114 protein-coding genes, 3 tRNA genes and 2 pseudogenes (2 of these 119 cut by a window edge) are annotated in these 111,118 nt (G+C 71.3%); 45 read left to right on the top strand and 74 right to left on the bottom strand.

Annotated features, from left to right (window positions below):
• From ACIQPT_RS09820 to ACIQPT_RS09795, 6 genes are all read right to left on the bottom strand, one after another.
• Window positions 1-302: the 5' portion of a TetR/AcrR family transcriptional regulator gene (locus tag ACIQPT_RS09820; protein WP_401154664.1), read on the bottom strand. Its footprint begins 247 nt before the window's first position; only the first 302 of its 549 coding nucleotides appear in the window; the start codon lies at window positions 300-302; the stop codon falls past the left edge of the window.
• A 132-nt stretch (window positions 303-434) separates the two neighbouring features.
• Complete coding sequence (locus ACIQPT_RS09815; RefSeq protein ID WP_401154463.1) at window positions 435-863, bottom strand: MaoC family dehydratase; 429 nt, start codon at window positions 861-863, stop codon at window positions 435-437.
• Window positions 863-1,315, bottom strand: coding sequence for a MaoC family dehydratase N-terminal domain-containing protein (locus ACIQPT_RS09810; protein ID WP_401154462.1), 453 nt, complete (start codon window positions 1,313-1,315; stop codon window positions 863-865). The genes ACIQPT_RS09815 and ACIQPT_RS09810 overlap by 1 nt, the downstream gene beginning before the upstream one ends.
• 123 nt (window positions 1,316-1,438) lie before the next feature.
• Window positions 1,439-1,603, bottom strand: coding sequence for a 50S ribosomal protein L33 (gene rpmG / locus ACIQPT_RS09805; RefSeq protein ID WP_003956487.1), 165 nt, complete (start codon window positions 1,601-1,603; stop codon window positions 1,439-1,441).
• A gap of 88 nt (window positions 1,604-1,691) precedes the next feature.
• Window positions 1,692-1,764 (bottom strand) — tRNA-Met (locus ACIQPT_RS09800).
• 46 nt (window positions 1,765-1,810) lie between these two features.
• Window positions 1,811-1,883 (bottom strand) — tRNA-Thr (locus ACIQPT_RS09795).
• A 255-nt stretch (window positions 1,884-2,138) separates the two neighbouring features.
• Between ACIQPT_RS09795 and ACIQPT_RS09790 the strand changes: the two genes are divergently transcribed.
• Entirely contained in the window at window positions 2,139-3,434 is a 1,296-nt protein-coding gene (locus ACIQPT_RS09790) for an amidohydrolase family protein (protein WP_401154460.1), read from the top strand.
• 34 nt (window positions 3,435-3,468) lie between these two features.
• Window positions 3,469-4,125, top strand: coding sequence for an SDR family oxidoreductase (locus ACIQPT_RS09785; RefSeq protein ID WP_401154459.1), 657 nt, complete (start codon window positions 3,469-3,471; stop codon window positions 4,123-4,125).
• A gap of 74 nt (window positions 4,126-4,199) precedes the next feature.
• On the opposite strand, the gene ACIQPT_RS09780 is transcribed toward ACIQPT_RS09785, so the two are convergent.
• A tRNA-Tyr gene (locus ACIQPT_RS09780) sits at window positions 4,200-4,281 on the bottom strand.
• Window positions 4,282-4,444: 163 nt separating this feature from the next.
• On the opposite strand from ACIQPT_RS09780, the gene ACIQPT_RS09775 reads away from it, so the two are divergent.
• Entirely contained in the window at window positions 4,445-4,933 is a 489-nt protein-coding gene (locus ACIQPT_RS09775) for a YajQ family cyclic di-GMP-binding protein (RefSeq protein ID WP_006126857.1), read from the top strand.
• 37 nt (window positions 4,934-4,970) lie between these two features.
• Here ACIQPT_RS09775 and ACIQPT_RS09770 read toward each other — a convergent pair whose 3' ends face one another.
• Both ACIQPT_RS09770 and ACIQPT_RS09765 read right to left on the bottom strand, forming a co-directional pair.
• A complete protein-coding gene (locus ACIQPT_RS09770; RefSeq protein ID WP_401154458.1) occupies window positions 4,971-6,221 on the bottom strand; it encodes an MFS transporter in 1,251 nt (416 codons plus the stop codon).
• Window positions 6,218-6,556, bottom strand: coding sequence for a helix-turn-helix transcriptional regulator (locus ACIQPT_RS09765; protein WP_203686520.1), 339 nt, complete (start codon window positions 6,554-6,556; stop codon window positions 6,218-6,220). The genes ACIQPT_RS09770 and ACIQPT_RS09765 overlap by 4 nt, the downstream gene beginning before the upstream one ends.
• A gap of 165 nt (window positions 6,557-6,721) precedes the next feature.
• Between ACIQPT_RS09765 and ACIQPT_RS09760 the strand changes: the two genes are divergently transcribed.
• Window positions 6,722-7,270 carry a methylated-DNA--[protein]-cysteine S-methyltransferase gene (locus tag ACIQPT_RS09760; protein ID WP_401154456.1) on the top strand — a complete coding sequence of 183 codons (549 nt, stop codon included), beginning with the start codon at window positions 6,722-6,724 and terminating at the stop codon, window positions 7,268-7,270.
• A gap of 3 nt (window positions 7,271-7,273) precedes the next feature.
• Window positions 7,274-7,969, top strand: coding sequence for an alpha-ketoglutarate-dependent dioxygenase AlkB family protein (locus ACIQPT_RS09755; RefSeq protein WP_401154454.1), 696 nt, complete (start codon window positions 7,274-7,276; stop codon window positions 7,967-7,969).
• A 53-nt stretch (window positions 7,970-8,022) separates the two neighbouring features.
• Here ACIQPT_RS09755 and ACIQPT_RS09750 read toward each other — a convergent pair whose 3' ends face one another.
• The 14 genes from ACIQPT_RS09750 to ACIQPT_RS09685 all read right to left on the bottom strand — a co-directional run bounded on the left by ACIQPT_RS09750 (window position 8,023) and on the right by ACIQPT_RS09685 (window position 20,785).
• On the bottom strand, window positions 8,023-8,295 hold the full coding sequence (locus ACIQPT_RS09750; protein WP_401154452.1) for a GlsB/YeaQ/YmgE family stress response membrane protein: 273 nt from the start codon (window positions 8,293-8,295) through the stop codon (window positions 8,023-8,025).
• Window positions 8,296-8,397: 102 nt separating this feature from the next.
• Window positions 8,398-8,790 carry a YccF domain-containing protein gene (locus tag ACIQPT_RS09745; protein WP_401154450.1) on the bottom strand — a complete coding sequence of 131 codons (393 nt, stop codon included), beginning with the start codon at window positions 8,788-8,790 and terminating at the stop codon, window positions 8,398-8,400.
• The gene (gene htpX / locus ACIQPT_RS09740; protein WP_401154448.1) at window positions 8,787-9,650 is read right to left on the bottom strand and encodes a zinc metalloprotease HtpX; all 864 of its coding nucleotides are present in this window, start codon (window positions 9,648-9,650) and stop codon (window positions 8,787-8,789) included. The genes ACIQPT_RS09745 and htpX overlap by 4 nt, the downstream gene beginning before the upstream one ends.
• Window positions 9,651-9,913: 263 nt before the next feature.
• Window positions 9,914-10,378 (bottom strand): large conductance mechanosensitive channel protein MscL, encoded by a 465-nt coding sequence (mscL, locus tag ACIQPT_RS09735; protein ID WP_401154446.1) that lies wholly within the window; start codon window positions 10,376-10,378, stop codon window positions 9,914-9,916.
• Window positions 10,379-10,504: 126 nt separating this feature from the next.
• The gene (locus ACIQPT_RS09730) at window positions 10,505-12,133 is read right to left on the bottom strand and encodes an NADH-quinone oxidoreductase subunit N (RefSeq protein WP_401154444.1); all 1,629 of its coding nucleotides are present in this window, start codon (window positions 12,131-12,133) and stop codon (window positions 10,505-10,507) included.
• Entirely contained in the window at window positions 12,130-13,794 is a 1,665-nt protein-coding gene (locus ACIQPT_RS09725; RefSeq protein WP_401154442.1) for an NADH-quinone oxidoreductase subunit M, read from the bottom strand. The genes ACIQPT_RS09730 and ACIQPT_RS09725 overlap by 4 nt, the downstream gene beginning before the upstream one ends.
• Entirely contained in the window at window positions 13,791-15,791 is a 2,001-nt protein-coding gene (locus ACIQPT_RS09720; RefSeq protein WP_401154440.1) for an NADH-quinone oxidoreductase subunit L, read from the bottom strand. Before ACIQPT_RS09720 ends, ACIQPT_RS09725 begins: the two co-directional genes overlap by 4 nt.
• The gene (nuoK, locus tag ACIQPT_RS09715) at window positions 15,788-16,249 is read right to left on the bottom strand and encodes an NADH-quinone oxidoreductase subunit NuoK (RefSeq protein ID WP_401154438.1); all 462 of its coding nucleotides are present in this window, start codon (window positions 16,247-16,249) and stop codon (window positions 15,788-15,790) included. Before nuoK (ACIQPT_RS09715) ends, ACIQPT_RS09720 begins: the two co-directional genes overlap by 4 nt.
• On the bottom strand, window positions 16,249-16,929 hold the full coding sequence (locus tag ACIQPT_RS09710; RefSeq protein WP_401154436.1) for an NADH-quinone oxidoreductase subunit J: 681 nt from the start codon (window positions 16,927-16,929) through the stop codon (window positions 16,249-16,251). The genes nuoK (ACIQPT_RS09715) and ACIQPT_RS09710 overlap by 1 nt, the downstream gene beginning before the upstream one ends.
• Window positions 16,929-17,495, bottom strand: coding sequence for a NuoI/complex I 23 kDa subunit family protein (locus ACIQPT_RS09705; protein WP_401154434.1), 567 nt, complete (start codon window positions 17,493-17,495; stop codon window positions 16,929-16,931). Before ACIQPT_RS09705 ends, ACIQPT_RS09710 begins: the two co-directional genes overlap by 1 nt.
• Window positions 17,495-18,463, bottom strand: a complete 969-nt coding sequence (locus tag ACIQPT_RS09700) for an NADH-quinone oxidoreductase subunit H (RefSeq protein ID WP_401154432.1) — start codon at window positions 18,461-18,463, stop codon at window positions 17,495-17,497. The genes ACIQPT_RS09705 and ACIQPT_RS09700 overlap by 1 nt, the downstream gene beginning before the upstream one ends.
• Entirely contained in the window at window positions 18,460-19,680 is a 1,221-nt protein-coding gene (locus ACIQPT_RS09695) for an NADH-quinone oxidoreductase subunit C (RefSeq protein WP_401154431.1), read from the bottom strand. Before ACIQPT_RS09695 ends, ACIQPT_RS09700 begins: the two co-directional genes overlap by 4 nt.
• Complete coding sequence (locus ACIQPT_RS09690; protein ID WP_401154429.1) at window positions 19,677-20,351, bottom strand: NADH-quinone oxidoreductase subunit B; 675 nt, start codon at window positions 20,349-20,351, stop codon at window positions 19,677-19,679. The genes ACIQPT_RS09695 and ACIQPT_RS09690 overlap by 4 nt, the downstream gene beginning before the upstream one ends.
• Window positions 20,342-20,785 carry an NADH-quinone oxidoreductase subunit A gene (locus tag ACIQPT_RS09685; RefSeq protein ID WP_401154662.1) on the bottom strand — a complete coding sequence of 148 codons (444 nt, stop codon included), beginning with the start codon at window positions 20,783-20,785 and terminating at the stop codon, window positions 20,342-20,344. The genes ACIQPT_RS09690 and ACIQPT_RS09685 overlap by 10 nt, the downstream gene beginning before the upstream one ends.
• A 236-nt stretch (window positions 20,786-21,021) precedes the next feature.
• On the opposite strand from ACIQPT_RS09685, the gene ACIQPT_RS09680 reads away from it, so the two are divergent.
• From ACIQPT_RS09680 to ACIQPT_RS09660, 5 genes are all read left to right on the top strand, one after another.
• On the top strand, window positions 21,022-22,212 hold the full coding sequence (locus ACIQPT_RS09680; protein ID WP_401154427.1) for a sensor histidine kinase: 1,191 nt from the start codon (window positions 21,022-21,024) through the stop codon (window positions 22,210-22,212).
• Between the two features lie 224 nt (window positions 22,213-22,436).
• On the top strand, window positions 22,437-23,807 hold the full coding sequence (locus ACIQPT_RS09675; protein WP_401154425.1) for a sensor histidine kinase: 1,371 nt from the start codon (window positions 22,437-22,439) through the stop codon (window positions 23,805-23,807).
• A 340-nt stretch (window positions 23,808-24,147) separates the two neighbouring features.
• Window positions 24,148-24,807, top strand: a complete 660-nt coding sequence (locus ACIQPT_RS09670) for a response regulator (RefSeq protein ID WP_401154660.1) — start codon at window positions 24,148-24,150, stop codon at window positions 24,805-24,807.
• 431 nt (window positions 24,808-25,238) lie between these two features.
• On the top strand, window positions 25,239-27,203 hold the full coding sequence (locus ACIQPT_RS09665; RefSeq protein ID WP_401154423.1) for a 2-oxoacid:acceptor oxidoreductase subunit alpha: 1,965 nt from the start codon (window positions 25,239-25,241) through the stop codon (window positions 27,201-27,203).
• A complete protein-coding gene (locus ACIQPT_RS09660; protein WP_401154421.1) occupies window positions 27,196-28,269 on the top strand; it encodes a 2-oxoacid:ferredoxin oxidoreductase subunit beta in 1,074 nt (357 codons plus the stop codon). Before ACIQPT_RS09665 ends, ACIQPT_RS09660 begins: the two co-directional genes overlap by 8 nt.
• A gap of 102 nt (window positions 28,270-28,371) precedes the next feature.
• Here ACIQPT_RS09660 and ACIQPT_RS09655 read toward each other — a convergent pair whose 3' ends face one another.
• Entirely contained in the window at window positions 28,372-28,761 is a 390-nt protein-coding gene (locus ACIQPT_RS09655) for a winged helix-turn-helix transcriptional regulator (protein ID WP_401154419.1), read from the bottom strand.
• A gap of 132 nt (window positions 28,762-28,893) precedes the next feature.
• Between ACIQPT_RS09655 and ACIQPT_RS09650 the strand changes: the two genes are divergently transcribed.
• From ACIQPT_RS09650 to ACIQPT_RS09635, 4 genes are all read left to right on the top strand, one after another.
• Window positions 28,894-29,754, top strand: a complete 861-nt coding sequence (locus ACIQPT_RS09650) for an SDR family oxidoreductase (RefSeq protein ID WP_401154417.1) — start codon at window positions 28,894-28,896, stop codon at window positions 29,752-29,754.
• Window positions 29,755-29,922: 168 nt separating this feature from the next.
• On the top strand, window positions 29,923-30,927 hold the full coding sequence (rarD, locus tag ACIQPT_RS09645; RefSeq protein ID WP_401154658.1) for an EamA family transporter RarD: 1,005 nt from the start codon (window positions 29,923-29,925) through the stop codon (window positions 30,925-30,927).
• 75 nt (window positions 30,928-31,002) lie between these two features.
• The gene (locus tag ACIQPT_RS09640; RefSeq protein WP_401154416.1) at window positions 31,003-32,709 is read left to right on the top strand and encodes an FAD-dependent oxidoreductase; all 1,707 of its coding nucleotides are present in this window, start codon (window positions 31,003-31,005) and stop codon (window positions 32,707-32,709) included.
• Window positions 32,710-32,728: 19 nt separating this feature from the next.
• A complete protein-coding gene (locus ACIQPT_RS09635) occupies window positions 32,729-33,268 on the top strand; it encodes a hypothetical protein (protein WP_401154414.1) in 540 nt (179 codons plus the stop codon).
• 27 nt (window positions 33,269-33,295) lie between these two features.
• On the opposite strand, the gene ACIQPT_RS09630 is transcribed toward ACIQPT_RS09635, so the two are convergent.
• Window positions 33,296-33,949: a CGNR zinc finger domain-containing protein gene (locus ACIQPT_RS09630; RefSeq protein ID WP_401154412.1), complete on the bottom strand. Its 654-nt coding sequence runs from the start codon at window positions 33,947-33,949 to the stop codon at window positions 33,296-33,298.
• A 22-nt stretch (window positions 33,950-33,971) separates the two neighbouring features.
• Between ACIQPT_RS09630 and ACIQPT_RS09625 the strand changes: the two genes are divergently transcribed.
• Entirely contained in the window at window positions 33,972-34,457 is a 486-nt protein-coding gene (locus ACIQPT_RS09625; RefSeq protein WP_401154410.1) for a VOC family protein, read from the top strand.
• A 27-nt stretch (window positions 34,458-34,484) separates the two neighbouring features.
• Here the strand turns inward: ACIQPT_RS09625 and ACIQPT_RS09620 are convergent, their stop codons facing one another.
• Window positions 34,485-35,072, bottom strand: coding sequence for a TetR family transcriptional regulator (locus tag ACIQPT_RS09620; RefSeq protein WP_401154408.1), 588 nt, complete (start codon window positions 35,070-35,072; stop codon window positions 34,485-34,487).
• 104 nt (window positions 35,073-35,176) lie between these two features.
• Between ACIQPT_RS09620 and ACIQPT_RS09615 the strand changes: the two genes are divergently transcribed.
• The gene (locus ACIQPT_RS09615; RefSeq protein ID WP_401154407.1) at window positions 35,177-36,268 is read left to right on the top strand and encodes an NAD(P)-dependent alcohol dehydrogenase; all 1,092 of its coding nucleotides are present in this window, start codon (window positions 35,177-35,179) and stop codon (window positions 36,266-36,268) included.
• Between the two features lie 65 nt (window positions 36,269-36,333).
• On the opposite strand, the gene ACIQPT_RS09610 is transcribed toward ACIQPT_RS09615, so the two are convergent.
• The 3 genes from ACIQPT_RS09610 to ACIQPT_RS09600 are packed head-to-tail and all read right to left on the bottom strand — an operon-like array spanning window position 36,334 to window position 37,438.
• A complete protein-coding gene (locus ACIQPT_RS09610; protein WP_401154406.1) occupies window positions 36,334-36,765 on the bottom strand; it encodes a hypothetical protein in 432 nt (143 codons plus the stop codon).
• A gap of 5 nt (window positions 36,766-36,770) precedes the next feature.
• Complete coding sequence (locus ACIQPT_RS09605) at window positions 36,771-37,181, bottom strand: hypothetical protein (protein ID WP_401154404.1); 411 nt, start codon at window positions 37,179-37,181, stop codon at window positions 36,771-36,773.
• On the bottom strand, window positions 37,178-37,438 hold the full coding sequence (locus ACIQPT_RS09600) for a hypothetical protein (RefSeq protein ID WP_401154402.1): 261 nt from the start codon (window positions 37,436-37,438) through the stop codon (window positions 37,178-37,180). Before ACIQPT_RS09600 ends, ACIQPT_RS09605 begins: the two co-directional genes overlap by 4 nt.
• 107 nt (window positions 37,439-37,545) lie before the next feature.
• Between ACIQPT_RS09600 and ACIQPT_RS09595 the strand changes: the two genes are divergently transcribed.
• The 8 genes from ACIQPT_RS09595 (at window position 37,546) to ACIQPT_RS09560 (ending at window position 41,460) form a co-directional block, all read left to right on the top strand.
• On the top strand, window positions 37,546-38,382 hold the full coding sequence (locus tag ACIQPT_RS09595; RefSeq protein WP_401154400.1) for a Scr1 family TA system antitoxin-like transcriptional regulator: 837 nt from the start codon (window positions 37,546-37,548) through the stop codon (window positions 38,380-38,382).
• A complete protein-coding gene (locus tag ACIQPT_RS09590) occupies window positions 38,379-38,588 on the top strand; it encodes a DUF397 domain-containing protein (RefSeq protein WP_401154398.1) in 210 nt (69 codons plus the stop codon). The genes ACIQPT_RS09595 and ACIQPT_RS09590 overlap by 4 nt, the downstream gene beginning before the upstream one ends.
• Before the next feature lie 180 nt (window positions 38,589-38,768).
• Window positions 38,769-38,981 (top strand): hypothetical protein, encoded by a 213-nt coding sequence (locus ACIQPT_RS09585; protein ID WP_401154396.1) that lies wholly within the window; start codon window positions 38,769-38,771, stop codon window positions 38,979-38,981.
• Window positions 38,965-39,495 (top strand): DUF6879 family protein, encoded by a 531-nt coding sequence (locus tag ACIQPT_RS09580; protein ID WP_401154394.1) that lies wholly within the window; start codon window positions 38,965-38,967, stop codon window positions 39,493-39,495. The genes ACIQPT_RS09585 and ACIQPT_RS09580 overlap by 17 nt, the downstream gene beginning before the upstream one ends.
• Complete coding sequence (locus tag ACIQPT_RS09575) at window positions 39,479-40,312, top strand: helix-turn-helix domain-containing protein (protein ID WP_401154392.1); 834 nt, start codon at window positions 39,479-39,481, stop codon at window positions 40,310-40,312. Before ACIQPT_RS09580 ends, ACIQPT_RS09575 begins: the two co-directional genes overlap by 17 nt.
• A gap of 120 nt (window positions 40,313-40,432) precedes the next feature.
• The gene (locus ACIQPT_RS09570; RefSeq protein ID WP_401154390.1) at window positions 40,433-40,657 is read left to right on the top strand and encodes a DUF397 domain-containing protein; all 225 of its coding nucleotides are present in this window, start codon (window positions 40,433-40,435) and stop codon (window positions 40,655-40,657) included.
• 6 nt (window positions 40,658-40,663) lie between these two features.
• Window positions 40,664-41,140 carry a hypothetical protein gene (locus tag ACIQPT_RS09565; RefSeq protein ID WP_401154388.1) on the top strand — a complete coding sequence of 159 codons (477 nt, stop codon included), beginning with the start codon at window positions 40,664-40,666 and terminating at the stop codon, window positions 41,138-41,140.
• A gap of 104 nt (window positions 41,141-41,244) precedes the next feature.
• Complete coding sequence (locus ACIQPT_RS09560) at window positions 41,245-41,460, top strand: DUF397 domain-containing protein (RefSeq protein WP_401154386.1); 216 nt, start codon at window positions 41,245-41,247, stop codon at window positions 41,458-41,460.
• A gap of 216 nt (window positions 41,461-41,676) precedes the next feature.
• Here ACIQPT_RS09560 and ACIQPT_RS09555 read toward each other — a convergent pair whose 3' ends face one another.
• From ACIQPT_RS09555 to ACIQPT_RS09520, 8 genes and pseudogenes are all read right to left on the bottom strand, one after another.
• Window positions 41,677-41,814, bottom strand: coding sequence for a hypothetical protein (locus ACIQPT_RS09555; protein ID WP_401154384.1), 138 nt, complete (start codon window positions 41,812-41,814; stop codon window positions 41,677-41,679).
• A 324-nt stretch (window positions 41,815-42,138) separates the two neighbouring features.
• Entirely contained in the window at window positions 42,139-42,471 is a 333-nt protein-coding gene (locus tag ACIQPT_RS09550; RefSeq protein WP_401154382.1) for a winged helix-turn-helix domain-containing protein, read from the bottom strand.
• Entirely contained in the window at window positions 42,468-42,902 is a 435-nt protein-coding gene (locus ACIQPT_RS09545; protein WP_401154675.1) for a hypothetical protein, read from the bottom strand. Before ACIQPT_RS09545 ends, ACIQPT_RS09550 begins: the two co-directional genes overlap by 4 nt.
• Window positions 42,903-43,050: 148 nt before the next feature.
• A pseudogene (locus ACIQPT_RS09540) lies at window positions 43,051-43,329 on the bottom strand (ABC transporter permease); the annotation flags it as partial.
• 232 nt (window positions 43,330-43,561) lie between these two features.
• Window positions 43,562-43,804, bottom strand: a complete 243-nt coding sequence (locus ACIQPT_RS09535) for a hypothetical protein (protein WP_401154674.1) — start codon at window positions 43,802-43,804, stop codon at window positions 43,562-43,564.
• A gap of 200 nt (window positions 43,805-44,004) precedes the next feature.
• Window positions 44,005-44,187: pseudogene (locus ACIQPT_RS09530) on the bottom strand (ATP-binding cassette domain-containing protein); the annotation flags it as partial.
• 129 nt (window positions 44,188-44,316) lie between these two features.
• On the bottom strand, window positions 44,317-44,487 hold the full coding sequence (locus ACIQPT_RS09525; protein WP_401154381.1) for a hypothetical protein: 171 nt from the start codon (window positions 44,485-44,487) through the stop codon (window positions 44,317-44,319).
• A gap of 596 nt (window positions 44,488-45,083) precedes the next feature.
• The gene (locus ACIQPT_RS09520; protein ID WP_401154379.1) at window positions 45,084-45,440 is read right to left on the bottom strand and encodes a hypothetical protein; all 357 of its coding nucleotides are present in this window, start codon (window positions 45,438-45,440) and stop codon (window positions 45,084-45,086) included.
• A gap of 184 nt (window positions 45,441-45,624) precedes the next feature.
• On the opposite strand from ACIQPT_RS09520, the gene ACIQPT_RS09515 reads away from it, so the two are divergent.
• The 4 genes from ACIQPT_RS09515 (at window position 45,625) to ACIQPT_RS09500 (ending at window position 48,668) form a co-directional block, all read left to right on the top strand.
• On the top strand, window positions 45,625-46,095 hold the full coding sequence (locus tag ACIQPT_RS09515; protein WP_401154377.1) for a MarR family transcriptional regulator: 471 nt from the start codon (window positions 45,625-45,627) through the stop codon (window positions 46,093-46,095).
• A gap of 70 nt (window positions 46,096-46,165) precedes the next feature.
• Window positions 46,166-47,047, top strand: coding sequence for an HAD family hydrolase (locus ACIQPT_RS09510; RefSeq protein WP_401154375.1), 882 nt, complete (start codon window positions 46,166-46,168; stop codon window positions 47,045-47,047).
• A gap of 133 nt (window positions 47,048-47,180) precedes the next feature.
• Entirely contained in the window at window positions 47,181-47,696 is a 516-nt protein-coding gene (locus ACIQPT_RS09505) for a lytic polysaccharide monooxygenase auxiliary activity family 9 protein (RefSeq protein WP_401154373.1), read from the top strand.
• Between the two features lie 162 nt (window positions 47,697-47,858).
• Complete coding sequence (locus ACIQPT_RS09500) at window positions 47,859-48,668, top strand: calcium-binding protein (RefSeq protein WP_401154371.1); 810 nt, start codon at window positions 47,859-47,861, stop codon at window positions 48,666-48,668.
• 32 nt (window positions 48,669-48,700) lie between these two features.
• Here ACIQPT_RS09500 and ACIQPT_RS09495 read toward each other — a convergent pair whose 3' ends face one another.
• Together ACIQPT_RS09495 and ACIQPT_RS09490 are read right to left on the bottom strand one after the other, a co-directional pair.
• On the bottom strand, window positions 48,701-49,450 hold the full coding sequence (locus tag ACIQPT_RS09495; protein ID WP_401154369.1) for a DUF1838 family protein: 750 nt from the start codon (window positions 49,448-49,450) through the stop codon (window positions 48,701-48,703).
• Between the two features lie 51 nt (window positions 49,451-49,501).
• Window positions 49,502-51,679, bottom strand: a complete 2,178-nt coding sequence (locus ACIQPT_RS09490; RefSeq protein ID WP_401154367.1) for a SpoIIE family protein phosphatase — start codon at window positions 51,677-51,679, stop codon at window positions 49,502-49,504.
• A gap of 161 nt (window positions 51,680-51,840) precedes the next feature.
• Here ACIQPT_RS09490 and ACIQPT_RS09485 point away from each other — a divergent pair, with 161 nt between their 5' ends.
• Window positions 51,841-52,128 (top strand): hypothetical protein, encoded by a 288-nt coding sequence (locus ACIQPT_RS09485; protein ID WP_401154365.1) that lies wholly within the window; start codon window positions 51,841-51,843, stop codon window positions 52,126-52,128.
• Window positions 52,129-52,216: 88 nt separating this feature from the next.
• Window positions 52,217-53,464: a serine/threonine-protein kinase gene (locus tag ACIQPT_RS09480; RefSeq protein ID WP_401154364.1), complete on the top strand. Its 1,248-nt coding sequence runs from the start codon at window positions 52,217-52,219 to the stop codon at window positions 53,462-53,464.
• Between the two features lie 18 nt (window positions 53,465-53,482).
• Here ACIQPT_RS09480 and ACIQPT_RS09475 read toward each other — a convergent pair whose 3' ends face one another.
• From ACIQPT_RS09475 to ACIQPT_RS09455, 5 genes are all read right to left on the bottom strand, one after another.
• Window positions 53,483-54,073: a TetR/AcrR family transcriptional regulator gene (locus ACIQPT_RS09475; RefSeq protein ID WP_401154362.1), complete on the bottom strand. Its 591-nt coding sequence runs from the start codon at window positions 54,071-54,073 to the stop codon at window positions 53,483-53,485.
• 256 nt (window positions 54,074-54,329) lie between these two features.
• Window positions 54,330-55,229, bottom strand: coding sequence for an ABC transporter permease (locus tag ACIQPT_RS09470; protein ID WP_401154360.1), 900 nt, complete (start codon window positions 55,227-55,229; stop codon window positions 54,330-54,332).
• Window positions 55,216-56,274 carry an ABC transporter ATP-binding protein gene (locus tag ACIQPT_RS09465; RefSeq protein WP_401154358.1) on the bottom strand — a complete coding sequence of 353 codons (1,059 nt, stop codon included), beginning with the start codon at window positions 56,272-56,274 and terminating at the stop codon, window positions 55,216-55,218. Before ACIQPT_RS09465 ends, ACIQPT_RS09470 begins: the two co-directional genes overlap by 14 nt.
• Window positions 56,275-56,373: 99 nt before the next feature.
• Window positions 56,374-57,627, bottom strand: coding sequence for an outer membrane lipoprotein carrier protein LolA (locus ACIQPT_RS09460; protein ID WP_401154356.1), 1,254 nt, complete (start codon window positions 57,625-57,627; stop codon window positions 56,374-56,376).
• A gap of 167 nt (window positions 57,628-57,794) precedes the next feature.
• Window positions 57,795-58,805 (bottom strand): polyprenyl synthetase family protein, encoded by a 1,011-nt coding sequence (locus ACIQPT_RS09455; RefSeq protein ID WP_401154354.1) that lies wholly within the window; start codon window positions 58,803-58,805, stop codon window positions 57,795-57,797.
• Between the two features lie 156 nt (window positions 58,806-58,961).
• On the opposite strand from ACIQPT_RS09455, the gene ACIQPT_RS09450 reads away from it, so the two are divergent.
• From ACIQPT_RS09450 to ACIQPT_RS09430, 5 genes are all read left to right on the top strand, one after another.
• A complete protein-coding gene (locus ACIQPT_RS09450) occupies window positions 58,962-60,461 on the top strand; it encodes a peptide MFS transporter (RefSeq protein ID WP_401154352.1) in 1,500 nt (499 codons plus the stop codon).
• Window positions 60,462-60,503: 42 nt separating this feature from the next.
• Window positions 60,504-62,498 carry a CocE/NonD family hydrolase gene (locus ACIQPT_RS09445; RefSeq protein WP_401154350.1) on the top strand — a complete coding sequence of 665 codons (1,995 nt, stop codon included), beginning with the start codon at window positions 60,504-60,506 and terminating at the stop codon, window positions 62,496-62,498.
• 170 nt (window positions 62,499-62,668) lie between these two features.
• Window positions 62,669-63,898 (top strand): fumarylacetoacetase, encoded by a 1,230-nt coding sequence (gene fahA, locus ACIQPT_RS09440; RefSeq protein ID WP_401154349.1) that lies wholly within the window; start codon window positions 62,669-62,671, stop codon window positions 63,896-63,898.
• Window positions 63,895-64,578, top strand: a complete 684-nt coding sequence (locus tag ACIQPT_RS09435; RefSeq protein ID WP_401154347.1) for a GPP34 family phosphoprotein — start codon at window positions 63,895-63,897, stop codon at window positions 64,576-64,578. The genes fahA and ACIQPT_RS09435 overlap by 4 nt, the downstream gene beginning before the upstream one ends.
• A gap of 113 nt (window positions 64,579-64,691) precedes the next feature.
• Entirely contained in the window at window positions 64,692-65,300 is a 609-nt protein-coding gene (locus ACIQPT_RS09430; RefSeq protein WP_401154346.1) for a Uma2 family endonuclease, read from the top strand.
• A 39-nt stretch (window positions 65,301-65,339) separates the two neighbouring features.
• Here ACIQPT_RS09430 and recQ read toward each other — a convergent pair whose 3' ends face one another.
• From recQ to ACIQPT_RS09355, 15 genes are all read right to left on the bottom strand, one after another.
• Window positions 65,340-67,391 carry a DNA helicase RecQ gene (recQ, locus tag ACIQPT_RS09425; RefSeq protein ID WP_401154345.1) on the bottom strand — a complete coding sequence of 684 codons (2,052 nt, stop codon included), beginning with the start codon at window positions 67,389-67,391 and terminating at the stop codon, window positions 65,340-65,342.
• Window positions 67,392-67,557: 166 nt separating this feature from the next.
• On the bottom strand, window positions 67,558-69,222 hold the full coding sequence (gene nuoN, locus ACIQPT_RS09420) for an NADH-quinone oxidoreductase subunit NuoN (protein WP_401154343.1): 1,665 nt from the start codon (window positions 69,220-69,222) through the stop codon (window positions 67,558-67,560).
• The gene (locus tag ACIQPT_RS09415) at window positions 69,219-70,790 is read right to left on the bottom strand and encodes an NADH-quinone oxidoreductase subunit M (RefSeq protein ID WP_401154342.1); all 1,572 of its coding nucleotides are present in this window, start codon (window positions 70,788-70,790) and stop codon (window positions 69,219-69,221) included. The genes nuoN and ACIQPT_RS09415 overlap by 4 nt, the downstream gene beginning before the upstream one ends.
• Before the next feature lie 4 nt (window positions 70,791-70,794).
• On the bottom strand, window positions 70,795-72,690 hold the full coding sequence (nuoL, locus tag ACIQPT_RS09410; RefSeq protein WP_401154341.1) for an NADH-quinone oxidoreductase subunit L: 1,896 nt from the start codon (window positions 72,688-72,690) through the stop codon (window positions 70,795-70,797).
• A gap of 12 nt (window positions 72,691-72,702) precedes the next feature.
• Window positions 72,703-73,002, bottom strand: a complete 300-nt coding sequence (nuoK, locus tag ACIQPT_RS09405; protein WP_018960446.1) for an NADH-quinone oxidoreductase subunit NuoK — start codon at window positions 73,000-73,002, stop codon at window positions 72,703-72,705.
• Window positions 72,999-73,865 carry an NADH-quinone oxidoreductase subunit J gene (locus tag ACIQPT_RS09400; protein WP_401154339.1) on the bottom strand — a complete coding sequence of 289 codons (867 nt, stop codon included), beginning with the start codon at window positions 73,863-73,865 and terminating at the stop codon, window positions 72,999-73,001. The genes nuoK (ACIQPT_RS09405) and ACIQPT_RS09400 overlap by 4 nt, the downstream gene beginning before the upstream one ends.
• The gene (gene nuoI / locus ACIQPT_RS09395; RefSeq protein WP_401154338.1) at window positions 73,862-74,578 is read right to left on the bottom strand and encodes an NADH-quinone oxidoreductase subunit NuoI; all 717 of its coding nucleotides are present in this window, start codon (window positions 74,576-74,578) and stop codon (window positions 73,862-73,864) included. The genes ACIQPT_RS09400 and nuoI overlap by 4 nt, the downstream gene beginning before the upstream one ends.
• Window positions 74,571-75,974 carry an NADH-quinone oxidoreductase subunit NuoH gene (gene nuoH, locus ACIQPT_RS09390; protein WP_401154336.1) on the bottom strand — a complete coding sequence of 468 codons (1,404 nt, stop codon included), beginning with the start codon at window positions 75,972-75,974 and terminating at the stop codon, window positions 74,571-74,573. The genes nuoI and nuoH overlap by 8 nt, the downstream gene beginning before the upstream one ends.
• Window positions 75,971-78,481, bottom strand: coding sequence for an NADH-quinone oxidoreductase subunit G (locus ACIQPT_RS09385; RefSeq protein WP_401154334.1), 2,511 nt, complete (start codon window positions 78,479-78,481; stop codon window positions 75,971-75,973). Before ACIQPT_RS09385 ends, nuoH begins: the two co-directional genes overlap by 4 nt.
• Entirely contained in the window at window positions 78,478-79,860 is a 1,383-nt protein-coding gene (gene nuoF / locus ACIQPT_RS09380; protein ID WP_343240273.1) for an NADH-quinone oxidoreductase subunit NuoF, read from the bottom strand. The genes ACIQPT_RS09385 and nuoF overlap by 4 nt, the downstream gene beginning before the upstream one ends.
• Window positions 79,857-80,747: an NADH-quinone oxidoreductase subunit NuoE gene (nuoE, locus tag ACIQPT_RS09375; RefSeq protein ID WP_401154333.1), complete on the bottom strand. Its 891-nt coding sequence runs from the start codon at window positions 80,745-80,747 to the stop codon at window positions 79,857-79,859. The genes nuoF and nuoE overlap by 4 nt, the downstream gene beginning before the upstream one ends.
• A 29-nt stretch (window positions 80,748-80,776) precedes the next feature.
• A complete protein-coding gene (locus ACIQPT_RS09370) occupies window positions 80,777-82,099 on the bottom strand; it encodes an NADH-quinone oxidoreductase subunit D (protein WP_401154331.1) in 1,323 nt (440 codons plus the stop codon).
• The gene (locus ACIQPT_RS09365; RefSeq protein ID WP_401154330.1) at window positions 82,099-82,824 is read right to left on the bottom strand and encodes an NADH-quinone oxidoreductase subunit C; all 726 of its coding nucleotides are present in this window, start codon (window positions 82,822-82,824) and stop codon (window positions 82,099-82,101) included. The genes ACIQPT_RS09370 and ACIQPT_RS09365 overlap by 1 nt, the downstream gene beginning before the upstream one ends.
• Window positions 82,821-83,375, bottom strand: a complete 555-nt coding sequence (locus ACIQPT_RS09360) for an NADH-quinone oxidoreductase subunit B family protein (protein WP_018490715.1) — start codon at window positions 83,373-83,375, stop codon at window positions 82,821-82,823. The genes ACIQPT_RS09365 and ACIQPT_RS09360 overlap by 4 nt, the downstream gene beginning before the upstream one ends.
• Window positions 83,376-83,393: 18 nt before the next feature.
• The gene (locus tag ACIQPT_RS09355; protein WP_003967084.1) at window positions 83,394-83,753 is read right to left on the bottom strand and encodes an NADH-quinone oxidoreductase subunit A; all 360 of its coding nucleotides are present in this window, start codon (window positions 83,751-83,753) and stop codon (window positions 83,394-83,396) included.
• 847 nt (window positions 83,754-84,600) lie between these two features.
• Here ACIQPT_RS09355 and ACIQPT_RS09350 point away from each other — a divergent pair.
• Complete coding sequence (locus ACIQPT_RS09350; RefSeq protein WP_401154327.1) at window positions 84,601-85,449, top strand: C40 family peptidase; 849 nt, start codon at window positions 84,601-84,603, stop codon at window positions 85,447-85,449.
• 1 nt (window position 85,450) lies between these two features.
• Here ACIQPT_RS09350 and ACIQPT_RS09345 read toward each other — a convergent pair whose 3' ends face one another.
• From ACIQPT_RS09345 to ACIQPT_RS09335, 3 genes are all read right to left on the bottom strand, one after another.
• On the bottom strand, window positions 85,451-86,659 hold the full coding sequence (locus tag ACIQPT_RS09345) for a Cmx/CmrA family chloramphenicol efflux MFS transporter (protein ID WP_401154325.1): 1,209 nt from the start codon (window positions 86,657-86,659) through the stop codon (window positions 85,451-85,453).
• A 447-nt stretch (window positions 86,660-87,106) separates the two neighbouring features.
• Entirely contained in the window at window positions 87,107-87,283 is a 177-nt protein-coding gene (locus tag ACIQPT_RS09340) for a hypothetical protein (protein WP_401154324.1), read from the bottom strand.
• Window positions 87,284-87,509: 226 nt separating this feature from the next.
• A complete protein-coding gene (locus tag ACIQPT_RS09335) occupies window positions 87,510-88,247 on the bottom strand; it encodes a metallophosphoesterase (protein WP_401154322.1) in 738 nt (245 codons plus the stop codon).
• 115 nt (window positions 88,248-88,362) lie between these two features.
• Here ACIQPT_RS09335 and ACIQPT_RS09330 point away from each other — a divergent pair, with 115 nt between their 5' ends.
• Entirely contained in the window at window positions 88,363-88,965 is a 603-nt protein-coding gene (locus tag ACIQPT_RS09330; protein WP_401154656.1) for a CGNR zinc finger domain-containing protein, read from the top strand.
• On the opposite strand, the gene ACIQPT_RS09325 is transcribed toward ACIQPT_RS09330, so the two are convergent.
• Entirely contained in the window at window positions 88,914-89,831 is a 918-nt protein-coding gene (locus ACIQPT_RS09325; RefSeq protein WP_401154320.1) for a GNAT family N-acetyltransferase, read from the bottom strand. The genes ACIQPT_RS09330 and ACIQPT_RS09325 overlap by 52 nt on opposite strands.
• A 52-nt stretch (window positions 89,832-89,883) precedes the next feature.
• Entirely contained in the window at window positions 89,884-91,167 is a 1,284-nt protein-coding gene (locus tag ACIQPT_RS09320) for a geranylgeranyl reductase family protein (RefSeq protein ID WP_401154319.1), read from the bottom strand.
• Between the two features lie 97 nt (window positions 91,168-91,264).
• Between ACIQPT_RS09320 and ACIQPT_RS09315 the strand changes: the two genes are divergently transcribed.
• A complete protein-coding gene (locus ACIQPT_RS09315; RefSeq protein WP_401154318.1) occupies window positions 91,265-91,792 on the top strand; it encodes a GNAT family N-acetyltransferase in 528 nt (175 codons plus the stop codon).
• Window positions 91,793-91,814: 22 nt separating this feature from the next.
• Here the strand turns inward: ACIQPT_RS09315 and ACIQPT_RS09310 are convergent, their stop codons facing one another.
• From ACIQPT_RS09310 to ACIQPT_RS09290, 5 genes are all read right to left on the bottom strand, one after another.
• On the bottom strand, window positions 91,815-92,507 hold the full coding sequence (locus ACIQPT_RS09310) for a demethylmenaquinone methyltransferase (RefSeq protein WP_030799070.1): 693 nt from the start codon (window positions 92,505-92,507) through the stop codon (window positions 91,815-91,817).
• A 30-nt stretch (window positions 92,508-92,537) separates the two neighbouring features.
• Window positions 92,538-93,461: a TauD/TfdA dioxygenase family protein gene (locus ACIQPT_RS09305; RefSeq protein WP_401154316.1), complete on the bottom strand. Its 924-nt coding sequence runs from the start codon at window positions 93,459-93,461 to the stop codon at window positions 92,538-92,540.
• A gap of 41 nt (window positions 93,462-93,502) precedes the next feature.
• Window positions 93,503-94,330: an ABC transporter ATP-binding protein gene (locus ACIQPT_RS09300; RefSeq protein WP_401154314.1), complete on the bottom strand. Its 828-nt coding sequence runs from the start codon at window positions 94,328-94,330 to the stop codon at window positions 93,503-93,505.
• The gene (locus tag ACIQPT_RS09295; protein WP_401154312.1) at window positions 94,314-95,366 is read right to left on the bottom strand and encodes an ABC transporter substrate-binding protein; all 1,053 of its coding nucleotides are present in this window, start codon (window positions 95,364-95,366) and stop codon (window positions 94,314-94,316) included. The genes ACIQPT_RS09300 and ACIQPT_RS09295 overlap by 17 nt, the downstream gene beginning before the upstream one ends.
• A gap of 89 nt (window positions 95,367-95,455) precedes the next feature.
• Entirely contained in the window at window positions 95,456-96,355 is a 900-nt protein-coding gene (locus ACIQPT_RS09290; protein WP_401154310.1) for an ABC transporter permease, read from the bottom strand.
• A gap of 520 nt (window positions 96,356-96,875) precedes the next feature.
• Here ACIQPT_RS09290 and ACIQPT_RS09285 point away from each other — a divergent pair.
• From ACIQPT_RS09285 to ACIQPT_RS09275, 3 genes are read left to right on the top strand one after another with little or no spacing between them, the layout of a single operon-like run.
• Window positions 96,876-97,385 carry a SigE family RNA polymerase sigma factor gene (locus ACIQPT_RS09285; protein ID WP_401154655.1) on the top strand — a complete coding sequence of 170 codons (510 nt, stop codon included), beginning with the start codon at window positions 96,876-96,878 and terminating at the stop codon, window positions 97,383-97,385.
• Between the two features lie 9 nt (window positions 97,386-97,394).
• Window positions 97,395-98,330: a hypothetical protein gene (locus ACIQPT_RS09280; protein WP_401154309.1), complete on the top strand. Its 936-nt coding sequence runs from the start codon at window positions 97,395-97,397 to the stop codon at window positions 98,328-98,330.
• Complete coding sequence (locus ACIQPT_RS09275; RefSeq protein ID WP_401154307.1) at window positions 98,327-99,448, top strand: DUF3152 domain-containing protein; 1,122 nt, start codon at window positions 98,327-98,329, stop codon at window positions 99,446-99,448. Before ACIQPT_RS09280 ends, ACIQPT_RS09275 begins: the two co-directional genes overlap by 4 nt.
• 21 nt (window positions 99,449-99,469) lie before the next feature.
• Here the strand turns inward: ACIQPT_RS09275 and ACIQPT_RS09270 are convergent, their stop codons facing one another.
• The 4 genes from ACIQPT_RS09270 to ACIQPT_RS09255 form a co-directional block, all read right to left on the bottom strand.
• Window positions 99,470-100,129, bottom strand: coding sequence for an imidazolonepropionase-like domain-containing protein (locus ACIQPT_RS09270; protein WP_401154305.1), 660 nt, complete (start codon window positions 100,127-100,129; stop codon window positions 99,470-99,472).
• A gap of 7 nt (window positions 100,130-100,136) precedes the next feature.
• The gene (gene mqnC / locus ACIQPT_RS09265; RefSeq protein ID WP_164611584.1) at window positions 100,137-101,336 is read right to left on the bottom strand and encodes a cyclic dehypoxanthinyl futalosine synthase; all 1,200 of its coding nucleotides are present in this window, start codon (window positions 101,334-101,336) and stop codon (window positions 100,137-100,139) included.
• Window positions 101,337-101,408: 72 nt separating this feature from the next.
• The gene (locus tag ACIQPT_RS09260) at window positions 101,409-103,484 is read right to left on the bottom strand and encodes a protein kinase (RefSeq protein ID WP_401154303.1); all 2,076 of its coding nucleotides are present in this window, start codon (window positions 103,482-103,484) and stop codon (window positions 101,409-101,411) included.
• A gap of 362 nt (window positions 103,485-103,846) precedes the next feature.
• The gene (locus tag ACIQPT_RS09255; RefSeq protein ID WP_401154301.1) at window positions 103,847-104,728 is read right to left on the bottom strand and encodes a menaquinone biosynthetic enzyme MqnA/MqnD family protein; all 882 of its coding nucleotides are present in this window, start codon (window positions 104,726-104,728) and stop codon (window positions 103,847-103,849) included.
• Between the two features lie 343 nt (window positions 104,729-105,071).
• Between ACIQPT_RS09255 and ACIQPT_RS09250 the strand changes: the two genes are divergently transcribed.
• On the top strand, window positions 105,072-105,275 hold the full coding sequence (locus ACIQPT_RS09250) for a cold-shock protein (protein ID WP_003967102.1): 204 nt from the start codon (window positions 105,072-105,074) through the stop codon (window positions 105,273-105,275).
• A 162-nt stretch (window positions 105,276-105,437) separates the two neighbouring features.
• Window positions 105,438-106,265, top strand: coding sequence for a MerR family transcriptional regulator (locus ACIQPT_RS09245; protein ID WP_401154300.1), 828 nt, complete (start codon window positions 105,438-105,440; stop codon window positions 106,263-106,265).
• A gap of 61 nt (window positions 106,266-106,326) precedes the next feature.
• Here ACIQPT_RS09245 and ACIQPT_RS09240 read toward each other — a convergent pair whose 3' ends face one another.
• On the bottom strand, window positions 106,327-107,547 hold the full coding sequence (locus ACIQPT_RS09240; protein ID WP_401154298.1) for an amidohydrolase family protein: 1,221 nt from the start codon (window positions 107,545-107,547) through the stop codon (window positions 106,327-106,329).
• Window positions 107,548-107,849: 302 nt separating this feature from the next.
• On the opposite strand from ACIQPT_RS09240, the gene ACIQPT_RS09235 reads away from it, so the two are divergent.
• Both ACIQPT_RS09235 and ACIQPT_RS09230 read left to right on the top strand, forming a co-directional pair.
• Window positions 107,850-110,816 carry an AfsR/SARP family transcriptional regulator gene (locus tag ACIQPT_RS09235; RefSeq protein ID WP_401154296.1) on the top strand — a complete coding sequence of 989 codons (2,967 nt, stop codon included), beginning with the start codon at window positions 107,850-107,852 and terminating at the stop codon, window positions 110,814-110,816.
• Window positions 110,817-111,011: 195 nt separating this feature from the next.
• Window positions 111,012-111,118, top strand: the 5' portion of a protein-coding gene (locus ACIQPT_RS09230) for a hypothetical protein (RefSeq protein ID WP_401154294.1). The gene runs 73 nt beyond the window's last position; only the first 107 of its 180 coding nucleotides appear in the window; the start codon lies at window positions 111,012-111,014; its stop codon lies off the right edge, out of view.

Below are 111,118 nucleotides of genomic sequence, written 5' to 3'. Positions count from 1 at the left end.
ATGATCAGCTTCTCGCCGTCGTGGACGATCAGCCGCTGGTACGCCTCGGCCATGGCATGCAGAGCCTCCTCCCCCTCCAGCCCCTCGGAGGCCGTCGCGAAGACCCCGCGGATGCTCTCCAGGCAGCGTTCGGCGGCGGCGATGAAAATGGCCTGCTTGTTGGGGAAGAGCCGGAAGAGATAGGGCTGCGAGACGCCGACCCGCCGGGCGATCACCTCGGTGGACGTCCCGTTGTAACCACCGCGGGCGAACTCGGTGATCGCCGCCCGGACGACGCTCTCGCGCCGCTCCTCCGCACTCATCCTTGCCATGGAAGTAAGTTATTACTCAATAACCAATGTGGCAAGGGCCCGGGTCGACGAACACGGGTGAGGGGCGTCCCTCCGCGGGAAGTACCCGCGGGAGGAACGCCCCTCAGCTCTCGCCCCGACGCCTCAGGCGAGCCGGACCACGGCCCGGGACATGCCCAGCACCTTCTTGCCGTCGCACATGGCGACCAGGTCCACCCGGACCAGGTTGTCGTCCAGCTTCGCCGCGACCTTGCCGCTGACCTCGATCAGCGCGCCCTTGTCGTCGTTGGGCACGACGACCGGCTTCGTGAAGCGCACCCCGTAGTCGACGACCGCGCCCGGGTCGCCGGCCCAGTCCGTGACCACCCGGATCGCCTCGGCCATGGTGAACATGCCGTGGGCGATCACATCCGGCAGCCCGACCTCGCGCGCGAACTTCTCGTTCCAGTGGATGGGGTTGAAGTCGCCGGAGGCGCCCGCGTACTGCACGAGCGTGGCCCGCGTCACCGGGAAGGACTGCGCCGGCAGTTCCGTACCGACCTCGACCGACCCGTAAGAGACCTTCGCCGTCATCACGCCTCCTCGGCGGCGCGCGCCACCAGCTTCGTGAGCGCCGAGACGACCAGCTCGCCGGCCTCGTCGTACACGTCCCCGCGGATGTCCACGATGTCGTTGCCCGCCATGGACTTGATGCTCTCGATCGTCGAGGTGACCGTCAGCCGGTCCCCCGCCCGCACCGGACGCACATAACTGAACTTCTGGTCACCGTGGACGACCCGGCTGTAGTCCAGGCCCAACTGCGGGTCCTGCACCACCTCCCCGGCGGCCCGGTAGGTGATCGAGAAGACGAAGGTGGGCGGCGCGATCACATCGGCATGACCGAGCGCACGGGCCGCCTCGACGTCGACGTACGCCGGATGGGTGTCGCCCACCGCCTCGGCGAACTCGCGGATCTTCTCCCGGCCGACCTCGTACGCCGGGGTGGGCGGATAGGTCCGCCCCACGAAGGACTGGTCGAGCGCCATGAGCTCGCTACCTCCTGAGAAACCTGGTGAAAGACGAACAAGGGCACGCCCCCGTGCGGGAGCGACCCCGTACAACGACACGAGGCCGCCCCCAGAGGGGACGGCCTCGTGTACGAGCCTGATTCAGCGCGTTTCGCGGTGCGCGGTGTGCGAGTTGCAGCGCGGGCAGTGCTTCTTCATCTCAAGACGGTCCGGGTTGTTACGCCGGTTCTTCTTGGTGATGTAGTTCCGCTCCTTGCACTCCACGCAGGCCAGCGTGATCTTCGGGCGGACGTCGGTGGCAGCCACGTGAGTGCTCCTTGGACGGACGATGGACGGATGAACGCATAAAAGGGTAGCCGATCGAAGGACCGACCCAACAATCGGCTACCGTTAGTAGCGGTGACCGGACTTGAACCGGTGACACAGCGATTATGAGCCGCTTGCTCTACCGACTGAGCTACACCGCTTTGATGAATGAGTCCCCCCGCCGAAGCGGGGTTTCCCGATCACCAGAGCCCCAATGCGGAATCGAACCGCAGACCTTCTCCTTACCATGGAGACGCTCTACCGACTGAGCTATTGGGGCGAGCGATGAAGACATTACACGGTCCCCCGCCGGTTGCCCAAATCCGTTTGTTCCGCACGCTCCGGCCCTCCGTCCGGGGCCGCCCACACCCCCTGATCAGGCCTTGATCCAGGCCGCGTCCGACTCCGGACCCGGCCCGGCCGGCCGCCGGCACAGGCGCACCGGTACGACTATTCCGCTCCTCCCGGAAGCCGCCCCCGCACGCCCCTAGGGTGTGGTCACTCCGTGTGATCTTGCACCCCTCCCAGGAGCGCGATGCCTGACAGCCAGCCACGGCGGCCCGACGACAACGCGCCCGACAGCGCCGACGCAGCCACCACCGCCGACACCCCCGCCCTCGTCCTCGGCGGCGCCCGCCTCGCGGACGGCCGAGCCGTCGACGTACGCCTGAGCGGCAGCCGGATCGAGGCCGTCGGCACCGCGGGCAGCCTCACCGCCCGCGGCCCCCGCATCGACCTCCGCGGCTATCTCCTGCTCCCCGCCCCGGCCGAACCCCACGCCCACAGCGACACCGCCCTCACCGCGGACAGCGCGGGTCCCGACAGCCCGGGCCCCGCCTCCCACCGCGCCGAGGACATCCAGCGCCGCGCCACCGAGGCCGCGCTCCTCCAGCTCGGCCACGGCGCCACCGCCCTGCGCACCCACGTCCGCGTCGGCGACGTCCAGGGCCTCGTCCCGCTCGAAGCCGTCCTGCAGGCCCGGCGCGCCCTGCGCGGCCTCGCCGACGTCATGCCCGTCGCGGTCCCCCGGCTCCTCACCGGCGTCGCCGGAGCGGACAGCCTCGCGATGCTCAGGGACGCGGTGAAGATGGGCGCGGCCGTCGTCGGCGGCTGCCCCGACCTCGACCCGGACCCCACCGGCTACACGGAGGCCGTCCTGGAGATCGCCGCCGAGCACGGCTGCCCCGTGGACCTGCACACCGACGGCGACGACCCCGCCCGGCTGGCCCGGCTCGCCGCGATGGCCGCCGGCCTGCGCCCCGGCGTCACCCTCGGCCCGTGCGCCGGTCTGGCCCATCTGCCGCTGGACGCCGCGACCCGCGCCGCCGACCGGCTGGCCGCCGCCGGGATCACCGTGGTCTGTCTGCCCCAGGGCGGCTGCGCCGGTGCGGAGCGCCGTACGACCGCCCCCGTACGCCTGCTGCGCTCCGCCGGCGTGCGGGTCGCGGCGGGCAGCGGCGCGCTGCGGGACACGGCCAACCCGGTGGGCCGCGGCGATCCGCTCGAGGCCGCGTACCTCCTCGCCTCGCAGGCCGGGCTACGCGCCGAACAGGCATACGACTTGGTCTCCACGACCGCCCGTGCGGCCCTCGGCCTTCCCGACGTACGGGTCGAGGCGGGCTTCCCCGCCGAACTCCTCGCCGTACGCGGCGAACGGCTCTCCGCGGTGCTCTCCCTCGCCTACAGCCGCATCGTCATCCACCGCGGCCGGATCGTCGCCCGCACCAGCGCCGTGCGCGAGTACTGCGACTCCGACGCCGACGCCACCGCCGGCCTCGGCGGTCTTCCGCGCCAGGGACGACCCGACTCCGGTTCCGGGCCCAGGAACTGAGCGGGAGCCCGCTCCCGGGCGTACGGTCGGGGGTATGCGCATTGTCATCGCAGGTGGACACGGACAGATCGCACTGCGGCTGGAGCGGCTGCTCGCCGCACGCGGGGATGAAGCCGTAGGGATCATCCGCAACCCCCAACAGAGTCAGGACCTGACCGACGCCGGCGCCCAACCCGCCGTGCTGGACCTCGAATCGGCCACCGTGGAACAGACCGCGGAGGTGCTGCGCGGCGCGGACGCGGCCGTCTTCGCGGCGGGCGCGGGGCCGAACAGCGGTACCGCCCGCAAGGACACCGTCGACCGCGACGCGGCCGTGCTGTTCGCCGACGCGGCCGAGGCGGCGGGCGTCCGCCGCTATCTCGTCGTCTCCTCGATGGGCGCCGACCCCGACCACCCCGGCGACGAGGTCTTCGACGTGTACCTCCGGGCCAAGGGCGCCGCCGACGCCGACGTACGCTCCCGTACCGCGCTGGACTGGACGATCCTGCGCCCCGGCATGCTGACCAACGACGCGGGCACCGGGCAGGTCCTGCTGGCCGCCTCGACGGGCCGTGGCCCGATCCCCCGCGACGATGTGGCGGCCACGTTGCTGGAGCTGCTGGACACCCCGGCGACGGCGGGCCTCACCCTCGAGGCGATCTCCGGAAACGTGCCGGTGACGGTGGCCGTGAAGGACGTCGCGGGCAACTGATCCGCTCTCGCACCAACGACCCGTACCAACGACGAAGCCCCCGACCAGAAGACTGGTCGGGGGCTTCGTTCGCGTGGCGGCGCCAGGGTTCGAACCTGGGTAGGCTGAGCCGGCAGATTTACAGTCTGCTCCCTTTGGCCACTCGGGCACACCGCCTCGAACGACGCGTTGGATCTCGTGGTGAGCTCCTTGGCGACGACGTAAACAATACCTGATGACCAGGGGTGCTCCGCCACCTGATTGATCAGCGGCCGGACGGTGTGGCGATGGCTAGGCTTTGGGCTGTATCCCCAGCATTCGACGCAAGGAGCCACACGTCATGGCCGACTCCAGTTTCGACATCGTCTCGAAGGTCGAGCGGCAGGAGGTCGACAACGCCCTCAACCAGGCCGCCAAGGAGATCTCCCAGCGTTACGACTTCAAGGGCACGGGCGCCTCGATCTCGTGGTCGGGCGAGAAGATTCTGATGGAGGCGAACGGCGAGGAGCGCGTCAAGGCCATCCTCGACATCTTCCAGTCCAAGCTGATCAAGCGCGGCATCTCGCTGAAGTCGTTGGACGCCGGTGAGCCGCAGCTCTCCGGCAAGGAGTACAAGATCTTCGCCACGATCGAGGAAGGCATCTCCCAGGACAACGCCAAGAAGGTGGCGAAGATCATTCGCGACGAGGGCCCGAAGGGCGTCAAGGCGCAGGTCCAGGGCGACGAGCTGCGGGTCAGCTCGAAGAGCCGGGACGACCTGCAGGCCGTGCAGGCGCTGCTGAAGGGTCAGGACTTCGACTTCGCGGTGCAGTTCGTGAACTACCGGTAGTCACCGCAGCCAACCGGCCTGACCTGCAAGGACGTTGTCAGGCAGGCCGTCCGGGGCACAACGGGGGCGCATCGTCGAGGCCGACCTCGACGGCGGCTCTCGTTGTGTCGTCGCCCGCCGGGGCGTGAACGGGCGTACGCGTCCGGGCCGGTAGCACCCGTGCGCTCGCGCCGATCCGGCCGAGCAGAGCGATGGCGAGCCCGGTGGGGATCAGCGCCCATCCCGCGAGATCGGCGGAGTCCGCTCCGCCGGCCAGGAGGCTGCTTCCCGTGGCGGCCCCGGCGGCGGACCCGAGGTACATGGCTGCCATCTGGAAGGCGATGACCGCCATCGCCCGGTCCGGGCGGTCCCGGGTGAGCGCCTGCTGCAAGGTCGGCACACTGGCCCAGGCGGCGGCTCCCCACACTGCCGCGGCGATCAGCCACACAGCCGGGACGGAGAAGGCCCAGACTGCTGCGAAGCTCGCGGCGAGCAGCGCCGGCAGGGCCACCAGCAGCGCCCTGGGGCCGTATCGGTCCAGGGGCCTGCCGATCAGCGCGGCCCCCGTGACGCCTCCGACGCCCCACGCCCACACCAGGGCGAAGCCCCAGTCCCGAAGGCCTCGGGCGTCCGCCATCGGCAGCAGGTAGGTGTACAGGCCGAGGCTGGCCACGCCGAGCAGGAACGCCGCGACGATTCCGGCGGAGACCGTGCCCGAGCGCAGCACTCCGAAGACCGGCGCACCTCCCGTCACGGGCAGGGTCGGCAGGGTGTGCGCGCGGGCGGCGAGGGCGATCATGCTGAGCACGCCGACAGCGACGACCAGGGCCATGGTCCAGCGCCAGCCCCAGCTCTGCCCGATCAGCATGCCCACGGGCACTCCCGCGACCGTCCCGGTGGACAGCCCGAAGGTGACCATCGCCATCGCCCGGCCGCGTTCGCGGTCGGCGACCATCGCGGCGGCGGTCGCGGTCGCGACCGCCGTGAGGATGCCCGCGCCCGCACCCGCGACGACCCGGGACGCGAGGAAGAACGCGACGCCCGGCGCCACGACGGTGATGAGGTTTCCGAGGTTGAACACACCGAGCGCGATCAGCAGGGCCCGTGCGGTGCTGCCACGGGTGAGCCGTCCGGAGAGCAGCGGCCCGGCCACGGCGTAGGCGGCGGTGAAGGCGGTCACCCCGAGGCCGATCACCGCGACAGTGGTCGCCAGTGAGTCGGCGATCGACGGCAGCACCCCGGCGAGGACGTAGGCGTCGATACCGAGGGCGACGGCGGCGGCGACCAGGGGCCACACCTTGCGGATCACGCGTCCTCCTCGTCGTCCGCGCCTGCCGGGTAGCCGGTCAGGACGGTCCGGATCAGGCCGGGGAACCGGGCCTCCAGGTCGTCCTCGCGGAGCCGGATCATGCACTTGCGCCCCTCGGCGCGGACGAACACGATCCCGGACTCGCGCAGCAGGCTCGTGTGGTGCGTCAGCGTCGAGCGCGGCAGGTCCGGGCCGAGGTCGATGCTGTCGACCTCGCCGTGTTCGACGAGCATGCGGACCATGCCCAGCCGCAGCGGCTCGCTGAGCGCGAACAGCACCCTGGGCATCGCGATCTCGGACGTCTCCGGGTGCTGGTACACCCTTGCGGCAGCCATGAAGCCTCCCCATCGTTCGAAATATCTCGCACGAATATAGTTCGACAATTCCCGCACGATCAAGCCGGGCGCGTCCCGGGGCGCGGACGTGATGTCCGAATACCGCCGGTGGCCGTGCGGCGCGTGGGCGCAGACTGGCGGTACGGACCGGGAGAGTGAGAAGGCATGACGACGACGGTGTACGCGCGGGTGGAGAGCCCGCTGGGCGAGCTGCTGCTGGTCGGCGAGGCGGCGGTGGGCGAACCGGATGCGGCGGGGCCGGATGCGGCCGGAGGCACCGGTGTCCGGCTGCTCTCGCTGTCGATGCCCGGTCAGAAGGGCGGCGCGGTCGTCCAGGACGGCTGGCGGCACGCCCCTGGGGCGTTCGCGGGGGTCGCCCGGCAGTTGGAGGCGTACTTCGCGGGGCGTTCGACCCGGTTCGACGTGCCGTTGGCCGAGGGCGCGGGCACGGAGTTCCAGCGGCGGGTCTGGACGGTGCTGGAGTCGATCCCGTACGGAAGCACGGTGTCGTACGGGGAGGTCGCGGCACAGGTCGGGGCCTCGGGCGCGGGGGTGCGGGCGGTGGGCACGGCGATCGGGCGCAATCCGTTGCTGGTCGTGCGGCCGTGTCACCGGGTGATCGGGGCGGACGGGGCGCTGCGGGGGTACGCGGGCGGGCTGGACCGGAAGAAGCTGCTGCTGGGGATCGAAGGCGTCGAAGGCGGGGCGGGCTGAGCCGTGGCGCAGGGGCTTCCGCCGTCCTCGGACGGTCTGTTCCGGCGGCCGCGGAGGGTGGTCGCGCCGGGTGCCGTCCATGTGCCGGAGTGGCTGTCGGTGGAGCGGCGGGCGGAGTTGGTGTCGGCGTGCCGTCGGTGGGCGCGGGGGCCGGTCCCGTTGCGGCACACGGCGCTGCCGGGCGGCGGGGTGATGTCGGTGCGGACGGTGTGCCTGGGGTGGCACTGGCAGCCGTACCGGTACGCCCGTACGGCTGACGATGTGAACGGCGCCCGGGTGGCCGCGTTCCCGGAGTGGCTGGGCGATCTGGGGCGGGCGGCGGTGGCCGAGGCGTACGGGGACGAGGGCGCGGCGGAGGCGTTCGCACCGGACACCGCGCTGATCAACTTCTATGACGACACAGCGCGGATGGGGATGCATCAGGACAAGGAGGAGCGGTCGAGCGCTCCTGTGGTCTCGTTGAGCATCGGGGCGAGGTGTGTGTTCCGCTTCGGGAACACGGAGGGACGCGGACAGCCCTACACGGATGTGGAGTTGGCGTCCGGGGATCTGTTCGTGTTCGGCGGGCCGTCGCGTTTCGCGTTCCACGGGGTGCCGAAGGTGTGTCCGGGACCGGCCGACCCGGCCGCGGGGCTGCGGGCCGGCCGGTTGAATCTGACGTTGCGGGAGACCGGGATGACGTCACGGGACGCGCGGTAGGGCGGTGGCGGTGTGTGCCGGCCGTTCGCGGGTCCCGGTGTCCGCCCGTGGGTTCAGCGGCGGTCTCGGGAGTTGCCGAACAGCAGCCGGTAGGCGATGAGCAGGACCAGTGCGCCGGCGACGGCGGCGATCCAGGTCGCGGTGTCGTAGAAGTCGTTGTTGATGGGGCGGTCGAGGAATTGGCTGGAGAGCCAGCCTCCGACGAAGGCCCCGGCGATGCCGATGAGGGTGGTGCCGATGATGCCGCCCGGGTCGCGTCCCGGGAGGAGGATTTTGGCTATGACCCCGGAGATCAGCCCAAGAATGATCCAACTGATGATGCCCATGTCGCTGCACCTACCCCTTGCTTCGTCTTGGAACCCAAGACGCGGTGGGCAGGTGTTCGGTTGCCCGGGAACCCGGAAGCCAGGGTTCCCGGGCCCGCCGGGTCAGCGGGTGGCGAAGGGCTGGTCGGTGGGGACGATCTCCTTGCCGAAGGGCATGAGGGAGACGGGGATCAGCTTGAAGTTGGCGATGCCCAGGGGGATGCCGATGATCGTGATGCACAGGGCGATGCCGGTGGTGATGTGGCCGAGGGCGAGCCACCATCCGGCGAGGATCAGCCAGAGGACGTTCCCCACGCAGGAGGGCGAGCCGGCGTCCCGGCGGTCGACGACGGTGTAGCCGAACGGCCAGAGGGCGTAGACGCCGATTCTGAAGGCGGCGAGTCCGAAGGGGATGCCGATGATGGTGATGCAGAGCAGGAGGCCCGCGAGCAGGTAGCCGAGGAACATCCAGAATCCGCAGAGGATCAGCCAGATGACGTTCAGGATGGTTTTCACGGGCGATGACCTGCCATCTGTTCTAGTCGGGCGATGCGCTCCGCCATCGGCGGGTGGGTCGAGAACATTTTCGCCGTCCCCCGGCCTGGACGGAACGGGTTCGCGATCATCATGTGGCTCGCGGTCTCGATCCTCGGCTCGGGCGGCAGCGGGAGCTGCTTCGTCCCCGCTTCGAGCTTACGCAACGCACTGGCGAGGGCCAGTGGGTCGCCGGTGAGCCGGGCCCCGGAGGCGTCGGCCTCGTACTCGCGGGAGCGGCTGACGGCGAGCTGGATGACGGACGCGGCGAGCGGCCCCAGGATCATGATCAGGAGCATGCCGAGGAGGCCGGGCCCCTCGTCGTCGTTGGAGCGGCCCACCGGGATGAGCCAGGCGAAGTTGACCAGGAACATCACGACGGAGGCGAGCGCTCCGGCGACGGACGAGATGAGGATGTCCCGGTTGTAGACATGGCTGAGCTCGTGGCCGAGGACGCCGCGCAGCTCGCGTTCGTCGAGGATCTGGAGGATGCCCTCGGTGCAGCAGACGGCGGCGTTGCGGGGGTTGCGGCCGGTGGCGAACGCGTTGGGCGCCTGCGTCGGGGAGATGTAGAGGCGCGGCATGGGCTGGCGGGCCGCCGTGGAGAGCTCGCGGACGATGCGGTAGAGCTGCGGCGCCTCGAATTCGCTGACGGGACGGGAGCGCATGGCCCGCAGGGCGAGCTTGTCGCTGTTCCAGTAGGCGTAGGCGTTGGTGCCGACGGCTACCAGGAGCGCGACGACGAGGCCCGTACGTCCGAAGAAACTGCCGATGACGATGATGAGTGCGGACAGTCCCCCGAGGAGTACGGCGGTCTTCAGCCCGTTGTGCCGGCGGTGCACGGTACGCCCTCCAAGTGGTGCAGCAGGGGAACCCTTTGCATGGTGGTGCTCCACTCCCCAGTGGAGCCTCCTGTACTGGTCAACGCCAGGCGACAGGAGCTAGTTCCCTTGTGCGTGCGGCCGGAGGGCGGGGGTCGTGCCGCGTGTTCACGCCGGTCGGACCCCCGGCCCCGTACGGAGTGGCGCTGGGCCGTACGGGTGGCGGGGCGTCGTCGTGGCGCGGTGGTGCGGGGGTGTGTCAGTGCTGCTGTGCGGGGGTGCTGTCAGTGCTGCTGTGCGGGGAGCTTGGCGAGGGAGAGTGCCTCGGAGTCGGGCTCGACCTCGCTGGTGCAGTGGCCGCAGCGGGAGGCGACGGCGGGGATCTCGCTGAAGCAGCGCGGGCAGTCGCGGAGGGCGGCCTTGATGTCGACGGCCTCTTCCTGCTCCTTGGTGAAGCGGTTCTGCACCTTGGCCATGGGGACGACGACGAAGAAGTACAGCACCGCGGCGGTGATCAGGAAGGCGATGGCGGCGCTGATGAAGAGGCCGTAGGGGAACGTGACGCCGTCGACTTTGAAGGTGGCCTTGCTGAAGTCTCCGGTGCCTCGGGTGGCGAGGCCGATCAGCGGGGTGATGAAGGCGTTGCTGAAGCCCGTGACGACGGCGGTGAAGGCGGCCCCGACCGCGAGACCGATCGCCATGGAGATGACGTTCCCGCGCAGGATGAAGTCCTTGAACCCGTTCAGCACTGCTCTCTCTCCTCTTGTTACCGACACGTCCACGCCGATTTCGTGACGTATGCAGCCAAGACCATGCCCTGTGGCGGGGGCCGTGGGCAAACCGATCTTGCGGGCCCGGGAGGGCTCGGAAGAGGCTCAGAAGAGGGTCACGGAGGCGAAGCGCAGGACGGTTTGCGGGACCCCGGAGAGCAGGATTCCGGCGGCGGCGGTGAGGACGATCGCCGTGGTGAGAGGGGCGGGGGCGCGGAATCGGCGCGCCGGGGCGGGGGCTGCGGCGCCGGTGGCCGCCTCGGCCGTTTCCGAGGCCTTGTCCGGGGCCTCGTCCGGGGCCCGGAAGAGGATCGCGGTCCACTGAAGGTAGTAGTAGAGAGCGATCACCACGTTGACGGCCATGACGACGGCGAGCCAGCCGAGGCCCGCGTCGACCGCCGCGGAGAAGACGGTGACCTTCGCGAAGAGCCCGATGATGCCGGGCGGCAGTCCGGCCAGGCAGAGCAGGAAGAAGCCGAGCGCCAGGGCCGCGAGGGGCCGGGTGGCGTACAGGCCCCGGTAGTCGGAGAGCCGGTTGCCGGGGTGCGTACGGGCGACGAGGGCGGCGACCGCGAACGCGCCCAGGTTCACGACGGCGTACATGAGGGCGTACGCCACCGTGGAGCCGATCTGGTCGCCGGTGGAGTACGCGGCGGCGGCGATCGGGACCAGGAGGTAGCCGGCCTGGGCGACCGAGGACCAGGCGAGGAGGCGGACGGCGCTGCGGGCGCGGGAGGCGTTCTGGCGGAGGGCCGCGACGTTGCCGACGGTCATGGTGAGCGCGGCGAGCACAGCGAGTGCGGGCCCCCAGACGTCGGCATAGGAGGGGAACGCGATGACGGTCACCAGAATGAGCCCCGAAAACCCGACGGCCTTCCCCACGACGGAGAGGTAGGCGGCGATCGGGAGGGGCGCGCCGACGTAGGTGTCGGGGACCCAGAAGTGGAAGGGCGCGGCGGCGGTCTTGAAGGCGAAGCCGACGAGAGTGAGGGCCACACCGGTCTTGGCGAGGGTGTCGAGCACCGGGGGCACGTCGCCGAGGCGGGCGGCGATCTCGGTGAGGTGCAGGGTGCCGGTGGTCGCGTACACGAAGCTGACGCCGAGCAGCATGACGGCGGTGGCGACGACGGAGGAGAGGAAGAACTTCAGCGCGGCCTCGGAGGAGCGCCGGTCGCCGCGCTTGATGCCGACGAGGGCGAACGCGGGCAGCGAGGCGACTTCGAGGGCGACGACGAGCGTGGCGAGGTCGCGGGAGGCGGGCAGCAGGGCGGCCCCGGCGGCGGAGGCCAGGAGCAGGAACCAGTACTCCCCCGCCGGCAGTTTGCGGGTGTCGTCGAGCGAGAGCAGGACGGTGAGGAACGCGCCGCCCAGGACGAGGGCCTGGATGACGAGGGTGAAGTGGTCGGCGGTGTAGCTGCAGGCCTGGGTGCCGGTGCTGACGCAGAAGGTGGACCGGTCCCCGGCCCGCAGGGGGATCAGGAGCGCCAGGGCGGCGGCGAGCGCGGTGAGGGCCCCGTAGCCGAGGAGCTGTTTGCGGTGCGCGGGCAGGAACAGGTCGGCGACGAGGACGATCAGGGCGGCCAGCGCGGTGAGGGTGGGGGGCGCGATGGCGAGCCAGTCGATGGACTGGACGACGCTGGGGGCGTCGGCCGCGACGGTGTGCCCGACGAGGCTTCCGGCGGCGGCGAGGTCGGAGGTGGTCAGGCCCGGGGTGGTGCCGAGGTCCGCGGTCACGACTTGCCTCCTGCGAGGAGCTGCTGCACGGCCGGGTCGGTGAGGCCGAGGAGGACGGCGGGCCAGAGGCCGGCGAGGACGGTGAGCGCGGCGAGCGGGGTCCAGGCGACGGCTTCGTACGTCCGGATGTCGGCGAGCTGCGGAGTGGTGGCGGGTCGGGCCCCGGCGACCCCGGACGGCTGGGGGCCGTCCGCCGGTCGCGGGGTCCGGTCGTCGGGCGACAGCGGGGAGTGGGGCGCGTGTTCGCCCATGCAGACGCGGCGGACGACGATGAGCATGTACGCGGCGGTGAGCAGGGTGCCGAACGCGCCGATGGCCATGAAGGTGCGGAACGCGGGGCGGCTGAGGCCCTCGGCAGGGCTGTACGCGCCGAACAGGGTGAGCATCTCGCCCCAGAATCCGGCGAGTCCGGGCAGGCCGAGCGAGGCGACGGCGGCGAAGGCGAGCAGCGCGCCGAGGCGGGGGGCCCGGCCGTAGAGGGCGGCCCCGGTCGCTCCGGCGAGGGTGTCGAGGTCGGCGGTGCCGTAGCGGTCCTTGATGGCGCCGACCAGGAAGAACAGCAGGCCGGTGATGAGGCCGTGGGCGATGTTGGCGAAGAGCGCGCCGTTGACTCCGGTGGGGGTCATGGTGGCGATGCCGAGGAGGACGAAGCCCATGTGGCCGACGGACGAATAGGCGATGAGCCGCTTGAGGTCGCCCTTGGCGCCGGTACGGGCCAGGGCCAGGCAGGCGAGGGATCCGTAGACGATGCCGACGACGGCGAACGCGGCGAGGTAGGGCGCGAAGGTCCGCATGCCGTCGGGGGCGATGGGGAGCAGGATCCGGACGAATCCGTACGTTCCCATCTTCAGCAGGACGCCCGCGAGGAGCACCGACCCGACGGTGGGGGCGGCGGTGTGGGCGTCGGGGAGCCAGCTGTGCAGGGGCCACATCGGGGTCTTCACGGCGAGGCCGAGACCGATCGCGAGTACGGCGATGACCTGCACGGATGTGGTGAGGCCCCGGCCGTTGTCAGTGGCGAGTGCCACCATGTCGAAGGTGCCGCTCTTCAGCCCGATGAGGAGGAGGCCCAGCAGCATGATGACCGAGCCGAGCAGCGTGTAGAGGATGAACTTCCAGGCGGCCGCCTGCCGTTGGCCGCCGCCCCACCGGGCGATGAGGAAGTACATCGGGATGAGGACCATCTCGAAGGCGAGGAAGAAGAGCAGCAGGTCGAGGACGGCGAAGGTGGCGAGAGTGCCGGATTCCAGGACGAGGACGAGGGCGACGAAGGCCTTCGGTGAGGGGCCCGCAGGCAGCTTGAAGTAGCTGTACAGCGCGCAGAGGAAAGTCAGCAGCGCGGTCAGGAGCAGGAGGGGGAGCGAGATGCCGTCGATGCCGAGGTGGATGCGGACGTCGAGCGCCGGGATCCAGCTGATGTCGGTGGTCGCCTGCATCGTGGCGGGGTGGTCGTGGTCGAAGCCGGCGGCCAGGACGATCGCGGCGATGAGCACGGCGCCGGTGACGGTCACACCGTGGCGGAGCACGGCCTGGTCGGGGTTCTTCCCCTTGAGCCAGGGCGGGGCGGGGAGCAGGGCCGCGACGGCGCCGAGGAGCGGGGCGACGACGATGAACGCCAGAAGGAACTGCATCACGGACGCACTGATATCGATCACGGTCACGACCCCGCGTTGACGTTGGCGAAGACGACGGCGGCGATCGCCAGGACGAGGGACCCGGCGAGCAGGGCGCCGGCGTAGGTCTGCACGTTGCCGGTCTGGGCCCGGCGGACGGCGGTGCCGAGGAAGCGGGTGACGGCGCCCGATCCGTTGACGTAGGTGTCGACGACCTCGCGGTCCAGGAAGCGGACGAGGCGGGCGGCTCCCTGGACGGGCCGGACGAACAGCGCCGTGTAGAGGGCGTCGAGGTGGAAGCCGGTGACCGCGTGGCGGTGGAGCGGGCCCAGGAGGAGTCGTCCCGGGTCGGCCGGGTCGTCGGCGTCCGCGATGGTGCCGTAGACGGCGGTGTGGGACGTCATGGCCTCGGCTTCGACGAGGGCGGGTTCGGCACCGGGGTGGGCGACGACGGCGCCGATGGGGATGCGGGCGGCGAGGGCGGTGGTGTGCCGCCAGGCGCCGTAGGTGACGAGCCCGCCGACGAGGCCGACGCCGGTGGACAGGACGGCGGTGGTGAGGGACGGGGTGAGGGCGTGCCCGTCGAACCAGTCGCCGATAGCACCGGCGGTGAGACCGAAGCCGATGGTGGGGACGGCCAGGATCCACAGGACGGAGGTCATGGCGACGGGCTGCCGGCCGTGGTCGGGGACTTCGGCCCCGCGGCCCCGGAAGGCGAGGAGCCAGAGGCGTACGGCGTAGGCGGCGGTGAGGACGGCGGCGAGGAGCCCGGCGATCAGGATCGTCCAGCCGGCGGCGGCCGGGGCGACGGTCCGGTCCCCGAGGGCGGTGTGCTCGGCGGCGAAGAGAACGGCTTCCTTGGAGAAGAAGCCGGCGAACGGCGGAATGGCGGCCAGCGCCAGGAGGGCGACGGTCATCGTCCAGTAGGCGTCCGGGACGCGGCGGGCGAGGCCGCCCATCCGGGACATGGCGGCCAGTGAGTTGGTGCCCGCGGCGTGGATGACGACACCCGCGGCGAGGAAGAGGACGGCTTTGAACGCACCGTGCGAGATCAGGTGGAAGACGGCGGCGCCCCGGTCGCCGACGGCGAGGGCGCCCGACATGTAGCCGAGCTGACCGATCGTCGAGTAGGCGAGGACGCGCTTGATGTCGTCCTGGGCGAGGGCGGCGAGCCCGGACCCGATCATCGTGACGGCGGCCATCACGGCGAGGACGACGAGCGCCGTGCCGGAGGCCGCGAAGACGGGCAGCAGGCGGGCCACGAAGTAGATGCCGGCGGCGACCATCGTCGCGGCGTGGATGAGCGCGGAGACGGGGGTGGGGCCGGCCATCGCGTCGGGCAGCCAGGTGTGCAGGGGGAACTGGGCCGACTTGCCCGCGACGCCCGCGAGGAGCAGCAGGGCGATGAGGGTGGGGTGGTCGAGTCCGCCGTTGCCGACGGCGGCGAGGATCTTGGTGATCCGGAAGCTGCCGGTGTCGGCGGCGAGTGCGAACAGCCCGATCAGGAAGGGGACATCGCCGAGCTTGGTGACCAGGAAGGCCTTGAGGGAGGCGGCCCGGGCCTCGGGCGTCTCCCAGTAGTGGCCGACGAGGAAGTACGAGCAGATGCCCATGATCTCCCAGCCGACCAGGAGCACCATCAGGTCGCCGGAGTAGACGACCAGGAGCATCGCGGAGGTGAAGAGGGAGACGAGGGCCGCGTAGGAGGGGTAGCGGGCGTCGTCGCGGAGGTAGGCCGTGGAGTAGAGCTGTACGCAGGTGGCGACGACGGTGACGAGGACGGCGACCAGAACGGCGAAGCCGTCGAGGTGCAGCGCCAGGTCGATCGGGACCGAGCCGGTGGGGGTGAGCTGGGTCGCGGCGTCGATGGCCCGGCCGCCGCCCTGGCGGACCGCGACGATCACGGCGAGAACAGCGGCGGTGAGGGTCGGGAGGATCGCCAGCGGGCGGACGAAGCCGGGGGCGGTGCGGCCGACGGCGAGCCCGGCGACGGCGCCGAGGAACGGGAGGAGGGGGACGAGGGCGGCGAGGGTCGTGGTGGTCACGTGGTGGCCTCTGCCTTCTTCGTCTTCCCTGGCTTCCCGTCGTTCCCGTCGCCCCTGTCGTTCCCGGTGTTCCCGTCGTTCCCGGTGTTCCCGTCGTTCCCGTCGTCCCTGGCGTCCGTGTCGCCTTCGTCGGGGAGCGTCTCGGCTTCGTCGGTCTCGGCGGTGTCGCGGAGCCGGTCGATGTCGGAGCTGCCCCGGTTGCGGTAGACGGCCAAGACGATCGCGAGGCCGATGCCGATCTCGGCGGCGGCGATGGCGATGGTGAAGAGCGTGAGGGCCTGGCCGGAGTGGAGGGTGTCGCGGAGCCAGACGTCGAAGGCGACGAGGTTGAGGTTGACGGCGTTGAGCATCAGCTCGACGGACATCAGGACCAGGATCGCGTTGCGGCGGGCGAGGACGCCGTAGAGGCCGACGCAGAAGAGGAGGGCCGCGAGTACGGCGGGATAGGCAAGGTGCATCAGCTCTGCTCCTCCTGGCCGGGCGTGCCGGATGCGCCGGGCGGGCCGGGCGTGCCGGGGCGGGCCGTGGTGTTCGTGCCCGTGCCCGTGCCCGCGCCCACTCCCGTGTCCGTGTCGCGTTTGCGGGACAGGACGATCGCGCCGACGAGGGCGGCGAGCAGGAGGACGGAGAGCGCCTCGAAGGGGAGGACCCAGTTCCGGAAGAGGAAGGCTCCGGTGACGGCGGTCGAGCCCTGGGCCGGCCCGTCGAGGTCGATCCAGGTCGTACGGAAGGCGTCGACCACGACCCAGACGAGGGCGGCTGCCGTGGCGGCGGCCACCCCGAGGGCGACCCACCGGTTGCCCGAATCGGCGTCCGGGGAGCGGCCGATGGGGGCCCGGGTGAGCATCAGGCCGAAGAGGAGGAGGACGACGATGGAACCGACGTAGATCAGGACCTGGACCCAGGCGATGAACTCCGCGGTGAGCAGGAGGTACTCGACGGCCAGTCCGCCGAGCGCGACGACGAGCCAGAGCGCGGCGTGCACCAACTGCTTCGTCGTGACGGTGATGACGGCGGCGCCGAGGGTGGCGAGGCCGACCAGGAGGAACGCGATCTCGACGCCGGACGGGGAGAGGAAGCCGGGGTGGTCGCCTGCGGCAGCGGTGGCGGTGAGCAGAGGAGGTGCGGTGTGCAGCATCACGGGGTTCCTCCCTTCTCGTCCTGCTGGGCCTGCTGGGCCTGCTGGGCGGCGAGTTTGTCGGCCGTCTTGCGGGCGGCGGCGATCTCCTTCGGCTCCTCGGCCCCGGGGTCGAGGGCAGGCGGCTCCGGCACGGTCCACATCCACTCGCGGAGCTTGTCGCGCTCATGGGTGAGTTCGTGGATGTCCGTCTCCGCGTACTCGAACTCGGGCGACCAGAACAGCGCGTCGAAGGGGCACACCTCGATGCAGATGCCGCAGTACATGCAGAGGGAGAAGTCGATGGCGAAACGGTCGAGGACGTTCCGGCTGCGCTCACGGCCGCCGGGGGCGGCGGGCGGCGACGTCTCCTTGTGGGAGTCGATGTAGATGCACCAGTCGGGGCACTCACGGGCGCAGAGCATGCAGACCGTGCAGTTCTCCTCGAACAGCCCGATGACGCCGCGGGAGCGGGGCGGGAGTTCGGGCTGGGTGTCCGGGTACTGCGCGGTGACGGTCTTCCTCGTCATCGTGCGCAGGGTGACGGCAAGGCCTTTGGCCAGGCCTGATCCGGGGATCGGGGGCATCAGTTGATCGCCACCTTCACGATGCCGGTGAGCGCGATCTGCGCGAGGGCGAGCGGGACGAGGGTGGTCCAGGCGAGCTTCTGCAACTGGTCCTCACGCAGACGCGGGTAGCTGACGCGCAGCCAGATGATGACGAACGCGAGGAGGGCGGTCTTGAGGAGGGTCCAGAGCCAGCCGAGTCCGTCGGCGCCGAACGGGCCGTGCCAGCCGCCGAGGAAGAGGACGGTGGTCAGGGCGCACAGGATGACGATGCCCGCGTACTCGGCGAGGAGGAACAGGGCGAAGCGCAGGCCGGTGTACTCGGTGTACGCGCCGAAAATGATCTCGGAGTCGGCCACCGGCATGTCGAACGGCGGGCGCTGGAGCTCGGCGAGACCGGCCACGAAGAAGACCAGGGCGCCGACGATCTGCCAGGGCAGCCACCACCACTCGAAGGCGTCGAGGATGCCGGTGAGCGAGACCGTCCCGGCCGCCATGGCCACGGAGGCGGCGGCCAGGAGCATCGGCAGCTCGTAGGAGAGGAGCTGCGCGGCGGTACGGAGGCCGCCGAGAAGGGAGAACTTGTTGGCCGATGCCCAGCCCGCCATGAGCGAGCCGAGGACGCCGATGCCCATGACGGCGAGCACGAAGAAGATGCCCGCGTCGACGACCTGGCCGACCGCGCCGTCGCCGGGGCCGACGGGGATGACCACGAGGACGAGAAGGTACGGGAGGAGAGCGACGGCGGGGGCGAGCTGGAAGACGCGGCGGTCGGCGGCGGCCGGGACCACGTCCTCCTTCTGCGCGAACTTCACGCCGTCCGCGACGAGCTGGGCCCAGCCGTGGAAGCCGCCCGCGTACATGGGGCCCAGGCGGCCCTGCATGTGGGCCATCACCTTGTGTTCCGTCTGGCCCACGAGGAGGGGGGCGACCAGGAACACGACGAAGACGATGGCCAGGCGGAGGGCGACGTCGAGAGCGTCGTTCACTCGGGATCGCCTCCGGCGGGGTGCTCTGGGGTGGGCTTGTCGGGGGTGGACTTGTCGGGGGTGGAGTCGTCGGGGGTGGAGTCGTCCGTCGGTGCGGGCTCGTCCGTGGGTGCGGGCTCGGTTGCGGCTGCGGGCTCGGTGGCGTTGCTGGGGGTGGGGTCGCCGCTGCGCGGGGCTTCTCCCCTGCCCGCCCCTTCCCGAACCGGGGGCTCCGCCCCCGTGCCCCCGCTCCTCAAACGCCGGAGGGGCTGGGATGTGGCTTCCGGTTCGTCTTCGTCGAAGGCCGGTCGGGCGTCGTGCCACGGTGCGTCCGACGCCGGACGCTGGCTGGCCGAACCGCCCGAGGCCGACCGGGAGCGACGCGGGCGGGTCGCCGGGGGTGCGGATGCCTCCGGCGTCACGGGGGCGGCCCCACCGGGCGCCGTCGGAGCGCTCGTGCCGGGCGCCGTCGGGGCGTCCGTGCCGGGTGCCGTCGGGGCGTCCGTGCCGGGTGCCGTCGGGCGTTGTGCCGCCGAGCCCTCGGCCGCGGTGCGGGTGCGGCGGGGCGGGCGGTCGGCTGCCGTGCGGGCTGTCCGGGCGGGGCGGGCGGCGGCCGGGGGGAGTTGGCCCTTCAAGGGGCCCCATTCGTTCGGGTCGGGGACCCCGGGCGGGAGCATCGCGCGGCGCTTGGGGCCGGTGTGGCCCTCCGCCGGCTCCCCCGGTTCCTTCGCCCCGGGCCAGGCCTTGGCCACGCGCGCGGCCAGGACGAAGTCCTTGCGCAGCGGGTGGCCCTCGAAGCCTTCCGGCAGGAGCAGCGGTACGAGATGGGGGTGGCCGTCGAACGCGACGCCGAACATCTCGTGCGTCTCGCGCTCGTGCCACGCGGCGCCCGCGTAGACGTCGATGGCGCTGGGCAGGACCGCCGCGTCGTGCGGCACGGTCGTCCGTACCATCAGCCGCCGCACCGTACCCGTGCCCAGGGCCGCGACATGGGCGCAGACGCGGAAGCCGGCACCCGGTTCGTCCACGGCGCTGAGCCAGTCGAAGTAGCTGCACCCGAGTTCGTCGCGGGCTGTCCGCAGCGCGGTGAGCCAGGCGGTGGCGGGGACGTCGACGGTCAGCAGGTCGTAGGCCGACTCCGCCGTGGCCTCGTCGCCGAACAGGTCGGTGACCGCGTCCGGCAGCCGGTCGTAGGCCTCGGCCGCCGCGGATTCCGCGTGCTGGTCGCGGTCGTTCATCGCTGCCCCTCCCCGTCCGGGTTCGGAGCCGCTGCCGGTGCGGCGACCAGGCCGCTGCGCAGGGCCTCGGTGGACGCGCCGCCGCCCGTCGCCCCGGTGGCGTACCGCTCGGCGAGGGATTCGCGCGCGATCTTCTCCTGGAGCTTGAGAATGCCCTGGAGCAGCGCCTCGGGCCGGGGCGGGCAGCCGGGTACGTACACATCGACGGGGATGATCTGGTCGACGCCCTTGGTGACGGAGTACGAGTCCCAGTAGGGGCCGCCGCAGTTGGAGCAGGCGCCGAAGGAGATGACGTACTTCGGTTCGGGCATCTGCTCGTACAGCCGCTTCACGGCCGGGGCCATCTTGTCCGTCACCGTGCCGGACACGATCATGAGGTCGGCCTGACGGGGGCCCGGCGCGAACGGGATCACGCCCAGCCGGATGAAGTCGTGGCGTGCCATGGAAGCGGCGATGAACTCGATGGCGCAGCAGGCGAGTCCGAAGTTGAAGACCCAGAGGCTGTAGCGGCGGCCCCAGTTGAGGACGACCTTCATCGGCTCCGGTGCGAGCCGGGAGAGCACGCCGAGGCGCTTCGGCTCGGGGAGGAGGACCGGGTCGGGCGAGGACCGGGGCGGGGCCGGGGGCGCGGGCTGCTGGGACTCGGGGGTCGGCCGGCTCGTCAGGCCCATGCGAGGACGCCCTTCTTCCATGCGTAGAGCAGTCCCACGGCCAGGAAGCCGAGGAAGATGAACATTTCGACCAGGGTCGTCGCCCCGTATCCGGGCGCCGCGAACACCGTGGCCCACGGGAACAGGAAGATGGAGTCGACCGCGAAGATCACGTAGAGGAACGCGTAGACGTAGTAGCGGACCTGGGTGTGCGCCCAGCCCTCGCCGACCGGGTCGACGCCGCATTCGTAGGTGAGGAGCTTCTCCGGGGTGGGGACGACGGGGCGCAGCAGTCGCCCGGCGCCGAAGGCCACGGCGACGAACAGGACGCCGACGAGGGCGAGCAGGCCGATGACCGAGTAGCTCTGGAAGTACTCCGACGCGAGTGCGGTGGGTCCGTCCACCGGGCCGCCGGACACGCCGGTCGTACCTGCCGCGTCCGCCACTCCGGTCATGCCTTCCGCGTCCGCCACGCCGGTCACGTCCGTAACGTCGGTCACGTCGGCCACGTCCGCCCCTCGCTCCTTCGTTGTCCGCATCTGTCCCGCGTACCTGTTCTGTACGCACGGGAGTCTAGGGCCTGCTAAACGGAGCGTAAGCAGCCGCGTCGGGCATCGGGTGGGGTTATCCCTACTTCACCCCACCCATGAGCCCCATGGTGTGCGCGGGCGCGGCCCGGCAGGCTGGGGGTATGACCATGAGCCCTTCCGTGCCGGACCCCGACCGGCTGCCGCCGGCCCGCTTCGCCCTCGACCGGTGGACCTGGCGGGAGGTCGCGTATCTGCTCGCCAATCTGCCGTTGGCCGTCGTCGGGTTCGTCTACACGGTCCTGGTGATCGCCGTCGGCGCCGGGCTCTCCGTCACGGTGATCGGTCTGCCGCTGCTGGTCGGCGGGCTCCAGGGTTCCCGGCTGCTGGGCCGGCTGGAGCGGCGGCGGGCGCGGGGGATGCTCGGCGTACGGGTCGAGGAGCCGAGTCCGCTGGCGCGCGGCCACCGGGACCAGGGGGTCTTCGCCCGGCTGTGGGCGGGGCTGAAGGACCCGGTGGGCTGGCGGGCGTTGCTGTACGGGTTCATCCGACTGCCGTGGGGGGTGCTGACGTTCGCGGTGACGCTGGTGAGCCTGTTCGTCCTGTGGCCGGTGCTGCCGTTCATCACGCGGGGGCTGACGGCGGTGGACCGGGCGATGGCGCGCGGGCTGCTGTCGCCCTCGGACGAGCTGGAGCGGCGCATCGCCGAGCTGGAGTCGGACCGGGGCGTGGTCGTGGACACCGCCGCCGCCGACCTGCGCCGGATCGAGCGCGACCTGCACGACGGAGCTCAGGCCCGCCTGGTCGCCCTCGCCATGGGGCTCGGCCTCGCCAAGGAGAAGCTCACGGACGACCCCGAGGCCGCGGCCCGCATGGTCGACGAGGCACACGGCGAGATCAAGGTGGCCCTTCAGGAGCTGCGCGACCTGGCCCGCGGGATCCACCCGGCCGTCCTCACCGACCGGGGCCTGGACGCCGCGCTCTCCGCCATCGCCTCCCGCTGCACGGTCCCGGTCAAGGTGTCGGTGGGGCTTCGGGGGCGTCCGGCGGAGGCGATCGAGGGGATCGCGTACTTCACCGTCTCGGAGCTGCTCCAGAACATCAGCAAGCACAGCGGCGCGCGGTCGGCCTCCGTCGATGTGTGGCGTTCGGAGGACCGGCTGATGCTCCAGGTCACGGACGACGGCGGGGGCGGGGCCCGGATGGACGGCGGTGGTACGGGGCTGGCGGGGCTCGCCGAGCGGCTCGACGCGGTCGACGGGGTGTTCGTCCTGGACTCGCCGGAGGGCGGGCCGACGACCGTCACCGCCGAGCTGCCCTGGCGCGACCGGACCGCCGTCCGGCCGGCTGTCTGACCCCTGACCCCTGACCGCTGACCCCTGACCCGCTGTCCGCCCGGGGGGTGGGGAAAACCCCCGGGCGGATACGGAGAGGGACCTCATGGTGCGGAAGGCCGCCGGCCAGCACCCTTGAGGGAGAACGGTCCGTGGTGTGACGGGCCGCCTCCGCGCCATCACGGCGCACGCCCCACGCACAGCCCACTGAGAGACTGAGACAGAGACGGAACGGACGGGGACTCATGGCCACGGCATACGGACCGGACACGCGGGACCGGGAGCATCAGGGTTCCGGACCCGGCTTCGGGGCGAACACCCCGAGCACCCCGGCGAAGCACTTCCTCCCGGCGCCGCTGCGTGCGCCGCTGGAGGCCCGTGCCTGGCGCGAGCTCCTCTACGCGCTGCTGAGCTTCCCGCTCAGCACGGTGATGTTCGTCTTCGCGGTCACCATGACGTCGATGAGCGCGGGTCTGCTGGTCACCTTCATCGGGATTCCGGTCCTCGCGGCCGGTCTCGCCGTCTGCCGGGGGTTCGGTGCGCTGGAGCGGCACCGGGCGCGCGGGCTGCTGCGGGTGGAGGTGGCGGATCCGGAGCGGGTGCGGGGGAAGACCGGCGGTCCGATGTCCTGGATGGGCGCGGTTCTCAAGAGCGGGGTGTCCTGGCGGCACCTGCTGTACGCGCTGCTGCACTTCCCGTGGGCGACGTTCACGTTCGTCGTCGCGATCTCGTTCTGGACGTACGGCCTGGCGGCGCTGACGTACCCGCTGTGGTTCTGGCTCTTCCCGGTGTTCGGTGGGCAGGGCGGCCTCCAGCTGTACGGGGACAGCACCCACCAGGAGTATCTGGACTCGCCCGGCGAGCTGGCGGTGACCGGGGCGGTGGGCCTGGTGCTGGTGCTGGCGGCGCCGTGGATCGTGCGGGGTCTGCTGACGGTGGACCGGCTGATGGTCACCGGTCTGCTGGGCCCGTCGCGGCTGGCCACCCGGGTCTCCGAGCTGGAGTCGGACCGGGGCGTGGTCGTGGACACCGCCGCCGCCGACCTGCGCCGCATCGAGCGCGACCTGCACGACGGAGCGCAGGCCCGCCTGGTCGCCCTCGCGATGGATCTGGGCCTGGCGAAGGAGAAGCTGACCGACGACCCCGAGGCCGCGGCCCGCATGGTGGACGAGGCGCACGGCGAGGTGAAGGTGGCCCTTCAGGAGCTGCGTGACCTGGCCCGCGGGATCCACCCGGCCGTCCTCACCGACCGGGGCCTGGACGCCGCGCTGTCCGCCATCGCCTCCCGCTGCACCGTGCCCGTGACGGTCGAGGTGGACCTGGACGCGCGGCCCGCGCAGGCGATCGAGGGCATCGCGTACTTCACCGTCTCGGAGCTGCTCCAGAACGTCAGCAAGCACGCCCGGGCGACCCGGGCCACGGTCGACGTGTGGCGGGCGGCCGACCGGCTGATGCTCCAGGTCACGGACAACGGCCGGGGCGGGGCGTCGTCGTCGGCGGGCGGCGGACTGGCCGGGCTGACGGAGCGGCTGGACGCGGTGGACGGGGTCCTCGTGGTCGACTCCCCGGCCGGTGGCCCGACGACGGTCACGGCCGAGCTGCCCTGGCGCGGCTGACGCCCGAACCGCCTCTGCCTCACCCGTCCGCACACGCCCCGTACCCGTCGCACACGCTTCGTCGCACACGCCCCGTCGCCCGGACCCTCGGTCCGGGCGACGGGGCGTACAGCCGTGAGCGCCCGGGGCGTCACCCGGTGCGTCGCCCGGTGCGCAGGGGGCCGTACTCCCGGTCCGCGTGGGTTATCCACAGGCTCCCCATCCGTGTCCGGGTCCTGGGATGCTTGAGCGGTCGGGGCGCGGCGCGCGGTGGTCGGGCGTGGTGCGCGCGGGGTCGCGGGGAACGCGGCATATTCGGAACAGTGGGGGACTCGCAGTCGTGGAGAACGTGGAGAACAGGGTGCGCGTGGTCATCGCCGAGGATTCGGTCCTGCTCAGGGAGGGGCTCACCCGTCTGCTCACCGATCTCGGGCACGACGTGGTCGCGGGGGTCGGGGACGCGGAGGCGCTGCTCAAGACCGTGGCGGAGCTCGACGCCCAGCAGGCGCTTCCCGATGTGGTGGTCGCCGATGTGCGGATGCCGCCGACGCACACCGACGAGGGGGTGCGCGCGGCGGTGCGGTTGCGGAAGGACTACCCGGACATCGGGGTGCTGGTCCTCTCCCAGTACGTGGAGGAGCAGTACGCCACCGAGCTGCTGGCGGGCAGCAGCCGGGGGGTGGGGTATCTGCTGAAGGACCGGGTGGCCGAGGTCCGCGAGTTCGTGGACGCCGTCGTCCGGGTGGCGCAGGGCGGGACGGCGCTGGACCCGGAGGTGGTGGCGCAGTTGCTGGGCCGCAGCCGGAAGCAGGACGTGCTGGCCGGGCTGACCCCGCGTGAGCGGGAGGTCCTCGGACTGATGGCCGAGGGCCGGACGAACTCCGCCGTCGCGCGGCAGCTCGTGGTGAGCGACGGGGCGGTCGAGAAGCATGTCAGCAACATCTTCCTGAAGCTGGGGCTCTCGCCCAGCGACGGGGACCACCGGCGCGTCCTCGCCGTGCTGACCTACCTGAATTCCTAGCGATCTGACACCCTGTCAGATATGGGTGAAAGCCGGAGGTGGGGCGCGAGCTCCCGGCGGACCCCCGGGGGCCGCACGCCGGAAGCGCTCCGGGAGCGCTCCGGGAGCACGGCGCAGGTCCAGGGGTGTCCGGCGGGCGCCGGACGGGCACCTCTGACCGAGGGAGAGCGGCAGAAGGGCCGAGGGAGGGCGAGAGGGAGGGCCGCAGGGAGGGCGAGGGGGCCTAGGACCAAAGACCCAGAGCTCAGCCACGTCCATCCCATGATCGGGGGGCTACGAAAGGTGACAAACCTTACGGAAAGGGTGTCTCAAAACAGCGTCCACCATATGATCGGTCCCTGGAGGGCCACCTACGCGGACGTAGGGTGGCCTCTGGGATCGCCGGCTGGCCGGACGGTTCCGAACCGCCGCCCCAAGGGAGGTCCAGTTCAGTGACGAGCCAGGTCAGTAGCGCGGCAGAGAAGGCCGATGAGGCCAATGACGCCGTCCTCGGGGGTCAGCGAGCCCCCCTGTCAGGTACGACGGGAACCACGGGCGGCGACGGGAAGGAAATCCGTCGCCTGGACCGGGTGATCATCCGTTTCGCGGGCGACTCGGGTGACGGTATGCAGCTCACGGGTGACCGGTTCACCTCGGAGACCGCTTCCTTCGGCAACGATCTCTCCACCCTGCCGAACTTCCCGGCCGAGATCCGGGCCCCCGCCGGCACCCTGCCGGGGGTCTCTTCCTTCCAGCTCCACTTTGCCGATCACGACATTCTGACCCCGGGCGACGCCCCCAACGTCCTGGTCGCGATGAACCCCGCCGCACTGAAGGCGAACATCGACGACGTACCGCGCGGCGCGGAAATCATTGTGAACACCGACGAGTTCACCAAGCGGCCGATGGCGAAGGTGGGGTACGCGACCAGTCCGCTGGAGGACGGTTCGCTGGAGGCCTACAACGTCCATCCGGTGCCGCTGACGACGCTGACGCTGGAGGCGCTGAAGGAGTTCGGACTCCCCCGCAAGGAGGCCGAGCGGTCCAAGAACATGTTCGCGCTGGGTCTGCTGTCGTGGATGTACCACCGGCCGACCGAGGGGACGGAGACGTTCCTGCGGCAGAAGTTCGCGAAGAAGCCGCAGATCGCCGAGGCGAACGTGGCCGCCTTCCGGGCCGGGTGGAATTTCGGCGAGACGACCGAGGACTTCGCGGTCTCCTACGAGGTCGCCCCGGCGTCGCACGCCTTCCCCACCGGCACCTACCGCAACATCTCGGGGAACCTCGCCCTGTCCTACGGCCTGATCGCCGCCGGGCAGCTGGCGGACCTGCCGCTCTACCTGGGGTCGTATCCGATCACCCCGGCCTCGGACATCCTGCACGAGCTGTCCCGGCACAAGAACTTCGGTGTGCGGACCTTCCAGGCCGAGGACGAGATCGCCGGGATCGGTGCGGCGCTCGGTGCGGCGTTCGGCGGGGCGCTGGGCATCACGACGACGTCCGGCCCCGGGGTGGCGCTGAAGTCGGAGACGATCGGTCTCGCGGTCTCCCTGGAACTGCCGCTGCTGATCATCGACATCCAGCGCGGTGGACCGTCCACCGGGCTGCCGACCAAGACCGAGCAGGCCGATCTGCTCCAGGCGATGTTCGGGCGCAACGGCGAGGCCCCGGTCCCGATCGTGGCCCCGCAGACCCCGGCCGACTGCTTCGACGCCGCGATCGACGCGGCCCGGATCGCCCTGACCTACCGGACCCCGGTCTTCCTGCTCTCCGACGGCTATCTCGCCAACGGCTCCGAGCCCTGGCGCATCCCGGACACGGCGACGCTGCCCGATCTGAAGACGTCCTTCGCCACCGGCCCGAACCACACCCTGGCCGACGGCACCGAGGTCTTCTGGCCCTACAAGCGCGACCCGCAGACCCTGGCCCGCCCCTGGGCCATTCCCGGGACGGCCGGCCTCGAACACCGCATCGGCGGGATCGAGAAGCAGGACGGCACCGGCAACATCTCCTACGACCCGGCCAACCACGACTTCATGGTCCGCACCCGCCAGGCGAAGATCGACGGCATCGAGGTCCCCGACCTCCAGGTCGACGACCCGGCCGGGGCGGCCACCCTGGTGCTCGGCTGGGGGTCGACGTACGGGCCGATCACCGCCGCCGTGCGCCGGCTGCGGGCAGCGGGCGCGCCCATCGCCCAGGCCCATCTGCGCCACCTCAACCCCTTCCCGAAGAATCTCGGTGAGGTGCTGAAGCGCTACGACAAGGTCGTCGTGCCGGAGATGAATCTCGGCCAGCTCGCGATGCTGCTGAGGGCGAAGTATCTGGTGGACGCCCACAGCTACAACCAGGTCAATGGAATGCCGTTCAAGGCAGAGCAGCTCGCCACGGCTCTCAAGGAGGCCATCGATGCCTGACACCGACGAACTGCGGCACAACGAACTGCTGCAGCTGGTGCCCAAGGCCGAGGCGAAGCAGTCCATGAAGGACTTCAAGTCCGACCAGGAAGTGCGCTGGTGCCCCGGCTGCGGCGACTACGCGGTCCTCGCCGCCGTCCAGGGCTTCATGCCGGAGCTGGGGCTCGCGAAGGAGAACATCACCTTCGTCTCCGGCATCGGCTGCTCCTCCCGCTTCCCGTACTACATGAACACGTACGGGATGCACTCCATCCACGGCCGCGCCCCGTCCATCGCGACCGGGCTCGCCACCTCCCGCCGCGACCTGTCGGTGTGGGTGGTCACCGGTGACGGCGACGCGCTCTCCATCGGCGGCAACCACCTCATCCACGCCCTGCGCCGCAACGTCAACCTCAAGATCCTCCTGTTCAACAACCGGATCTACGGGCTGACGAAAGGCCAGTACAGCCCCACCTCCGAGCTGGGCAAGATCACCAAGTCGACGCCGATGGGGTCGCTCGACGCGCCCTTCAACCCGGTGTCCCTCGCCATCGGCGCGGAGGCCACGTTCGTGGCGCGGACGGTCGACTCCGACCGTAAGCACCTCACGAGCGTGCTGCGCGCGGCCGCCGAGCACTCGGGCACGGCACTGGTGGAGATCTACCAGAACTGCAACATCTTCAACGACGGCGCTTTCGAGGTCCTCAAGGACAAGGAACAGGCCGCCGAGGCCGTCATCCGCCTCGAACACGGACAGCCGATCCTCTTCGGCTCCCAGGAGCCCAAGGGCGTCGTCCGCGATCCGGCCACCGGTGATCTCAAGGTCGTGGCCGTCACGGAGGAGAACCGCTCGCAGGTCCTCGTCCACGACGCCCACGCGGAATCGCCCACGACGGCGTTCGCGCTGTCGCGGATCGCCGACGCGGACACCCTGCACCACACCCCGATCGGGGTGCTGCGCAGCGTCGAGCGGCCCGTCTACGACACGCTGATGTCGGACCAGCTGGACGCCGCCGTCGAGCGCGACGGCAAAGGTGACCTCGGCTCGCTGCTCGCGGGCAACGACACCTGGACGGTCATCGGCTGAGGCCGAGGCTGAGCGCTCCGGCCAGGACTCGGGCCGAGGCCGCTGCCGAACGAGGACCGTACGCGTACCGCCCGGCGAGGCCCGGGCCCGATCCCCACGGGATCAGGCCCGGGCCTCGTCGTATGCCTCGCGCGCCGCCTGCACCGCGTCCACCTGGCGTTCGGTCCAGCGGGCGAGCGCCCACACCCGCTCGGCGGCATCGACGCCGAGCGGGGTCAGCGCATAGTCCACCCGCGGCGGGATCACCGGCTTCGCGTCCCGGTGGACGAATCCGTCGCGCTCCAGCGTCTGAAGGGTCTGGGCCAGCATCTTCTCGCTGACCCCGCCCACCTCGCGGCGCAGTTCGCTGAAGCGGTACGAACGCTCCAGCAGTGCCGCCAGGACGAGCACACCCCAGCGGCTCGTCACATGCTCCAGGACCAGCCTGGAGGGGCACATGGGCTGCTTGACGTTCCCCGTCACGTTGACGTCCCCGGTTGCGCTCACTGTCATGCCAGTACCTTACTTCAAAGTGGGTACTTTCTCTTGGTTAGCGCTTCCCCTAGGGTTGTGACGAAAGCACGGAAGCGCGGAAGCGCGGAAGCGCAGAAGCGGACCAGATCACCGAAATCGGAGAACCCCCCCATGAGCATCGTTGTCACCGGAGCCACTGGCGCACTCGGCCGCCTCGTCGTCGACGCCCTGCTGGCCACGGTCCCGGCCGGCGAGGTCGTCGCGGTCGTGCGCGACAAGGAGAAGGCCGCCGCGCTCGCCGCCCGGGGCGTGGAGCTGCGCATCGCGGACTACAGCCGCCCCGAGACCCTCGCCGGAGCCTTCCGGTCCGGTGACCGGGTGCTGCTGATCTCCGGCAGCGAGGTGGGCAAGCGGGTGGCGCAGCACACCGTGGTCATCGACGCGGCGAAGGCGGCGGGCGTCGCCCGGCTCGCGTACACGGGCATCCTCGGCGGGCCGGACGCGGACTTCACGCTGGCCGACGAGCACCGGGCCACCGAGCAGCTGATCCTCGACTCCGGGCTGCCGTACACCTTCCTGCGCAACGGCTGGTACACGGAGAACTACACCGCCAACCTGGCCCCGGTCCTGGCGCACCGCGCGGTCGTCTCCAACGCGGGCGAGGGCCGCATCGCCTCCGCCGCCCGGGCCGACTACGCCGCCGCGGCAGCCGCCGTGCTCACCGGTGACGGCCACCTGAACACGGCCTACGAGCTGAGCGGCGACACCGCCTGGTCGCTCGCCGAGTACGCCGCGCTGCTGTCCGAGCTGACCGGCGAGGAGATCGCGTACAAGAACGTCCCGGCCGCCGCGCACCAGGAGATCCTGGTCGGCGCGGGACTGCCCGAGGGCTTCGCGGCGATCCTCGCCGACGTGGACGAGGCGATCGGGCGCGGGCGGCTCGCGGGGACGAGCGGCGACCTCGCCCGGCTCATCGGCCGCCCGACGACGCCCCTCGCCGAGACCGTGCGCGCCGCCCTGTCCGCCGCCTGAGCCTCGACGCGCCCCCTCCCCGCCCTCGCCCCACGTCCACCGCAGCCAGCACTGTCATGAGTGTTTCCGTGAGACGGCTATGACACGAAGCCCTTCCGGCGTTACCGTCGTGCCGTCGGCGGATCCGCCGGTGAGGGCGGGCCGGGAGGGCACGTGGAGGGCAAGCACGTGGAGGGCAAGAACGAACAGCGGACAGGCCTGCTGTACGGAATCGGCGCATACGGGATGTGGGGCATCGTCCCCCTCTTCTGGCCGCTGCTGAAGCCGTCCGGGGCGATCGAGATCCTCGCCCACCGGATGGTCTGGTCGCTCGGCGTCGTCGCCGTCGCGCTCCTGGTCGTACGCCGCTGGGCCTGGATCGGCGAGCTGGCCCGCGATCCCCGCAAACTGGGCCTCATAACGGTCGCGGCGGCGACCATCACCGTCAACTGGGGCCTCTACATCTGGGCCGTGAACAACGGCCAGGTCGTCGAGGCCTCGCTCGGCTACTTCATCAATCCGCTGGTCACCATCGCCATGGGCGTCCTGCTGCTGGGCGAACGGCTGCGCCCGGTGCAGTGGGCCGCGGTCGCCACGGGTCTGCTCGCCGTCCTCGTCCTGGCGATCGGTTACGGCAAGCCGCCCTGGATCTCGCTGGTGCTGGCGTTCTCCTTCGCCACGTACGGCCTGGTGAAGAAGAAGGTGAACATGGGCGGCCTGGAGTCCCTGGCCGCCGAGACCGCAGTGCTCTTCGTGCCCGCGCTCGGCTTCCTGCTCTGGCTGGCCGCCACCGGCGCGTCGACGTTCACGGCCGGGGGCGCGGGGCACGGATTCCTGCTCGCGGCGACGGGCATCGTCACGGCGGTCCCGCTGATCTGCTTCGGCGCGGCGGCGGTCCGGGTGCCGTTGTCCACGCTGGGGCTGCTCCAGTATCTGGCCCCGGTCTTCCAGTTCGGCCTCGGCGTCCTCTACTTCCACGAGTCGATGCCGCCCGAGCGATGGGCCGGGTTCGCCCTGGTCTGGCTGGCGCTGTCACTGCTGACCTGGGACGCACTGCGGACCGCTCGGCGCAACCGGGCGCTGGCGCTGAAGCTGCTGGCGACGGCCGCCGCCGCACCGGTGGCCGCCGCACCCGAGCCCACACCCGACCCCACGCCCACAGCCCCGGACCCCGCACAACAAAAGATTACCTAGTTGCTTTTCTTACTCGGTTACGTTTCTCTGGTCCTGGATGGACGGACGGCCGGAGAGCGTGACCGAAGGAGAGGCATGGGCATGACCGACGTACTCATCGTGGGAGCAGGACCCACCGGACTGGTGCTGGCCTGCGATCTGGCCCGGCGCGGTGCCGACGTACGGATCGTGGACCGGTCCCCCGCGCCGCCGCGCACCTCGCGCGCCAAGGGCCCCAACCCCCGGTCGCTGGAGATCCTGGACGATCTCGGGGTGGTCGAGGAGGTGCTCGCCGCCGGTTCGGCCCCGCTGCCGATGCTCAAGTACCGCGACCGCCTCCCGGTCGCGGAGTCCGATCCGTGGGCCGACTCCGCGCCACCCCCGGACGCCCCCTACGACCGGGGGTGGCTGATCGCCCAGTGGCGGCTGGAGGGGATCCTCCGCGACCGGCTGGCCGGGTACGGGGTCCACGTCGAGCTGGGCCGCGAGGTCGTGGGGCTGGCGGAGGAGGCCCACGGGCGGCGGGTGGACGTGACGTTCGCGGAGGGCCGGACGGAACGGGCACGGTACGTCGTCGGCTGCGACGGCGCCCACAGCTCTGTACGGAAACTGCTCGGGATCGGGTTCGCGGGGACCACCGACGAGGACCAGGTGATGGTCTGCGGCGATGTCGACCTGGCCGAGGGCGCCCTGGACCGTACCCGCTGGCACCAGTGGTTCGACGAGGACGGCGCGGTGATGCTCTGCCCGATCCCCGGTACGCGGACGGGCTGGTGGTTCCAGGCCGGGCCGGAGCGGGACGGGCGGGGGCAACCGCTCGCGCCCACCGCCGACGGGTTCCGGCGGCTGCTCGCTCACCACACCGCTCTGCCCGGCGAGGCCCTGACGCGGGCCGAGCTGCTGTCGACGTACCGGGTCAATGTGCGGATGGCGGACCGGTTCCGCGCGGGGCGGGTCTTCCTCGCGGGCGACGCGGCGCATGTGCACGCCATCGCGGGCGGCCTCGGGATGAACACCGGCATCCAGGACGCGTTCAACCTGGGCTGGAAGCTGGGCCTGGTGCTCGCCGGTCACGCGGACGCGACGCTGCTGGACACGTACGAGGAGGAGCGGCTTCCGGTGGCCGCGCAGACCCTGGACCTCACATCGGAGCGGCTGCGGGCCGCGCTGGAGGCGATCCGCCGGCCCGGCGGCGGCCTGGACGCGGCGATCACCCCGGACACCACCGGCCTGGGCGTCGGCTACCGCTGGAGCTCCCTGGCCGCCTCCCGCGCCGACGCGCCGCAGGCCGGCGACGGCTCGTCCGCCGCCCCGCACGCCGGGGACCGGACACCCGACGCACCCGACACGCCCGTCGCCGGGGACCGCGCCCCGGACGCCCCCTGCACCGACGCCGCGACCGGAGCCCGTACCCGGCTGCACCGGATCTTCGCCGGCCCCCGCACCACGGTCCTCGGCTTCGGCCCCGGGAGCGCGGCGGTCCTGCGCGAGGCGGCGGCCGCGTACGGTGACGCCGGGGTGCGGACCTGCCGGGTGTACGGGGCGGACGAGGACCGGGCCGGGGCGGAGCCGGGAGCGGTGGTCGACGACGCGGGCCACGCGGCCGCCGCGTACGGAACGGGAGCCTCCGGCGGTACGGGCGCGGGCACCGTCGTGGTCGTCCGCCCCGATCACCACGTGGGCGTGGCCGTTCACCACGTGGGCGTGGCCGCCCTGGCGGACGACGCCCGCGCCGTACGGGAGTATCTGCGCCGGCTCCACGGAGCGGACCGGTCCCCCGGCATGGTGGACGCCGTGCGGTAAAGGCTGATTGAGTGCCCGGATGGGGACTGTGCTGGGGGCCATGAGGAACGTGCGGTGGCACGAGCTGCAGCACGCGTACGGCTCCGCGTCCCAGGTTCCGGGCGTGCTGTCGCGGATCGCCTGGGGCGACGCGCCGACGTCGGACGAGGCCCTGGGCGATCTGGAGCGGTGGATCGGCACGCCTCCCGTCTTCGACTCGACGGCGGCGACGGTGCCGTTCCTCTGGGAACTGGCGGCGACGGACACGGTCCGGGACCGGGCGGGCGTCCTGGATCTGCTCGCCACGATCCTGGCCGCCGGGAACGCCGAGCACCCGGCGTGGACCAGGGCCGCGCACGACGAGGTGGCTGCGGGGCGCGCCACGGCCGCCCGCCTGGCCGCCACGCCTGCTGCCCCCGCCACGCCCGCTGCACCCGCTGACCCCGCCGCACCGGACACGCCCGAGGCCGGGGGCACGGCCCCCGCGCAGGCCGTACGCACGGCCGCCGCGCGCCTGCTGGCCGCGATCGACCGGCACGACTGCCCCGCCTGCGCCGCCCGCTCTCCGCGCGAGGCGTGAGGCGTGAGGCGTGAGGCGTGAGGCGCCTCACTCGTCGGTGACGGTGAGCCGGGCACGGTGGGCCCGGACCTTGTGACGGTTGCCGCAGCGCTCCATCGAGCACCAGCGGCGCTTGCCGGGGCGCGAGGTGTCGACGAACAGCAGACGGCAGTCGTGCGCGCCGCAGGTGCGGATCCGGTGGGCGTACACCCCGGTGAACAGGTCGACCGCATCGCGGGCGACGGTGGACAGCAGCCCGGCCCCGGTGCCTCCCGGGGCCCACTCCCGGCCGCCGCCCGCGGTCAGCCGGGCCGTCAGGGGCGGGTGCGCCGCCGCGCCGTTGAGGGTGGCGAGGTCGTCCGGGCCGGGCGGCGCCCCGTGCACATGCCCCTCGGCCAGCCGCCAGAGCGCATCGCGCAGGGCACGCGCGTCCACCACCTCGTCCCTGCTCACCGCGAGCCCTCCACGGGATCCGGTACGGGTTCCCGTACGGGATCCGGCGCCGAGCCCCCCGGGCAGTCGGCTCTCCTCCGCCCAGCGCACCAGGTCGGCCGGCTCGTGCAGCACCTCGACGTACGACAGCGGGCCGGGCCCCCCGGTCGTCAGCAGCTCCAGGCACAAAGCGCCCGGATCGAACCGGAACGAACTGCCGTCCGGATGCCGCAGCAACAGCCCCGGCGTGTCCATTGCCTTCCCGCTCATGTAACCACTATAAACGGTTTCCATGACGCAGCCTCAGCCCCAGCCCCGGACTCAGACGCAGCCACTGTCCTGGAAGCTCGTGATCGACAGCGCCGACCCGCACGCGCAGGCCGGGTTCTGGGCGGCGGCCCTGGGTTATCTCGTCGAGGACAACAGCCCGCTGGTCGAGCAGCTGCTCGCGGCCCGCGCCGTGCCCGAGGCCATCACGACCCACGCCCACGGCCGCCGCGCCTGGCTCGACCTCGCGGCGGCCCGGCATCCGGACGACCCGTACGACGAGATCAGCGGTACGGGGCAGGGGCGGCGGCTGCTGTTCCAGCGGGTGCCGGAGCCGAAGACGGTGAAGAACCGCCTCCACATCGATGTGCACTCGGCCCCGGGTCAGCGTGACGCGGAGCAGGAGCGACTGGTGGGGCTGGGCGCACGCGTGCTGCGTACGGTCGACGAGCAGGGTGGGAGCTGGATCGTCATGGCGGATCCGGAGGACAACGAGTTCTGCCTGAACTGAGCGCTGCCCGAACCCGGTCCGGGCCGGTCACTCGGGAGTGACGGCCCGCCGTACGCAGGCGCGCAGCATCGTGCGGCGCTGTTCGTGCACGTCGGCGGGCTCGTCGTCCGTCGCCGCGTACACATTGCTCACCGGCGACCAGGCCATCGACATCGCGATGACCATGGCCAGCACGTCGAACGGATCGCCCGGCCGCACCCGCCCGGCCTCCTGCGCCTCGGCGATGAGCCGCAGCTTCCGGTCGTCGCGGCGGCGGCCCTCCTCCACGAGGTGCCCGGCGGGCCGGCGCTCCAGGCGCGCCCAGGTGGCCAGCCGGATGAGGTCGGGGCGGCGGAGGTACTCGTCGTAGAGGCGGACGGCCCAGTCCGCGAGGTCGTCCGCGTCGATCGGGACGACGTTCATGATGCGCTCCAGCGAGGCGTAGAAGATCGCGTCGAAGAGCTTTTCCTTGTTGCCGAAGTACGCGTACAACTGCGCCTTGTTGGTGTGCGCGGCGGACACGATCCGCTCGATCCGCGCGCCCGCGATCCCGTACTCGGCGAATTCCTGGGTCGCCACATCGAGGATCCGCTGGTACGTCGCGGCTCCGCGAGTGGTCATGGGCTGGTCCGCCATGCCCCGAGGCTATCAAACAGAACAGTTGGTTTGCCGATGCGGCCGACTGCGCTTACGCTCGAAGAAGCCCGATAGACCGAACAGTCTGTTTAAGGAGATGGCCCATGCGTACGACGACCGGCTGGCTGGCGACCGACGACCCCGGCGGCTCGACGGAGACGCTGCGGCGCTCCGTACTGGAACGCCGCGACCTGCGCCCCGACGACCTCGCGGTCCGGGTCGACTTCTGCGGCGTCTGCCACTCCGACCTGCACGCCCTGCACACCCGGCACGACGGGGGCCCCGCTCTCGTACCGGGCCACGAGTTCACCGGCGTGGTGACCGCCACCGGCTCCGCCGTCACCCGCTTCGCGGCCGGCGACCCGGTGGCCGTCGGCAACATCGTCGACTCGTGCGGCACGTGCGCCATGTGCCTCGCGGGCCAGGAGAACTTCTGCCACACCGGCCCGACGCTCACCTACAGCGGGTCCGACCGGCAGGACGGCTCGACCACGCTCGGCGGCTACTCCCGCGAGTACGTCGTCCGCGACGCGTTCGCGTACGCACTGCCGCCCGGCCTGGACCCGGCGGGCGTCGCTCCCCTGCTCTGCGCGGGCATCACCGTCTGGGAGCCCCTGCGCGCGCTGGGCGTGGGGCCCGGCAGCCGGGTGGCGGTGGCGGGCCTCGGCGGCCTCGGACACCTCGCGGTCAAGCTGGCGGTCGCCCTGGGCGCGACCACCTCGGTGATCAGCCGCTCGCCCGACAAGGCCGACGACGCCCGCCGCCTCGGCGCCCACGGACTCCTGGTCTCCACGGACGAGGACCAGATGGCAGCGGCCCGGGACAGCTTCGACGTCGTCATCGACACCATCTCCGCGCCGCACGACCTCGGCCCGTACCTGCGGCTGGTCGCGCTGGACGGCACGCTCAGCCACCTCGGACACCTCGGCCCGGTCGAAGTGAACACCTTGGATCTGCTGGTGGGCCGCAAGAAGCTCAGCTCGGCGGGGAGCGGCGGACGCCCCGCCACCGCCGCCATGCTGGAATTCTGCGCCGAGAAGGGCATCACCGCGGACGTCGAGGTGCTCCCCTCGGCCCGGGTGAACGAGGCGCTGGACCGCCTGAGCCGCAACGATGTCCGCTACCGGTTCGTCCTGGACCTCTCGGACCTCGACGCACCCGCCCCCGACACGTCCGGACGGGTCGCGTCGGAGTAGGCCGGAGTGGGCCGAAGTAGGCCGGAGCAGGACGGCGTAGGTCGGAGCAGGGCTGCGGCACAGCCTCAGGACCCCGCCCCGCCGCCTCCGTCCCGGTCGCGCTGCACCTCCTCCCTGATCCGCTCCGCCATCAGATCGGCGAGCGGATCCGTGACATCCCAGGAGTGCGCGGACGGGTGCCGGTCGTACAGCACGCAGGCGTCCCCCTCCTTGACGGACAGCCGGTGGATGACGGCCGGACACGGCAACAGTTCCTTGAAGCGGAACTTCCGCCGTCCGTCGGCGTCGGCCCAGAGCATCCACAGATCCCGCCCGCCATAGGCCGACCAGAGCTGGGCCGCGTGCTCGGTGTCCTCGTCGTGCTCGCCGAGTTCACAGAGCAGGAATTCGTCCAGCTCAGGAGCTTCCGACGCCTCGCCGGGCCCGTCCTCCAGACCCATGAGCGCGACGCGCGCGCCCATCTCGGGGAGTTCGGTGAAGGCGGTGCACTGCAACATGGCGCTCATCCTTGCCGGTGAGAGGGGGGAGGGGTGCGGGCGGCAGCGGCCAGGGGGCGCATGACGAGCCCGTACCAAGCCGTGGCGTCCCGGGCGACGAACTCGTACGGGAGCCCGTCCGCGAGCCGTCCCAGCGCGTAGTCGTGCTCACGGAAACTGGCCGCCCAGGAACGGAGTTCGGTCGGCGCGTCGCGTCGGCCGCCCGTGCCGACCGGGTACAGCGCGCGGCCCGGAACCCACGGGGTGTACGGGTCCGGATCGAGCGCGTCCGCGAAGCGCCGGGCCTGCCGCCGCAGCCAGCGCAGCGCCAGCCGCCGCGTCGGGGCGACGATCCCACCGAGCCGGACGGACCGCGCCGCGTCGCCGCCGCGGCTCTCGGCAACGTACCAAGTGGGTTGCTGGTGCCGGGTGTTCACAGCACCTCACCCCGGCTGCGGGCGTTGAGCCGTGCGGTCCTGGCCCGGAGCTGCTCCATGAGGAGCGCGGGCCGGACCCGGCGCGGCTCGGCCTCCCACTCGGCCCCGCCGCCCACGGGCCGGAGCGACCAGTAGGGGCCGGCGACCCCACGGAACTCGCCCACACGGTCACCGCGAGCGGTGTCCACCATGAGCGCGCCGAGGGCCGGGGGGTCGGGAGGCTGCTGCGCGTTCGGGCAAACGTTCTCGCCGTACACCTATCGCTCCTCTCTGTAGCCGTATGACTACCGGGGCGATTCAGCGTGACCTACCGTGAGGAGGCATTCAACTTGCCTATTCGGCACGGAAGATCGGGGCGGGGTCCGTGAACATCAAGGAGTTGAACCCGGAAAGCTCCGCGCAGGCAGCCTACGGTGCACGTCTGCGCGGGTTACGGGAGAAGCGGGGCTGGACGCAGGAGGAGCTGGGGGACCACAACGGCTACTCCAGCACGCACATCTCGTCGGTGGAAACTGGTCGCAAACTCGCGACCTTGCGCTTTTCGCGTAGTACGGACCGGGTGCTGGGGCTCACCGGGACCGAGGCGTCGTTCGAGCGCGAGCTGGGCCAGATCAAGCACGGCAGCCTGCTGGAGGGCTTCCCGGAGTTCCTCGGCTACGAGCGCCGGGCGGCGGAGATCCGGCTGTACGAGGTCGGCGTCATGCCGGGGCTGCTCCAGACCCCGGAGTACGCCAGGGTCCTGGCGGACAGCGCGGTCAGGCGACAGGCGATCACGGCCGATCAGGCGGAAGAGCGCGTAGCGCTGGTCGCGGAACGTCAGGCGGCCCTGGTCCGGGAGAAGCCGCCGCTGGTCTTCGCGACGCTGGACGAGAGCTGTGTTCGCAGGCCGGTCGGCGGACCGGAGGTCATGAAGGCCCAGATGAATCGGCTGATCGAGTTCGCGGAGCAGCCCAACACCGTGCTCCAGGTAGCAACGTTCGACATGGGCGAGCACCGCCCGTTCGACCTACCGGTCACGATCCTGACCATGCCCGACCGCTCGCTCATGTCGTACGCGGAGTCGGCACAGCAGGGCTATTTGGAGCGTGAAAGTGGCTCGGTAGTACCGCATCTGACGGCCTACCATCAGATGCAGGCGGTAGCGCCCTCCCAGGCCGCGTCCGTAGACATGTTCAGGCAGTTGCGAAAGGGCACCCCGTGACAACCGAGACCCCCCGTTGGTTCACGTCCTCGTACAGCAACAACGGCGGCCAGTGCGTCGAGGTCGCCACCAACCTCGCCGCCCCGCACGGCATCGTCCCCGTCCGCGACTCCAAGAACGTGAGCGGCCCGGCCCTCACCATCCCCGCCACCGCGTTCAGCGCCTTCGTCGCGGGCGTCCGGGCCGGAGACTTCGACACCGTCTGAGCCACCCGATCCGGCAGAGCAACCGCCCCACCGTGCAAGCGCGGTGGGGCCTTGCTATGCACGGACCGGGTCCGCTCTACCCGACAACGCGAATACCCGCCTTCCCCGGTAGACGCACGTTGTCCCGTCCCTCTAGCGTCATCTTCGACAAGGATCAGCACGGACCGAAGAGGGGGCACCGTGGCGCGAAATGATCTGTACAGACTTACGGGAAACACCGGCGGACCCAACTGTGACGACGATGACTGCCCGAACGTCTATGTGGATAAGGCGGACGGCGGGATCGTGGTGCAAGGGGACCAGTGCTCCGCATTCCAGCCTCCAGCCGGCGAGGCGCTGGTAAAGATTCCCGAGCATGTCCTCAAGGAGGCTGTCCGTGCTCTTGGATGGTGACGCCTGGCGCGAGTTCTTCGACGCCTTTGAGCGGGAGGCATGGCGGTTCGAGGCGCAGCCCACGTACACCATGCCCAGGGAACGGGAGAACGTTGCCCGATTCTTGAAGGGTGAGAACAAACCACTCGATCACAACTCACGCTGGCATGATCGGGTCCGGAGCTACAGAGATGCGGGGCGCAGCATCGGACGCGTCAGGATAGTACGTCGACCTCTCACCGAATATCAGCGCTATCAGTTCGCCTGGGGGATTCCGGGAAATATCGCAGCCGGCGAGGACATCCGCATACTGGATGTGACGCACGACGACTTCGGCTTGCCCCTCACCGGATGCGACTGGTGGCTGTTCGACGAGACTCGTATCGCTCATCTCAACTTCCGCCCCGACGGCACGCAGATCAACCGTGAGGCTTACGTAGGGGATCCTGCGCCCTACCGGGAATGGAAGCGGATCGCCCTGGAACGGGCCATTCCTTTCGGGGAGTACGTGAAGGGCCTTGACCTTCCAACCTGAGCAACTGATCAGGTCAAAGGCCGATCTGGCCACCTCACTCCGTGACCTGCGCAAGCGAGCCGGACTGTCCCAGGTTCGGCTCGCTCAGCGCTGCGCCATGTCACAGACGAAGCTCAGCAACATCGAGACCGGCCGGGTCGGACCGAGTCTCGTGGATGTGGAGCTGATCCTGAGAGCTCTGGAAGCCTCACCGGCAACAGCGACCGAGGTGATGTCGCTGGCCCGGCTGGCCCATACGGAGTGGCAGAGCAAGCGGGCTTCGTGGCGGAGGGGCCTGGAGAAGCGGCAAGCGGAGCTAGCCGGACTGGAATCCGAAGCAACGGTTCTCCGCTACTTCCTGCCCTCCATGGTCACCGGCCTCCTCGCCACGCCGGAGTATGTGAGCGCCAGCCTCAGCGGATCGCCGGGGGACAAGTCGGTGACGGTCGCCAGGAAGCTGGAAAGACAGGCAATCCTTTACGACACCACCAAGTCCTTTACTTTTCTGCTGACGGAGCAGGCCGTGCGATGGCCCGTACTTCATCGGGCCGCCATGGCCGTGCAGGTTGACCGCCTAATTTCTCTTTCCCATCTACCCAATGTGCGTGTCGGACTGCTCTTGCCTGGGTCAGCCGTAAGCCGTGGCCCCATGAACACGTTCACCGTCTACGATCAGCGTCTCACTACGGTTGAGACCTTCACGGGCCGCATAGTTTTTCAGGACGCCCGAGACATTTCCGAACATCTGAGAGTTTTCGCGACGTACGAGCGCCTCGCGCTCTTCGACGATGACGCAAGGCGCGTTCTCACGCAATGGGCGACTCTCTTCCGCTCATGATCTTTATCCCGCAACGCGAATAATCGACTGATTGTCCGCGTGGTCGACCGATCATTGCCCGTGTCGCCGAACCAGCACCGGAAGGCGCACATCCATCGGCACAACGGAAGGGCAATATCGATGACCGACCTGTACGAACTCCCCATCGACGAAGTCGAGTTCTCCAAGGCCTGCGGCGGCAACACGCACCCCGACGGCGAATCGTGCGTCACCCTCGCGCGGATCGGGCCGGACGCCTGGGCCCTGGGCGACAGCAAGCGCCCCGACGCCGAGCCGTTGCGGTTCACGGCGGCCGAGCTGGACGCGGCGGGCATCGACCCCGCCCGCTTCGGCCTCTCCGCCTGAGCCGCCGTGCACCACCACGGCTACGCCTGGCTCGGGGAGAAGCGGACGTTCGACAAGGAGAGCATCCGCAGGCCCCCGGGCCGGGCTCCGACGGCGACCAGCGAGCAGGACGTGCACGAGCGGTACCGGGAGGCGGTGGCCGTGTTCCCGGCCTCCGGCGTACCGCCGATCCAGACAGCGCACTGGCTCATGAAACCGGCCTCGACGATCCGGGGGACCTGGGAGGAGCCCAAGGAGGCCGGCGCATGGCTGGGCCGGCAACTCACCGAGTTCGCGCCCCGGTTCGCCTCCGCTCAGGACCGGGAGGCGACCAGGCTGGTCCTCCTCGTCAGGGCGGCGGTCGAACGGCTCGCGTGGGGCGGAGACGTGTCCCTCGGCCACTACCTCAACGGCACGGTCTTCCACTCCGTCGCCCTGGTGACCTGCTCCCCGAACCGCGGCGCACCCGAACTGCCCTGCCCACAGCAGCGGACCGGATCATGACCGCACCGCGCACGACTACGCGTGCGCAGCCTCCGCCCCGGGTATCAAGGACCGAGACTCGCAGCACCCGCAATCGGTGACTGACTTCCCACGAAGGGGCACCCGTGACGACCGAGACCGAAAACCCCCGTTGGTTCACGTCCTCATACAGCGAGAACGGCGGCGCGTGCGTCGAGGTCGCCACCAACCTCGCCGCCCCCCACGGCATCGTCCCCGTCCGCGACTCCAAGAACCCGACCGGCCCGGCCCTCACCATCCCCGCCACCGCGTTCAGCGCCTTCGTGGCCGGCGTACGAGCCGGAGACCTCGGCACCGTCTGAGCCACCCGAGCCGGCAGAGCAACGGCCCCACCGTGCAGGCACGGTGGGGCTTCGGCGTCCTCGCCCCGGCTTGCATCAAGCCGCTTCAGCGTTGTGGCTCAAGCCTGTGGACGGTCTAGGCGGTTGACATCCTCTGGTTCAGGCTGATGCGCGACCTGCGGGAGATGTGCCAGGACTTGGCCCCGTACAGGACGCTGTGGGAGAGCCGTCACTGTGCTACTTCTTGACCCAGAGCTGCTGGAGGGGCGGGAAGGGGAGCGCCTGGTGGCGGAAGTACGCGTTCCACATGCCCTCCGCAACGCCTGCCTGGCCCGCCGCCCGGCAGACCGCGGCAATGCCGTAGGAGGACTCCACGTGGACATAGCCAGGAGGGGCTTGCCGAAGCTCGCCGAGAAGACCTGCGGTTGTTGGGCACTGGTGGCGCCGAAGGCTTGAGGGGCAGCCGCGGCAAGGGACGCGGCGATGACCGCACCGCCAACGGATCGGTGTATCCACGGTTCATGTCGGGCTTCCTCTCGTCGGGGTCTAGGTGGGACCGGACGGGGGCCACCGGGGTGGGCGGTCTCGCGGGCCTGGCTCGCCAGGGGAGGCCGGGACGCAGGGTGAGCGCTGCACCAGGCCACAGCCCACCGGTCGATTCACCGCTGATCACGAGTTGCGGGCTGGTGGGCAGGACCTTCACGCGGCGGGGGATCCAAGGCCATTCGCTTGCTCGGGCTCCCATGCCGCGATGTCGCGGAGGGCGGCCAAGTGGCGGGTGAAAGCCGCGCGCCCCGTATTCGTCAGAGAGAGCCAGGTACGTGCGCGCTTGCCGACAAAGGCTTTGCGGACCTTCACGTACCCGGCCTGCTCCAGGAGGGCGACCTGCTTGGACAGGGCCGAGTCCGTAATCTCGATGGTGTCACGGAGCGTCTTGAAGTCGGCCTCGTCGACCGAGGCCAGCGCGGCGGCGATGGAGAACCGCACCGGAGCGTGAATCAAGGTGTCGAGGGACTTGCGCGGATGCGTCACTGACTGACCTCGGGCATGCGAGCCACCTTGCGGTCGAGAGCGCCGACCACGAGAAAGGGCACGCCGCACAGGACGGCTCCAGGTACCCACCAGAGTGGTTCACCGGAGAAGAGCGCAGTGCCGAGTGTGACCGTGAGCGTGTAGACAGCAGCGCCTGCTGTCGTCGTGAGGGCAAACAGAGTCCGGTGGTGGCGGGCCAGCACCGGACGTGTAGCCGTGTAGATCACCAGGGCGAAGAAGGGCATGAGCAGGATGACCGGAAGGGCGTACTGCGAGGAAGGCTCGACCACCAGCCCGTAGACGGCTGTCATCACCGTCATCACCAGGCCGAGGAGGTACACCGCAGGGCCGGGCCGCCGTTTCCCCGCTCGCATCCGGGAAGCCAGTGCGTCGGCCGAAGCCAGGGCTTCCCGCGCTTCGTTCTTGTCCATCGTGGCGCCTTCCATGCGGGTCAGGACTGGAGGATACGGTCGCACGCCCGCGCCTACACGGCTTCTCCCCGGTCCCACTGAAGGTGCGGACGGCGAGGACGACCACCACGGCGGTGCGGACGATGACGACCAGGACGGACAGCCATACCGGGTGGGCCGGATCGCCCTGTGACATCTGTGTGAGCATGAGGTCCGCGAAGAAGGACGTGGGCAGCATGCCCAGCGTGGTGCGGACGGCGTCGGGCATGAGATCGAGCGGGAACGCGAGACCGCTCAGGAACAAAGCCGCCAGCTGCACGAGCGTACCGACGTTGGTTTCGGCGTCCGGTGAGGACAAACGGCCGCCGATCAGATACCCGACACCTCCGAACATGGCGAGGCCGAGCAGGGCGATTCCGAAGAGGGCCGGAAGCCGGCTCGCTTCCACCTTGCCGAAGGCGGCCGCCAGCACGAGCAGGACGACCGTCTGTGCGATGACCAGAAGCCGGAGGGTGCCGTTCGTAGGTTGGCCAGCGGTCCGACGGTCAAGGTCGCGCTGATCACGGCAAGGAAAATGGCCAGCATGCCGGAGGGAGAGAACAGGGCGAAGCAGAAGTATTTGGGGTCGCGGGCGAGCTCCCGGGCGTGCATGAGGGCCGGCTCATGCGAGGACGAGGACATCACGCCGTCACACCTTCCGCCTCCACGGGCTGCGCGCCGTCACCCGCTCCATGGATGGAGACTCCGGTGAGGAGGCGGAATACCGCCTCCAGGCCGACTTCCTTGATCTGAATGTGGCGAGCTCCAAGCGGCCCGGCAAGCAGGCTGAACACCGCGCCGGAATCGCTGGTTCGCACCACGACCCGGGTGTCGCCGCCGGAGTCGTGGATCTCGATGTGCGACACCTTGGCCGCGGTGCGCACGGATCGCGTCCCGCAGTTCCTTCCGCGCGTTGGGGTCCATGCCCGTCGATAGTTCGTCGAGCACCAGCAGACGGGGACGGAAGATGAGTGCCGTGCCAACCAGGAGCCGCTGAAGCTGTCCGCCGGACAGCTTCGCCACTCGGACGTCGCGCGTGGCCAAGGACCCGGACGGTGCCTCCACCAGGACGGCGCAGGCCGACGAGAGTCTCGATGGTGGTGGTCTTACCGGCTCCATTCGGGCCGAGCAGACCGAAGATCTCCCCCGGCCGTACGGAGAGGTCGATGCCCGCCAGAGCGACGATGTCCCCGTGTGGGCCCGGGTACCGCTTGGTGACGATTTCGAGCGGGATCGCCGCGCCGTGGGATGGACTTCGTTCAGCCATTCCGCATCTGCCTCTCATCGGATTCCACCGAGGTCTCGCCGTGCGTGCAGTCCACCCACGTGCCAGCATGGCATCCACTTTCCAACTCGGCAAGTAGATGCGTGATGAGTAACTGGTTTTCTCCGGCCACTAGTTGGCCGAAGCGAGCACGCCAAGAAGGCTCCCCTCGGCCGGAACGAAGCCCCAACGGTTGAGATCCATATGCAGGTAGTGGAGGAGTAACTCCTGCCTCGGCACAGGGTTCTTGTCGGCCGCCGCCTCGCCGAGGGTGCGCACGACCGTCTCGACGTGCCGCGTCATGTTCTCCCGCAGGGGCCCCGATGCGTACCGAGGCCTCACCCGTGCCTTTCGCCGCGCGGGCGAAGAGGCCGCGCAGGTCCTCCTGGCCGGGTGCCACCCATCCGTAGTTGCCGCCCCCATTGGCGACGGCGGGCGGCCCGGAACACCGTCCGGGCACCGGGCTCGGAGAGCGCTGCCCGTACGAGTGCGCTCATGCACGAGACCGCCGGCGACGCCCGGTCGAAGAGCGGGGCGATAACGCCGGTCCGCTGGTCGTCGTACCACCGGCAGGAGGCCGTGAAAAGATCCTCCGCCCTGGCCATGCCCCGAGCGCCCCCGTACTTGACGAGTTCCGGTGCGTACAAGCTGCAAGCGGGCTTGTTCGACCATCGGTAGCCCCTGCGGCACGGAGCCCGGCACGAGGCGTTCCGAAGGGGCGGGCCTGTCGAGCGCGTGGAGCAGCTCGACCAGTTCGGGCAGGCGTTCATGGACACGGTCGACCCCGTCAGCGGAGCACTTGAGGCGCAGCCGCAGATAGTGGCCGCTCATGTCTCAGTAACGGGTGAAGAACCACGCGGACGCCGCCTCTTCGGACGCGGGCTCGGACATCCGGGGTATCAGCACCCGGGTGGCCTCGCCCATCGAGTCCGGATGCCCGGGATAGGCGCGGACGTACCACCAGTCCGCATCGTGTAGTCGGAGTGCGGTGAGCCGTTGACCCAGGTATCGGTGATTATTGCCGGCAGTCGGACGTAGGACTGGAGCAGATGCCGCGGGATGAGTCCCAGGTGGGCCAGCCCGACGGGGTCGCCGTTCCGATCGAACAGGGACAGCGTGTCGGTGTGGGTGTCGTGGGCGAGCACGGTGTCGTCCAGGGTGATCCCGTGTTCCGCCTCGACCTCGCCCGGCAGCACCAATGGCGGCAGGATGCCGCCGCATTCGGACTGCACGATGTTGCAGTCGGTCCACACCACCAGCTCACGACGGCGAACACCGGGCTGGCAGAGCCCTCGGACTGCTCGCCGACCAGAAGCCCGAGGCTACGGGCTTCCACCGCCTCCCCTTGACCTCAATCGCGCTTGCGGTCCTACCGTCGTTGCTTGTAAGGCCCGCACCACCGCGCGGGCCCCCGACCGCACCACCGAGGGAGCATGTGTCATGACGGATCAGCAGCAGCTCAGCGACGCCGAACTCGCCGGACAGCCCGCCGCCTACTGGACCGGGGTCGCCTACGAGGCGTTGATCGCCTACACCCGGGCCCAGCAGGCCGAGAAGGGCTACACCCAGCCCCAGTTCTGGCTGCTGCGCAACCTGTCGGCGAACGACATCTCGCCCGACGGCGAAGGCATGACCGTCCCCGAGCTCCAGCAGGCCATGGCCTCGTACATCCGGCCCGAGGACGACCTCGCGGTCGAGGCCGAGGCGCTCGTGGAGCGCGGCTGGCTCACCCGTGACCCGGGCGGCAGGCTGTGGATCACGGAGGCGGGGGAACAGGCGCGGGTCGACCTCAAGCGCAACGCACCCGCGATCCGTGCCGCGCTCCACGAGGGCATCGACGACGCCGACTACGTCACCACGGTGAAGGTGCTGCAGCGGCTCATCCGCAACGCCGGCGGGACCGCCGCCTGACAGAGTCCCCCCTTATCCGATCCGCCCCTGGCGGGCAAGCGGCCGTTCGGGCCCTTCTAGGCTGGGGCCCATGCCCACGCCACCCGCATGCACCCCCGGCGCCTCTCCCGCGTATTCCCTCGTCGCCACGGACCTGGACGGCACCCTGCTGCGCCCGGACGACACCGTGAGCGCCCGGTCCCGCGCCGCGCTCTCCCTCGCCGCCTCCGCGGGCGCCCGGCACCTGGTCGTCACCGGGCGGCCCGTGCCCGGGATACGGGCGCTGCTCGCGGACCTGGCGTACACCGGGCTCGTCGTCTGCGGGCAGGGCACCCAGCTGTACGAGGCCGGGAGCGGGCGGCTGCTGCGGTCCGTCACCCTGGACCGCGAGGCCGCCGACACCGCGCTCGGGAAGATCGAGGCGGAGGTCGGGGCGGTGTTCGCCGCCGTGGACCAGGACGGTGTGGACGGGGCGACCCTGACCGAGGCCGGGTACCGGATGCCGAACCCGACGCTTCCCGCCCAACGCGTCGCCTCCCGCGACGCGTTGTGGGAGCGGCCCGTGATCAAGGTGCTGGTGCGCCACCCGGAGCTGGGCGACGACGCGCTGGCCGCCGCGGCGCGCGGGGCCGTGGGCGATCTGGCGACGGTGACCATGGCGGGGCCCGGCACCGTGGAACTGGCTCCGCGCGGGGTGGACAAGGGGACCGGGCTCGCCCTGGCCGGCGAGCTGCTCGGCATCGGGGCGGAGCGGACGGTCGCGTTCGGGGACATGCCCAACGACCTGCCGATGTTCGCCGGTTCGGGCCACCGGGTGGCCATGGGCAACGCGCACCCGGAGCTGCGCGCGGCGGCCGACGAGGTGACCCTGTCGAACGCGGAGGACGGGGTCGCGGTGGTCCTGGAGCGACTGTTCGGCGCATCCGTCCGGCCGGGCCGGCACCCGGGCGCAGAGGTCGCACCCGGACACTAGCCTGGTCTAGACCAAGAGCGGTACGCTTCCGTTGCCACCCGTGACAGCCCCACCGTCACGGCGTTGCTGCTTGACATGCGCATGCCTACCCGTTGTCGCACGGGCGGGCACGGACCCCCACAGAGGAGTTGTCATGAAAAGCAAGAAGCTCTTAGCCGTCGCCATCGGCGCGGGAATCGCCCCGCTCCTGGCCGTCAGCCTGCCGGCCGGCAGCGCGAGCGCGCACGGCTACATATCCTCGCCCCCCAGCCGACAGGCCCAGTGCGCCGCCGGAGTGGTCTCCTGCGGTGCCATCAAGTACGAGCCGCAGAGCGTCGAGGGCCCCAAGGGCCTCACGAGCTGCAGCGGAGGGAACGCCCGCTTCTCCGAGCTCGACGACGACGGAAAGGGCTGGAACGTCACCCCGGTCGGACGGACGACCAGCTTCAACTGGCGGCTGACGGTGAGCCACGCCACCAGCACCTGGCAGTACTACGCCGGCGGCCAGAAGATCGCGGAGTTCAACGACGGTGGCGCGCGGCCCGGTGAGACCGTCAGCCACCAGGTCAACTTCGGTGGCCTGTCCGGCAAGCAGAAGGTGCTGGCCGTGTGGAACATCGCCGACACCGCCAACGCCTTCTACGCCTGCGTGGACGTCAATGTGAGCTGACGCGACGCCGCACCGCCCGGCCCCGCCGGGACGAACCGGACCTGTCCGGGGCACCGGAGCACGCCCTCGCGGCCGCCCGCCCGGTCCCCGGACAGCCATCCCGTCGGCCGGCCATCCCGCCGGCCGGCCTGTCCACCGGCCACCCCATCGAGACGAGGTCCCATGTACCGCCACCAAGTCACCGCCCGCGCAGCCGCCGTGGCCCTGCTCGCCACCGGCCTCGCCGTCTCCCCGGCAGTCGCGGCCCCCGCCGTCGGCGCGGCCCCCGCCGCTGACGCGGTCCCCGCCGCCACCGGGGCCAAGGCCCGCGTCGGCGCCGACTGGGCGAAGCAGTCCATCACCTTCACCGCCGCCCCGGGCCAGGTGAACGACCTCCACGTGGTCCCGATGGACCAGGGCGACGGCGTCCGGCGCATCGGCTTCCGCGACGCGGTGCCGCTCCAGCCCGGCGACCACTGCACGTACCTCACCCCCGGGGACGAGACGTACGTCGTCTGCGAACTGCCCACGGACAGCGCCCGGCCGGACCGGATCGACGTCTTCCTCGGTGACGGCGACGACGAGATCGCCACCAGCGACCCGGGCGTCGCCACCGTCAGCGGCGGCCCCGGCGACGACATGCTGCACGCCCACACCGCGCACACCGTGCGGGGCGACGAGGGCGACGACATGGTCATGGGGCGCGTCGTCCTCGACGGCGGCGACGGCAACGACCACCTGATGGCCGTCGAAGGCGACCAGTGGCTGTGGGGCGGCCGGGGCGACGACATGATCGAGGCGTACGACGGCAATGACGTCGTGTACGCGGGCCCGGGCGACGACCACGTCATGGGCGGCGACGGCGACGACATCCTGTTCGGCGGCTCCGGCGACGACATGCTGCACGGCGAGGACGGAAACGACCTGATCGTCGGCGGCCCCGGCAAGGACACCGTCGACGGCGGCCCGGGCCGGAACATCACCCTCCCCTGAACGCTTCCCTGAACAGCGCCCAGGAACAGCCCTTACCCCTGAGGCGGGTTCAGCTTGCGGAAGTACGTCCAGCTGGTCTCGTTCGGCTCGCTCCACCGCTCCGGGGCGTGGGCGAACTCCGGGTGGTGGGCGGCGATATAGGCCCGGGTGCGCTCGGGAACCTCGGTGTACGCGCCGAGCTTGCGGCCCCGGCAGTGGAAGGTGAGGCCGCCGGGCCGCTGCCCCCGGGCCATCCAGGGCAGCCACGGCGACATCCGGCTCCACGACATGGTGGCCGGGACACCGGGCGCCGGGCCCGCCAGATCGGCGCGGTCCGCGAAGAACTGGAAGAGCTCCAGGGCCTTGTACGTGTCCCCCGCCGAGTGCACCGGGTACTCGGCCACCGGCAGCGGCGACGGATAGGCGAGCGGGATCTCCAGGCTGAAGCAGACCTGGTCCCCGAGGTCGGTCGTCGGGATCGGGAAGGGGCGCCACTTCTGGTTCGCCGGGTCGTTCCAGACGTGCACCACCGGCAGATCCTGCCAGGTCTCCAGGATCTCGCGGCTGACGGGATCCAGATAGAACGCGGCCTCACGGGTGAGCAGTTGGTACGCGTCCGGCCCGGCCTCCGCGTCCTCGACCAGGCGGGAGACATTGAGGCCCTCGAAGCCGAAGATCCGCTGGTAGGGCTCGTCGGGGGCCCAGGAGTACACGTCTCCGGACCACCAGTAGGTGACCTCCTCGCCGTCGAGGGAGGCGCGGGTGCGGGCGAAGGAGCGGAGCAGCTCCGCGGGTGTCGTCATACGGACCACTCTGCGCGATCAGCGCGGCCGACGTGCCCGTCCGGACGGGAATCAGCCACCCGGCAGGTCCTGTTCGGTCCACAGCACCTTGCCGTCCGGCCCGTGGCGGGCTCCCCAGTGGGAGGCGAGGCGGGAGACGATGAACAGGCCCCGGCCGCCCTCGTCGACGGTCCGGGCGTGCCGCAGGTGCGGGGAGGCCGTGGAACCGTCGTGGACCTCGCAGGTCAGCGTGGAGTCCAGCAGGAGACGCAGCCGCAGCGGCGGGGTGCCGTAGCGGACGGCGTTGGTGACGAGTTCGCTGACGATCAGCTCGGTCGCGTCGACGGTGTCCTCGTCCAGGCCCCAGCCCTGGAGCCGGTCGCGGACGAGCACCCGGGCGGTGGCGGGCGTCGTGCGGTCCTGGGCCAGGTCCCAGGTGGCGACCAGGTGTTCGGAGACCGTACCCGTACGGGCCAGGAGCAGGGCCGCACCGGCGGACCGGGTGTCGTCGGGGAGCGCGTACACGATGTCGTCGCCCAGTTGCTGGAGGCTCCGGCCCGGGCGGGCGAGGGTCTGTGTGATGCGTTCGGCCGCTCCGTCGCCGGAGAGCAGTTCGGCGGTGCAGAAGGCGAGGAGGCTGCCCTCCTTCAGGGTCACGGTGGCGGGGGCGAAGAGGGCGCTGTCGGTGGAGAAGAGTCCGGGCCCTTCCGGTACGTCCAGGGCGACCGCCCGTCCGTCGGGTCCGACGATCAGCGGCGCGGGGTGCCCGGCCCGCGCGACGGTGCAGGTGCGGGTGAACGGGTCGTAGACCCCGTACACGCAGCCCGCGCTCAGGGGTTCGCCGTGGAGGGAGTCGTCCGGGGGCAGGGCGGCGCGTTCGCCCGCGAGGCGGTCGGCGGTGTCCTTGAGCCGGGCGAGGACCTCCTCCGGCTCCAGGTCGAGTCCCGCCAGCGCCTGGATGACCGTACGCAACTGGCCCATGGCGATGGCCGACTGGAGGCCCTCGCCCGCGACGCCGCCCACCACCAGCGCGGTACGGGCGCCGGACAGGGCGATGGTGTCGAACCAGCAGCCGCTGTCCCGGCCGGGCAGCAGGACGTGCGCGGTGTCGACGGCCGCCTGCTGCCGCTCGGCCTGCGGGAGCAGCCGCCGCTGGACGGTCGAGGCGATGACGTGCTCGCGCTCGTAGCGGCGGGCGTTGTCGATGGCGAGCGCCGCGCGGGTGGCCGCCGAGGTGGCGAGGGTGATGTCGTCCTCGTCGAAGGGCTCGGCCGCCGCGCAGCGGTAGAGGCTGACCAGCCCGAGGACCGCGCCCCGCAGGGTGAGGGGCACGACGATCAGGGAGTGCGCGCCGCTCTCCGCGACGGCGTGCGCCCCGTCCGGGTCGGTGGCGAGCCACGGGGTGTCGGGGCCGAGCGTGACGAGCCGGGGCCTCAGGTCGGTGACGGCGAGCGCGTACGGCGTACGGGCGGGGAGGCGGCGGGTCGTGCCCGGCGAGCGCCCACGGGCTCCTCCCCCGGCCTCCGCCGCGCCCCGGACGGCCTCGCACCGGCCGCTCGCCGCACGGCGCAGCGGAGTCTCGGGCGGCAGCGGGCCCACCGGCAGTCCGGCGCCGCGCAGGACCTCGTCCACCACCTCGATGACGGCGAGGTCGGCGAAGCCTGGCACCAGGGCGTCGACGAAGGCCCGGCAGGTCGCGGCGACGTCGAGGGAGCCGCCGACCGCGTCGCGCACGGCGGCGAGCGTGGCCTCCCGGGCGCGGGCCCGCTCCCGCTCGGTGACGTCGACGATCGCGGACAGCAGGCCGAGGGCGGGGGCGGTGCCGGGGGCGGGGGCGTCGGTCCCGTTGCCGGAGCCGCTCGGGCCGTCGATGCGGTAGGCGGACACCAGGAACTGCCGGTCGCCGGGGATCGTGCGCAGCCGGCCCCGGACGAGGTGGTCGCGCACCGGGCCCTCGCCGGCCAGCACCCGCTTCATGAGCTGCTCGGAGCCGTCCGGGTCGTCGAGCCGGAAGACCTCGGTGAACCGGCGGCCGATGTACTCCCCGGTCTCCACGCCCTCGACGAGCGAGTTGGCGCGTACCAGCCGGAGCTGCGGGTCGAGGACGACCAGGCCGACGGCGGACTGGGCGAACAGCGTCGCCAGTACGGCCTCGTCCAGCAGGTCCGGCATGTCCGGCAGCCGGTCCGGCCCGCCCCGGGCCGTCCCGGCCGCCCTTCCGGGACCGACCGGGGTCTCGGCGTCCGACACGGCTCCACCCACCCTCCGGCTCCGGCGCACCGGAGCACCGGAGCCGGCACGCGCAGGACCAGCATCGCCCGGCTCACCGGGCCCGGCCACCGGTGGACAGCCACCGGTGGCCCTCCCAGGATGGAAGGCAGGGGCACCGTCATCCGGTCCCTGGAGGCACCATGCCCACGCTCCACATCGAACACCCGATCACGGACTTCGAGGTCTGGAAGGCCGCGTTCGACCGGTTCTCCGATTTCCGCCGGCAATCAGGGGTACGCCGGTATCGCGTCCAGCGCCCGGTCGACGATCCGCGGTACGTCGTCGTCGATCTCGATTTCGAGACCGTCACCGAGGCGGAGAAGTTCCTCGGATTCCTGCGGACCAAGGTCTGGTCGTCGAGCGAGAACGCCCCGGCTCTGGTCGGTACACCTCAGACCAAGATCCTTGAATCCGTGGAGGAGCGCTGAAGCGGCAAAGACTTCCGCCGGGGCCACCAAGAGCCGTCAGCGCCCTGCGTCATACTGAACCGCCGGAACACAGGGGGGCGTTCAGCACATGGAGTACGGGGCGGACGGCAGCCGGGGCCTGCCGGAACAGAGCGGCGCGGGCCTGCCGGAGCGTATCGGCGGATACGCCGTGGAGCGGGAGTTGGGCGCCGGCGGGATGGGCACCGTCTATCTCGCGCGTTCGCGCGGCGGGCGGGCGGTGGCGGTGAAGGTGGCCCGGCCGGAGCTCGCGGGCGACCCGCACTTCCGGGAGCGGTTCCGGGCCGAGGTCGCGGCCGCGCGCAGTGTCGGCGGCTTCCACACGGCTCCCGTGGTGGACGCGGACCCGGAGGCGGCAGCGCCCTGGCTGGCCACGGCGTACGTTCCCGGGCCCACACTCTCCGCCCTGCTGGAGGCCGAGGGGCCGATGGACGAGGTGCGGCTGCGGCAGCTCGGCGCGGCGCTGGCCGAGGCCCTGGCGGCGATCCACGGCTGCGGGCTGGTGCACCGCGACCTGAAGCCCGGCAACATCATCATGGCGCCGGACGGCCCGCGGGTGCTGGACTTCGGCATCGCGCGGGCCCTGGAGTCGACCCGGCTGACCGCCACCGGCATGGCGTTCGGGACGCCGGGGTTCCTGGCCCCCGAGCAGGCTCAGGGGGAGACCGTCAGCGGCGCCGCCGACGTGTTCGCGCTGGGCGCGGTGCTCGTCGCGGCGGCGGGCGGCAGCGCGTTCGGGGCGGGCACCCCGATGGGCATGATGTACCGGTCGGTGCACGAGGCGCCGGATCTGGCCGCCGTGCCGGAGGGCCTGCGGCCGGTCCTGGCCGCGTGCCTGGCCAAGGAACCGGAGCAACGGCCCACACCGGCGGGCCTGTTGGACCTGTTCGTACCGGACGCCCCGGCCCAGGCGCCCGCCGCGGCGTACACCCCCACCGTGGCGGTGCTCCCGCCGCCACCCTCGTACGCCCCGTCCCCTGCCTATCCGCAGCACCAGGCGCCGACCCAACTCGCCCCGGCGGGTGGCGCACCGGCCGACGCCGGCCTCGCCGACCTCACGTTCGTGGCGGTCTGCCCGGGAAGTTCCCTCCTGGTCGACGAGACGGGTGTCACGCTGGGCCCGGAGAACGCGGAGGCGCACTACGCCTGGGACGAGATCTACACCGTGACGTACGCGGTCGCCGGCCCCAAGCACCTTCAGGTCATCGTCTATCTGCACCACGGCACGGCCCACCCGTGCCTCCTCACCGCCCGCAAGCGAGCCCGCCTCCAGGAGTGGCTGCAGGACCTGCCGCTGGCCCTGGAGTGCTTCGGGTAGGCCGCGGAGCCGCCGAGGTCAGTACCCCGGTGCGCACAGCGCGCGCAGTACGTGGTCCACCAGGGTGGCGATCGTTTCCTCGTCCTGGACGGGCTTGCGCAGCACGTGGCGGTAGTAGACGGGGCCGTACAGCATCTCCACGGCCAGTGGGAGGTCCGCGCCGGGCGGGATCTGGCCCTGCTCCTGGGCGCCGCGCAGCCGGCCGATCGCCTCCTCTACGCGCGGGTCGACCAGCTGCTCCCGCAACTGCTGGGCCAGCAGGTCGTCGTGGTGCAGCTCGGAGAGGATGCCCGCGTAGGCCGGGCCGAACGGCGGGACCGAGAGCAGATTCACCGCGCCGGCGACATGGGCGCGGAGGTCGGCGCCGATGTCTCCGGTGTCCACGAACGGGGTGGCGTCGATCAGGGCGTCCGTGAACGCCTCCAGCAGCACCGCGCCCTTCGACGGCCACCAGCGGTAGATCGTCTTCTTGCTGACCCCGGCGCCGGCCGCGATGGCCTCTATCGTGACGTGCCCGTACCCCCGCTCCGTACACAGGTCGAGAGCGGACCGCAGGATCGCTCGGCGTGACCGTTCGCTGCGGCGCACACTGCTCGGCGATGTGATCATTCGGTGAGCATAGGGGGGTTCCAGCCAATCTCTTGTTGACATCTCGTCGCCAAAGACCGAACAATACCCAGGCGGAAACGGAACGTACCGTGTCGTGTCGTTCCCGTTGTCCGCACCGTTCGTGCCGTTCGTGCCGCGACGAGCCGATCGGGGGACGGCTCGCCCGGCCGACGGCGCGGACGACCTCCCGCCGATCCGAGTCGATCCGCGCAGATCCGATCCGGCCAGGCCGACCGCGTTTCCCCGCGTCGCCCTCTCAGGCTGTGATGTCCTTGGCCGTGAAGCGGGCCCAGGCCGCCGAGCCGAACACCGCGACGTACAGCCCCTGCAGCTGGAAGTTCTTGATCAGGTCGTCCCAGTGGACGGGTTCGCGCAGGACGTCCGCGAAGGACATCCAGTAGTGCGGGAACAGATACGGGTGCACGCCGCTCAGCTGCGGAATGCTGTCCAGGATCTGCACCGTGATCAGCAGCCCGACGGTGGCCGCCATCGCCCCGATCCCGCTGCCGGTCAGCGTCGAGACGAACAGCCCGAGCGCGGCGAACCCGGTCAGGGAGACGGCGACGACCAGCGCCGTGAGCGCCGCCCGCACCAGCCCCTCGCCGAAACCGATCCGGGTCCCGGAGATCGTGGTGACCTCCCCCACCGGGAACAGCAGCGCGCCCACCGCCAGCGCCGACGCCGCCACGACCAGGGTCGCGACCAGGCAGAAGGCGAGGACGGAGGCGTACTTCACGAGCAGCAGCCGGGTCCGGCCCGCCGGGGCGACCAGCAGATAGCGCAGGGTGCCGCTGCTCGCCTCGCCCGCGATCGCGTCGCCCGCCACCACCCCGACGGCCATCGGCAGGAAGACCGGCAGCGTCGCGGCGAGGGCGGCGAAGACGAGGAAGAGGCCGTTGTTGGTGACCTGGGCGAGGAACGCCGGACCCGCCCCGCCGTCCGGGCCGCCCGCCCCGCCACCGCCGCCGCCCGTCTCGATCCGGACCGCGATCCCGATGAGGACGGGTACGGCGGCGAGGACGCCGAGCAGGGCGAAGGTCCGGTGGCGACGGAGCAGCGTGGTGATCTCGGACCGGAGGATGCCCAGGGTCCACAGCGGGTTACGGGGGCGGAGCCCCGCGCTCCCCGGAGATGTGACCTTCTCAGCCTGCGACATCGAATCCCTCTCCCGTGAGTGCGACGAAGGCGTCCTCCAGCGAACCCCGCTCGACGCCGAAGAACCGCACCCGCACCCCGCCGGTCACCAGCGCCGCGTTGAGGTCGGCGAGGTCCACGGCGGCGGGCGGGGCGTCGGCGGTGAGCCGGTCGCCGTCGGCGCTCAGGCCGGTGAGCCCGTGTTCCCTCAGGATGCGGGCGGCGTCCCCGGGGTCGGGTGTGGTGACGGCGAGCCGGCCCCGGGCGCTGGCGGCGAGGTCGGCGACCGGGCCCTGGACGATCAGCCGGCCGCGGGCCATCACCGCCGCGTGCGTGCAGACCTGCTCGATCTCGTCCAGCAGGTGGGAGGAGAGGAACACCGTGGTGCCCTCGGCCGCCAGCTCCCGGACCAGGGAGCGGATCTCGCGCATGCCCTGCGGGTCGAGGCCGTTGGTCGGCTCGTCCAGGACCAGCAGCCGGCGCGGCCGGAGCAGGGCGGCGGCCAGGCCCAGGCGCTGTTTCATGCCGAGCGAGTACGCCTTGGCCTTCTTGCCGGAGGCGGCGGCGAGCCCGACCCGCGCCAGGGCCGTCTCGACGCGGGCCCGGCGGGTGCGCGGGTCTGCGGTGGGGTCGGCCCGGTCGTACCGCAGGAGGTTGTCCCGGCCGTTCAGGAACCCGTACAGCGCGGGCCCCTCGATCAGCGCGCCGACCTCCGGCAGCACCGTACGGGCGGCCGCCGGCATCGGGCGGCCGAGCACCTCGGCGGTGCCGGACGTCGGGTCGATGAGGCCCATCAGCATCCGGATCGTGGTGGTCTTCCCGGAGCCGTTGGGGCCGAGGAAGCCGAAGACGCTGCCGCCGGGCACGGTCAGGTCGAGGCCGTCCACGGCGAGCTGGCCGCCCCGGTAGCGCTTGGTCAGGCCACGGGTCCGGATGACCGGCCCCGTGGCCGCCACGCCGAACTCGCCCGCCTCGCCGAACTCGCCCACCTCGCCCGCCTCGTCCGCCGCATCCACCGCATCCGCCTCGCCCACCTCGTCCGCCGCGGCTGTGCCTGTCGTCGTCATCCCGGTCGCACCTCTCCGTCCGCGCGGCTGCCAGGTCCGTACAGCGTTGCCGCCCCGCCGCACAGTGTGCGACGGGGCGGGAGCGCCGAGGGCGTTTTCCTACTTGGCGGCGGCGTCGTCGGCGGCGAGCACCAGCGCGTCCTTCGTCACCGCTCCGACGTACACCGAGCCGTCGTCCGTCAGCAGGGCGTTGACCAGGCGGGTCTTGAAGACCGTGCCCGAGCCGAACTTCCCGGTGACCTTGTCGCCCAGCGCGTCGAGGAAGCCCTGCGCCTCGGCCGGGACATCGCCCGAGCCGGCCGCGGGCAGGCCCTTGCCGCCGGGGGTCTTGATCTCGGCGATCGAGGTCCAGCCCTTGCCGATGACGTTGAGGCCCTCGAAGCCGTCCAGCTCGGCCAGCTGCCCGGGGAGCGCCTTCTGCGCCGCACCATGCTCGTCCTTGCCGGTCTCCAGCTCGTCGGCCTCGGTCACCTTGGCGCCCTTGGGCGGCGTGAAGGCGAACGTGGACGCGGCGGGCTTGGAGAAGTCGACCTTGGTGAACCCGGCGTCGACCACGGCCTTGCCGCCGCTCGCCGCCGACAGGGTGAACTTCAGCGGTACGCCGTTCTCGGCGTCCACGGCGATACGGACCGAGCCGATCGTCGAACCGGACTGCTTCGGCTTGATCAGCAGCTGGTACGCGTCCCGCCCGGCGACCTGCGCCGTGCCGTCCACGGTGACCGAGGTGGTGTCCCCGGCCGCCGCGAGCGCCTGCTCGGCGAAGTCCTTCGGGGTCGCCGGAGCGCCCTTGGGCGCCTTCGGAGCCTTGTCCGCGCTGCCGCCGTCCCGGCCCTCGGGAGCCTCGGCGTGGTAGACCTCGTCGGACGTGCTGTCGTACGCCCAGACCTCGCCCTGGTTGTGGATGAGGCTGTACTCGGACGCGTCCCCGAGGATGGAGAGCTTCTGCCGCTCCGGGCCGTCGGCGGCCACCCGCAGCGTGTGCGTGCCGGACGTCAGCTCCATGAGCTTGTCCTGCGGGGCCGCCGCGCCGCCGTCCTTGTCCCCGCCCTTGCCCGCGCCGCCCGGTACGAGCGAACCCGCGAGGCCGTCGAGGGGCAGACCCAGGTCGGTGCTGATCTTGAACGTGCCGGCGAGCTGCTCCTCGTCGGAAGCGGCGATCTTCTCGATGAGCTCCTGTGCGCTGATCTTCGGCAGGTCCGGGTCGCCGGAGTTCGCGAGCGCCGGGACGAGCCCGATCGTCGCGGCCGCCACCCCCGCGACCGCGACGGGGACGATGTAGCGCGCCGCCTTCCGGCGGCCCACGACAGTGCCCGTGGCCTCGCCGGTGGTCTCTGCGCTGTCGTTCGGTGCCATGTGCCCTACCTCCGTGGTCGGCGCTTCCGTTGGTATCCATCTGACCAAATCGGACGGCTCGAAGCGTCAGCCCGGGGGATCAACTCCGCCTACTGCTCCGGTATGACAACCGGACGGGGCGCCCGGGCCATCCAGTAGGGGTAGCGTCAGCCCTCGCCGACGCAGGCTCAGCCCGCGCGGTGCACCACGGCGTCGCACAGCTCTTCCAGCGCGGACTTCGCGTACCCCTCGGGCAGCGGCGCGAGCGTGGCGCGCGCCTCCTGGGCGTACCGCACGGTGTCCTGGCGGGCCTGTTCCAGCGCCGGATGGGCGCGCAGCCGGCGCAGCACCTCGGCCAGGGCCTCGTCGCTGCTGAGGTCGCCGTCGAGCAGCTCGACGAGCTCCACGTCGTCGGGCTTGCCGTCCTCCGCCGCCTGGGCGCGCAGCCGCAGGACCGGGAGCGTCGGGATGCCCTCGCGCAGGTCGGTGCCGGGGGTCTTGCCGGACTCGTGGGAGTCGGAGGCGATGTCGAGGACGTCGTCGGCGAGCTGGAAGGCGATGCCGAGCCGCTCACCGTACTGGGTGAGGACGTCCACGGTCCGCTCGTCGGCCCCGGCCATCATCGCGCCGAACCGGCCGGAGACGGCGACCAGCGAGCCGGTCTTGCCGCTGAGCACGTCCAGGTAGTGGTCGACCGGGTCGCGGCCGTCGCGCGGGCCGGCGGTCTCCAGGATCTGGCCGGTGACGAGCCGTTCGAAGGCCTCCGCCTGGATGCGGACGGCCTCGGGACCGAGGTCGGCCAGGATGTGGGAGGCGCGGGCGAAGAGGAAGTCGCCGGTGAGGACGGCGACGGAGTTGCCCCAGCGGGTGTTGGCGCTGGGCACGCCGCGCCGCACGTCGGCCTCGTCCATGACGTCGTCGTGGTACAGCGTGGCCAGGTGGGTCAGCTCGACGACGACGGCCGAGGGGACGACGCCCGGCGCGTCGGGATCACCGAACTGTGACGCGAGCATGACCAGCAACGGGCGGAACCGCTTGCCCCCCGCGCGCACCAGGTGCTGGGCGGCGTCCGTGATGAAGGGCACGTCGCTCTTGGTGGCTTCGAGCAGCCCCGCTTCGACAGCGGCCAGGCCCGACTGGACATCGGCCTCAAGAGCCTGGTCCCGCACGTGCAGTCCGAACGGCCCGACGACGGTCACGAGGGCATCTCCTGTCTGCTGACGATCACACGCAATGTCGATGTGTCGCTGTCTTCACTCAACTCAGCGTATCCGGTCCCCTTTGGATCACCGTGGGCGGCTTCCCGCCGCCGCCGGTATGTTCGGGATCAGCTCATACGATCAGGAGTCTCCGTTTTGTCCCACAGCACCGCCGACACCGAGCCGGCCCAGCCCCCGCCCGAGGACGATCACGCCTTCTTCGGGCAGCCACGGGGCCTGATGACCCTGTCCGGCCTGGAGGTCTGGGAGCGGTTCTCGTTCCTGGGCATGCAGGCCATCCTGGTGCTGTTCTTCGCCGACACGGTGGCGAACGGCGGCATGGACATGGACCCCGGCACCGCCGCCTCCGTCTCCGCCGCCTACGGGACGCTGGTCTATCTGGTCTCCGTGGCGGGCGGCTGGCTGGCCGACCGGATCCTCGGCTCGTACCGGGCCGTGCTGTACGGCGGCATCCTCATCGCCTGCGGCCACTACTGCATGGCCGTTCCCACCGACGCCATGACCTGGGTGGGCCTCGGCCTGATCAGCGCCGGAACGGGCCTGCTCAAACCCAACGTCGCCTCCATGGTCGGCAAGCTCTACCGCACCGACGACGAGCGGCGCGACGCCGGCTTCGCCCTCTACTACATGGGCATCAACATCGGGGCCTTCGCCGGCCCGCTGATCACCGGCTGGCTCGGCGACCATCTGAGCTGGCACTGGGGCTTCTCGGCCGCGGCGATCGGCATGACCTTCGGTCTGATCCAGTACGTCGCGGGCCGCCGTCACCTGGCCGGGCGTAAGCACGCCGCCGAATTCGCGCTGGCCCCCGACGCGATGCGCCGCGCGGTCCGGCTGATCATCGGCGGGGCCGTGGTCGTCGCCGTCGTGGCCACCGCGCTGGCCCTCGCCGGCTGGCTGACGATGGACCGCTTCGTCGACGTGCTCACCGTCATCTCGGTGATCGCGCCGATCGTCTACTTCGTGGTGATGTTCCGCTCCCCCCGGGTCACCGCCGAGGAGCGCGGCCGGCTGCGCCCGTACGTCGTCCTGTTCCTCGGGTCCGTCGTCTTCAACTTCATCCTCTTCCAGGCGTACTCGACGATGATGCTGCTCGCATCGACGAATGCCCGGACCGAGATCTTCGGCTTCACCTTCCCGGCCAGCTGGTACGCCTCCGCGCTCGGCGCCTTCGAGGTCGCGCTCGCCCCGGTCGTCGCGGCGGTCTGGGCGAAGATGGGCCCGCGCCAGCCGCACGCCTCCAACAAGATCGCGTTCGGGGTGATCCTCGGCGGGCTCTCCTTCCTCCTGATGGTCCTGCCGACCTCCGGCCACGCGGACGACACGTACCGCATGGCGGCCTGGTGGATCGTCGGCTCGTACCTGCTGCTCGGGCTCGGCGACATCCTGCTGGAGACCTCCGGCATGTCCGCCACCACCAAGCTCGCCCCGAAGGCGTTCGCCAGCCAGACGATGGCCCTGTGGTTCCTCTCGCTCGCCCTGGCCAACGGCATCCAGGCCCAGATCGTGAAGCTGTACGGCGAGGTCTCCAACCCCGCGTACTTCGGCGTCAACGGGGCCATCGCCGTGGCGGCCGGTGTGGCGATGATCCTCGCCGCGCCCTGGCTGAAGCGCACGATGCACCCCGTCCACTGACCCGTACGCCTGAAAGCACCCCGTCCCCCACCGAGGTGACCCATGAACATCACGACCGAGTTCCCGTACGAGACCACCCGCGAGGACGTGTACATCCCGCTGTCCGACGGCACCCGGCTCTACGCCCGGATCTGGCGGCCGCTGACCGACGAACCGGTCCCCGCCCTGCTGGAGTACCTGCCCTACCGGCTCAGCGACTGGACCGCGCCCCGCGACTGGCAGCGCCACCCCTGGTACGCGGGCCACGGCTACGCCTCCGTACGGGTCGACGTCCGGGGCCACGGCAACAGCGAGGGGCTGCCGGGCGACGAGTACGACGCGCAGGAGCTGGAGGACGGGGTCGCCGTCATCCACTGGCTGGCCCAGCAGGAGTGGTGCTCCGGCCGGGTCGGGATGTTCGGCATCTCCTGGGGCGGCTTCAACTCGCTCCAGATCGCCGCGCTCGCCCCCGAGCCGCTGAAGGCGATCGTCACCGTCTGCTCGGCCGACGACCGCTACGACAACGACGTCCACTACATGGGCGGCTCGGTCCTCGCCGTGGACATGCACGCCTGGGCCGCCACCATGCTCGCCTTCGTCTGCCGCCCGCCCGACCCGGCGCAGGTCGGCGACGCGTGGAAGGAGATGTGGCTGAAGCGGCTGGAGACCGTCGACCCCTTCATCCACACCTGGCTGGCCCACCAGAGCCGCGACGCCTACTGGAAGCACGGCAGCGTCTGCGAGGACTACGGCGCGATCAAGGCGAACGTCCTCGCGGTCGGCGGCTGGCACGACCCGTACCGCGACACCGTCCTGCGGCTCGTGGAACATCTGGATCCGGACCGGGTGCGCGGGCTGATCGGGCCGTGGTCGCACCAGTATCCGGACCGGGGGCTGCCGCCGGGACCCGCGATCGGCTTCCTCCAGGAGACGCTGCGCTGGTGGGACCAGCACCTCAAGGGCAAGGAGACGGGCGTGATGCGGGAGCCGCTGCTGCGGTCCTGGATCAGCGGCTCGCACCCGCCCGCCACGGTGTACGAGACGCTGCCCGGCCGCTGGGTCGGGGACGCCTCCTGGCCGTCGGAGAACGTGAACCCGGTGGCGTACGCCCTCCAGGGCGGCGAGCGGATCGTCGCCTCGCCGCAGCAGACCGGCCTGGACGCGGGCCGCTTCTTCCCGTTCGGCAACGACGCGGACCTGCCGCCGGACCAGCGGGACGAGGACGCGAAGTCGGTGTCCTTCGAATTCCCGGTCGCGGACGCGCCGATCGAGATCCTCGGCCGGCCGCGGGTGAAGCTCCGCATCCGGATGGACGTGCCGCGCGGCCAGGCCATCGCCCGGCTCTGCGACGTGGCGCCGGACGGCTCCTCCACGCTCGTCACCCGGGGCGTCCTCAACCTCGCCGCCCGCCACGGCCGCGACCGCACCGACGGCTGGACCCCGGGCGAGACCGAGGACGTCGTCTTCGACCTCAACGGCATCGGCCACACCTTCCCGCCCGGCCACCGCATCCGGCTCGCCGTCTCCTCCTCGTACTGGCCCTGGATCTGGCCGCAGGCCGGCTCGGCGGGCTTCACCCTGGACGCCGACGGCAGCTTCGTCGAGCTGCCGGTGCGCCGCCACACCGAGGACCCGGCGATCACCTTCGGCGAACCGGAACAGTCCGAGCCGCTCGGCGTGGTCTACCCGGTCACCCTGGAGGAGCCGCGCCCCGAACGCCTCGTCGTCCGCGATGTCGCCAAGGGCGAGTGGCGCCTGGAGGTCGACCCCCGCTACGGCGGTACGCGCGTCTACCCCGACGGCCTCGAATTCACCGAGGACGCCCTGGAGACGTACACGATCCAGCAGGACGACCCGCTCTCCGCGCGGACCCGCTCCGACTGGCGGATCCGGCTGCACCGCCCGGAGACGGCCTGGGACGTGGAGATCGAGACCCGCTCCGAGATCACCGCCGACGACCAGGACTTCATCACGTCCAACGAGGTGATCTGCAAGGACGGCGAGGAGGTCGTCTTCCACCGCACCTGGGAGAAGCGCATCCCGCGCACGGCGGGCTGAGCGGCGCGCGTGTTTCCTGTCCGAGTCCCCCGGATTTCCGGGGGAACCGACAGTAACCGGTGAACTTTCCGGGCAATGCGCACAGTTGGGGATAGTCGGGGCACTGCCGCTGGGTAGGAGCCCCGACGTAACGTGTCCTCCACGCGACCTGGAAAGCGAGGCAGCACCACATGCCCGAGCAGAGCAGCCCGCTCGATCTGGCCGAGGGCGACCCCTTCGGCCCGCACAACCTTCCGTACGGTGTGTTCTCCACCCCCGACCACCCCGACGACCGCCGGGTCGGCGTCCGCATCGGCAACCACGTCCTGGACGCCGGGGCCGCCGCCCACGTGCTGGGCTCCCCGTACGCGGGGCTGCTGGCGCAGCCGAGCCTGACGCCGCTGCTCGCGGCGGGCCGCACCGCCTGGCGGGACGTGCGCCGCGCGCTCACCGCCTGGCTGACGGTCCCCGCCCACCGCGCGGACATCGAGCCGCTGCTGCACCCGGTGGACGCGGTGACCCTGCACCTGCCGTACGAGGTAGCGGACTACGTCGACTTCTACGCCAGCGAGCACCACGCCACCAACGTGGGCAAGATCTTCCGGCCGGACGGTGACGCGCTCACCCCCAACTGGAAGCATCTGCCGATCGGTTACCACGGCCGCTCCGGCACCGTCGTGGTCTCCGGCACGGACGTCGTCCGCCCCAGCGGCCAGCGCAAGGCGCCCACCGACCCGGCCCCCGTCTTCGGGCCCTCGGTGAAGCTGGACATCGAGGCCGAGGTCGGCTTCGTCGTCGGCGTCCCCTCCGCCCACGGCACCCCGGTCCCGCTGGCCGACTTCCGCGAGCACGTCTTCGGGCTCTCGCTCCTCAACGACTGGTCCGCGCGCGACCTCCAGGCCTGGGAGTACGTGCCGCTCGGCCCGTTCCTCGGCAAGTCCTTCGCCACCTCCGTCTCCGCCTGGGTCACCCCGCTGGAGGCCCTGGACGCGGCCCGCACCGCGCCGCCGGCCCGGGACTTCCCGCTCCTGCCCTACCTCGACGACGCGGAGGACGAGGAGCCGGGCGGCTTCGACATCCGGATCACGGTCGAGATCAACGGCCAGGTCGTCGCCGAGCCGCCGTTCGCCTCGATGTACTGGACGGCGGCCCAGCAGCTCGCCCACATGACGGTGAACGGCGCGTCGCTGCGCACCGGCGATCTGTACGGCTCCGGCACGGTCAGCGGCCCCGAGCCCGCCCAGCGCGGCTCGCTCCTGGAGCTCACCTGGAACGGCCGCGACGCGCTCGAACTCCCCGAGGGCAAGCGGACGTTCCTGGAGGACGGCGACACGGTCACACTGACCGCCTGGGCCCCGGGCCCGCACGGCACCCGTGTGGGCCTCGGCGACGTCACCGGAAGGATCGTCACCGCACCATGACGCACGACGCCCCCGCGCTGACGCTGCCCGAGGAACTGATCCTGCTCGCCCTGGACCCGGACCGGGGCAAGCCGACGTGCGGGGCCCGCGATCTGGCGTACGGGACCGCCGGGGCCGTCCTCGCGGAGCTGGAGCTCCAGGGGCGGATACGCGAGGAGCGCGGCCGGGTCCAGGTGGTGAACCCGCTGGACCCGGCCGACCCCCTCCTCGCCGCCCTGCTCCGGACCCTGGACCCGCCGGCCAAGGGCCGTCGCCGTTCCGGGATCCGCGCCCGGCGCTGGGTGGGCGACTACGACCGGTACGTACAGGAGAAGTACCTGGACTCCCTGGTCGAGCGCTCCGTCCTGTCCCGGGAGACCCGCCGCTTCCTCGGCGTGTTCCCGTACCACCGCCACTTCCCGGGCGTGCCGGACCTCTCGCGGGGCGTCCTCGACCGGTTCGCGGCGGCCGAGGCGGCGGGATACCCCGACCACCGCGACCGGGTGCTGGCCTCCCTGGTCTCGGCGATCGGCCTCGCCGGGGAACTGACCCGCCTCGGCCGCACGGGCCGGACGGTCATGAAGGTCATGCGCCGCTCCGAGTGGACCGCCGTGGCCGTCCGCTACAACGTGAAGCAGAACGAGTCCGGCAACGGCTGGAGCGGCGAAAGCGGGGGCGGCGGCGGGGACGGCGGGGACTAGGAGAGCGGGCCGGTCAGCGGTGCGCGAGGCGTTCACACGTTCGGGGGAGCCTCATTCCGTTCCCGGCGGATACGCTGGTCAGGCCCGCGAGACTCCTCTCCATGGGAGCAATGATGAGCATCGAACCCGAGGCCTCAGAGCCGCGGTGGGCGGTCCCGCCCGAGGGCGGCTGGACCGCCGATGACCTGGACACACTCCCGAATCTGCCTCCGCACACGGAGCTGATCGACGGGAGCCTCGTTTTCGTGAGTCCGCAGACCCTGTTCCATTCGCGAGCGGTCGACTTCTTCAACTGGCAACTGCAGTCCCTGGCACCGCCCGAGCTGGAGGTCGTGCGCGAGTTCACCATCGACATCGACCGCTACAACCGGCCCGAACCCGATGTGATCGTCATCGACGGTGACGTCATCCAGGACCCGAACCAGACCCGGTTTCCCGCCGAGTCGGTGCGCCTCGCCATCGAGGTCGTATCTCCGGAATCCCGGTCCCGCGACCGGGAGACCAAGCCCGTGAAATACGCCCGCGCGACGATCCCCCACTACTGGCGGGTGGAGAACCACGACGGGCGTGCCGTGGTGTACGTCTTCGAGCGGGAGCCGGCCACCGGGGCGTACACCTCGACGGGGATCTTCCACGACCGGATGAAGGTATCGGTGCCGTTCCCCGTGGATCTGGACCTGACGGCGATCATGGCCCGCCGCCGGGCGACGGGCACGGAGTAGCTCCCGCCGCCCTGCCACACCCACCGCCCGGTACGCGTCTCACTCGAACTCGGGCGGTTCCTCGTCCCAGCCGAACTCGGGGTCGCTGTGCTGCTGCGGGGCCGGGGCGACCGGGGCCTTGGCCGTCGTACGCGTCGGGGCCGGGGGCGTGGCCGCCGGGCGGGACGCGGGTGCGGGAGCCGGGGCTTCCGGGGGCGCGCCTCCCGGGGTCTGGGCCAGGACCTCCAGCACGCCCTCGCCGTACGTCGCGAGCTTCTTCTCGCCCAGGCCGCTCACCCCGCCCAGCTCCGCGAGCGAGGCCGGGTGCAGCGTCGCGATCTCCCGCAGCGTCGCATCGTGGAAGATCACGTACGCCGGGACGCCCTGCTCCTTCGCCGTCGCCCCGCGCCAGGCGCGCAGCGCCTCGAAGACCGGAACGGCGGACTCGGGAAGGTCCGCGACGGCCGCCTTGCCCTTGGCGCCCTTGGCTCCGCCGGCGGACGACGACGACCGGGACGTCGGCTTCTTGGGCTCCTTGCGGAGCAGCACGTCCCGCTCCCGGCCGAGCACCGTCGCGCTCTCCTCCGTGAGGACCAGCGTGCCGTACTCCCCCTCGACCGCCAGCAGGCCCTGCGCCAGCAACTGGCGGACCACACCGCGCCACTCCGCCTCGGCCAGCTCCTCGCCGATGCCGAAGACGGAGAGCTGGTCGTGGTCGAACTGGATGACCTTGGCGGTCTTGCGGCCGAGCAGGATGTCGATGATCTGGCCCGCGCCGAACTTCTGGTTCCGTTCGCGCTTCAGCCGCACCACCGTGGAGAGCAGCTTCTGGGAGACGACCGTGCCGTCCCAGGTCTCCGGCGGGGCCAGGCAGGTGTCGCAGTTGCCGCAGGCGGGGGCCGTGGGCTCCTGGCCGAAGTAGGTCAGCAGCTGGGCCCGGCGGCACTGGACCGTCTCGCACAGGGCCAGCATCGAGTCCAGATGGGAGGCGGCCCGGCGGCGGAACGCCTCGTCGCCCTCGCCGCCCTGGATCAGCTTGCGCTGCTGGACGACGTCCTGGAGTCCGTACGCCATCCAGGCCGTCGACGGCTCCCCGTCACGGCCCGCGCGGCCGGTCTCCTGGTAATAGCCCTCGACGGACTTGGGGAGGTCGATGTGGGCGACGAAGCGGACGTCCGGCTTGTCGATGCCCATGCCGAACGCGATCGTCGCGACGACGACGAGCCCCTCCTCGCGGAGGAACCGCGCCTGGTGGGTGGCGCGCGTCCCGGCGTCCAGGCCCGCGTGGTACGGAACGGCCTCGACGCCGTTGCGGCAGAGATACTCCGCGATCTTCTCGGTGGAGTTGCGCGAGAGGCAGTAGACGATGCCCGCGTCCCCGGCGTGCTCCTCCTTGAGGAAGGTCAGGAGCTGCTTCTTGGGCTCGGACTTCGGCACGATCCGGTACTGGATGTTCGGCCGGTCGAAGCTCGCGACGAAGTGCTTCGCGTCCGGCATGCCGAGGCGGCGGGTGATCTCCTCGTGCGTGGCGTGGGTCGCGGTCGCCGTCAGGGCGATGCGCGGCACGTCCGGCCAGCGCTCGCCGAGCACGGACAGGGCCAGATAGTCGGGGCGGAAGTCGTGGCCCCACTGGGCGACGCAGTGCGCCTCGTCGATCGCGAAGACGGAGATCTCGCCCCGGGCCAGGAGGGAGAGCGTGGAGTCCAGGCGCAGCCGCTCGGGCGCCAGGTAGAGCACGTCCAGCTCGCCCGCGAGGAACTGCGCCTCCATCGAGCGCCGCTCGTCGAAGTCCTGCGTGGAGTTCATGAAGCCGGCCCGGACGCCGAGCGCGCGCAGGGCGTCGACCTGGTCCTGCATGAGGGCGATCAGCGGCGAGACGACGACGCCGGTGCCCCGGCGGACCAGGGACGGGATCTGGTAGCAGAGGGACTTTCCGCCACCGGTGGGCATGAGCACGACCGCGTCGCCGCCCGCCACCACATGCTCGATGACCGCGCCCTGCTCGCCGCGGAACGACTCGTACCCGAAGACGCGGTGCAGCGTCCGCCGCGCCTCGCTCTCGCCGCCCGTGTCGGTGCCGGTGCCGGTCACCGTCCCGGTGGTCTCATCCATGGTCACGCCCAATGCTCTGTCCCCCGAGGGTCCGCACGCCCGGCCCTGTCCGTCCTGCTCTCGTCCCCGTCCACGATAGGCGGCTCCTACGACAACGCCGGACGGTCTGTGGATAACCGACCGTCCGGCGCTGCTGTCGCTCATACTGCGGGGGCTCCGCACGGGGCTACCGCACGAAGACTCCCGCCTGGCTCGCCAGGTCCAGGAAGTACTGCGGGGCCAGGCCCAGCACCAGGGTGACGGCGACGCCGACCGCGATCGTCGTCATGGTCAGCGGGGACGGGACGGCGACCGTGGGGCCGTCCGCCTTCGGCTCGCTGAAGAACATCAGGACGATCACGCGGATGTAGAAGAACGCCGCGACGGCCGAGGAGAGCACACCGACGACGACCAGTCCGCCCGCACCGCCCTCGGCGGCCGCCTTGAACACCGCGAACTTCCCCGAGAACCCGGAGGTCAGCGGGATACCGGCGAAGGCCAGCAGGAACACCGCGAAGACCGCAGCGACCAGCGGCGAGCGGCGGCCGAGTCCGGCCCACTTCGACAGGTGGGTGGCCTCGCCGCCCGCGTCCCGCACCAGCGTGACGACGGCGAACGCGCCGACCGTCACGAAGGAGTAGGCCAGCAGGTAGAAGAGGACCGAGGAGATGCCCTCCGGACTGGCCGCGATGACGCCCGCGAGGATGAAGCCCGCGTGCGCGATCGAGGAGTAGGCCAGCAGCCGCTTGATGTCGGTCTGGGTGATCGCGACGATCGCCCCGCCCAGCATCGTGATGATGGCCACCGACCACATGACCGGCCGCAGGTCCCAGGTGAGGCCCGGCAGCGCCACGTACAGCAGGCGCAGCATCGCGCCGAACGCGGCGACCTTCGTGGCGGCGGCCATGAAGCCGGTCACCGGGGTCGGGGCGCCCTGGTAGACGTCCGGGGTCCACATGTGGAACGGGATCGCGCCGACCTTGAAGAGCAGGCCGACCAGGATCATCGCACCGCCGATGAGGAGCAGCGCGTCGTTGCCCATGGTGTCGGCGAGGGCCGGGTCGATCTCCAGGACCGAGCCGTCGACGACGTTGGCGATGTCGGCGTACGCGAGGGAGCCCGCGTAGCCGTAGAGGAGGGCGATCCCGAAGAGGAAGAACGCCGAGGAGAACGCGCCGAGCAGGAAGTACTTCACGGCGGCTTCCTGCGACAGCAGCCGCTTGCGGCGGGCCACGGCGCACAGGAGGTAGAGCGGGAGGGAGAAGACCTCCAGCGCGATGAACAGGGTCAGCAGGTCGTTGGCGGCCGGGAAGACCAGCAGCCCCGCCACCGAGAAGAGGAGGAGCGGGAAGACCTCGGTGGTGGCGAAGCCGGCCCGGACGGCGGCCTTCTCGCCCTCACCGCCCGGTACGGCTCCGGCCTGGGCGGCGAAGGAGTCGACCCGGTTGCCGTGGGCGGTGGGGTCGAGCCGGCGCTCGGCGAAGGTGAACACGGCCACCATGGCGACCAGGAGAATGGTTCCCTGGAGGAACAGGGTGGGGCCGTCGATCGCGATGGCGCCCATGGCCGCGATCTGGGCCTTCGTGGTGCCGTAGCCACCGGCCGCGAGGCCGACGATCGCGGCGAACGCGGCGGCGACCGCCACCACGGTCAGGAAGAGCTGGGTGTGGTAGCGGGCCCGGCGCGGCACGAAGGCCTCCACCAGGATGCCCAGGACGGCGGCGCCCACGATGATCAGGACCGGCATCAGCTGGGTGTACTCGATCTTCGGCGCCGTGAACGAACCGCCCGGTGCCGCCGATGTCACCCCGCTCGCCGTCGTCCACAGACTGTGGACAGCTGTTGCGCTCACTTGGCGGCCTCCACCTCGGGCTGGGGGTCCTTCTTCTGTACGTCGGACATGGTGTGCTCCACCGCCGGGTTGACGACCTCGGTGAGCGGCTTCGGGAAGACGCCCAGGAAGATCAGCACGGCGATCAGCGGAAGCGCGACCGCCAGTTCCCGGGCCTTGAGGTCCGGCATGGACCGGACCGATTCCTTCACCGGGCCGGTCATCGTGCGCTGGTAGAGGACCAGGACGTAGAGCGCGGCGAGCACGATGCCGGAGGTGGCGATGATGCCGGCCACCGGATACGCGCTGAACGTGCCGACCAGGACCAGGAACTCACTGACGAACGGGGCGAGCCCCGGCAGCGACAGGGTCGCCAGACCGCCGATGAGGAAGGTGCCCGCCAGCACGGGGGCGACCTTCTGCACCCCGCCGTAGTCCGCGATGAGCCGCGAGCCGCGCCGGGTGATGAGGAATCCGGCGACCAGCAGCAGCGCGGCCGTCGAGATCCCGTGGTTGACCATGTAGAGCGTGGCGCCCGACTGGCCCTGGCTCGTCATCGCGAAGATGCCCAGGATGATGAAGCCGAAGTGCGAGATCGAGGCGTAGGCGATGAGCCGCTTGATGTCGCGCTGGCCGACCGCGAGGAGCGCCCCGTACACGATGGAGACCAGCGCCAGGGCGATCACCACCGGCGTCGCCCACTTGCTGGCCTCCGGGAAGAGCCCGAGGCAGAAGCGGAGCATCGCGAAGGTGCCGACCTTGTCGACGATCGCGGTGATCAGCACGGCGACCGGGGCGGTCGCCTCGCCCATCGCGTTGGGCAGCCAGGTGTGCAGCGGCCACAGCGGGGCCTTGATCGCGAAGGCGAGGAAGAACCCGAGGAACAGCCACCGCTCGGTGCTGGTCGCCATCTCCAGGGAGCCGTTGGCGCGGGCCTCGGCGATCTCGGAGAGCGAGAAGCTTCCCGCGACCACGTACAGCCCGATGACCGCGGCGAGCATGATCAGGCCGCCGGCCAGGTTGTAGAGGAGGAACTTGACCGCCGCGTACGACCGCTGGGTCGCGGCGTTCTCGTCGGTGCCCGCGTGGGCCCGGTCGCCGAAGCCGCCGATGAGGAAGTACATCGGGATGAGCATGGCTTCGAACAGGATGTAGAAGAGGAAGACGTCCGTGGCGACGAACGACAGGATCACCATGGCCTCGACCATGAGGATCAGGGCGAAGAAGCCCTGTGTCGGACGCCAGCGCGAGGACTTCGTCTCCAGGGGATCGGCGTCGTGCCAGCCGGCCGCGATGACGAACGGGATCAGCAGCGCGGTGAGGCCGAGGAGCGCCACCCCGATGCCGTCCACGCCCAGTTCGTAGCGGACGCCGAAGTCGGCGATCCAGGACCGGGACTCGGTGAGCTGGTAGCGGTCGCCGCCCGGCTCGAAGCGGAGGAAGACGACGGCCGCCAGGACGAGCGTGCCGAGCGAGAAGAGCAGCGCGAGCCATTTGGCCGCGGTGCGCCGCGCGGCGGGGACGGCGGCGGTGGCGATGGCGCCGATCGCCGGGAGCGCCGCCGTCGCGGTCAGGAGGGGAAAGGACATGTGATCAGACCGCCCTCATCAGCAGGGTCGCGGCGATGACGACCGCCGTACCGCCGAACATCGAGACCGCGTAGGTGCGGGCGTAGCCGTTCTGCAGCTTGCGCAGCCGGCCGGAGAGCCCGCCGACCGATGCGGCCGTGCCGTTGACGACTCCGTCGACCAGGGAGTGGTCCACGTACACCAGCGAGCGGGTGAGGTGCTCGCCGCCGCGGACCAGGACCACGTGGTTGAAGTCGTCCTGGAGGAGATCGCGGCGGGCGGCCCGGGTGAGGACCGAGCCGCGCGGGGCGACCACAGGGACCGGCTTGCGGCCGTACATCGCCCAGGCGATCCCGACGCCGATGACCAGGGCCACCACGGTGGCTCCGGTGACCGTGGCCGCGCTCAGCGGGGCGTGCCCGTGGTCGTAACCGGTGACCGGCTCCAGCCAGTTGATGAACCGGTCGCCGATCGCGAAGAACCCACCGGCGAACACCGAGCCGAAGGCCAGCACGATCATCGGGATCGTCATCGACTTCGGGGACTCGTGCGGATGCGGCTCGCGGCCCTCCGCGTCGGGCTGCCAGCGCGCCTCACCGAAGAACGTCATCAGCATCACGCGCGTCATGTAGAACGCGGTGATCGCGGCGCCCAGGAGGGCCACGGAGCCGAGGATCCAGCCCTCGGTGCCGCCCTTGGCGAAGGCCGCCTCGATGATCTTGTCCTTGGAGAAGAAGCCGGACAGGCCGGGGAAGCCGATGATGGCCAGATAGCCGAGGCCGAAGGTGACGAAGGTGACCGGCATGTACTTCCGCAGGCCGCCGTACTTCCGCATGTCGACCTCGTCGTTCATGCCGTGCATGACCGAGCCCGCGCCGAGGAACAGCCCGGCCTTGAAGAAGCCGTGCGTCACCAGGTGCATGATCGCGAAGATGTAGCCGATGGGGCCGAGGCCCGCGGCGAGGATCATGTAGCCGATCTGCGACATCGTGGACCCGGCGAGGGCTTTCTTGATGTCGTCCTTCGCGCAACCGACGATCGCACCGAAGATCAGCGTGACCGCGCCGACGATGACGACGACCATCTGGGCGTCGGGGGCGGCGTTGAAGATCGCGCCGGAGCGGACGATGAGATAGACACCGGCGGTGACCATGGTCGCCGCGTGGATGAGGGCGGAGACCGGGGTCGGGCCCTCCATCGCGTCGCCGAGCCAGGACTGCAGCGGCACCTGGGCCGACTTGCCGCAGGCGGCCAGCAGCAGCATCAGGCCGATGGCCGTCAGCTTGCCCTGACTCGTCTCGCCCGCCGACTCCAGCACCGGCCCGAAGGCGAAGGTGCCGAAGGTGGTGAACATCAGCATGATGGCGATCGACAGGCCCATGTCGCCGACCCGGTTGACCAGGAAGGCCTTCTTCGCGGCGGTGGCCGCGGTGGGCTTGTGCTGCCAGAAGCCGATGAGCAGGAACGACGCCAGACCGACGCCCTCCCACCCGACGTACAGCAGCAGGTAGTTGTCGGCGATGACCAGGATGAGCATCGCCGCGAGGAACAGGTTGAGATAGCCGAAGAAGCGGCGCCTGCGCTCGTCGTGCTCCATGTAGCCGATGGAGTAGATGTGGATCAGCGTGCCCACACCGGTGATGAGCAGGACGAACGTCATCGACAGCTGGTCGAGCTGGAAGGCGATGTCGGCCTGGAAGCCCTCCACCGGGATCCAGCTGAACAGGTGCTGGTGCAGGGCCCGGTCCTCGGCGCCCTTCCCCAGCATGTCGGTGAAGAGGATCAGTCCGACGACGAACGAGGCGCCGGCGAGCAGGGTGCCGAGCCAGTGGCCGGTCCGGTCCAGCCGGCGGCCGCCGCAGAGCAGGACCGCCGCTCCGAGCAGGGGCGCCGCGACGAGCAGCGCAATCAGGTTCTCCACGTTTCCGACCCCTTACAGCTTCATCAGGCTGGCGTCGTCGACCGAGGCCGAGTGGCGGGAGCGGAACAACGACACGATGATCGCGAGTCCGACGACGACTTCCGCGGCGGCGACGACCATCGTGAAGAACGCGACGATCTGCCCGTCGAGGTTGCCGTGCATCCGGGAGAACGTGACGAGCGCCAGATTGCAGGCGTTGAGCATCAGCTCGACGCACATGAACAGCACGATCGTGTTCCGCCTGATCAGCACCCCGGAGGCGCCGATCGCGAACAGGAGGGCCGCGAGGTAGAGGTAGTTCACCGGGTTCACTGGGCGGCCTCCGAATTCTCCGCCGAGGACGCGGGATTCGCCCCGCGCGCCACGGCGTCCGCGTCCTCACGCCCGAGCCGCTCCCCGGAGCGCTGCTCCAGGGCCTTGAGATCGGCGAGGGACTGCTGCGAGACGTCGCGGATCTGACCGCGCTCCCGCAGGGTCTGCATGACGGTGAGCTCGGACGGCGTGCCGTCGGGGAGCAGACCGGGGATGTCCACCGCGTTGTGCCGGGCGTAGACGCCGGGGGCGGGGAGCGGCGGGAGGTGCTTGCCGCGTACGCGCTCCTCGGACATCTCCCGCTGGGTCTTGGCCCGTTCGGTGCGCTCGCGGTGCGTGAGCACCATCGCGCCCACCGTCGCGGTGATCAGCAGGGCGCCGGTGATCTCGAAGGCGAAGACGTACTTGGTGAAGATGAGGTTGGCGATTCCCTCGACGTTGCCACCGTGCCGGGCGTTGGCCGCGCCGAGTCCGTTGAAGGTGCTCAGCGAGGCGTTGCCGATGCCCGCGATCAGCAGCACGGCGAACCCGAGGGCGCACCCGAGGGCCAGCCAGCGCTGGCCCTTGAGGGTCTCCTTGAGGGAGTCCGCCGCGGTGACGCCGACGAGCATGACGACGAAGAGGAACAGCATCATGATCGCGCCGGTGTAGACGACGATCTGGACGATGCCGAGGAAATACGCGCCGTTGGCGAGGTAGAAGACGGCAAGGACGATCATGGTCCCGGCGAGTGACAGGGCGCTGTGCACGGACTTCTTCGCCAGCACCGTGGAGAGCGCGCCGATCACGGCGACGGTGCCCAGGATCCAGAACTGGACGGCCTCGCCGGTCGAGGTGGTGGTGGCCGCGGCCAGGGAGTTCACGCCCCCACCCCCTTGTCCTGCCGGGCGTCGGACGCCCGGGTGGACTCGATGGGGTCCTCGTCCTCCTGCTTGTCGTTCTCGCCCTTGGACACGGCCGTCTGACGGACCGTGCCGGGGGCGGCCTCGGTGACCACGCCCCGGTAGTAGTCCTGTTCGTCCATGCCGGGGAAGATCGCGTGCGGGCTGTCGACCATGCCTTCGTCCAGGCCCGCGAGCAGCTCGTCCTTGGTGTAGATGAGGCTCTCGCGCGTGGTGTTGGCCAGCTCGAACTCGTTCGTCATGGTCAGTGCCCGGGTGGGGCACGCCTCGATGCAGAGTCCGCACAGGATGCAGCGCGCGTAGTTGATCTGGTAGACGCGGCCGTAGCGCTCTCCCGGGGAGTAGCGCTCCTCCTCGGTGTTGTCCGCGCCCTCCACGTAGATCGCGTCGGCCGGACACGCCCAGGCGCACAGCTCGCAGCCGACGCACTTCTCCAGGCCGTCCGGGTGGCGGTTGAGCTGGTGGCGGCCGTGGAAGCGGGGCGCCGTCACCTTCGGCGTCTCCGGATACTGCTCGGTGAGCCGCTTCTTGAACATGGCCTTGAAGGTCACGCCGAAGCCGGCCACGGGGTTCTGGAACTTGTCCCCCGATTCGCCCGCCTGACCTGCCTGGCCTGCCTGCCCCGAGGACCCAGCGGATCCCGATGAGCCCGTGAGCTCTGGTTTCTCAGACACCGCCGGCCTCCTTTCCGTCACTCGCGCTTTCGTCACTCTGAGTATCCGCCCCGCCACTGACAACGAGCTCCCGGTCCCGTCGTGGCCTGCGCCTGGGCACCGGCGGCAGCGTCTGTCCGGGCAGCGGTGGCACCGGGAACCCGCCCGCCATCGGGTCGAAGGCGGGCTCCGGTCCGGCAGCCTCCTCCTCGGCCCGGGACCTGCGGTCGCGGTACATGTCGACGACGAAGGAGATCAGCAGGATCGCGATCACGACCGCGCCCACGTACAGCACGATCCGCGAGAAGTCGTACCCCTCGTTCCGCAGGGCCCGGACCGTGGCGACGAGCATCAGCCAGACCACCGAGACCGGGATGAGGACCTTCCAGCCCAGCTTCATCAGCTGGTCGTAACGCACGCGGGGAAGGGTGCCGCGCAGCCAGATGAAGAAGAAGATCAGGCACTGGAGCTTCAGGAAGAACCAGAGCATCGGCCACCAGCCGTGGTTCGCGCCCTCCCAGAAGGCCGAGATGGGGTACGGAGCCCGCCAGCCGCCGAGGAACAGCGTCACCGCGATCATCGACACGGTCACCATGTGGATGTACTCGGCGAGCATGAACATCGCGAACTTGATCGAGCTGTACTCGGTGTTGAACCCGCCGACCAGGTCGCCCTCGGACTCCGGCATGTCGAACGGCGCCCGGCTGGCCTCACCGACCATGGTGATCATGTAGATGATGAAGGAGACCGGCAGCAGCATGATGTACCAGCGGTCCGCCTGCGCCTCCACGATCGTCGACGTGGACATCGACCCGGAGTAGAGGAAGACCGAGGCGAAGGAAGCGCCCATGGCGATCTCGTACGAGATCATCTGGGCGGACGAGCGGATTCCGCCGAGCAGGGGGTACGTCGAGCCCGAGGACCAGCCGCCGAGGACGAACCCGTACACCCCGACCGCGCCGACGGCGAGGATGTAGAGCGCGGCGATCGGGAGGTCGGTGAGCTGCATCGTGGTGCGCTGCCCGAAGATCGAGACCTCGTTGCCCGCCGGGCCGAAGGGGATCACCGCGATGGCCATGAAGGCGGGGATCGCGGCGAGGATCGGCGCGATGACGTAGACCGCCTTGTCCGCGCGCTTGACGATCACGTCTTCCTTCAGCATCAGCTTGATGCCGTCGGCGAGCGACTGGAGCAGCCCCCAGGGGCCGTGCCGATTGGGGCCGATGCGCAGCTGCATCCAGGCGACGACCTTGCGCTCCCACACGATGGAGAACAGCACGATCAGCATCAGGAACGCGAAGCAGAAGACCGCCTTGATGACGACGAGCCACCAGGGGTCGGTGCCGAACATCGAGAGATCCTCGGCGGCGAGGACGACGCGCTCGGGCGCCGTCGTGAGTGCGGCGAGGCCAGTCACGCTCGTACCTCCGATGGTTCGACGGGAGCACCCGGTGCGGCGGCGGGGCCGATCCGCACCAGGCCGCCGGGGTTCGCTCCGGTGTCGGCGGGGATGCCGCGTCCCACCGAGTTCAGCGGCACCCAGACCACCCGGTCCGGCATGTCGGTGACCGCGAGGGGCAGTTCGACGGTGCCGGCGGGCCCGGTGACGGCGAGCAGATCGCCGTCCTTGACGCCGGACTCGGCGGCGGTGACCGCCGAGAGCCGGGCGACGGCCGCGTGCCGGGTGCCGGCGAGCGCGGTGTCGCCCTCCTGGAGCCGGCCCAGGTCGAGCAGCATCCGGTGGCCCGCGAGGACCGCCTCGCCGTCGCCGGGCCGGGGCAGCGGCTGCGCGCTCGCGCGCGGGTCCTCCGCGTGGCCGCCCTCCCAGCCGCCGAGCCGGTCCAGCTCGCGGCGGGCGGCGGTCAGGTCCGGCAGGGCGAAGTGCACGTCCATGGCGTCGGCCAGCATGTGCAGCACCCGGGAGTCCGTCGGCGCGAGCGTCCGGGACATCTGCTCGGGCTTCAGCGCCGCCTGGAACATCCGGGCCCGGCCCTCCCAGTTGAGGAAGGTGCCGGACTTCTCCGCGACGGCGGCGACCGGGAAGACCACGTCCGCCCGGGCGGTGACCGCGCTCGGCCGCAGCTCCAGCGAGACCAGGAAGCCGACCTCGTTCAGCGCCTGGAGGGCACGGTTCGGGTCGGGCAGGTCCTCGGCGCCGACCCCGGCGACGAGCAGCGCGCCCAGTTCGCCGGTGGCCGCGGCCTCGACGATCTGGCCGGTGTCACGGCCGTAGCGGGTGGGCAGTTCGGCCACCCGCCACAGCTCCGCGACCTCGTCGCGGGCCCGCGGGTCGGTGGCCGGGCGGCCGCCGGGCAGCAGCGAGGGGAGCGCGCCCGCCTCCACCGCACCCCGGTCGCCGGCCCGGCGCGGGATCCACACCAGGCGTGCGCCGGTGGCGGTGGCGGCGCGGACGGCGGCGCTCAGCGCGCCGGGCACTCCGGCGAGCCGCTCGCCGACGATGATCAGGGAGTGCTCACCGCGCAACGCCTCGGCGGCGGCCGCCCCTTCGGCCTCCAGGCCGACGCCGCCCGCGAGCGCGTCCAGCCACTCGGTCTCGGTGCCGGGGGCGGCGGGCAGCAGGGTGCCGCCCGCCTTCACCAGGCCCCGGGTGGCGTGCGAGGCGAGCGCGAAGGTCTTCTGGCCGCTCTTGCGGTGGGCCTTGCGCAGCCGCAGGAAGACGCCGGGGGCCTCCTCCTCGGACTCGAACCCGACGAGCAGGACCGCGGGGGCCTTCTCCAGCGCGGTGTACGTGACGCCTTCGCCGTCGAGGTCCCGGCCGCGTCCGGCGACCCGGGCGGCCAGGAAGTCGGCCTCCTCGGCGCTGTGGACCCGGGAGCGGAAGTCGATGTCGTTGGTGTCGAGGGCGACCCGGGCGAACTTGCTGTACGCGTAGGCGTCCTCGACGGTCAGCCGGCCGCCGGTCAGGACGCCGGTACGGCCGCGGGCGGCGAGGAGTCCGGCCGCCGCGGCTGCCAGCGCCTCGGGCCAGCTCGCCGGTTCCAGGACGCCTTCGGCGTTGCGGACCAGCGGGGTGGTGAGGCGGTCGCGCTGCTGGGCGTAACGGAAGCCGAACCGCCCCTTGTCGCAGAGCCACTCCTCGTTGACCTCGGGCTCGTTGGCCGCGAGGCGTCGCATGACCTTGCCGCGCCGGTGATCGGTCCGGGTCGAGCAGCCGCCGGAGCACTGCTCGCACACCGAGGGGGTGGAGACCAGGTCGAAGGGGCGGGAGCGGAATCGGTACGCCGCCGAGGTCAGCGCGCCGACCGGGCAGATCTGGATGGTGTTGCCGGAGAAGTACGACTCGAAGGGGTCGCCCTCGCCGGTGCCGACCTGCTGGAGGGCGCCGCGCTCGATCAGCTCGATCATCGGGTCGCCCGCCACCTGGTTGGAGAACCGGGTGCAGCGCGCGCAGAGCACGCACCGCTCGCGGTCCAGCAGCACCTGGGTGGAGATCGGGACGGGCTTCTCGAAGGTCCGCTTCTTGCCGTCGAAGCGGGAGTCGGCGCCGCCGTGCGACATCGCCTGGTTCTGCAGCGGACACTCGCCGCCCTTGTCGCAGACCGGGCAGTCCAGCGGGTGGTTGATCAGCAGCAGCTCCATCACGCCCTTCTGCGCCTTCTCGGCGACAGGGGAGGTGATCTGCGACTTGACGACCATGCCGTCGGTGCAGGTGATGGTGCAGGAGGCCATCGGCTTGCGCTGGCCCTCGACCTCGACGATGCACTGGCGGCAGGCGCCTGCGGGGTCGAGGAGCGGGTGGTCGCAGAAGCGCGGGATCTCGATGCCGAGGAGTTCGGCGGCCCGGATGACCAGGGTCCCCTTGGGGACGCTGATCTCGATGCCGTCGATGGTCAGCGTGACCAGGTCCTCGGGCGGGATCGCCGCCTCGCCGCCCCCGGAGGGCGCACTCGTGGTGACTGTCATGCGTTCACCCCCCGGTGAGCGTTCTTGCCGTCGGTGTTCTTGTCGTCGGCCCAGGCCGTGGACCGGGCGGGGTCGAAGGGGCAGCCCTTGCCGGTGATGTGCTGCTCGTACTCCTCGCGGAAGTACTTGAGCGAGGAGAAGATCGGCGAGGCGGCACCGTCGCCGAGCGCGCAGAACGACTTGCCGTTGATGTTGTCGGCGATGTCGTTGAGCTTGTCGAGGTCAGCCATCTCGCCCTTGCCGGCCTCGATGTCGCGGAGCAACTGGACCAGCCAGTAGGTCCCTTCGCGGCAGGGTGTGCACTTGCCGCAGGACTCGTGGGCGTAGAACTCGGTCCAGCGGGTGACGGCCCGCACCACGCAGGTCGTCTCGTCGAAGCACTGGAGCGCCTTGGTGCCGAGCATGGACCCGGCGGCGCCGACGCCCTCGTAGTCGAGGGGGACGTCGAGGTGCTCCTCGGTGAACATCGGGGTGGAGGAGCCGCCCGGGGTCCAGAACTTCAGGCGGTGACCGGCCCGGATGCCGCCGCTCATGTCGAGGAGCTGACGCAGCGTGATGCCGAGCGGGGCCTCGTACTGACCGGGGCTGGTGACATGGCCGCTGAGCGAGTAGAGCGTGAAGCCCGGGGACTTCTCGCTGCCCATCGACTTGAACCAGTCCTTGCCCCGGTTCAAAATCGCGGGAACCGAGGCGATGGACTCGACGTTGTTCACCACAGTGGGGCAGGCGTACAGACCGGCGACCGCAGGGAAGGGGGGCCGCAGCCGGGGCTGGCCACGCCGTCCTTCGAGAGAGTCGAGCAGCGCGGTTTCCTCACCACAGATGTACGCACCCGCACCCGCGTGCACCGTGAGTTCCAGATCGAGTCCTGAACCCAGGATGTTCGTCCCCAGATAACCCGCCTCGTACGCCTCTCGTACGGCCTCGTGCAGTCGTCGCAGCACGGGGACGACCTCACCGCGCAAGTAGATGAACGCATGCGAAGAACGGATCGCGTAACAGGCGATCACGATGCCCTCGATGAGGCTATGTGGGTTCGCGAAGAGGAGCGGGATGTCCTTGCAGGTCCCCGGCTCCGACTCGTCGGCGTTGACAACTAGATAGTGCGGTTTGCCATCGCCCTGCGGGATGAACTGCCACTTCATCCCGGTGGGGAAGCCCGCCCCGCCGCGCCCGCGCAGACCGGAGTCCTTCACGTACGCGATGAGGTCGTCGGGGTCCATGGCCAGCGCCTTGCGCAGCCCTTCGTACCCCTCGTGGCGGCGGTAGGTGTCCAGGGTCCAGGATTCGGGCTGGTCCCAGAAGGCGGAGAGGACGGGTGCGAGCAGCTTCTCGGGGCTCGTCCCGTTGTGGTCGATCTCGGCGGCCAAGGTCATCACTCCCCCTCCTCGGCTGCGGGCCCGGCCGGGTGCTCCGGGTCGGAGGCCGAGGTCTGCGGCGAGATATTCGGCGTCCCGGAGGGACTCGTTGAGGGGCGGTGGTCGGGTGACGGGTGGGCGTGCGAGCTGAGGTGCTCGGACGGCGAAGGGTCGTGCGGCTGCCCGTCCTGGGGCCGCGCGCCTTCGGGCTGCCCGGCGCGCGGGGAGACCACGCGCGCCTTCGGGAGCGCCTCGCCCTTGGCGAGCTTCAGCCCGACGAGGGAGGCGGGGCCCGCGCCGCCGGTCGCCTCGACGGCGCCGGGGCGCTCGTCGGGGAAGCCGGCCAGGATCCGGGCGGTGTCCTTGTACGAGCAGATCGGCGCGCCGCGGGTGGGCTCGACGGTCCGGCCGGCGATCAGGTCGTCGACGAGCCGCGTGGCGCTCTGGGGCGTCTGGTTGTCGAAGAACTCCCAGTTGACCATCACGACGGGCGCGAAGTCGCAGGCGGCGTTGCACTCGATGTGTTCGAGGGTGACCTTGCCGTCGTCGGTGGTCTCGTTGTTGCCGACGCCGAGGTGCTCCTTGAGCGTGTCGAAGATGGCGTCGCCGCCCATGACCGCGCACAGGGTGTTGGTGCAGACGCCGACCTGGTAGTCGCCGCCGGCCCTGCGCCGGTACATGGAGTAGAACGTCGCGACGGCGGTGACCTCGGCGGTGGTGAGGTCGAGCGTCTCGGCGCAGAAGGCGACGCCCGTACGGGAGACGAATCCCTCCTCGGACTGCACGAGGTGCAGCAGCGGCAGGAGGGCGGAGCGGCTGCCGGGGTAGCGGGCGAGCACCTCCTTCGCGTCCGCATCGAGCCGGGCGCGCACCTCGGCCGGGTAGGGGGTGGCGGGGAGCTGCGGCATCCCCAGACTGACGTCTTGGCGTGATGTGGTCACCGGTCGACGCCTCCCATCACGGGGTCGATGGACGCGACGGCGACGATGACGTCGGCGACCTGGCCGCCTTCGCACATCGCCGCCATGGCCTGGAGGTTGGTGAAGGACGGGTCGCGGAAGTGGACCCGGTAGGGGCGGGTGCCGCCGTCGGAGACGACGTGCACGCCGAGTTCGCCCTTGGGGGACTCGACGGCGGTGTACGTCTGTCCGGCGGGGACCCGGAAGCCCTCGGTCACCAGCTTGAAGTGGTGGATCAGGGCTTCCATGGAGGTGCCCATGATGTTCCTGATGTGGTCGAGCGAGTTGCCGAGACCGTCGGGGCCCAGGGCGAGCTGGGCGGGCCAGGCGATCTTCTTGTCGGCGACCATGACCGGACCCGGCTCCAGGCGGTCGATGCACTGCTCGATGATCCGCAGGGACTGGCGCATCTCCTCCAGGCGGATGAGGAAGCGTCCGTAGGAGTCGCAGGTGTCGGTGGTCGGGACGTCGAAGTCGTAGGTCTCGTAGCCGCAGTACGGGTCGCTCTTGCGGAGGTCGTGCGGGAGTCCGGCGGAGCGCAGCACCGGGCCCGTGGCGCCGAGCGCCATGCAGCCGGTGAGGTCGAGGTAACCGACGTCCTTCATGCGGGCCTTGAAGATGGGGTTGCCGGTGGCGAGCTTGTCGTACTCCGGCAGGTTCTTCTTCATGGTCTTGATGAACTCGCGCAGCTGGTCGACCGCGCCCGGGGGCAGGTCCTGGGCGAGGCCGCCGGGGCGGACGAACGCGTGGTTCATCCGGAGGCCGGTGAAGAGCTCGAAGAGGTCGAGAACCAGTTCACGATCGCGGAAGCCGTAGATCATGATCGTGGTCGCGCCGAGCTCCATGCCGCCGGTGGCGATGCACACCAGGTGCGAGGCGAGCCGGTTGAGCTCCATGAGCAGTACGCGCAGGACGGTGGCCCGGTCGGGGATCTGGTCCTCGATGCCGAGGAGCTTCTCGACGCCCAGGCAGTACGCCGTCTCGTTGAAGAACGGCGTCAGGTAGTCCATCCGCGTGACGTAGGTGGTGCCCTGCGTCCAGTTGCGGAATTCGAGGTTCTTCTCGATGCCGGTGTGGAGGTAGCCGATGCCGCAGCGGGCCTCGGTGACGGTCTCGCCGTCGATCTCCAGGATGAGGCGCAGCACGCCGTGCGTGGACGGGTGCTGGGGGCCCATGTTGACGATGATGCGCTCGTCGTCGGACTTCACCGCGGATTCGACGACCTCGTCCCAGTCGCCGCCGGTGACTGTATATACAGTCCCCTCGGTCGTGGCACGGGGCGTTGCGTGGGGAGTGGTCATCAGCTGTACGACCTCCGCTGGTCCGGAGCCGGGATCTGGGCGCCCTTGTACTCGACGGCGATGCCGCCGAGCGGGTAGTCCTTGCGCTGCGGGAAGCCCTGCCAGTCGTCCGGCATCATGATCCGGGTCAGGGCCGGGTGCCCGTCGAAGACGATGCCGAAGAAGTCGTACGCCTCGCGCTCGTGCCAGTCGTTGGTCGGGTAGAGCTCGACGAGCGACGGGATGTGCGGGTCGCTGTCCGGGGCGGACACCTCCAGCCGGATCAGCCGGCCGTGGGTGAGCGAGCGCAGGTGGTAGACGGCGTGCAGCTCGCGGCCCTTGTCGCCCAGGAAGTGGACGCCGCTCACGCCCGTACAGAGCTCGAAGCGCAGGGCGGGGTCGTCGCGCAGGGTGCGGGCGACCTGGACGAGGTGCTCGCGGGCGATGTGGAAGGTCAGTTCGTCGCGGTCGACGACCGTCTTCTCGATGGCGTTCTCGGGAAGCAGGTCCTGTTCCTCCAGGGCCCCTTCGAGCTCGTCGGCCACCTCGTCGAACCAGCCGCCGTAGGGCCGGGAGGATGCGCCCGGCAGGGTGACGGTGCGGACGAGGCCGCCGTAGCCGGAGGTGTCGCCGCCGTTGTTCGCGCCGAACATGCCCTTGCGGACGCGGATGACCTCGCCGCCGGTGTCGCGCGGGGCGGGTACGGAGTTGCCGTTCTGCCCCTCGCCGTGGGTGTGGTCGCTCACCGCAGCAGCCCCTTCATCTCGATCAGGGGCAGTGCCTTGAGGGCCGCTTCCTCCGCCTCGCGGGCGGCCTCCTCGGCGTTGACCCCGAGCTTGCCGTCCTGGATCTTCTGGTGGAGCTTGAGGATCGCGTCCAGCAGCATCTCGGGACGGGGCGGACAACCCGGCAAATAGATATCGACCGGGACAATGTGATCAACACCCTGCACAATGGCGTAATTGTTGAACATTCCACCCGATGACGCGCAAACCCCCATGGAAATGACCCACTTGGGATTCGGCATCTGGTCGTAGACCTGCCGCAGGACGGGCGCCATCTTCTGGCTCACCCGCCCGGCGACGATCATCAGGTCCGCCTGGCGCGGCGATCCGCGGAAGACCTCCATCCCGAACCGGGCCAGGTCGTAGCGGCCCGCGCCGGTCGTCATCATCTCGATGGCGCAGCAGGCGAGTCCGAACGTGGCCGGGAAGACGGAGGACTTCCGCACCCAGCCCGCGGCCTGCTCGACCGTGGTCAGAACGAAGCCGCTCGGCAGTTTCTCTTCGAGTCCCATGGTGTGCCCCTCAGCCCCTCAGTCCCATTCCAGGCCGCCGCGACGCCACACATACGCGTAGGCGACGAAGACGGTGAGCACGAAGAGCAGCATCTCCACGAGCCCGAAGATCCCCAGGGCGTCGAAGGAGACCGCCCAGGGATAGAGGAAGACGATCTCGATGTCGAAGACGATGAAAAGCATCGCCGTCAGGTAGTACTTGATGGGAAAGCGGCCGCCTCCGGCCGGAGTCGGGGTGGGTTCGATACCGCACTCGTACGCTTCGAGCTTTGCCCGGTTGTAGCGCTTGGGGCCGATAAGCGTGGCCATGACCACGGAGAAGATCGCAAACCCTGCCCCGAGGGCGCCGAGCACGAGGATGGGCGCGTAGGCATTCACGCTCCTCGCTCCTTCCAGTCGTCCTTGACCTTTGGACCGCATCGGGCGACCGGCTCGCCACCTCACCAAGATCGTGCACATGTGAGGCAGTTCACAAGCCCGACTGCCCCGCATCCTATGCCTGGTCCCCTGTGATCTGCGACACGGGGTACGACAACGGCTTTGTGATCTCCACCACCTGACGAAGGATCATGAAGTCGTATGAGCGGTGATCTTCGTACGCGAAGCGGCCGAGTGATCACGAGACGTGACATTCGATGGTGTTACCGCTGGTCAAAGACGTGCGGCGCTATCAATCGACGGCCTGTACAAGCAAATTGGCGGTGGACTGCCGGGGAGTGATAAGGGCACCGGCCGGCCCCGACGCTCACCCGGACGAGGGGCGGCGGGGATCGATCAGGATATGTGCATGCATTCACGAACTTCCGGATCGAGCCCGGCGTCCGAGCGGATGCGCGAGCGACGTCGCGAGCGAAGTCGCGATCGGAACCGCGAGCGGACGGGATGCCTCCGCCGGCGGGAGCGAGCACGGGCGACCGCGGACGTCCACGCGGATCGCGGCCGCGAGGGTTGCCCGTTCCGGCGGACCCACACTGTGACCTGCGCCACTCGGCCCCGCGCCCCGGAAAGCCGGGCTTGGCCATCGGTGTGAACGGATGGTAAGCGACGGGCAATTCGGGCGTATTACCGAAAGGCAGTGATCACGGGCCTGATTGCAGCTGCCCGATTTGCCCGTTACGGCGTCAATAAGGGCCCTCAGAAAGCGGATTCACAGATTCCGAACGTAACTGTGTCGCAACACACGTTTCTTGATGGGACCCCTACAGCCCTGATAGCGCTAGTACCCATGTCCCACACCGCTCACATACCCAGCCACCGGAAGCCCCGCCAGCGCGCCTCGAAGTCGGCACTGCGAGCCGGAGTTGCCGGTGGCGTCCTCAGCACCATCGCGGTCGCGGGTGCCGCCGGTCCGGCCCAGGCCGAGCCGGTGACCCAGACGATCGAGATGCCCACCATCACGTCCGGCTTCTCCACCGCTGTGGCCGCCTCCGCCCAGGCCACCCAGCAGGTCGCCCTCGACCTGGCGACGCAGGCCGAGGAGGACGCCGCGGCCGAGAAGGCCGCGAAGACGGCCAAGAAGGCCCACGCCGAGGCCGTCCGCAAGGCCGAGGCCAAGAAGAAGGCCGAAGCCGCCGCGAAGGCCAAGGCGGAAGCCGAGGCCGAGGAGCGCGCCTCCCGGACCGCCGAGCGCACGACGCTCAGCGCCCCCTCCGGCTCTTCCGGCTCCTCGGACTCCACGGGCAGCTCCGCCTCCGCCCCGTCCTCCTCGTCGAACGTGAGCGGCTCCGCCGCCGCCATCGTGGCCTTCGCCAAGGCCCAGGTCGGCGACGCGTACGTGTCCGGCGGCACCGGCCCCAACGCGTGGGACTGCTCCGGCCTGGTCCAGGCCGCGTACCGCACGGTGGGCGTCGACCTGCCGCGCGTCTCGCAGTCCCAGTCGACCGCCGGCACCCAGGTCTCGCTGGACAGCCTCCAGCCCGGCGACATCCTGTACTGGGGCGGCGCGGGCAGCGCGTACCACGTGGCGATCTACGTCGGCGGCGGCGAGTTCGTCGGCGCGCAGAACTCCGGCACCGGCACGGTGCAGCGCTCCCTGGACTACGACCGGCCGACCGGCGCGGTCCGCGTTCTCTGATTCACAAGCGCCCGCGGGCGCTTCGGCGCACGGCTGAGGGCCGCCGCTCCCCCGCTCGGGGGCGGCGGCCCTTCGCCGTCGTCGCGGCGACGAGCAGCGCCAGGACCATCAGCAGCGCGCTCACCCAGACCGGCGCCCGATAGCCGAGCCCGCCGTCGAGGGCCAGTCCGCCCGCCCACGGGCCCACCGCCGCCCCCAGGTTGAACGCGGTCGCCGAGAAGGCTCCGGCCATCGTCGGGGCCCCGGGGGCGAGGCCCAGGACCCGGGTGATCAGGGCGGTGCCCGTGCCGAAGGCGAGCATGCCGAGGAGCGGGATCAGGGCCAGGGCGAGCACCGGGCTGCCCGCCGTCAGGGCGAGCGCGGACCACCCGAGGGTGAGAGCGGCCATGCCCGTGGCGACGAGGGCCACCGGACGGGCGTCGGCGAACCGGCCCGCCACCGTGACCCCGGCGAACGACCCCGCCCCGAAGAGCGCCAGGGACACCGGCACCCACCCCGCGCCCAGACCCGTCTCCCGGGTGAGGAGCGGCTCCAGGTAGGAGAAGGTGCAGAAGGTCGCCCCCTGCACCAGGGCCATCGTGACCAGGACCGGCCGCAGCCGGGGGCCGGTCAGCGCGCGCAGTTCGTCCCGTACGGGTACGGGAGCGGTGCCCGCGTCCGTACCCCGGCCGCCCGGGATGGAGCGCAGGACGGCGAGGACGGCGGGCAGCGAGACGATCGCGACCGCCCAGAAGGCCGACCGCCACCCCCAGTGCTCCCCCAGCACCGCCCCGGCCGGTACGCCCACCACGCAGGCGATCGTCACTCCGCCGACCACGACGGCGGTGGCCCGGCCCTTCAGCCGGTCGGGGACCATCGCGACGGCCGTCGTCAGGGCCACCGCCCAGAAGCCCGCGTTGGCGAGGGCTCCGACGAAGCGGGTCGCGAGGAGCACGCCGTAGTTCGGGGTGAGTGCGCCGACGACGTGGACGGCGACGAACACCGCGAGGAAGAGGAGCAGGGCACAGCGGCGGGGCCAGGTGCGGCTGGAGAGCGCCATGAGGGGTGCGCCGACGACCATGCCGACGGCGAAGGCGGACGTGAGGAGGCCGGCGGCGGAGAGGGAGACGTCGAGGTCGGCGGCGATGCCCGAGAGAAGCCCGGACAGCATGAACTCGGAGGTGCCCTGGGCGAAGACCGCGAGCCCGAGGACATAGACGGCGAATGGCATGGGTGAGTAGCCCCTTGGACGGAACCGTCGGATGGACAGACAGACCGGAATGCGGGGATACGGGCCGCGCGGACGCCCGCCGGAGGCCCGGGGGCCCGGCGGTGCGGCGCGGAGAAGTGCCCGGCGGTGGCGATCGGCCGGTGGCACGAACCCCGCGTACGGCGGTGCTTCAGCGCGTACGCGAGGGGGAAACGGCCCGTACCCGCGGTGATCCGGCGGGCGTGGAACCGTACGGGAGGGGGCCGGTGACCCGAGGGGTCAGTCGGCGACGCTCAGCACGGACACGGCCACCGGCGCACCGGTGGCCGGAGTCTGTCGGACTCGGGACTGGCCATGGAGAGGGAGGCTACCGGCCGGGCGGCGGGGCCTCCAGCGGTTTTCCCGACGGGAGAGCCGGAGGGCCGGAGAGCCGGGAGAAACCGGAGAGCCGGAGGATCGCCGTCCGGATCAGCGGCGGCGGGGGCGGCGGTTCGTCCGCTCCGGCTCCTTGGCCGAGCTGGTGGGCGCGGGCGGCGCGTCGTACGGGGCGTCGAAGTCCTCGTCCTCGTCCGTCGCGGTCGGGTCCACGGCGAAGCGGGGCTCCAGGAAGAGCCCGTGGTGCTGGGGCAGGGAGGCGGTGGTCATGGCTGTCTGTCCTTGGGGTCGAGCAGCGCTGTATCGGCTTGTTCCGTACCCCGCTGGCCTGCGTTCGATGTGAGCGTGCGTCAAGAAGAGCGGCACGCACCGCGTGCCGCCACTGCGGGCGGGGGCGGGCGGGCGCCGTCCGGTCCGGGACTGCCGACGACCGGGGGCGCGCAAATCATCGCACACGATCACCCGGGGGGATGAGGATTAAAGCCTGTCGTCCGGATCAGAGGACGACGCGGAAGTGCGTGGTCAGCCGCCGGTCCTCGCCCAGGACGTGGAACGCCAGGCCCGGCGGCTGGTCCCGGTCCGCCGGACGGTCGCCCTCCCAGGGCATGCGCAGGGTCCAGGTGACGGCGGGGCCGACGATCAGGGGCCGGCCTCCGAAGGCCGAGGCGGCGGCCGTGTGGGCGTGCCCGGTGAGGACGGCGACGACCCGCGGGTGGGCGGCGAGCAGGGCCGCGAGCCGCTCGGGTTCCTGGAGCATCCCGGCGTCCGGCAGCGGGTGGTGGAGCTCGACGGGCGGCTGGTGGAAGGCGATCAGCGCGGGGACGTCGTCGGGCAGGCCGGTGAGCGTGGCGTCGATCCAGGCGAGCGTCTCCGCGTCCAGGCGGCCCTCGTCCCGGCCCGGGATCGTGGAGTCACACATCAGGATGGCGGTTCCGGCGATGTGGTGGACCCGGTTGACGGGCGCGGTGTCCGGGGCTTCGCCGAGGAAGGCCTTGCGGTAGGCGGGGCGGGCGTCGTGATTGCCGGGACAGGCGAGCACGGGGAACGGCGCGTCCAGCAGGCGTACCGCCTCCTCGTACTCGGCCTCGGTCGCGTGGTCGGCGATGTCCCCGGTGACCAGCAGCGCGTCGACGGGGCGGGGCAGGGCCCGGAGATGGTCCATGACGCGGGCGGCCCGCCGTGTCGCGCGTTCGGTGCCGTCCAGGTGCAGATCGCTGATCTGGGCAAGCAACATGAGCAGCCTCTCCCCCGTCTAATGCTCATTTTCATTCTTCCATTAGGACTCTAGGGTGGGGAGCGCAGACGTTCAAGAGGCGTGAGGGGAGCGGCCGGTGACCGAGCGGCCCGTCATGGAACTGGCGAGCACCATCCGCCACGACGGGGACGGCGGCGTCCTCGACGACCTCGACACGCTCGAAGGGGCGACCCGGTGGATCCGGCGGCAGACCGGACTGCTGGACTCCCTCACCCCGGCCGCGGAGTTCATCGTCGACGAGGAGCTCAGGGACGCGGTCATCGGCGTACGGCGGGCCGTGCGGGCCCTGTTCGCGCGGGTGGTCAGCCCGGCCCCGCCCAGCCCGGCCGACGCCCACCGCCTGATGCCCGCCGCCGAGGCGCTGACCCTCCTCAACACGGCCGCCGCCCGGGAACCCGTGGCTCCCCAACTCCGCTGGCCCGCCGAAGGACCGCCCACGGCCGGGCTGTTGTCGGCCGAGGCCGATCCGCGCGTACGGCTGGTCGCGGCGCTGGCACGCGATGCCGTCGACTTCCTGAGCGGGCCGGAGCGCGAGCGGCTACGGGCCTGCCACGCGCCGCGCTGCGTACGGTATTTCGTCAGGAGCCACGGTCGGCAGGAGTGGTGCAAGCCGTCCTGCGGCAACCGGGCCCGGGTGGCCCGCCACTACGAGCGCACGCGGGGAGCGGCGACGGACGAGGGGTCCCGGGGGCCCTGATCCCGCAGGGCGTAGGACCACAGCTGGTCGACCTCCACGAACCCGGCCGACTCGTACAGCCGGTTGGCCGCCGTCCGGTCGCGCTCGCCGCCCGGGGGCTCGTCGTCGTCCACGTACAGGACCACCTGCGTGGCGCCGAGCCCGCCGAGCGTGTCGAGGGCGGATCCGAGCAGGGCGCGGCCGGTGCCCCGCCCCCGGGCCTCCTCGTCCACCTCGATCCACCACAGGACGCCGATCCCCTGCACCGGGTGCCCGATCACCGCCTCGGCCACGGCCCGCCCGTCCCGTACGATCTCGAGCCGCTGCGAGGCCCCTCGGTCCCGCGCGGGGCCGACCCGTACGCCCTCGGCGCGGGGCAGCCCGGGGCGGGGCAGATCCGCGCGCATGTAGCGCCAGAGCCGCTCACCGCCGTAGCCGGCTCGCTCCAACGCCGCGTGGGTGGCGGGGCGGTGGCCGACGGGCAGCCCTTCGAGGCCCTGGGTGAGCGCGGTGGCGAACGGGAACGCGTCGACCTCGCCCGCGGGTGACAGGGCCGCCCCGGCATGGCCGAGCAGCGCGTCTGCGACCACCGGCTCCTCCCGGCAGTGCAGCCACGGGATCAGCCCCGCCCCGTCCTTCGTACGTCGCGCACAGGCGACGGCCCCGACGATCACGCCACCGGAGCCGACCGCCACCTGGACATCCGGCGGCCCGTACGCCCCCCACCAGGGGGCGTCCGCCTCCGTACACCCCCTCGACGCCTCCGCGAACAGCTCGGGCGTGGCCCGTGGCTGGCCGGGGAGCCGGTCCTCGTCGATCAGTGCCAGGAGCGCCGCCAGGTCGGAGGGCGCGTACGGGCGCAGCGCGAGGCGCGGAGAGGAGGGCATGGATGCCACCATGGTGGATGTCCGGCCGCGAACGGGTCCGCCCGTCGCCGCCTCAGGCCTTCGGGGCCACCTTCGACAGGCCGTTGATGATGCGGTCCATCGCGTCGCCGCCCTGCGGGTCGGTCAGGTTGGCCAGCATCTTCAGGGTGAACTTCATCAGCAGCGGGTGGGTCAGACCGCGCTGGGTGGCGATCTTCATGATCTTCGGGTTGCCGATCAGCTTCACGAAGGCGCGGCCCATCGTGTAGTAGCCGCCGTAGGTCTCCTTGAGCACCTTCGGGTAGTTGTTCAGGGCCAGTTCGCGCTGGGCGGGGGTGGCGCGGGCGTGGGCCTGGACGATGACGTCGGCCGCGATCTGGCCCGACTCCATGGCGTACGCGATGCCTTCGCCGTTGAACGGGTTGACCATGCCGCCCGCGTCGCCGACGAGGAGGAGGCCCTTGGTGTAGTGCGGCTGGCGGTTGAAGGCCATCGGGAGGGCCGCGCCCCGGATCGGCATCGTCATGTTGTCGGGGGTGTAGCCCCACTCCTCCGGCATCGACGCGCACCAGGCCTTGAGGACCTCGCGCCAGTCCAGCTCCTTGAAGGCGGAGGAGGAGTTGAGGATGCCGAGGCCGACGTTGGACGTGCCGTCGCCCATGCCGAAGATCCAGCCGTAGCCGGGCAGCAGCCGGTCCTCGGCGCCGCGCTTGTCCCACAGCTCCAGCCAGGACTCCAGGTAGTCGTCGTCGTGGCGGGGCGAGGTGAAGTACGTACGGACGGCGACGCCCATGGGGCGGTCCTCGCGGCGGTGCAGGCCCATCGCCAGGGAGAGCCGGGTGGAGTTGCCGTCGGCGGCGACGACGAGCGGGGCGTGGAAGGTGACCGGGGTCTTCTCCTCGCCGATCTTCGCTTCGACGCCGGTGATGCGGCCGGTGCGCTCGTCGCGGATGGGCGCGCCCACGTTGCAGCGCTCGTGGAGGCGGGCGCCGGCCTTCTGCGCCTGGCGGGCCAGCTGCTCGTCGAAGTCGTCGCGCTTGCGGACCAGTCCGTAGTCCGGGTAGGAGGCGAGGTCCGGCCAGTCCAGCTGGAGCCGTACACCGCCGCCGATGATGCGCAGGCCCTTGTTGCGCAGCCAGCCCGCCTCCTCGGAGATGTCGATCCCCATCGAGACGAGCTGTTTCGTGGCGCGGGGCGTGAGTCCGTCGCCGCAGACCTTCTCCCGGGGGAAGGCGGTCTTCTCCAGGAGCAGGACGTCGAGTCCGGCCTTGGCGAGGTAGTAGGCGGTCGTGGAGCCGGCTGGGCCCGCTCCGACGACGATCACGTCCGCGCTGTGCTCGGAGAGGGGCTCGGTCACGGTCGGATCTCCCGAAGACTCGAATTCGCGTGCCGCGCGGCACATGTCCCGTGCAGTCTATGGGGGCCTGCGAACCAACCCTCCGAAGGGCTCCCTCATGTCGATCGCGCCTGCCACGCCCCATGCTCCGGCCCCCGCCGTACGCCTCCGTGTTCCGACGGACGAGGACGCCCTGACCTGGCACCGGGTCTTCGACGACCCCGAGGTGATGGAGTTCTTCGGGGGCCGCCGGGCGGACTTCTCGGTGTACGAGGAGCTCACCGCGCGCCAGCGCCGGCACGACGCGGAGCTGGGCTACTGCCTGTGGACGGTCCTGGACGAGGAGGACGCCGTGCTCGGCTTCACCGGGGCGCAGCCGTGGCCGCACACGCATTACGGGCCGGTCGGCGCGACCGAGATCGGCTGGCGGCTGGGGCGGGCGGCGTGGGGGCGCGGGTATGCCTCCGCCGCCGCCCGCATCACGCTGGAGCGGCTGCGGGCGGCGGGGGTGCCGGACGTCGTCGCGATGGTCGACTCCCGTAACGCCCGGTCGATGGCGGTCGCGGAACGGCTCGGGATGCGGCGCGCCGAGTCGTACGACACCCCGCGCGGGCAGGAGGCCGTCTGCTTCCGGCTGGAGCTGTGAGGCCGGCGCCGTTACGGGAACGTCAGGCGCGGGTGGCCCGGTGCAGGGCCACCACGCCGCCGGTCAGGTTGCGCCAGGCGACCTTCGACCAGCCCGCCTTCTGGAGCAGTGCGGCGAGGGCGGGCTGGTCGGGCCAGTCGCGGATCGACTCGGCGAGATAGACGTACGCGTCCGGGTTGGAGGACACCGCGCGGGCGGCCGGCGGGATCGCCCGCATCAGGTACTCCGTGTAGACCGTGCGGAACGGGGTCCAGGTCGGCTGCGAGAACTCGCAGATCACGACCCGGCCGCCGGGCTTCGTCACCCGGTACAGCTCGCGCAGCGCGACCTCGGTGTCCTGGATGTTGCGCAGCCCGAAGGAGATCGTGACGGTGTCGAACGTCTCGTCCTTGAACGGCAGTTTCATGCCGTCGCCCGCGGTGAACGGCATCCACGGGTGGCGCTCCTTGCCGACCTTCAGCATGCCGAGCGAGAAGTCGCACGGCACGACGTAGGCGCCCGCCTTCACGAAGGGCTGCGAGGAGGTCGCCGTACCGGCCGCGAGGTCGAGGATCTTCTGCGCGGGGCGGGCGTCGACCGCCGCCGCGACCGCCTTGCGCCACAGCCGGGCCTGGCCGAGCGAGATCACGTCGTTGGTCAGGTCGTAGTTGGCCGCCACACCGTCGAACATCGAGGCGACTTCGTGCGGCTGCTTTTCCAGGGAGGCTCGGGTCACCCTTCCATTCAAGCAGCCCGGTCGCAGGGATCAGTGGGGGCGGTCGCCCGCGATCGCCACGCGTTCGGCGACCCGGCGGTGCGGGGCGTAATCGTTGACCGCGTAGTGCTGGGTGGCCCGGTTGTCCCAGAACGCGACATCGCCCGCGCGCCAGCCGAACCGCACCTGGAACTCCGGGGCGTGCGCCTGCTGGAACAGCAGCCGCAGCAGCCGGTCGCTCTCCGCCCGCTCGAAGCCCACGATCCGGGTGGTGAACGAGGCGTTGACGAAGATCGTGCGGCGGCCGGTGACCGGGTGGCGGCGCACCACCGGGTGCTCCACCGGCGGGAACTGCTCCTGGTGCGCCGCCAGCCGCTCCGGCGGGTAGAAGCGGGAGAAGCCGGGGATGAAGTCGTGCACCGCCCGCGCCCCCTCGATGCGCTCCTTCACCTCCGGGGCGAGGTTGTCGTACGCGGCGGCCATGTCCGCCCACAGCGTGTCGCCGCCCACCGGCGGCACCTCACGGAGCTGGAGGACCGCGCCGAGGGCGGGGCGCTCGCGGAAGGTGACGTCGGTGTGCCAGATGTTCTCGAAGGTGGGGACGGTGGTGCGGTCGAGGCGGGCGACCTCGGGGTCGTCGCCGGTGGCGAGCAGCGGGTTGGTCTCCAGCTCGCCCCAGAGCCCGGCGAACGCCCGCTGCTGGAGCGAGGTGAGGTGCTGGGCGCGGAAGAACAGCACCTTCCACTCCAGCAGCGCCCGGTCCAGCTCGGCCCGCACGGCCGCGTCGAGGGGGCGGGTCAGGTCGACGCCGTGGATCTCCGCGCCGATGACCCGGCCGAGCGGGGTCAGGCGGAAGAGCTCGTACGGGCGGTCGGTCCAGCCCTCGGGGACCCGGCGCAGCTCGCGCGGGCCCTCGTAGAGGCCGTCGGCGGGGATGCGGGCCTCGCGCAGGACGGGCGTCGTCGCGGTGGTCATGATCCTTCTCCTCTCGTTGTACGGGTCGCTGTACGCGGGTGTCAGCGGGCCGCGTTGCGTACCGCCGTGCCGATCTCGGCGCGGAGCGCGGCGTACGCGGGCAGTCCGCGCAGCTCGTCGGGGTCCGCGCCGGTGCGGGGCAGGTCGATCGGGATGTCCAGGGCGACCGTCCCGGGCCGGTTGGTGAGCACGATCGCGCGGGTGCCGAGGAAGACCGCCTCGTCCACGCTGTGGGTGACGAACACCGACGTGGTCCCGGTCTCGGCGCTCACCGTGCGCAGGTCCTCCTGGAGCCGTTCCCGGGTGAGGGCGTCGAGCGCGGCGAACGGCTCGTCCAGCAGCAGGAGCCGCTTGCCGCCCGCCAGGGCGCGGGCGATGGCGACGCGTTGCTGCTGGCCGCCGGAGATCTGCCAGATGCGGCGGCCCGCGGTGTCCGCGAGGCCGACGCGCTCCAGCAACTCCGCGGTCCGCTCCGGCCGTTCGGCCCGGGGCACGCCCGCGTACTTCAGCGCCAGGCCGATGTTGTCACCGACCGTGCGCCACGGGAAGAGGCGCGGCTGCTGGAACACGATGCCCGCCTGGCTGCCCGGGTCCGGGCGCTCGCCGAACACCTCCACCGCGCCCTCGGTGGCGTGCTCGAAGCCCGCGATCAGCCGCAGCAGGGTGCTCTTGCCGCAGCCGGAGGGGCCGACGAGGACCAGGAACTCACCGGCCGGGATCTCCAGGGAGAGCGGGCCGAGTGCGGTCACCGCGTCCGCGCCCCGGCCGTAGGAGTGACGCACCTCCCGTACGGAGACGACGGGCCCGGTCCTCCCGTCCGTACCGTCCGCCGCTTCGGGAGCCTTGCTCAGGTCAGGGGCTGACGGCATCGCTGAGCCCTTCCACGTGGATGGCCTTGCGCAGGGCCTCGATGTCCGGTGCGGAGTCGATCTGCTTCTGGTCGACGAGGAACCGCGCGGCGCTGTGCAGGTTGTCCGCCAGGCCGCCGGCCTTGCCGGGGGTGCCGAGCCACTTGGCGTCGGCCTGCTCGGCGGGCTTGAGGAAGATGCCCTGCTCGATCTGGGCCCCCGCCTCGGCCGGGCTGATGCCGAGCTGCTTGCCCACGGCCGCCGACGCGGCGTCCGGGTCGTCGTGGATCAGGTCGAGCGCCTGCGCCTGGGCCTTGCGCCAGGCGGGCAGCACATCGGGGTGGGCCTTGAGGAAGCTGGTGGAGGCGACCCCGAGGTCGAGCGTGGGCTTGCCGCCGGCGGCGAGTTCGCGGCTGGAGACGATGACCTTGCCGGTCTTCTTCAGCTCCTCCAGCGTCGGCAGCCAGACGTAGGTGGCGTCGATGTCGCCGCGCGTCCAGGCGGCCAGGATGTCCTGCGGTTCGAGGTCGAGGAGCGTGACCTTCGAGGCGTCCACCCCGGCTTGGTCGAGCGCGGCGAGCAGGCTGTAGTGGGAGGTGGAGCTGAACGGGGTGGCGACCTTCTTGCCCTCCAGGTCCTTCACCGAGGAGATCTTGGAGCCGTTACGGGCGACCAGCGCCTCGTTGTCCCCGGCGACGTCGAGCACCCAGGTGACCTCGTACGGGATGTTCAGCGGCGCGGAGAGCCCCCGGGCCACCGGGCTGGAGCCGATCGCGGCGAGGTCCACGGACCCGGCGACGAAGGCGGTGTTGATGCTGGCCCCGGAGTCGAACTTGGTCCATTTGACCTGGTATCCGGGGAGCGCCTTCTCCAGCCAGCCCTTCTCCTTGACGATCAGGTCGCCGCTGGGGAACGCCTGGTAGGCGATGCGTATCGTCTTGCCGCCGTCGCCCCCGTCACCGGAGCCGCCGCCCTGGCCGCACGCCGTCATCACCAGCAGGGAGCCCAGGGCCGCGGCGAGGGAGGTGATGCGGAGCAGTCCGCGTGATCGGGGCATGTGGGTGTCCTTCGTACGAGAGCGAGAGCGAGAGCGAGAGTGAGGATGAGGGTGAGGGTGAGGGTGAGCGGGCGTAGGGGTGGGGCCGGTCATGTGTGGCTGCGCCACGGGGCCAGCCGGTCCGACAGGATCCGTAGGGCCGCGTCGATGAGCAGGCCGGAGATGCCGATGGCGAAGAGGCCGAGCACGACGGTGTCGGACTGGTTGTAGCGCTGCGCGTCCCGGATCAGGCCGCCGATGCCGGGCAGTCCGTTGACGGTCTCGGCGGCGACGACGGAGGAGTACGCGATGCCGAAGGCGAGCCGGACGCCGACGAGGATCTCGGGCAGCGCGGAGGGCAGGACGACGGAGGTGACGACCTGTCCGCGCCGGGCCCCGATCGCGCGGGCCGCCTCGACCAGGGCCGTCGGCGCGGACGCCACGGCGGAGGCGGTGGCGACGGCGACCGGCGGCATCGCCGCGATGGCCAGCAGCCACAGCTTGGGCGCCTCGTCGATGCCGAACCAGATGATCAGCAGGCTGAAGTAGGCGAGCGGGGGCAGGGTGCGCAGGAACGCCACCGCGGGCTCCAGCACCACCCGGACCCACGGCAGCGTCCCCATCAGGACGCCCGCCACGAGTCCCGCGGCCACGCCCGCACCGGCCCCGACGAAGATCCGGCGCAGGCTGATCCCGAGGTGTTCGATCAGGGTGTGCCCCTGGTAGCCGCGGACGCCGTCGTGCGTCCCGGAGGTCTCCAGCAGCTTCTGCCAGACGGCGGCGGGCGAGGGCACCAGCACCGGCGACCACAGCTGGAGCACGGTCACCAGCTGCCAGAGGCCGAGGAGGACGGCGAGCGCGAGGATCCGCAGACCGGTGCGGCGCAGCAGGGCGGCGCGTTCGGGACGGCGGCGGCGGCCTTCGTCCACGGCCGGCGGGCCCGGGGTCACGGGGGCGGCGGGGCCTGCGGGTTCGGCGGCCCGTTCCCGTACGGACGGGGAGGTCGGCATGAAGAGGTCTCCGGAGTCATGGAGTCATGGAGTCATGGAGCGTCGCCGGGCCTGGGGACAGGCCGGGGGGAGGGAAGGGCGGACGGCCCTGGGGACGCGACGGTGCGGACGATGCGAGGCGCGGAGACCGGAAGCGGAGAAGGCGCGGAAACCGGGGACGCGCGCAGGCATCACGTGGGCATCACTGAGGATGCCGCGGCAGGCTCAACAACAAGCGCTGGAGACGCGGCAGAGATCGATGGGGAGGCACTCCACCAGAAAACGATCGACTGTCACGAGCGCTGTTCTAACACAGCCGTTCGCACGGGCACCAGGTTCCGCCAGGGAGTGAGACGCCACGGACCGATGTGTGGACCGGTGTGGATATGGACCGGTGCCCCCGACCAGTGTGTGGACGGGGCCCGCACACCGTCTCGAACTGATCTTCACTACTCTTCAACCTTTTCGGCACACGAGTGCTCTGTAAGGGGTGGGAGTCGAGGAGAGGGGACGGCGGATGCCGGCAGGGGCGGAGCCCGCCATGGCGGACGGCGAGGGCGCCGCGTTCGAGGCGTACGCCCGGACCGGGCAGCGCCGGCTGTACCGGACGGCCTACCTGCTGTGCGGCGACGTCGAGGGCGCGCAGGACCTGACGCAGACGACGCTCGCCAAGCTGTTCCAGCACTGGCGCAGGGCGAGCCGCGCGGACAACCTCGACGCCTACGCCAAGACCGTGCTCGTCCGCACCTTCGTCGCCGAACGCCGCCGCACCGTACGCGATCTGCTCGCCCACAACCGCAACGCGCCCCGCCCGCACCCCAATCCCGCCCCGGGCGCCGACCTCCGGGTCACGCTGCTCGCCCTGCTCGCCGAACTCCCGCCCCGCGCACGGGCGATGGTCGTCCTGCGCTACTGGGACGACCTGAGCGTGGAGACCGTGGCCTCGCTGCTGCGGTGCAGCGAGTCCACGGTGAAGAGCCAGTGCTCACGTTCGCTCGTCCGACTGCGCGCCCGGATGGGCGACGTCCAGCTCTACTCCACCGGAAGCTGAGGGCCGGTCATGACCCCTGAACCGCACGAGCACCTGTCGCCCCGCCCGCGTGACGAAGAGCTGTTCCGGGACGCCCTGCACCGGACCGTCGGCCCGCTGTCCCTCCAGCCGGATCTGGTCCCCGACGCCGTACGGGAGGGGCACCGGCGGCGGGCCAGGACCCGGGCGTTCGCGGTCGCGGGCACCTTCGTCGCGGTCACCGCCGTGACCCTGGGCCTCGCCGTCCTCGGCCCCTGGCTGCTGGCGGAGCCGGAGGCGGACCCCGCCCCACCCGCCGGACCGTCCCTCTCGTCGCCCTCCCTTGTCCCCTCTCCCCAACGTACGGAGCCACGCCCCGAGATGCCGAGCCCCACGTCCACCCCCGAGCCGAAGGGGCCCGACGCCGGGCCGACGACGTCTCCCCCCTCGCTGCCGCCCCTCTCGCTCGCGCCCGGTCCCGGCGGTCCCGGCGGTCCCGGCCCCGAGGAGGCCACGCGCCTGGAGGACTTCCGGCAGCGGGCGGCCGGGGCGCTGGACGCCCTGCTGCCCGCATCGATCGGGACCGTCCTGCCGGTCGGCGACGACCCGGAGAGCTACCAGGGGCGGCGCGGTGGCATCGTGCACTCCGTCCGCCTGTCGGTGCACCCGGATCAGGGGAGCGCGGCGCCCGCCTGCCGCGACCTCCCGGAGAAGGGGCTGACCTGCGAGGACCTCACCCTGGCCGACGGCACGCCCGCCCATGTCTTCCGGAAGCCCGCCCCGGGGCGGACAGGCACGGAGGTCTCCCTCCGCTACCGGTCCGGCCGCAGCACGGTGGCGCTGTCCGTCTCGCCCGCGCCCTCCGGGGCGGGCGGCGCTCCCGTCACCGCCGGGGACCTGGTCCGGGTCGCCCAGAGCCCGCGGTTCCGGGAGCTGATCGCGTACGCCGACGAGCATCCGGTGCCGCGGAGCGGGGCCGCCTCATGACGCGCCGCCGCCCCACGGGCACCCTGCCGCCCGCGTACGGGGAGCCTCCGCACGGGGAGCCTCCGCACGGGGAACCTCCGTACGGGGAACCTCCGTACAGGGAACCTCCGTACAGGGAGTCTCCGTACGGGGAGCCGGACCGCGACGAGGAGACGTACCGGCTGCGCGTGCCGCCGCCCCGGGCCCCGGGACGCGCGGGGAGCCGTTCCCGTAACGCCTCCCGGTCCGCTCCCCGGTCCCGGTCCCGGTCCCGCTCCGCCGCGCGGTCCCGGGTGCGGCGCCGGCAGCGGGACCGGCGCCGGGCGGTCGGCCTCGCCGTGCTGGCGCTCGCGGTCGTGGCGGGCGCGGCGCTCCTCGTCGGCCGCCCCTGGCAGGACGGCGGCGGCCCGGCGGACGCGGCCCCGGCCCCGTCCCGTACGGCTCCGGCGGGCGGACCGGACAACGCGTCGGAGCCGCTGGAGGACTCCCCCGCGCCCACTCCCCCGCCGTCCCCGACCCCGTCCCCGTCCACCTCCGCCTCCGCATCGGACGAGGAGGGCGAGGTCCGGGCCGAGGACATACCCGCCTCGGGGCCCGGCACGTTCACCGTGGCCCGAGCGGGCGTCACTCCGAAGGGCAGGGGCAGCGCCTACCGGGTCGAGGTGGAAAACGGCATCGGCGTCGACCCCGACCGGGCCGCCGCGGACATCGCCGCCGTCCTCGCCGATCCACGCGGCTGGAGCCACGGCGGCGAGCGCTCGTTCCGCCAGGTCGCCGACGGCTCGGCGGGACTGGTGATCCGGATCGCCACCCCGGCGACCACGGACCGGATGTGCGGTGCGTACGGCCTGAACACGCGCGGCGAGGTCAACTGCCGGGGCGGCGAGAAGGTGATGGTCAACCTGAAGCGCTGGCAGCTCGGTTCGCCGCAGTTCGACGGGCCCGTCTCGGAGTACCGGGCGCTGATCGTCAACCACGAGGTCGGCCACTGGCTGGGGCGCGGCCACGAGACCTGCCCGGGGAAGGGCCGTCCCGCGCCCGCGATGATGCAGCAGATCGACGGGTTGAAAGGCTGTGTCGCCAACGCCTGGCCGTACGACGTGAAGGGACGCTACCTGGGCGGCCCGAAGGTGCCCTGACGTCCGCCGAGGAAGCGGGCCTCAGCGGGCGCGGTGCACGAGCCGCCCCGCGAGGACCGTCGCCACGCAGGGCCGGGGCCCTCCCCCGTACAGCGCCGCCTCGTCGGGCACGTCGAAGACGGCGAAGTCCGCGCGCCCACCCACGGTCAGCGGGCCGTGGACAGTGGCGGTGAGATCGCCGCCCGCCGCGAAGGGGTCCAGGTCCGGCACCCCGTCCCGTACCGGAACAGGCGACGGCGCGACCTGGACGACCAGACCCGACCGGGAGACGGCCGTGCGCAGCGCCGGGTCGTCCGTGCCGAAGGGCCCGGCCAGATGCGTGGTGCCGTGCCGCAGCATCCGCTGGAGCCCGCGCCGGATGCTGCCGGCCCGCCGGGTCGCGTCCATCGTCGCCGCGAGCCGCTCGAACGCCTCGCCCCACAGGGGGAGTTCGCCCAGCTCGTCGGCCTCGCGCGGGTCGGGGTGGTAGCAGCGGGTGAGCAGCTCCCGGGCCCGGTCCTGGCGCAGTCCGGGGGTGAGGAGGCCGGGCCAGCGGCGGACCCGGGCGGCCGGGTGCGCGGCGACGACGTCCTCGTACGGGCCGAGGGCCGCGATCCGGTCGCCGTCCACCGCGACCGCCCCGTCCACGACGGCGGCCGCGCCCACCGGAAGGACCAGGGGCGCGGCGTGAATCGTCAGCACAGCGGCGTCAGTTGGCGTTGAGGAGCTTCAGCTCCGGGTGGGCCGTGCCGCCCTCGATCGCGGTGGACGAGATGTGCGAGACGACGCGCTCGTCGACCGGGTCGTTCGCCGGGTCGTCGTGCACGACGAGGTGCTCGTACGTCGTGGCGCGCTGGGCCGGGACCCGGTCCGCCTTGCGGATCAGGTCGATGATCTCCAGCCGGTTGGAGCGGTGCTTGGCCCCGGCCGAGGAGACGACGTTCTCCTCCAGCATGATCGAGCCGAGGTCGTCCGCGCCGTAGTGCAGCGACAGCTGGCCGACCTCCTTGCCGGTGGTGAGCCAGGAGCCCTGGATGTGGGCGACGTTGTCGAGGAAGAGCCGGGCGATGGCGATCATCCGCAGGTACTCGAAGAGCGTGGCCTGCGTCTGGCCCTTCAGCTTGTTGTTCTCCGGCTGGTAGGTGTACGGGATGAAGGCGCGGAAGCCGCCCGTACGGTCCTGGACGTCCCGGATCATCTTCAGGTGCTCGATGCGCTCGGCGTTGGTCTCGCCGGTGCCCATCAGCATGGTGGAGGTGGACTCGACGCCGAGGCCGTGCGCGATCTCCATGATCTCCAGCCACCGCTCGCCGGACTCCTTGAGCGGGGCGATGGCGGTGCGCGGCCGGGCGGGCAGCAGCTCGGCGCCCGCACCGGCGAAGGAGTCGAGCCCGGCGGCGTGGATCCGGCTGATGGCCTCCTCGGCGGAGACCTTCGAGATCCGGGCCATGTGCTCGATCTCGGAGGCGCCCAGCGAGTGGATGACCAGCTGCGGGAACGCCTTCTTGATCGCGGAGAAGTGCTCCTCGTAGTACTCCACGCCGAAGTCCGGGTGGTGGCCGCCCTGGAACATGATCTGGGTGCCGCCCAGCTCCACGGTCTCCGCGCAGCGGCGCAGGATGTCGTCGAGGTCGCGGGTCCAGCCCTTGTCGGTGGCCTTGGGCGGGGCGTAGAAGGCGCAGAACTTGCAGGCCGTCACGCACACGTTGGTGTAGTTGATGTTGCGCTCGATGATGTACGTCGCGATGTGCTCCGTACCGGCGTAGCGGCGGCGGCGTACGGCGTCGGCGGCGGCGCCCAGCGCGTGCAGCGGCGCGGACCGGTAGAGGTCGAGCGCCTCCTCCGGGGTGATCCGACCGCCTTCGGCGGCTCGGTCGAGGACGGGCTGAAGGTCGGCCTTCTCGGTCACCGGGCTGTCACCTTTCGGCAGTTTTTCTACGGATCCTCGGACCGATCCAGCGTACGCCAGCGCTGTGCGCCCTCAGCCGCCGGACCTGGTGAGCTTCCCGTACGGGAGACCGGCGGCGCGTTCCTTCGAGCGGTAGTCCAGGGTGCCGTCGTCGGCGAGGCGGAAGACCAGGTCGGCCTCGGTGGTGGTGCACAGGCCGGGGGTGCTGGGGCGGTCCGGGTCGGTGGCCTCGCGGATGTCCAGCTCCTTCGCGGTGCCGGAGGCGAGGGTGCCGACGCTGTTGCAGGTGACGGTGAGGCCGAGCTGGGAGATCGTCGTGCTCATCCGGACGACCTGCTCGCCGCGCTTCCCCTCGGTGAAGACGGCGGTGAGGGTGCCGTGGGGCTGACCGGTCGTCTTCTCGGTGAGCGGACCCTTCCAGGTGCCCACGTACGCCTTCGGCAGCGCGTCGGCCGGGGCCCCGCTCGCGTCGGCGGAGTCGTCGGGCGTGGGCTTCGCGGGGGCGGGCGTGGAGGCGGTGGGGGTCGGCCGGTTCGCCGCGCTGTCGTTGCCCTGGTCGGCGTCGCCGCCCGGGAGGAGGCCGTCGAGCAGGCCGGTGCCGAGGGTGACGGCGGCGAGCGCGCCCGCCACGGCCAGGGCGACCGTGCAGCTGACCCGGCGGCCGCGGCGCTCCCCGGAGGTCTGCCGGTTCTCGGCGCTGACGGTCAGGGAGAGGCGGGGGTCCCCGCCGCCGCGCTGCCCCGGCAGGCCGCTCGCGCCGTGCCCGCCGTGCACGCCGTCGCCGCCCTGCCGGTAGGTACCGGCGTGCGTGGGGGGCGGGGGCGCGGTGGGGGCGGACTTCGCGCGCGGAGGCATCGGAGGCGGGGGCGGGGGCGGCGTCCCGTACGTGTCGTCCTGCGGATGCGGTGTCCCGTAGGCGTCGTCCTGCGGATGCGGTGTCCCGTAGGCGTCGTCCTGCGGATGCGGTGTCCTGTACGGCACGTCCTGCGACGCTTCCCGGGGCGCTTCCTGAGGCACTTCTTGGGGCGCTTCCTGGGGCGCTTCCTGGGGCGCTTCCTGGGCGTGCGGTGTCCTGCTCGGCGCTTCCTGCGCACGCGGTGTCCCGTACGGCGCCTGCTGCTGCGCTTCCTGCGGGCCCGGGGCGGGCGGGCCGAACTCCCCGCCCCGGCCCGGTGCGGCCGCCCCCGCTCCCGCGCCCGCCCCCAGCGACGCACTGCTGAACGGTACGGGCCCCGACTGCACCGGCGCGTCCTGCGGTTCCAGGTCCAGCAGCGCCACCGCCGACCGGCTGACCTCGCGGACCAGCCGGCCCGGCAGCCAGCCGCCCGCCACCATCGCCGCCGCCCCGTCGGGAGCGAGCGCGCGGGCGAGTTCGGCCGGGGCGGGGCGGGCCGCCGGGTCCTTGGCGAGGCAGCCCGCGACCACCTCGCGCAGTTCGCCCTCCAAATCGCCCAGTTCGGGTTCCTCGTGGACCACCTTGTAGAGGAGTACGGCGGAGGAGTCGCCCGGGAAGGGGGCGGCGCCCGTCGCCGCGTACGCGATGACCGCGCCCAGCGAGAAGACGTCGGCCGCGCCGGACACGTCCCCGCCCCGGATCTGCTCGGGTGCCATGTAGCCGGGCGAGCCGACGGAGACCCCGGTGGAGGTGAGGGAGACGGTGGCGCCGAGGGCCCGGGCGATGCCGAAGTCGATGAGGCGAGGGCCGTCGAGGGCGAGCAGCACGTTGGAGGGCTTCACATCGCGGTGGACGATGCCCTGGCCGTGGACGACCGCGAGGGCCTCGGCGAGACCCGCGCCCAGGGCGCGTACCGCGTGTTCGGGCAGCGGGCCGTGCTCGGTGATCGCCTGGGAGAGCGGCGGCCCGGCGACGTACCCGGTCGCCACCCACGGCACCGGGGCGTCCGGGTCGGCGTCCAGGACCGGGGCCGTCCACTGGGCGCCGATGCGCCGGGCGGACTCCACCTCGCGCCGGAACCGGGCGCGGAACTGCTCGTCGAGGGCGAAGTGGGGGTGGACGACCTTGACCGCGACCGTGCGCCCGCCCGCGCTGCGGCCCAGATAGACCCGGCCCATACCGCCCGCACCGAGCCTGCCGAGCAGCCGGTAGGCACCGATGGTGCGCGGTTCGCCCGCTTCCAGCGGCTGCATATGGACTCCCCCTGTGAACCCTGCGGACGGTGAACCCGTGGACGGTCATCCCTGTGGACGGTCCGGACCCGGACCGAAGCCTAGGGGGCGCCACCGGCGCGGTCACCGGGAAACGGCCGGACCATTCCCCCTTCTCCGGTCAGGAGGGGATCATTTCGCCCCGGGGAAAGGCGCGAATGTGTTGTTACGACGCCCCGCCGCCAATTCCCTGCCCGGGAACGGGACCTGTCCGGGAAACGGGGCCTGCCCGGGAACGGGACCTGCCAGGGAACGGGACCTGCCAGGGAACGGGACCTGCCAGGGAAACGGACCTGCCCGGGAACGCGAAAGGGAATTCCCCCTTTCCCTTCCCGGTCCTCGGCTCAGCCGCCGAGCAGTTCCACGCGGACGTCGGCCGGGTAACCGGTGTCCCGGCCCGTGCGGCGGGCGAACTCGCGGACGCCGGCCAGCTGGTCCGGACCGAAGCGGAAGTCGAGCGTCGTGAAGTACTGCTCCAGCACCTCCGCGTCGAAGGCCTCCCAGCGGGCCGCCTGCTCCGCGACCTTGGTGACCTCCTCCAGGGAGAGGTCCCGGGAGGCCAGGAACGCCTGGTGCACCTTGGCCGCCGTCTCGGGGTGGGCGGCCAGGAAGTCCTTGCGGGCGGCCCAGACGGCGAAGACGAACGGCAGCCCCGTCCACTCCTTCCACATCTGGCCCAGGTCGTGGACCTGGAGCCCGAGCCGGGGGGCGTCGTGCAGATTGGCGCGCAGCGCGGCGTCGCCGATCAGCACGGCGGCGTCCGCCTCCTGCATCATCAGGCCCAGGTCGGGCGGGCAGGTGTAGTAGTCGGGCTCGACCCCGTAGCGCTCGGCCAGCAGCAACTGGGCCAGCCGCACCGAGGTGCGGGAGGTCGAACCGAGCGCCACCCGGGCCCGGTCGAGCTGCTCCAGCGGGAGCTGGGAGACGATCACGCAGGACATGACGGGCCCGTCGCAGCCGACCGCGATGTCGGGGAAGGCCACCAGGTCGTCGGCGTTGCGCAGGTACTCCACGAGGGTGACCGGGCCGATGTCCAGGTCCCCCCTGATCAGCTGCTCGCTGAGCCGCTCCGGGGTGTCCTTGGAGAGCTCCAGGTCGAGCAGGGTTCCCGTCCGCGCCAGGCCCCAGTACAGCGGGAGGCAGTTCAGGAACTGGATGTGGCCGACGCGGGGCCGGCTGCGACGGTCGTCGTCGCCTTCACGGGGGGAGACGGTTGAATTGTCCACATCGCGAGGCTAGACCCGCATCCGGCTCCGAGCACCACCGGGGCCCGCGCGCCCGCCCCGCGCCCCGCTCGCACCCCGGGCCCGCGCCCCCTCCCGGAGGCCTCCGCGAGGCCCTCCCTCCGGACGCCTGACGAGGCCCGTCCGAGGCCCGTCAAACATTCGGGTGAAGTGATCTTTCCCTCTACCGCTCGCCAGAGACTGCGTGCTAGGCTCGCCCGCAAGTTGCAGTTTGGTTTCCCTTGCAGTACAGAGCCTGCGGAGCATGTAACCCGCAGGCTTTTGTAGTTTTCAGACTTGTTTGCAGGTTCTGGAGCAGGGCAACCCTTTGGCCCAAGGAGGGCTTATGGCTACCGGAACCGTCAAGTGGTTCAACGCTGAAAAGGGCTTCGGCTTCATCGCCCAGGACGGCGGCGGCCCGGATGTCTTCGTTCACTACTCCGCGATCAACGCGTCCGGGTTCCGCTCCCTCGAGGAGAACCAGGTCGTGAACTTCGACGTCACTCAGGGACCCAAGGGTCCGCAGGCTGAGAACGTCACCCCGGCCTAGTTGCCCGGGTCGGTCGATCGCGGCCGTTCACAGCAGTACCCAAGGAGCCCCGCTCCCCCGCTTCGGCGGAGGAACGGGGCTCCTGCCTGTATACGGTCCGGGGCCGGGCGATCCGCGCCACTTGACCTTGACCCCGTGTGAAGGGGTGCAGTGGGAGCCATCATGTTCACTATCGGAGACTTCGCCAGGTACGGACGGGTGTCGCCCCGGATGCTGCGCCACTACGACGCCATCGGACTGCTGCGCCCGGACCGCACCGACCCCGCCACCGGCTACCGCCTCTACGGTGCGGCCCAGCTCGCCCGGCTCAACCGGATCATCGCGCTCAAGGACCTCGGCTTCACGCTTCAGCAGGTGGGGGCGGTCCTGGGCGAGCAGGTGGGTCCGGAGGAGCTGCGCGGGATGCTGCGGCTGCGCCGGGCCGAGCTGGCGGAGGCGGTGGCGGCCGCGTCGGCGCGGCTGGCGCGGGTCGAGGCGCGGCTCCGGTCGATCGAGAGCGAGGGGCAGATGCCTGCCGACGACGTTGTGATCAAGACCGTTCCGGCGGTCCGGGTGGCCGAGCTGACCGGGACGGCCGCGAGCTTCCAGCCGCAGGACATCGGGCCGGTGATCGGCCCGCTGTACGAGCGGCTGCTCCCGCTCCTGGAGGGCGCCGGCGTCCGGCCCACGGGCCCCGGGATCGCGCGGTACGAGGACGAGCCAGGGGGCGGCGGCGGGATCGTCGTGCACGCCGGGGTGACGGTGTCGGCCCCGGTGGGCGCGGTCGGGGACACGGGGGTGCGGGTGGTGGAGCTGCCGCCGTTCGAGGCGGCGACGATCGTGCACCGGGGCGCGATGGACGACGTGCTGCCGACGGCCCACACCCTGGCCCGCTGGCTGGACGCCAACGGCTACCGCTCCACGGGCTACACCCGCGAGGTCAACCTGGAGTGCCCGGCGGACCGGAGCGCGTGGGTGACGGAGCTCCAGGAGCCGGTGGCGAAGGCCTGACGCGGTGACGACGGGGAGGGGCGGCGGCCCCTCCCCGTATGTACGCACGCATGCCCGGGTTCTACGCCCCCGCCCAGAGCCCGTCCTCCGTGAGCCCCAGCAGGTCGATCGCGTTGCCCCGGACGATCCGGTCGACGACGTCCGGGTCCAGGTGGCCCATCTGTTCCTCGCCGACCTCGCGGGAGCGGGGCCAGGTGGAGTCGGAGTGCGGGTAGTCCGTCTCGTACAGGACGTTGCCGACGCCGATCGCGTCGAGGTTCTTCAGCCCGAAGGCGTCGTCGAAGAAGCAGCCGTAGACATGCTCGGCGAACAGTTCGGACGGCGGCCGGTGGACCTTCTCGGCGACGCCGCCCCAGGCCCGGTTCTCCTCCCAGACCACGTCGGCGCGCTCCAGGATGTACGGGATCCAGCCGATCTGCCCCTCCGCGTACATGATCTTCAGGTTGGGGAAGCGTTCCAGCTTGCCGCTCATCAGCCAGTCGACCATCGAGAAGCAGCAGTTGGCGAAGGTGATGGTGGAGCCGACGGCGGGCGGGGCGTCGGCGGAGGTGGACGGCATCTTCGACGAGGAGCCGATGTGCATGGCGATCACGGTGCCCGTCTCGTCGCAGGCCGCGAGGAACGGATCCCAGTCGTCCGCATGTATGGACGGAAGCCCGAGATGCGGAGGTATCTCGGAGAACGCGACCGCGCGCACGCCCCGCGCGGCATTGCGCCGGACCTCGGCGGCGGCGAGCTCCGCGTCCCACAGCGGGACGAGGGTGAGCGGGATGAGGCGGCCGTGGGCCTCGGGGCCGCACCACTCCTCCACCATCCAGTCGTTGTACGCGCGCACGCCGAGGAGCCCCAGTTCGCGGTCCTTCGCTTCGGTGAACGTCTGTCCGCAGAAGCGCGGGAAGGTCGGGAAGCAGAGGGCGGACTGGACGTGGTTGACGTCCATGTCGGCGAGCCGGTCCGGGACCGAGAAGGAGCCCGGCCGCATCTGTTCGTAGGTGATGATCTCCAGCTTGATCTCGTCCCTGTCGTAGCCGACGGCGGTGTCGAGGCGGGTCAGCGGGCGGTGCAGGTCCTCGTACACCCACCAGTCGCCGACCGGTCCGTCGTCGCCCTTCGCGCCCATCACGGGCGCGAACTTGCCGCCCATGAAGGTCATTTCCTTCAGCGGTGCGCGGACGACGCGCGGCCCGGAGTCCGCGTACCTGGACGGGAGCCGGTCCCGCCAGACATGAGCGGGCTCCACCGTGTGGTCGTCCACCGAGATGATCTTCGGGAAGGTCTCCATGCGTTCCACGGTAGCGCTGATCTGACGAACCGTCAGCTACCGTGCGCGCATTGGCGTGCGACACGGCGGGGGCGCGGCACGGGGCACGGTTCCCGAATCGTTGTCGAGGGCTTGTGCAGAGCGTCACCCACTGCTGACGAGTCCGCCCGGGACAAGGCAGACTGTTGAGCGCGATACGAGCGGTACCGCGCCATCCGGATGCCTACCGCACTTCGACGCACGGGCGGACATTCGGGCGCGGGCACCACCGGCAGGATCCGCAGACGAGCGGGACCGGCAGGCGAGCAGGACAGGGGGCATCAATGGACCGTGACAACGGGCCACGCGTGCGCGTACCGGAGCAGCGTGCTCCGGAGAAACCGGGTACGGCGGACGCCCTCAGGTTCACCGTGCTCGGCCCCGTACGGGCCTGGCGGGGCTCGGAGCTGCTCTCCTCCGGCTCGCCCCAGCAGCGCGCGCTGCTGGCCGCGCTGCTGCTGCGCGAGGGCCGGACGGCCACCGCGGGCGAGCTGATCGACGCGTTCTGGGGCGAGGACCCGCCCTCGCAGGCACTGGCCACGATCCGCACGTACGCCTCCCGGCTGCGCAAGATCCTGGGTCAGGACACCCTGGTGAGCGAGTCCGGCGGATACGCGATCCGCACCGACCGGGGTGCGCTGGACCTCACCCTGGCCCAGGACCTGTCGGCCGAGGCCGAGAAGGCGCGCGCGGCCGGGGACCGGTGCCAGGCGCGCACCCTGATCAACAAGGTGCTGGGGCTGTGGGACGGCGAGGCGCTGGCCTCCGTGCCCGGCCCGTACGCGGACAACCAGCGCACCCGGCTGGAGGAGTGGCGGCTTCAGCTCACCGAGACGCGGCTCGACCTGGACCTGGAGGTCGGCTGCCACGCGGAGGCCGTCTCCGAGCTCACCGCGCTCACCGCGGCGCACCCGCTGCGCGAGAGGCTGCGCGAGCTGCTGATGGTGGCGCTGTACCGCAGCGGCCGGCAGGCCGAGGCGCTCGCGGTGTACGCGGACACGCGCCGGCTCCTCGCGGAGGAGCTGGGCGTCGACCCGCGCCCCGAACTGGCCCAGCTCCAGCAGCGGATCCTGCGCGCCGACGAGGAGCTGGCCCGCCCGGCGGACGAGCCGGCGCCCGCGCCCGCGCCGTTGCGCCCCGCGCAGCTCCCCGCCACGGTGCCCGACTTCACGGGCCGGTCCGCGTTCGTGACCGAGCTGGGCAACCGGCTGGCCGCCGCCGAGGGCACGGTGATGGCCGTCTCCGCGGTGGCCGGGATCGGCGGCGTCGGCAAGACGACCCTGGCGGTGCACGTGGCCCACCAGGCGCGCCGGCACTTCCCGGACGGCCAGCTCTACGTCGACCTCCAGGGCGCGGGAGCGAGGGCGGCGGAGCCGGAAACCGTCCTCGGGGCGTTCCTGCGCGCCCTCGGCACGGCGGACTCGGCGATCCCGGACACCCTGGACGAGCGGGCCGCGCTGTACCGCTCGACGCTGGACGGCCGCCGCATCCTGATCCTCCTCGACAACGCCCACGACGCCGCCCAGATCCGCCCGTTGCTGCCCGGTACGCCGGGGTGCGCGGCCCTGGTGACGAGCCGGGTGCGGATGGTGGACCTGGCCGGGGCGCATCTGGTGGACCTGGACGTGATGTCGCCGGAGGAGGCGCTCCAGCTCTTCACCCGGATCGTCGGCGTGGAGCGGGTCAGTTCGGAGCGCGAGGCGGCCCTGGACGTGGTGGCCGCGTGCGGCTTCCTGCCCCTGGCGATCCGCATCGCCGCCTCCCGCCTGGCGGCCCGCCGCACCTGGACGGTCTCGGTCCTGGCTGCCAAGCTCGCCGACGAACGCCGCCGGCTGGACGAGCTCCAGGCGGGCGACCTGGCGGTGAAGGCCACGTTCGAACTCGGCTACGGCCAACTGGAACCGGCCCAGGCCCGCGCCTTCCGCCTCCTGGGCCTCGCGGACGGCCCGGACATCTCGCTGGCCGCCGCGGCGGCCCTGCTGGACCTGGACCCGCACGCGGCGGAGGACCTCCTGGAGGCCCTGGTCGACACGAGCCTGGTGGAGTCCGCCGCGCCGGGCCGCTACCGGTACCACGACCTGGTGCGCCTCTACGCGCGTGCGTGCGCCGAGCGGGACGAACAGCCGCCGGTGGAACGGGAGCTGGCGCTGTCGCGGCTGCTGGACTTCTATCTGGCCACGGCCGCGGGGGTGTATGCGCTGGAGCGGCCGGGGGACCGGACCGTGGACCACCTGGAAGCGACGGAGCGCCAGGGACTCTCGTTCACCGATCACGGCCGGGCCCTCGACTGGCTCTACGCGGAGGCGGGTTGCCTGCTCGCCTGTGTCCAGCAGAATCGCGGTCCCGCCTCGATACGGCGTGCGGTGGACCTGCTGCTGGCCGCGAAGGACCTCGCCGAGTCAGGGGCGAACGCGCGCCAGTTCGAGTCCGCGGCCACCACGGTGAGGGACGCCGCGGTGGAGGTCGGCGACCCCCACGCCGAGGCCCGGGCGCGTTTGACGCTCGCGCAGGTGCACAGCATGGCCGGCCGTTTCGACCAGGCGGAGGACGAGGCGCGCAAGGCCATGCTGCTGGCCCCTTCGGTGGACGACGTGTGGACGCACTGCAACGCGCCGAACGAGCTGGGCATCGTCGCCGGTTACCGCAACCAGCAGGAGGAGGCCGAGGCGCTGCTCAGGCAGGCGTGCACCGCGTTCCGCGCGGACGGAAACCACGCAGGCGAGGCCAGTGCCCTGTGCAATCTCTCCCGCGTCCATCTCGCCATGGGCCGGACCGCCAGTGCGGTGAAGCTGGCGGGCGAGGGCGTCGCTCTCTACAACCGGATGGGACTGACCCTGCGACTGGCGAACGGACGCTACGCCTTGGGGCTGGCTCTGGCCCGAGCGAACCGGCCGGAGGAGGCGGAAGTACGGCTCACCGAAGCCCTGGCCGTGTTCCGGGAAAGCCGCCAGCGCCTCTGGGAGGGAATGACGCTGTTCCGTCTGGCCGAGGTGCAGCTCACCGCCGAGCACCCGGCGCAGGCCGCCGCTCTGGCGGAGCAGGCACTTACCGTGCTGCTGCATATAGGCGGCGAGTGGCGGCGCGCCAACGTGCTCACCGTGCTGGGCCAGGCACTCCACGGCATAGGGCAGGCCGACCGGGCACAGGTCTGCTGGCGGGAAGCACTCTCCGTCTTCGACCAGTTGAAGGCTCCCGAGAGCGAGTCCGTCTCCCGGCTGCTCGCCATGACGGGAGCCCCGCGCGAGGGCTGACTGCACGTTCATCGTTCGTTTATCGCCACCGTGCAGTCTCGCTTCTGTCGAAACGTCGCGTCGGGGGGCAGACGATTCGGCAGTGGAACCGAGCACTAAGGTGAACGGCTCTGAATAGCCCGTCCGGCAGCCAATCGGGGGAGCAGCCGGACGGGCTTCGCCAACAGTCCCCGCACCGAGTAACGGAGTTCACCCATGAGCGAAGCGAAGAAGATCAAGCCGCCCCAGGTCCAGCCCGGTACCGCGGGCGACGCCAAGCCCGAGGACAGCCACATGACGGGCGAGCCCACGGTCAAGCCCTT

Source organism: Streptomyces sp. NPDC091289, from assembly GCF_044757365.1.
Taxonomy (GTDB): domain Bacteria; phylum Actinomycetota; class Actinomycetes; order Streptomycetales; family Streptomycetaceae; genus Streptomyces.
The sequence above is the reverse complement of the archived record's forward strand: the minus strand, read 5'-3'. Positions and strand labels throughout refer to the sequence as shown.

Coding starts and splice junctions, on each gene's coding strand:
- ACIQPT_RS09295 (WP_401154312.1), bottom strand. CDS start 95,366: ATGCCCCGATCACGCGGACTGCTCCGCATCACCTCCCTCGCCGCGGCC.
- ACIQPT_RS09485 (WP_401154365.1), top strand. CDS start 51,841: ATGCCCACGCTCCACATCGAACACCCGATCACGGACTTCGAGGTCTGG.
- ACIQPT_RS09515 (WP_401154377.1), top strand. CDS start 45,625: ATGACGGATCAGCAGCAGCTCAGCGACGCCGAACTCGCCGGACAGCCC.
- ACIQPT_RS09685 (WP_401154662.1), bottom strand. CDS start 20,785: ATGACCGGAGTGGCGGACGCGGCAGGTACGACCGGCGTGTCCGGCGGC.
- ACIQPT_RS09765 (WP_203686520.1), bottom strand. CDS start 6,556: ATGGCTGCCGCAAGGGTGTACCAGCACCCGGAGACGTCCGAGATCGCG.
- ACIQPT_RS09790 (WP_401154460.1), top strand. CDS start 2,139: ATGCCTGACAGCCAGCCACGGCGGCCCGACGACAACGCGCCCGACAGC.
- ACIQPT_RS09785 (WP_401154459.1), top strand. CDS start 3,469: ATGCGCATTGTCATCGCAGGTGGACACGGACAGATCGCACTGCGGCTG.
- ACIQPT_RS09705 (WP_401154434.1), bottom strand. CDS start 17,495: ATGCCCCCGATCCCCGGATCAGGCCTGGCCAAAGGCCTTGCCGTCACC.
- ACIQPT_RS09695 (WP_401154431.1), bottom strand. CDS start 19,680: ATGAACGACCGCGACCAGCACGCGGAATCCGCGGCGGCCGAGGCCTAC.
- ACIQPT_RS09475 (WP_401154362.1), bottom strand. CDS start 54,073: ATGATCACATCGCCGAGCAGTGTGCGCCGCAGCGAACGGTCACGCCGA.
- ACIQPT_RS09510 (WP_401154375.1), top strand. CDS start 46,166: ATGCCCACGCCACCCGCATGCACCCCCGGCGCCTCTCCCGCGTATTCC.
- ACIQPT_RS09760 (WP_401154456.1), top strand. CDS start 6,722: ATGACGACGACGGTGTACGCGCGGGTGGAGAGCCCGCTGGGCGAGCTG.
- ACIQPT_RS09335 (WP_401154322.1), bottom strand. CDS start 88,247: ATGTTGCTTGCCCAGATCAGCGATCTGCACCTGGACGGCACCGAACGC.
- ACIQPT_RS09370 (WP_401154331.1), bottom strand. CDS start 82,099: ATGACCACTCCCCACGCAACGCCCCGTGCCACGACCGAGGGGACTGTA.
- ACIQPT_RS09775 (WP_006126857.1), top strand. CDS start 4,445: ATGGCCGACTCCAGTTTCGACATCGTCTCGAAGGTCGAGCGGCAGGAG.
- ACIQPT_RS09640 (WP_401154416.1), top strand. CDS start 31,003: ATGGGCATGACCGACGTACTCATCGTGGGAGCAGGACCCACCGGACTG.
- ACIQPT_RS09385 (WP_401154334.1), bottom strand. CDS start 78,481: ATGACAGTCACCACGAGTGCGCCCTCCGGGGGCGGCGAGGCGGCGATC.
- ACIQPT_RS09360 (WP_018490715.1), bottom strand. CDS start 83,375: ATGGGACTCGAAGAGAAACTGCCGAGCGGCTTCGTTCTGACCACGGTC.
- ACIQPT_RS09620 (WP_401154408.1), bottom strand. CDS start 35,072: ATGGCGGACCAGCCCATGACCACTCGCGGAGCCGCGACGTACCAGCGG.
- ACIQPT_RS09480 (WP_401154364.1), top strand. CDS start 52,217: ATGGAGTACGGGGCGGACGGCAGCCGGGGCCTGCCGGAACAGAGCGGC.
- ACIQPT_RS09815 (WP_401154463.1), bottom strand. CDS start 863: ATGACGGCGAAGGTCTCTTACGGGTCGGTCGAGGTCGGTACGGAACTG.
- ACIQPT_RS09505 (WP_401154373.1), top strand. CDS start 47,181: ATGAAAAGCAAGAAGCTCTTAGCCGTCGCCATCGGCGCGGGAATCGCC.
- ACIQPT_RS09675 (WP_401154425.1), top strand. CDS start 22,437: ATGGCCACGGCATACGGACCGGACACGCGGGACCGGGAGCATCAGGGT.
- ACIQPT_RS09625 (WP_401154410.1), top strand. CDS start 33,972: ATGACGCAGCCTCAGCCCCAGCCCCGGACTCAGACGCAGCCACTGTCC.
- ACIQPT_RS09750 (WP_401154452.1), bottom strand. CDS start 8,295: ATGGGCATCATCAGTTGGATCATTCTTGGGCTGATCTCCGGGGTCATA.
- ACIQPT_RS09315 (WP_401154318.1), top strand. CDS start 91,265: ATGTCGATCGCGCCTGCCACGCCCCATGCTCCGGCCCCCGCCGTACGC.
- ACIQPT_RS09280 (WP_401154309.1), top strand. CDS start 97,395: ATGACCCCTGAACCGCACGAGCACCTGTCGCCCCGCCCGCGTGACGAA.
- nuoE (WP_401154333.1), bottom strand. CDS start 80,747: ATGCCGCAGCTCCCCGCCACCCCCTACCCGGCCGAGGTGCGCGCCCGG.
- ACIQPT_RS09525 (WP_401154381.1), bottom strand. CDS start 44,487: ATGACGCGGCACGTCGAGACGGTCGTGCGCACCCTCGGCGAGGCGGCG.
- ACIQPT_RS09615 (WP_401154407.1), top strand. CDS start 35,177: ATGCGTACGACGACCGGCTGGCTGGCGACCGACGACCCCGGCGGCTCG.
- ACIQPT_RS09415 (WP_401154342.1), bottom strand. CDS start 70,790: ATGTCCTTTCCCCTCCTGACCGCGACGGCGGCGCTCCCGGCGATCGGC.
- ACIQPT_RS09710 (WP_401154436.1), bottom strand. CDS start 16,929: ATGCTGCACACCGCACCTCCTCTGCTCACCGCCACCGCTGCCGCAGGC.
- ACIQPT_RS09260 (WP_401154303.1), bottom strand. CDS start 103,484: ATGCAGCCGCTGGAAGCGGGCGAACCGCGCACCATCGGTGCCTACCGG.
- ACIQPT_RS09325 (WP_401154320.1), bottom strand. CDS start 89,831: ATGCCCTCCTCTCCGCGCCTCGCGCTGCGCCCGTACGCGCCCTCCGAC.
- ACIQPT_RS09650 (WP_401154417.1), top strand. CDS start 28,894: ATGAGCATCGTTGTCACCGGAGCCACTGGCGCACTCGGCCGCCTCGTC.
- ACIQPT_RS09660 (WP_401154421.1), top strand. CDS start 27,196: ATGCCTGACACCGACGAACTGCGGCACAACGAACTGCTGCAGCTGGTG.
- ACIQPT_RS09345 (WP_401154325.1), bottom strand. CDS start 86,659: ATGCCATTCGCCGTCTATGTCCTCGGGCTCGCGGTCTTCGCCCAGGGC.
- ACIQPT_RS09680 (WP_401154427.1), top strand. CDS start 21,022: ATGACCATGAGCCCTTCCGTGCCGGACCCCGACCGGCTGCCGCCGGCC.
- ACIQPT_RS09250 (WP_003967102.1), top strand. CDS start 105,072: ATGGCTACCGGAACCGTCAAGTGGTTCAACGCTGAAAAGGGCTTCGGC.
- ACIQPT_RS09445 (WP_401154350.1), top strand. CDS start 60,504: ATGAACATCACGACCGAGTTCCCGTACGAGACCACCCGCGAGGACGTG.
- ACIQPT_RS09290 (WP_401154310.1), bottom strand. CDS start 96,355: ATGCCGACCTCCCCGTCCGTACGGGAACGGGCCGCCGAACCCGCAGGC.
- recQ (WP_401154345.1), bottom strand. CDS start 67,391: ATGGATGAGACCACCGGGACGGTGACCGGCACCGGCACCGACACGGGC.
- ACIQPT_RS09610 (WP_401154406.1), bottom strand. CDS start 36,765: ATGTTGCAGTGCACCGCCTTCACCGAACTCCCCGAGATGGGCGCGCGC.
- ACIQPT_RS09350 (WP_401154327.1), top strand. CDS start 84,601: ATGTCCCACACCGCTCACATACCCAGCCACCGGAAGCCCCGCCAGCGC.
- ACIQPT_RS09430 (WP_401154346.1), top strand. CDS start 64,692: ATGAGCATCGAACCCGAGGCCTCAGAGCCGCGGTGGGCGGTCCCGCCC.
- ACIQPT_RS09630 (WP_401154412.1), bottom strand. CDS start 33,949: ATGAGCGGGAAGGCAATGGACACGCCGGGGCTGTTGCTGCGGCATCCG.
- ACIQPT_RS09495 (WP_401154369.1), bottom strand. CDS start 49,450: ATGACGACACCCGCGGAGCTGCTCCGCTCCTTCGCCCGCACCCGCGCC.
- ACIQPT_RS09570 (WP_401154390.1), top strand. CDS start 40,433: ATGACCGACCTGTACGAACTCCCCATCGACGAAGTCGAGTTCTCCAAG.
- ACIQPT_RS09340 (WP_401154324.1), bottom strand. CDS start 87,283: ATGACCACCGCCTCCCTGCCCCAGCACCACGGGCTCTTCCTGGAGCCC.
- ACIQPT_RS09500 (WP_401154371.1), top strand. CDS start 47,859: ATGTACCGCCACCAAGTCACCGCCCGCGCAGCCGCCGTGGCCCTGCTC.
- ACIQPT_RS09635 (WP_401154414.1), top strand. CDS start 32,729: ATGGGGACTGTGCTGGGGGCCATGAGGAACGTGCGGTGGCACGAGCTG.
- ACIQPT_RS09690 (WP_401154429.1), bottom strand. CDS start 20,351: ATGGGCCTGACGAGCCGGCCGACCCCCGAGTCCCAGCAGCCCGCGCCC.
- ACIQPT_RS09240 (WP_401154298.1), bottom strand. CDS start 107,547: ATGGAGACCTTCCCGAAGATCATCTCGGTGGACGACCACACGGTGGAG.
- ACIQPT_RS09655 (WP_401154419.1), bottom strand. CDS start 28,761: ATGACAGTGAGCGCAACCGGGGACGTCAACGTGACGGGGAACGTCAAG.
- ACIQPT_RS09305 (WP_401154316.1), bottom strand. CDS start 93,461: ATGACCACCGCGACGACGCCCGTCCTGCGCGAGGCCCGCATCCCCGCC.
- ACIQPT_RS09545 (WP_401154675.1), bottom strand. CDS start 42,902: ATGGACAAGAACGAAGCGCGGGAAGCCCTGGCTTCGGCCGACGCACTG.
- ACIQPT_RS09330 (WP_401154656.1), top strand. CDS start 88,363: ATGGAACTGGCGAGCACCATCCGCCACGACGGGGACGGCGGCGTCCTC.
- ACIQPT_RS09285 (WP_401154655.1), top strand. CDS start 96,876: ATGGCGGACGGCGAGGGCGCCGCGTTCGAGGCGTACGCCCGGACCGGG.
- ACIQPT_RS09470 (WP_401154360.1), bottom strand. CDS start 55,229: ATGTCGCAGGCTGAGAAGGTCACATCTCCGGGGAGCGCGGGGCTCCGC.
- nuoK (WP_401154438.1), bottom strand. CDS start 16,249: ATGCACCTTGCCTATCCCGCCGTACTCGCGGCCCTCCTCTTCTGCGTC.
- ACIQPT_RS09465 (WP_401154358.1), bottom strand. CDS start 56,274: ATGACGACGACAGGCACAGCCGCGGCGGACGAGGTGGGCGAGGCGGAT.
- ACIQPT_RS09275 (WP_401154307.1), top strand. CDS start 98,327: ATGACGCGCCGCCGCCCCACGGGCACCCTGCCGCCCGCGTACGGGGAG.
- ACIQPT_RS09245 (WP_401154300.1), top strand. CDS start 105,438: ATGTTCACTATCGGAGACTTCGCCAGGTACGGACGGGTGTCGCCCCGG.
- fahA (WP_401154349.1), top strand. CDS start 62,669: ATGCCCGAGCAGAGCAGCCCGCTCGATCTGGCCGAGGGCGACCCCTTC.
- ACIQPT_RS09810 (WP_401154462.1), bottom strand. CDS start 1,315: ATGGCGCTCGACCAGTCCTTCGTGGGGCGGACCTATCCGCCCACCCCG.
- ACIQPT_RS09435 (WP_401154347.1), top strand. CDS start 63,895: ATGACGCACGACGCCCCCGCGCTGACGCTGCCCGAGGAACTGATCCTG.
- ACIQPT_RS09235 (WP_401154296.1), top strand. CDS start 107,850: ATGGACCGTGACAACGGGCCACGCGTGCGCGTACCGGAGCAGCGTGCT.
- ACIQPT_RS09300 (WP_401154314.1), bottom strand. CDS start 94,330: ATGCCGTCAGCCCCTGACCTGAGCAAGGCTCCCGAAGCGGCGGACGGT.
- ACIQPT_RS09460 (WP_401154356.1), bottom strand. CDS start 57,627: ATGGCACCGAACGACAGCGCAGAGACCACCGGCGAGGCCACGGGCACT.